Annotated in this window: 99 protein-coding genes, 1 rRNA gene and 1 riboswitch (1 of these 101 cut by a window edge); of the genes, 79 read left to right on the plus strand and 21 right to left on the minus strand. The window is 31.0% G+C overall.

Annotated elements, in window-relative coordinates; all coding sequences use genetic code 11:
- Nucleotides 1-285, plus strand: the end of a protein-coding gene (gene recR, locus L1S47_RS10030) for a recombination mediator RecR (RefSeq protein WP_202769148.1). 312 nt of this gene lie to the left of the window's left edge; 285 of the gene's 597 nt are visible here — the last part of the coding sequence; the start codon falls outside the window, past its left edge; its stop codon occupies nucleotides 283-285.
- A 207-nt stretch (nucleotides 286-492) separates the two neighbouring features.
- On the opposite strand, the gene L1S47_RS10035 is transcribed toward recR, so the two are convergent.
- Nucleotides 493-2,142 (minus strand): hypothetical protein, encoded by a 1,650-nt coding sequence (locus L1S47_RS10035; RefSeq protein ID WP_238883443.1) that lies wholly within the window; start codon nucleotides 2,140-2,142, stop codon nucleotides 493-495.
- A gap of 282 nt (nucleotides 2,143-2,424) precedes the next feature.
- On the opposite strand from L1S47_RS10035, the gene L1S47_RS10040 reads away from it, so the two are divergent.
- The 15 genes from L1S47_RS10040 to L1S47_RS10110 all read left to right on the plus strand — a co-directional run bounded on the left by L1S47_RS10040 (nucleotide 2,425) and on the right by L1S47_RS10110 (nucleotide 18,037).
- A complete protein-coding gene (locus tag L1S47_RS10040; RefSeq protein WP_238883444.1) occupies nucleotides 2,425-2,616 on the plus strand; it encodes an aspartyl-phosphate phosphatase Spo0E family protein in 192 nt (63 codons plus the stop codon).
- 59 nt (nucleotides 2,617-2,675) lie between these two features.
- Nucleotides 2,676-4,679, plus strand: coding sequence for a methyl-accepting chemotaxis protein (locus tag L1S47_RS10045; protein ID WP_238883445.1), 2,004 nt, complete (start codon nucleotides 2,676-2,678; stop codon nucleotides 4,677-4,679).
- A gap of 80 nt (nucleotides 4,680-4,759) precedes the next feature.
- Nucleotides 4,760-6,526: a GGDEF and EAL domain-containing protein gene (locus L1S47_RS10050; RefSeq protein WP_238883446.1), complete on the plus strand. Its 1,767-nt coding sequence runs from the start codon at nucleotides 4,760-4,762 to the stop codon at nucleotides 6,524-6,526.
- A 289-nt stretch (nucleotides 6,527-6,815) separates the two neighbouring features.
- Nucleotides 6,816-7,088: a DUF2508 family protein gene (locus tag L1S47_RS10055; RefSeq protein WP_238883447.1), complete on the plus strand. Its 273-nt coding sequence runs from the start codon at nucleotides 6,816-6,818 to the stop codon at nucleotides 7,086-7,088.
- Between the two features lie 19 nt (nucleotides 7,089-7,107).
- Nucleotides 7,108-7,368 (plus strand): pro-sigmaK processing inhibitor BofA family protein, encoded by a 261-nt coding sequence (locus L1S47_RS10060; protein WP_238883448.1) that lies wholly within the window; start codon nucleotides 7,108-7,110, stop codon nucleotides 7,366-7,368.
- A gap of 408 nt (nucleotides 7,369-7,776) precedes the next feature.
- Nucleotides 7,777-8,682 carry a hypothetical protein gene (locus L1S47_RS10065; RefSeq protein WP_238883449.1) on the plus strand — a complete coding sequence of 302 codons (906 nt, stop codon included), beginning with the start codon at nucleotides 7,777-7,779 and terminating at the stop codon, nucleotides 8,680-8,682.
- Between the two features lie 591 nt (nucleotides 8,683-9,273).
- Nucleotides 9,274-9,441: a hypothetical protein gene (locus L1S47_RS10070; protein ID WP_202769152.1), complete on the plus strand. Its 168-nt coding sequence runs from the start codon at nucleotides 9,274-9,276 to the stop codon at nucleotides 9,439-9,441.
- 3 nt (nucleotides 9,442-9,444) lie between these two features.
- Nucleotides 9,445-10,956 (plus strand): carboxypeptidase M32, encoded by a 1,512-nt coding sequence (locus tag L1S47_RS10075; protein ID WP_238883450.1) that lies wholly within the window; start codon nucleotides 9,445-9,447, stop codon nucleotides 10,954-10,956.
- A 255-nt stretch (nucleotides 10,957-11,211) separates the two neighbouring features.
- On the plus strand, nucleotides 11,212-11,397 hold the full coding sequence (locus L1S47_RS10080; RefSeq protein ID WP_238883451.1) for a hypothetical protein: 186 nt from the start codon (nucleotides 11,212-11,214) through the stop codon (nucleotides 11,395-11,397).
- Between the two features lie 372 nt (nucleotides 11,398-11,769).
- Nucleotides 11,770-12,852, plus strand: coding sequence for a 3-phosphoserine/phosphohydroxythreonine transaminase (gene serC / locus L1S47_RS10085; protein WP_238883452.1), 1,083 nt, complete (start codon nucleotides 11,770-11,772; stop codon nucleotides 12,850-12,852).
- Between the two features lie 20 nt (nucleotides 12,853-12,872).
- Nucleotides 12,873-14,036: a phosphoglycerate dehydrogenase gene (locus L1S47_RS10090; RefSeq protein WP_202769156.1), complete on the plus strand. Its 1,164-nt coding sequence runs from the start codon at nucleotides 12,873-12,875 to the stop codon at nucleotides 14,034-14,036.
- Nucleotides 14,037-14,094: 58 nt separating this feature from the next.
- Nucleotides 14,095-15,333 (plus strand): DUF1015 domain-containing protein, encoded by a 1,239-nt coding sequence (locus tag L1S47_RS10095; RefSeq protein ID WP_238883453.1) that lies wholly within the window; start codon nucleotides 14,095-14,097, stop codon nucleotides 15,331-15,333.
- Between the two features lie 166 nt (nucleotides 15,334-15,499).
- Nucleotides 15,500-16,108, plus strand: coding sequence for an isoprenylcysteine carboxylmethyltransferase family protein (locus L1S47_RS10100; RefSeq protein ID WP_238883454.1), 609 nt, complete (start codon nucleotides 15,500-15,502; stop codon nucleotides 16,106-16,108).
- 73 nt (nucleotides 16,109-16,181) lie between these two features.
- Nucleotides 16,182-17,249, plus strand: a complete 1,068-nt coding sequence (locus L1S47_RS10105) for a DMT family transporter (RefSeq protein ID WP_238883455.1) — start codon at nucleotides 16,182-16,184, stop codon at nucleotides 17,247-17,249.
- A gap of 233 nt (nucleotides 17,250-17,482) precedes the next feature.
- Nucleotides 17,483-18,037, plus strand: coding sequence for a rubrerythrin family protein (locus L1S47_RS10110; protein WP_202769161.1), 555 nt, complete (start codon nucleotides 17,483-17,485; stop codon nucleotides 18,035-18,037).
- 116 nt (nucleotides 18,038-18,153) lie between these two features.
- Here the strand turns inward: L1S47_RS10110 and L1S47_RS10115 are convergent, their stop codons facing one another.
- From L1S47_RS10115 to L1S47_RS10130, 4 genes are read right to left on the minus strand one after another with little or no spacing between them, the layout of a single operon-like run.
- Nucleotides 18,154-18,894, minus strand: a complete 741-nt coding sequence (locus L1S47_RS10115) for a TIGR03943 family protein (RefSeq protein ID WP_238883456.1) — start codon at nucleotides 18,892-18,894, stop codon at nucleotides 18,154-18,156.
- Nucleotides 18,895-19,932, minus strand: a complete 1,038-nt coding sequence (locus L1S47_RS10120; RefSeq protein ID WP_238883457.1) for a permease — start codon at nucleotides 19,930-19,932, stop codon at nucleotides 18,895-18,897. It abuts the gene before it with no gap.
- 25 nt (nucleotides 19,933-19,957) lie between these two features.
- A complete protein-coding gene (locus L1S47_RS10125) occupies nucleotides 19,958-20,602 on the minus strand; it encodes a GTP-binding protein (RefSeq protein ID WP_238883458.1) in 645 nt (214 codons plus the stop codon).
- 2 nt (nucleotides 20,603-20,604) lie between these two features.
- Nucleotides 20,605-21,573, minus strand: coding sequence for a GTP-binding protein (locus tag L1S47_RS10130; protein ID WP_238883459.1), 969 nt, complete (start codon nucleotides 21,571-21,573; stop codon nucleotides 20,605-20,607).
- Between the two features lie 211 nt (nucleotides 21,574-21,784).
- Here L1S47_RS10130 and L1S47_RS10135 point away from each other — a divergent pair, with 211 nt between their 5' ends.
- Together L1S47_RS10135 and L1S47_RS10140 are read left to right on the plus strand one after the other, a co-directional pair.
- Nucleotides 21,785-22,285, plus strand: coding sequence for a hypothetical protein (locus L1S47_RS10135; RefSeq protein WP_238883460.1), 501 nt, complete (start codon nucleotides 21,785-21,787; stop codon nucleotides 22,283-22,285).
- A gap of 131 nt (nucleotides 22,286-22,416) precedes the next feature.
- A complete protein-coding gene (locus L1S47_RS10140) occupies nucleotides 22,417-22,854 on the plus strand; it encodes a hypothetical protein (RefSeq protein ID WP_238883461.1) in 438 nt (145 codons plus the stop codon).
- 49 nt (nucleotides 22,855-22,903) lie between these two features.
- Here L1S47_RS10140 and L1S47_RS10145 read toward each other — a convergent pair whose 3' ends face one another.
- The gene (locus L1S47_RS10145; RefSeq protein WP_238883462.1) at nucleotides 22,904-23,590 is read right to left on the minus strand and encodes an HD family phosphohydrolase; all 687 of its coding nucleotides are present in this window, start codon (nucleotides 23,588-23,590) and stop codon (nucleotides 22,904-22,906) included.
- A gap of 81 nt (nucleotides 23,591-23,671) precedes the next feature.
- On the opposite strand from L1S47_RS10145, the gene L1S47_RS10150 reads away from it, so the two are divergent.
- On the plus strand, nucleotides 23,672-24,277 hold the full coding sequence (locus L1S47_RS10150; protein ID WP_238883463.1) for an HAD family phosphatase: 606 nt from the start codon (nucleotides 23,672-23,674) through the stop codon (nucleotides 24,275-24,277).
- Between the two features lie 60 nt (nucleotides 24,278-24,337).
- Here L1S47_RS10150 and L1S47_RS10155 read toward each other — a convergent pair whose 3' ends face one another.
- Nucleotides 24,338-26,848 (minus strand): vitamin B12-dependent ribonucleotide reductase, encoded by a 2,511-nt coding sequence (locus L1S47_RS10155; protein ID WP_238883464.1) that lies wholly within the window; start codon nucleotides 26,846-26,848, stop codon nucleotides 24,338-24,340.
- A gap of 239 nt (nucleotides 26,849-27,087) precedes the next feature.
- On the opposite strand from L1S47_RS10155, the gene L1S47_RS10160 reads away from it, so the two are divergent.
- The 10 genes from L1S47_RS10160 to L1S47_RS10205 all read left to right on the plus strand — a co-directional run bounded on the left by L1S47_RS10160 (nucleotide 27,088) and on the right by L1S47_RS10205 (nucleotide 39,386).
- Nucleotides 27,088-29,751 (plus strand): sigma 54-interacting transcriptional regulator, encoded by a 2,664-nt coding sequence (locus L1S47_RS10160; RefSeq protein ID WP_238883465.1) that lies wholly within the window; start codon nucleotides 27,088-27,090, stop codon nucleotides 29,749-29,751.
- 136 nt (nucleotides 29,752-29,887) lie between these two features.
- A complete protein-coding gene (locus L1S47_RS10165) occupies nucleotides 29,888-30,220 on the plus strand; it encodes a PTS lactose/cellobiose transporter subunit IIA (protein WP_238883466.1) in 333 nt (110 codons plus the stop codon).
- 54 nt (nucleotides 30,221-30,274) lie between these two features.
- Nucleotides 30,275-30,895 (plus strand): bifunctional 4-hydroxy-2-oxoglutarate aldolase/2-dehydro-3-deoxy-phosphogluconate aldolase, encoded by a 621-nt coding sequence (eda, locus tag L1S47_RS10170; RefSeq protein WP_238883467.1) that lies wholly within the window; start codon nucleotides 30,275-30,277, stop codon nucleotides 30,893-30,895.
- Between the two features lie 31 nt (nucleotides 30,896-30,926).
- Nucleotides 30,927-31,928 carry a sugar kinase gene (locus tag L1S47_RS10175; protein WP_238883468.1) on the plus strand — a complete coding sequence of 334 codons (1,002 nt, stop codon included), beginning with the start codon at nucleotides 30,927-30,929 and terminating at the stop codon, nucleotides 31,926-31,928.
- A 13-nt stretch (nucleotides 31,929-31,941) separates the two neighbouring features.
- Nucleotides 31,942-33,654 (plus strand): dihydroxy-acid dehydratase, encoded by a 1,713-nt coding sequence (gene ilvD, locus L1S47_RS10180; RefSeq protein WP_238883469.1) that lies wholly within the window; start codon nucleotides 31,942-31,944, stop codon nucleotides 33,652-33,654.
- A gap of 28 nt (nucleotides 33,655-33,682) precedes the next feature.
- A complete protein-coding gene (gene celB, locus L1S47_RS10185) occupies nucleotides 33,683-35,014 on the plus strand; it encodes a PTS cellobiose transporter subunit IIC (protein WP_238883470.1) in 1,332 nt (443 codons plus the stop codon).
- Nucleotides 35,015-35,063: 49 nt separating this feature from the next.
- Nucleotides 35,064-36,107, plus strand: a complete 1,044-nt coding sequence (uxuA, locus tag L1S47_RS10190; RefSeq protein ID WP_238883471.1) for a mannonate dehydratase — start codon at nucleotides 35,064-35,066, stop codon at nucleotides 36,105-36,107.
- A gap of 21 nt (nucleotides 36,108-36,128) precedes the next feature.
- Entirely contained in the window at nucleotides 36,129-37,571 is a 1,443-nt protein-coding gene (locus L1S47_RS10195) for a glycoside hydrolase family 1 protein (RefSeq protein WP_238883472.1), read from the plus strand.
- A 24-nt stretch (nucleotides 37,572-37,595) separates the two neighbouring features.
- Nucleotides 37,596-37,907 carry a PTS sugar transporter subunit IIB gene (locus L1S47_RS10200; RefSeq protein WP_202769177.1) on the plus strand — a complete coding sequence of 104 codons (312 nt, stop codon included), beginning with the start codon at nucleotides 37,596-37,598 and terminating at the stop codon, nucleotides 37,905-37,907.
- Nucleotides 37,908-38,033: 126 nt separating this feature from the next.
- Nucleotides 38,034-39,386 carry a 6-phospho-beta-glucosidase gene (locus L1S47_RS10205; protein WP_238883473.1) on the plus strand — a complete coding sequence of 451 codons (1,353 nt, stop codon included), beginning with the start codon at nucleotides 38,034-38,036 and terminating at the stop codon, nucleotides 39,384-39,386.
- 54 nt (nucleotides 39,387-39,440) lie between these two features.
- On the opposite strand, the gene L1S47_RS10210 is transcribed toward L1S47_RS10205, so the two are convergent.
- A complete protein-coding gene (locus tag L1S47_RS10210) occupies nucleotides 39,441-39,821 on the minus strand; it encodes a hypothetical protein (RefSeq protein WP_238883474.1) in 381 nt (126 codons plus the stop codon).
- Nucleotides 39,822-40,224: 403 nt separating this feature from the next.
- Between L1S47_RS10210 and L1S47_RS10215 the strand changes: the two genes are divergently transcribed.
- The 10 genes from L1S47_RS10215 to L1S47_RS10260 all read left to right on the plus strand — a co-directional run bounded on the left by L1S47_RS10215 (nucleotide 40,225) and on the right by L1S47_RS10260 (nucleotide 53,127).
- A complete protein-coding gene (locus L1S47_RS10215; protein ID WP_238883475.1) occupies nucleotides 40,225-41,607 on the plus strand; it encodes an amino acid permease in 1,383 nt (460 codons plus the stop codon).
- 160 nt (nucleotides 41,608-41,767) lie between these two features.
- Nucleotides 41,768-42,448, plus strand: a complete 681-nt coding sequence (locus L1S47_RS10220; RefSeq protein WP_238883476.1) for a response regulator transcription factor — start codon at nucleotides 41,768-41,770, stop codon at nucleotides 42,446-42,448.
- Entirely contained in the window at nucleotides 42,445-43,842 is a 1,398-nt protein-coding gene (locus L1S47_RS10225) for a cell wall metabolism sensor histidine kinase WalK (protein ID WP_238883477.1), read from the plus strand. Before L1S47_RS10220 ends, L1S47_RS10225 begins: the two co-directional genes overlap by 4 nt.
- 109 nt (nucleotides 43,843-43,951) lie before the next feature.
- Nucleotides 43,952-44,380 carry an N-acetyltransferase gene (locus tag L1S47_RS10230; protein WP_238883478.1) on the plus strand — a complete coding sequence of 143 codons (429 nt, stop codon included), beginning with the start codon at nucleotides 43,952-43,954 and terminating at the stop codon, nucleotides 44,378-44,380.
- Nucleotides 44,381-44,412: 32 nt separating this feature from the next.
- The gene (locus L1S47_RS10235) at nucleotides 44,413-45,426 is read left to right on the plus strand and encodes an SDR family oxidoreductase (RefSeq protein WP_238883479.1); all 1,014 of its coding nucleotides are present in this window, start codon (nucleotides 44,413-44,415) and stop codon (nucleotides 45,424-45,426) included.
- 144 nt (nucleotides 45,427-45,570) lie between these two features.
- Nucleotides 45,571-46,551 (plus strand): glycosyltransferase family 2 protein, encoded by a 981-nt coding sequence (locus L1S47_RS10240; protein WP_238883480.1) that lies wholly within the window; start codon nucleotides 45,571-45,573, stop codon nucleotides 46,549-46,551.
- A 26-nt stretch (nucleotides 46,552-46,577) separates the two neighbouring features.
- On the plus strand, nucleotides 46,578-48,803 hold the full coding sequence (locus L1S47_RS10245; protein WP_238883481.1) for a glycosyltransferase family 39 protein: 2,226 nt from the start codon (nucleotides 46,578-46,580) through the stop codon (nucleotides 48,801-48,803).
- 62 nt (nucleotides 48,804-48,865) lie between these two features.
- A complete protein-coding gene (locus tag L1S47_RS10250; RefSeq protein ID WP_238883482.1) occupies nucleotides 48,866-50,602 on the plus strand; it encodes a methyl-accepting chemotaxis protein in 1,737 nt (578 codons plus the stop codon).
- Between the two features lie 126 nt (nucleotides 50,603-50,728).
- The gene (locus tag L1S47_RS10255) at nucleotides 50,729-52,162 is read left to right on the plus strand and encodes a 6-phospho-beta-glucosidase (protein WP_238883483.1); all 1,434 of its coding nucleotides are present in this window, start codon (nucleotides 50,729-50,731) and stop codon (nucleotides 52,160-52,162) included.
- A gap of 152 nt (nucleotides 52,163-52,314) precedes the next feature.
- Entirely contained in the window at nucleotides 52,315-53,127 is an 813-nt protein-coding gene (locus L1S47_RS10260) for a MurR/RpiR family transcriptional regulator (RefSeq protein WP_202769189.1), read from the plus strand.
- A gap of 36 nt (nucleotides 53,128-53,163) precedes the next feature.
- On the opposite strand, the gene L1S47_RS10265 is transcribed toward L1S47_RS10260, so the two are convergent.
- Nucleotides 53,164-53,595, minus strand: coding sequence for a MarR family transcriptional regulator (locus tag L1S47_RS10265; RefSeq protein ID WP_238883484.1), 432 nt, complete (start codon nucleotides 53,593-53,595; stop codon nucleotides 53,164-53,166).
- A 149-nt stretch (nucleotides 53,596-53,744) separates the two neighbouring features.
- On the opposite strand from L1S47_RS10265, the gene L1S47_RS10270 reads away from it, so the two are divergent.
- Nucleotides 53,745-55,145: an MATE family efflux transporter gene (locus L1S47_RS10270; protein ID WP_238883485.1), complete on the plus strand. Its 1,401-nt coding sequence runs from the start codon at nucleotides 53,745-53,747 to the stop codon at nucleotides 55,143-55,145.
- Nucleotides 55,146-55,180: 35 nt separating this feature from the next.
- Here the strand turns inward: L1S47_RS10270 and L1S47_RS20615 are convergent, their stop codons facing one another.
- Entirely contained in the window at nucleotides 55,181-55,315 is a 135-nt protein-coding gene (locus tag L1S47_RS20615) for a hypothetical protein (protein WP_274229164.1), read from the minus strand.
- Between the two features lie 415 nt (nucleotides 55,316-55,730).
- Between L1S47_RS20615 and L1S47_RS10275 the strand changes: the two genes are divergently transcribed.
- From L1S47_RS10275 to L1S47_RS10310, 8 genes are all read left to right on the plus strand, one after another.
- Entirely contained in the window at nucleotides 55,731-57,071 is a 1,341-nt protein-coding gene (locus L1S47_RS10275) for an SH3 domain-containing protein (RefSeq protein WP_238883486.1), read from the plus strand.
- A 38-nt stretch (nucleotides 57,072-57,109) separates the two neighbouring features.
- On the plus strand, nucleotides 57,110-58,141 hold the full coding sequence (gene ltaE, locus L1S47_RS10280) for a low-specificity L-threonine aldolase (protein WP_238883487.1): 1,032 nt from the start codon (nucleotides 57,110-57,112) through the stop codon (nucleotides 58,139-58,141).
- A gap of 255 nt (nucleotides 58,142-58,396) precedes the next feature.
- Nucleotides 58,397-60,052, plus strand: coding sequence for an efflux RND transporter periplasmic adaptor subunit (locus tag L1S47_RS10285; RefSeq protein ID WP_238883488.1), 1,656 nt, complete (start codon nucleotides 58,397-58,399; stop codon nucleotides 60,050-60,052).
- A 78-nt stretch (nucleotides 60,053-60,130) separates the two neighbouring features.
- Nucleotides 60,131-60,844, plus strand: coding sequence for an ABC transporter ATP-binding protein (locus L1S47_RS10290; RefSeq protein WP_238883489.1), 714 nt, complete (start codon nucleotides 60,131-60,133; stop codon nucleotides 60,842-60,844).
- The gene (locus L1S47_RS10295) at nucleotides 60,844-62,016 is read left to right on the plus strand and encodes an ABC transporter permease (protein WP_238883490.1); all 1,173 of its coding nucleotides are present in this window, start codon (nucleotides 60,844-60,846) and stop codon (nucleotides 62,014-62,016) included. The genes L1S47_RS10290 and L1S47_RS10295 overlap by 1 nt, the downstream gene beginning before the upstream one ends.
- Nucleotides 62,017-62,174: 158 nt before the next feature.
- The gene (locus L1S47_RS10300) at nucleotides 62,175-62,945 is read left to right on the plus strand and encodes a DeoR/GlpR family DNA-binding transcription regulator (RefSeq protein WP_238883491.1); all 771 of its coding nucleotides are present in this window, start codon (nucleotides 62,175-62,177) and stop codon (nucleotides 62,943-62,945) included.
- A gap of 26 nt (nucleotides 62,946-62,971) precedes the next feature.
- Nucleotides 62,972-64,096 (plus strand): DegT/DnrJ/EryC1/StrS aminotransferase family protein, encoded by a 1,125-nt coding sequence (locus L1S47_RS10305; protein ID WP_238883492.1) that lies wholly within the window; start codon nucleotides 62,972-62,974, stop codon nucleotides 64,094-64,096.
- A 21-nt stretch (nucleotides 64,097-64,117) separates the two neighbouring features.
- The gene (locus L1S47_RS10310; RefSeq protein WP_238883493.1) at nucleotides 64,118-65,299 is read left to right on the plus strand and encodes a DegT/DnrJ/EryC1/StrS aminotransferase family protein; all 1,182 of its coding nucleotides are present in this window, start codon (nucleotides 64,118-64,120) and stop codon (nucleotides 65,297-65,299) included.
- A gap of 53 nt (nucleotides 65,300-65,352) precedes the next feature.
- Here the strand turns inward: L1S47_RS10310 and L1S47_RS10315 are convergent, their stop codons facing one another.
- A complete protein-coding gene (locus L1S47_RS10315; RefSeq protein WP_238883494.1) occupies nucleotides 65,353-65,901 on the minus strand; it encodes a hypothetical protein in 549 nt (182 codons plus the stop codon).
- 44 nt (nucleotides 65,902-65,945) lie between these two features.
- A complete protein-coding gene (locus L1S47_RS10320) occupies nucleotides 65,946-66,233 on the minus strand; it encodes a hypothetical protein (RefSeq protein WP_238883495.1) in 288 nt (95 codons plus the stop codon).
- 192 nt (nucleotides 66,234-66,425) lie between these two features.
- Here L1S47_RS10320 and L1S47_RS10325 point away from each other — a divergent pair, with 192 nt between their 5' ends.
- The 7 genes from L1S47_RS10325 (at nucleotide 66,426) to asrC (ending at nucleotide 72,979) form a co-directional block, all read left to right on the plus strand.
- A complete protein-coding gene (locus L1S47_RS10325) occupies nucleotides 66,426-67,118 on the plus strand; it encodes a response regulator transcription factor (protein ID WP_238883496.1) in 693 nt (230 codons plus the stop codon).
- Nucleotides 67,119-67,133: 15 nt separating this feature from the next.
- On the plus strand, nucleotides 67,134-68,576 hold the full coding sequence (locus tag L1S47_RS10330; protein WP_238883497.1) for a cell wall metabolism sensor histidine kinase WalK: 1,443 nt from the start codon (nucleotides 67,134-67,136) through the stop codon (nucleotides 68,574-68,576).
- A 63-nt stretch (nucleotides 68,577-68,639) separates the two neighbouring features.
- A complete protein-coding gene (locus L1S47_RS10335; protein WP_238883498.1) occupies nucleotides 68,640-69,329 on the plus strand; it encodes a Crp/Fnr family transcriptional regulator in 690 nt (229 codons plus the stop codon).
- Between the two features lie 70 nt (nucleotides 69,330-69,399).
- Nucleotides 69,400-70,167 (plus strand): formate/nitrite transporter family protein, encoded by a 768-nt coding sequence (locus L1S47_RS10340; RefSeq protein WP_202769214.1) that lies wholly within the window; start codon nucleotides 69,400-69,402, stop codon nucleotides 70,165-70,167.
- A 37-nt stretch (nucleotides 70,168-70,204) separates the two neighbouring features.
- The gene (asrA, locus tag L1S47_RS10345; RefSeq protein ID WP_238883499.1) at nucleotides 70,205-71,221 is read left to right on the plus strand and encodes an anaerobic sulfite reductase subunit AsrA; all 1,017 of its coding nucleotides are present in this window, start codon (nucleotides 70,205-70,207) and stop codon (nucleotides 71,219-71,221) included.
- Entirely contained in the window at nucleotides 71,214-72,005 is a 792-nt protein-coding gene (gene asrB / locus L1S47_RS10350; RefSeq protein WP_238883500.1) for an anaerobic sulfite reductase subunit AsrB, read from the plus strand. Before asrA ends, asrB begins: the two co-directional genes overlap by 8 nt.
- A gap of 11 nt (nucleotides 72,006-72,016) precedes the next feature.
- A complete protein-coding gene (gene asrC / locus L1S47_RS10355) occupies nucleotides 72,017-72,979 on the plus strand; it encodes a sulfite reductase subunit C (RefSeq protein WP_202769230.1) in 963 nt (320 codons plus the stop codon).
- A gap of 51 nt (nucleotides 72,980-73,030) precedes the next feature.
- Here asrC and L1S47_RS10360 read toward each other — a convergent pair whose 3' ends face one another.
- Both L1S47_RS10360 and L1S47_RS10365 read right to left on the minus strand, forming a co-directional pair.
- A complete protein-coding gene (locus L1S47_RS10360) occupies nucleotides 73,031-73,600 on the minus strand; it encodes a LemA family protein (RefSeq protein ID WP_238883501.1) in 570 nt (189 codons plus the stop codon).
- A 25-nt stretch (nucleotides 73,601-73,625) separates the two neighbouring features.
- Complete coding sequence (locus L1S47_RS10365; RefSeq protein ID WP_238883502.1) at nucleotides 73,626-74,444, minus strand: YgcG family protein; 819 nt, start codon at nucleotides 74,442-74,444, stop codon at nucleotides 73,626-73,628.
- A gap of 472 nt (nucleotides 74,445-74,916) precedes the next feature.
- On the opposite strand from L1S47_RS10365, the gene L1S47_RS10370 reads away from it, so the two are divergent.
- Both L1S47_RS10370 and L1S47_RS10375 read left to right on the plus strand, forming a co-directional pair.
- Nucleotides 74,917-76,818: an endonuclease MutS2 gene (locus L1S47_RS10370; RefSeq protein ID WP_238883503.1), complete on the plus strand. Its 1,902-nt coding sequence runs from the start codon at nucleotides 74,917-74,919 to the stop codon at nucleotides 76,816-76,818.
- A 69-nt stretch (nucleotides 76,819-76,887) separates the two neighbouring features.
- Nucleotides 76,888-77,925, plus strand: coding sequence for a M42 family metallopeptidase (locus tag L1S47_RS10375; RefSeq protein ID WP_238883504.1), 1,038 nt, complete (start codon nucleotides 76,888-76,890; stop codon nucleotides 77,923-77,925).
- A 104-nt stretch (nucleotides 77,926-78,029) separates the two neighbouring features.
- Here the strand turns inward: L1S47_RS10375 and L1S47_RS10380 are convergent, their stop codons facing one another.
- From L1S47_RS10380 to L1S47_RS10390, 3 genes are all read right to left on the minus strand, one after another.
- Nucleotides 78,030-78,512: a CarD family transcriptional regulator gene (locus L1S47_RS10380; protein WP_238883505.1), complete on the minus strand. Its 483-nt coding sequence runs from the start codon at nucleotides 78,510-78,512 to the stop codon at nucleotides 78,030-78,032.
- A gap of 199 nt (nucleotides 78,513-78,711) precedes the next feature.
- Nucleotides 78,712-79,257, minus strand: a complete 546-nt coding sequence (locus L1S47_RS10385; protein ID WP_238883506.1) for a glutathione peroxidase — start codon at nucleotides 79,255-79,257, stop codon at nucleotides 78,712-78,714.
- A gap of 4 nt (nucleotides 79,258-79,261) precedes the next feature.
- A complete protein-coding gene (locus tag L1S47_RS10390) occupies nucleotides 79,262-79,741 on the minus strand; it encodes a glutathione peroxidase (protein ID WP_238883507.1) in 480 nt (159 codons plus the stop codon).
- A 156-nt stretch (nucleotides 79,742-79,897) separates the two neighbouring features.
- On the opposite strand from L1S47_RS10390, the gene L1S47_RS10395 reads away from it, so the two are divergent.
- From L1S47_RS10395 to rnfB, 14 genes are all read left to right on the plus strand, one after another.
- Nucleotides 79,898-80,335: a MarR family winged helix-turn-helix transcriptional regulator gene (locus tag L1S47_RS10395; protein ID WP_238883508.1), complete on the plus strand. Its 438-nt coding sequence runs from the start codon at nucleotides 79,898-79,900 to the stop codon at nucleotides 80,333-80,335.
- A gap of 159 nt (nucleotides 80,336-80,494) precedes the next feature.
- On the plus strand, nucleotides 80,495-82,495 hold the full coding sequence (locus L1S47_RS10400) for a methyl-accepting chemotaxis protein (protein WP_238883509.1): 2,001 nt from the start codon (nucleotides 80,495-80,497) through the stop codon (nucleotides 82,493-82,495).
- Nucleotides 82,496-82,755: 260 nt separating this feature from the next.
- A complete protein-coding gene (locus L1S47_RS10405; RefSeq protein ID WP_238883510.1) occupies nucleotides 82,756-84,756 on the plus strand; it encodes a methyl-accepting chemotaxis protein in 2,001 nt (666 codons plus the stop codon).
- A 57-nt stretch (nucleotides 84,757-84,813) separates the two neighbouring features.
- Nucleotides 84,814-84,926, plus strand: a riboswitch (TPP riboswitch).
- 75 nt (nucleotides 84,927-85,001) lie between these two features.
- On the plus strand, nucleotides 85,002-85,499 hold the full coding sequence (gene thiW / locus L1S47_RS10410) for an energy coupling factor transporter S component ThiW (RefSeq protein ID WP_202769240.1): 498 nt from the start codon (nucleotides 85,002-85,004) through the stop codon (nucleotides 85,497-85,499).
- Nucleotides 85,500-85,557: 58 nt separating this feature from the next.
- A complete protein-coding gene (gene thiD, locus L1S47_RS10415) occupies nucleotides 85,558-86,385 on the plus strand; it encodes a bifunctional hydroxymethylpyrimidine kinase/phosphomethylpyrimidine kinase (RefSeq protein ID WP_238883511.1) in 828 nt (275 codons plus the stop codon).
- A complete protein-coding gene (gene thiM, locus L1S47_RS10420; RefSeq protein WP_238883512.1) occupies nucleotides 86,375-87,208 on the plus strand; it encodes a hydroxyethylthiazole kinase in 834 nt (277 codons plus the stop codon). Before thiD ends, thiM begins: the two co-directional genes overlap by 11 nt.
- Entirely contained in the window at nucleotides 87,201-87,821 is a 621-nt protein-coding gene (thiE, locus tag L1S47_RS10425) for a thiamine phosphate synthase (RefSeq protein ID WP_238883513.1), read from the plus strand. Before thiM ends, thiE begins: the two co-directional genes overlap by 8 nt.
- A gap of 554 nt (nucleotides 87,822-88,375) precedes the next feature.
- On the plus strand, nucleotides 88,376-88,795 hold the full coding sequence (locus L1S47_RS10430; protein ID WP_238883514.1) for a SoxR reducing system RseC family protein: 420 nt from the start codon (nucleotides 88,376-88,378) through the stop codon (nucleotides 88,793-88,795).
- 57 nt (nucleotides 88,796-88,852) lie between these two features.
- The gene (rsxC, locus tag L1S47_RS10435; RefSeq protein WP_238883515.1) at nucleotides 88,853-90,169 is read left to right on the plus strand and encodes an electron transport complex subunit RsxC; all 1,317 of its coding nucleotides are present in this window, start codon (nucleotides 88,853-88,855) and stop codon (nucleotides 90,167-90,169) included.
- A gap of 14 nt (nucleotides 90,170-90,183) precedes the next feature.
- On the plus strand, nucleotides 90,184-91,176 hold the full coding sequence (locus L1S47_RS10440; RefSeq protein ID WP_202769246.1) for an RnfABCDGE type electron transport complex subunit D: 993 nt from the start codon (nucleotides 90,184-90,186) through the stop codon (nucleotides 91,174-91,176).
- Between the two features lie 5 nt (nucleotides 91,177-91,181).
- A complete protein-coding gene (locus L1S47_RS10445; protein WP_238883516.1) occupies nucleotides 91,182-91,745 on the plus strand; it encodes an RnfABCDGE type electron transport complex subunit G in 564 nt (187 codons plus the stop codon).
- Between the two features lies 1 nt (nucleotide 91,746).
- Entirely contained in the window at nucleotides 91,747-92,373 is a 627-nt protein-coding gene (gene rsxE, locus L1S47_RS10450) for an electron transport complex subunit RsxE (protein WP_202769248.1), read from the plus strand.
- Complete coding sequence (locus L1S47_RS10455) at nucleotides 92,370-92,951, plus strand: RnfABCDGE type electron transport complex subunit A (protein WP_202769249.1); 582 nt, start codon at nucleotides 92,370-92,372, stop codon at nucleotides 92,949-92,951. The genes rsxE and L1S47_RS10455 overlap by 4 nt, the downstream gene beginning before the upstream one ends.
- 15 nt (nucleotides 92,952-92,966) lie before the next feature.
- On the plus strand, nucleotides 92,967-93,830 hold the full coding sequence (rnfB, locus tag L1S47_RS10460; protein ID WP_238883527.1) for an RnfABCDGE type electron transport complex subunit B: 864 nt from the start codon (nucleotides 92,967-92,969) through the stop codon (nucleotides 93,828-93,830).
- A gap of 62 nt (nucleotides 93,831-93,892) precedes the next feature.
- Here the strand turns inward: rnfB and L1S47_RS10465 are convergent, their stop codons facing one another.
- A complete protein-coding gene (locus L1S47_RS10465; protein WP_238883517.1) occupies nucleotides 93,893-94,405 on the minus strand; it encodes a L,D-transpeptidase in 513 nt (170 codons plus the stop codon).
- Nucleotides 94,406-94,520: 115 nt separating this feature from the next.
- Between L1S47_RS10465 and L1S47_RS10470 the strand changes: the two genes are divergently transcribed.
- The 3 genes from L1S47_RS10470 (at nucleotide 94,521) to L1S47_RS10480 (ending at nucleotide 96,812) form a co-directional block, all read left to right on the plus strand.
- Nucleotides 94,521-95,270: a DUF421 domain-containing protein gene (locus L1S47_RS10470; protein WP_238883518.1), complete on the plus strand. Its 750-nt coding sequence runs from the start codon at nucleotides 94,521-94,523 to the stop codon at nucleotides 95,268-95,270.
- 78 nt (nucleotides 95,271-95,348) lie between these two features.
- Entirely contained in the window at nucleotides 95,349-95,990 is a 642-nt protein-coding gene (locus L1S47_RS10475) for a glycosyltransferase (RefSeq protein ID WP_238883519.1), read from the plus strand.
- 177 nt (nucleotides 95,991-96,167) lie between these two features.
- On the plus strand, nucleotides 96,168-96,812 hold the full coding sequence (locus tag L1S47_RS10480; protein ID WP_202769252.1) for a pentapeptide repeat-containing protein: 645 nt from the start codon (nucleotides 96,168-96,170) through the stop codon (nucleotides 96,810-96,812).
- 54 nt (nucleotides 96,813-96,866) lie between these two features.
- Here L1S47_RS10480 and L1S47_RS10485 read toward each other — a convergent pair whose 3' ends face one another.
- Complete coding sequence (locus tag L1S47_RS10485) at nucleotides 96,867-97,559, minus strand: 5'-methylthioadenosine/adenosylhomocysteine nucleosidase (protein ID WP_238883520.1); 693 nt, start codon at nucleotides 97,557-97,559, stop codon at nucleotides 96,867-96,869.
- Nucleotides 97,560-97,898: 339 nt separating this feature from the next.
- Between L1S47_RS10485 and L1S47_RS10490 the strand changes: the two genes are divergently transcribed.
- On the plus strand, nucleotides 97,899-98,654 hold the full coding sequence (locus tag L1S47_RS10490) for a ThiF family adenylyltransferase (RefSeq protein ID WP_202769254.1): 756 nt from the start codon (nucleotides 97,899-97,901) through the stop codon (nucleotides 98,652-98,654).
- 38 nt (nucleotides 98,655-98,692) lie between these two features.
- Here the strand turns inward: L1S47_RS10490 and L1S47_RS10495 are convergent, their stop codons facing one another.
- Nucleotides 98,693-99,352 carry a DUF4230 domain-containing protein gene (locus tag L1S47_RS10495; protein WP_238883521.1) on the minus strand — a complete coding sequence of 220 codons (660 nt, stop codon included), beginning with the start codon at nucleotides 99,350-99,352 and terminating at the stop codon, nucleotides 98,693-98,695.
- 149 nt (nucleotides 99,353-99,501) lie between these two features.
- Nucleotides 99,502-100,704 (minus strand): SAM-dependent methyltransferase, encoded by a 1,203-nt coding sequence (locus L1S47_RS10500; protein ID WP_238883522.1) that lies wholly within the window; start codon nucleotides 100,702-100,704, stop codon nucleotides 99,502-99,504.
- 380 nt (nucleotides 100,705-101,084) lie between these two features.
- Between L1S47_RS10500 and L1S47_RS10505 the strand changes: the two genes are divergently transcribed.
- From L1S47_RS10505 to L1S47_RS10520, 4 genes are all read left to right on the plus strand, one after another.
- Nucleotides 101,085-102,254 (plus strand): sugar MFS transporter, encoded by a 1,170-nt coding sequence (locus tag L1S47_RS10505; RefSeq protein WP_238883523.1) that lies wholly within the window; start codon nucleotides 101,085-101,087, stop codon nucleotides 102,252-102,254.
- A gap of 12 nt (nucleotides 102,255-102,266) precedes the next feature.
- The gene (locus L1S47_RS10510; RefSeq protein ID WP_238883524.1) at nucleotides 102,267-103,220 is read left to right on the plus strand and encodes a GNAT family N-acetyltransferase; all 954 of its coding nucleotides are present in this window, start codon (nucleotides 102,267-102,269) and stop codon (nucleotides 103,218-103,220) included.
- A gap of 59 nt (nucleotides 103,221-103,279) precedes the next feature.
- Nucleotides 103,280-103,939: a deoxynucleoside kinase gene (locus tag L1S47_RS10515; RefSeq protein ID WP_238883525.1), complete on the plus strand. Its 660-nt coding sequence runs from the start codon at nucleotides 103,280-103,282 to the stop codon at nucleotides 103,937-103,939.
- Between the two features lie 651 nt (nucleotides 103,940-104,590).
- Nucleotides 104,591-104,839: ribosomal RNA gene (locus L1S47_RS10520) — 16S ribosomal RNA — on the plus strand; the annotation flags it as partial.

The raw sequence follows: 104,839 nt of genomic DNA on the forward strand, positions 1-104,839 counted from the left end.
TATCATGTTCTACATGGCAATATATCTCCAATGCAAGGAAGAGGACCACAGGATATTAGAATTAGGGAACTAGTTGCAAGAATGAATTCCGATGTAAAAGAAGTTATAGTTGCTACAAATCCTAATATAGAAGGTGAAGCTACAGCAATGTACATATCCAAGATACTTAAACCGTTGGATGTTAAAGTAACAAGAATAGCTGCAGGTATCCCAGTAGGTGGAGATTTAGATTATGCTGATGAGGTAACTTTATCTAAGGCACTAGAGGGAAGAAAAGAAATCTAAACTTTCATTTTAAATTGTCTAAAACAAAAAAAAGTTTTGTTATAAATTTAGATTAAAAAGAGAAGGAAAAATAGATTAAGAATTTAGAAAAAAGAATAGAAAAATGAGGCGAAAGCTTTTGTAAGCAATGAAGTAAGGGAAAAAGACTAGTCTTTTTCCCTTACTTCGTTGAGCTTACTTTTTTTATTGTAAATTCTGTCTAATATCCTAATTACAACTTTTAAGCAAATTTATTTGGCGTTGTATCCAATTGATAATCTCCATTTTATCTTTATTAATAGGAGAAATTTGCTCCAAAATTTCATTAAAATATACTTCAAAAGCTTTGACAAGTATAGGTTCTTTGATTGATAACCGAACTTTGGGTATATTTTTTGGACATTCATATGCTTCAAGCATTACAGCGTTTCTTTCTTTAACCATACAATAAAATATAGAATTTGGTATAGTATTATTGGAGTTTTTAGAAATGAATGCAATATTGTAATTGCAATATTTCTCAAGTAAAGTTACGATGTTTTTTAAAATCTCAATAATATCCTCGACTTCTAAACTAATTATAGTTACCTTATTATATAAATAAAGATAAAGTTCCTTATGTTTAATTAGATTGTTAATACAATCTATATGGTAAATATCCGTATATGTATATTTAAATATGTTTGATAAAAATGCTTGCAATCTCATTTTGTAAAAGTCTAAAGATGTATTTATTTCATCTTCTTTAAGATTTTTTCTTTGTAGAAGCTTCTTATATAAATTTTCTGGAAGCAACAAAATACTAAGATCACGTTTGTATAGAATTCGATTGCCTATGACATCTTCCTGATCAGTTAGAAACTTTGAATAATCAATAACATTATTATGTTTATAATACTTAACAAGAGGTTTGGTATCTTTAGCAATTATTGTGTTAAGTCTATTATTGAATAAATCAACAGCGACTTTATTCCTAAAATAAAAGGCAGCATCAATTTCTGAATGCAGATCATTTGGCAATCCTAATAATGTTCCAATCTCTGGAATAACAATAAATTCTTGATATATGGAAAAAAGGTTATATTTTTTTAAATAATAAGGGTAAAACTTATCAGTGCTTATAAATGGTAACGCAAAATCAATAAAATTCATTGCATTATTGATGTTGTTGTTTAATTTCAATAAAAATACAATACTCCAACCATTATTTATTGCTTTAAGAATAGCATTTCTAAAATTAATCAAGTCATTGTGATACCTGGGAATAAACATATTGTCATTAAATGAAATATAGATCATATCATTATTACATTTACGGTTTGAAGTATATTCTAATAACGAGATACTTTCAGCTAATACATTTTTATATCCAATAACTATTTTATCTTCACTTGATAAGTTTATAGACAAATTAGAGCCTTTCATATTTAATAAGTCAGTATTCATATTAGTATCATAACTTTTATTAGAATAATGTTGATAGATGTCCATTGATTTTAAAACTTTTTTATTATTAATTAAATGAGCGTTATTTTCCTTTATTATCTTTTTTCTACATTCTAAAGAATATCCTTGCGATTGCAATAAAATTCTCTTGATTTTTTCTTTTAAGCTAATTTCAATTGTACTGTCTCCGCATACCTTTAAGAACAGCTCATCTAAATATTGTATCTGAAAAGAATTTAGAATACAGCTAGAAAGGTATTCAGAAATTTTCTCAATATAATTTGTGCTATATGCAGGTACTCTTTTTTCATTAACCCACCGGTTGACAAGTGAGTTATCGACATTTATGACTTTTGATAGTTTTACAATACTAATATCTAAAATTGAAAGTAGAGAGCGAAGAGATTCTCCAAATTTCATATTTGTAATCATAATGTTACTCCTTCCCAAACTGTTATAATCAATATAATAATTATAGTAGTTTAAGTGATTCACATATAGTATATAGTAGCTTAAGTGATTCACATATAGTATAAGGATAAAAAAATGTCATAGCCATAGCTATGACATTTTTTATAAATAGAATTGAAAAAATAATTTTTATTATATAATAGTAGATACATATTATTATATAACAGTTAACTTAATCCAATACCTATGATAACACTATTCACAAAAAATATTAAAATTTATCTAAAAATAGGAGTGCAACTGATGGATAAAAATTCATGCGAAGATTGTAAAGATGCGGATGTAATTGAAAAATTAAGACTAACTTTGTACAAGCATTGGGATTCAATAATTCAAAATAATATTACTAAAGAAATTTTACTGATTAGTGAGGAGTTGGATAAGTTAATTGTTAATTATTATCAAAAAGAAACAAGTGATACTGAAATGAGATAGCTGAAATATTTATTACACATTTCATATGAAAGTTCGGTATAAAACGAGGGGGTATACATATGCAATTTAAAAGTATTAAAACTAAATTATCTGTAATTTTTGGGATATTGATATTATTTATATGCTCTGGACTTGGGGTTATAGGTTATTTAGTTTCAAAAGATGCCTTGACGCAAAACATAAATGAATCACTTCCTAATTTGTCTAAAGAAGCTTCAAGGGTTGTACAGGAAAGAATAAATAGCCAGTTCAATGCACTAGAAGTATTAGCTGAAAGTGACTTTATCAAAAGTGATAAACTGAGCATAAATGAAAAACTTGAAATATTGAAAAGAGAATCACAAAGAGCTAATCATCTGTGGATGACTATTGTTGATATTGATGGAAATGCAATCACTACAAATGGTGGAACAGCAAATATTTCTGATTTGGATTATTTTAAAACAGCAATGGCTGGGAAGAGAGCAGTTTCAGACCCATTTAAAAGTAAGATTACTAATGATTTAATAGTTGCTTATGCAGTTCCAATAAAAGATAACGATAGGGTAAAGGGGGTTTTGGTTTCTGTACGTGACGGAAATGAATTAAGTGCACTGATAAATGACATTAAATTTGGTAGCAATGGAGAAGCTGCCATGATTAACAAGAATGGTAATATTATTGCACATAAAGATAAAAACCTTGTTATAAAAATGTACAATGTATTTGAGGAAGTCAAGAAAGACTCAGGACTTACGTCGCTAGCTGAATTGGAGAAGCAGATGATTGAAGGTAAACAGGGTGTAGGAGAATATACCTTCAATGGTATGACTAAATACATGGGTTATGCCCCTGTAGAAGGAACTAATTGGTCATTGAGTATAACTGCTCCCAAGTCAGAAGTAATGGCAAAAGTAGACAGTCTTTTAAAAACAGTTTCGATTTTATCAATAATTATTTTAGCAGTCAGTATAATAATTACCTATTTTATAGCATCAAGTATATCGAAGCCAATAAAAACAGCTTCAGAGTATCTTAAAGTTGTGGCAACAGGAGATTTCACAAAGGAAGTGCCTGTAAAACTTCTCAAAGCAAAGGATGAAACTGGCACACTTGCAAATGCAATAAATACTATGCAGACATCAATAAGAAATATTATAAAAAAAGTGGTTGATGAATCATCCTCTGTAAGCGAGATGCTTAATAACGTCAATAGCAATATGGAGCAACTTAATAAAGGAATAGAGGAAATTTCAGCTACAACAGAAGAAATGTCGGCAGGAACAGAACAGACTGCAGCTTCTGCTGAAGAAATGAGTGCCACTTCTACAGAGATTGAAAAGGCAGTAGAGTCTATTGCTATTAAAGCACAAGAAGGTGCTGGTGTTGTGAACAATGTAAGTAAGATGACTGAAGAAATGAAGCAAAATGCAATAATCTCAAAAGAAAATGCTATTCAAGTTTATGGAAGTACAAAAAGTAGCTTGAAGGAAGCTATAGAAAAATCAAAAGCAGTAAACCAAATCAATGAACTTGCTGAAGGGATACTTGCAATAACTTCACAAACTAATTTGCTTGCTTTAAATGCAGCTATTGAGGCTGCAAGAGCAGGTCAAGCAGGTAAAAGTTTTGCAGTTGTCGCTGATGAAATTAGAAAGTTAGCAGAGGATTCTAAAAATATGGTCAACAGAATACAGGAAGTTACCAATGTGATATTAGAAGCTGTGAATAACCTATCAAGCAGTTCTGGTGAAATATTAGAGTTTATTGATAAAAAAGTATTGAGTGACTATGATACGCTTGTGGAATCTAGTGAAAAATACAGTGAAAACTCATTTAGTATAGATAGCATGGTTACAGATTTTAGTGCAACATCAGAAGAACTTTTCGCTTCAGTGCAAAATATGGTTAGAGCTATAGAAGAGATAGCAAGTTCTACTAATGAAGAAGCTCATGGAGCTGCAAGTATAGCACAGGAATCAGAAGACATAATGAATAAGTCAAATGAGGTTATTAATTTATCCGAATCTGCGAAGGAAAAATCTAATATGCTTATAAAAATTGTATCCCAATTCAAGATTTAAAGTGAAGAGGAATGTGTGGTTTGAATGTAGTTATATGCAATAAATTTAAATTTTGAAGAAGGTGATAATACTTGGTTTATATGAATAAAGAGCTTATGATAAAAGAAGAATTAGAGTATAAAGTAAAGAAGCTAGAGAGACAGATAGATGAATTACAAAAGATTGAGGAAAGATATAAACTTGTTATAGAAGGCTCAAGCAATGGTTTATGGGATTGGGATTTGATCACTGATACAGTATACATATCAAAAGTATGGCGGGAAATGCTAGGATTTGAAGAACGAAAAACTCACCAATATTATAAAAAATGGACGGAACGCATTCACCCAAAGGATGTTAAAAGAGCTACCTCTACATTACATTCATGCTTTAAAGAAAAAAGTCAGTTTTACATATGTGAGTATAGAATAAAATTAAATGAAGGCAAATATATATGGGTTTCTAGTAAAGGTAAGTTACAATTTAATGATAAGGGAGAACCTGTTAGAATAACAGGCTCACATACTGATATTACAGAGAAAAAAAAGATGGAAGAAAAACTGGAACGCCTTGTATATTATGATCAGCTAACTGGAACAATTATCCGTACAGCATTTATGGACAAATTGAAAATTTCTATAGAAGAAGCAAAAAAAGAGGGCTTAATGCTTTCAGTACTGTTCCTTGACGTTGATAATTTCAAGACTGTTAATGATATGTATGGACATAATATAGGCGACTTATTTTTAAAGAAAATTGCAACAAGGATTAAGTCATGTATTAGAAATATAGACATATTATGTAGGATTGGTGGAGACGAGTTTGCAATTTTATTACCACATATTAACGGCATAAATGAAGCAGATGAGATTGCACAAAGAATTTTAGATTCGTTCAATTATACTTTAATTGTTAAAAGATACAAACTTTCCAGTTCAATAAGTATTGGTATTGCTGTTTATCCCGATAATGGAAGGAACGGAAAAGTACTTCTAGAAAAAGCGGATATAGCTATGTATAAAGCAAAAGAAGAGGGGAAAAATAATCTGCGGCATTTTAATAATTATATGATGAAAGAAATAGGCTTTCGTAATAATATAGGAAGCGATTTAAAAGATGCTATAGATAATGGAGAACTATTTTTATGTTATCAGCCGATTATAGATGCTAGAACTAAAAGAGTGGTAAGAATGGAAGCACTAATAAGATGGAAACACTTAAAAAAAGGAATAATAAGTCCTGTTGATTTTATTCCTGTGGCTGAAGAAACAAAACTAATTATACCCATAGGTGAATGGGTACTAAAAAGTGCTCTTAAACAACTTAAAGAATGGCATGAGGCAGGGTTTAAGGATTTTAGACTATCAGTAAATGCTTCTGTAGTTCAATTGCAAAAGCCGGATTTTGCTAAAGATGTAAGTAAACTTCTTGAGGAAGAGGGTATTTCTGCTAAATATATTGAACTAGAAATCACTGAGAGTGCACTTATAGATTCAGTTTATAATTTATCAAATAACTTAAAGCTTTTAAGAGAGCAAGGAATAAAAGTGTCTATTGATGATTTTGGTACGGGGTATAATTCATTGAAGTATATACAGAAGTTTAATGTTGATTGCATTAAAATAGATAGAACATTTGTTAGCAATGTAAATGATGAAAGAAATAAGATAATAATTAGCCATATAATCTCTTTAGGACATAGTATCGATGCTGAAATAATTGCGGAAGGTGTAGAAACAAAAGAGCAGTATGAATATCTAAAAGAGCAATGCTGCGATACAATCCAAGGATATTATTTCAGTAAGCCACTTTTACCAGAAGAAGCAATTGAATTTTTAAGAGAAAACAGCAATAGAAGTTTTGTTTGAGAAAATGAAGTTTGTTATGAATTTTGGCTAAAAAGGGAAGAAATAATAGATAAATAATTTAGAAAAGTAATGGAAAAATGAGGTAAAAGACTTTATAATTAAAGAATAGAAGGGAAAAAGCAATAGGAAAATCAGTAGGCTTTTTCCCTTGTTTCTTTTAGATTGTTACTGTTTCACAACAGAGCAATATTTACTTTATTTTTGATAAAATATTTTTTGATTAGTATATAAATGAATATCTCATATAAATTCAGTCAATAATTTGAATATAAATTATTGGAGGGGTTATATGAATAGGAAGTTTATTCTAGAATCATTATTGAAAAAGAAGGTAACCAATGAAGTTTCTTTGATTAAAGATATTGAACAAGCCGTAAAGGATATTAAAGTTGCAGAAAGTATGTTTGAAAGTGTAAGTGATCCTAAACTTATAGAAATTGCAATTTATTCTGAAGAAGTTGCCAGAAAAAGACTAGATTTCTTATTGAGAGAAGCAAAGGATAACAATTCAAAAGTAGATAATACCTATATTGTGGAGAAAAGTTCAGGGTTAGCTGAATAAATAAATGGGGGTATGGGATATGTTTCCAGTAGAAATTTTTTACGGAATAATAAGCTTGCTAATATTAGTAATATTATTTAAGGTATTTGCATGGCCTATTAAGATGCTTGGAAAGTTAATAATTAATGGTATATTAGGAGTTTTACTTCTAGTAGTAGTTAATTTTATAGGAGGGCCATTTGGAATCAATATTGGAGTCAATATTGTAACAGCATTAATAGCAGGCTTCTTTGGTATTCCAGGGGTTATAGTTATGGTAGTATTTAAACTATTCTTTTAAGTTAATAAAAAGGTGAAATATCTCAACTTGTTAGAGAGATATTTCACCTTTTTTATGATTCTTTCAAATCCAACAAAGACGCATAAAAAAATCTTTGCGATTTTTTATGCGCCTTATGTTATAGATGGGAGTCTTGAGGTATTCAAAACAAAAAATATTAGAGGTGTAAAGTAAGGAATTAAAGAGTATTCCTATATAACATTAGTATATGTGTATGCAAATAATGTGTTACAAAAAATAAATAAAAATTTAATTATGCTAATACAATATATAGAAGCAATTATTGACGGAAGGAATTTAATGAAAAACTTAATAAACCAGAAGATATTGAATCAGGATAAAAAGATAATACTCTGGGGTGTTATTTTAATGACAATGGTATTTCTTTTTTTAACAAACATGTATCAAATGATTCAATACAAAAATTATGGTACTAATTCAGAGGAGGTAATAAAACAATATTTTTCATTAGCACCTTTTAAAAGTTGTATTCTTTATTTAACTTATGGGTTTTTAACATGTTTTATTTTAAGAGATATGGACATTTTAGTCTCAAGCATAGAAGAAGAAAAATATAATTTGAAAGAAGTCTTTTTCACTAAGGTAAGTACCTTAATAGGTATTACTAGTACAAGTATAATAATTGTATTTCTATTTAAATTAATAGTTTATATGGCGAAAAGACAGGACTTTCAGTCATTAGGTATTAATGGGTACAATATATTTATATTCTTTCTATTAACACTAGCAATTTCCATAGTATCTTGCGGAGGGATTTTTTTATCCTTTGTGCTTGTTAAAAACAAGATTTTAGCAATAATTTTCGTTCCATGCATTGAATACTGTTTGTTTTTATTTTTTGGTCTTTTTAAAATGTTATTGAGTAATTACCTATGGCCATTAAAATGGGTACTAGATATGATAGGAAGTATAATGGTTGATTATTTTGCACTATCCCTAACATTTGATTGGAGGATAGAACTTCAACCTTTCACCAATCAAATAATTTCGGTATTTTTACTTTTTATAGCTGGTATACTTCTATTTTGGATAGATTATTTAATATTTGGAAAGCTAAAGTCTGAAAAGATAAAAAATCTTTTTTATTTTTCCTGGACTGTAAAGATAGTTTTCTTGATGATGGCTTTTATTGGTTCATTTTCTTTATTAGTAATTCTCGATTTATTAGTTCTAGTACTTTCACCACATAGCTTTAATAATATGAATTTACTACTAAATATTGTTGTAATTATTACTTCAGTAGTATTTTATAGATTGCAACTTAAAAGGTGTTATCTAAAAGACAAAGAATAAAAAAAGGTGGATATTTTTAACAAGATAATAAAAAAATACAGACTAAATTTTGAAAAACATAATTATGAAAAAAAGGATTGATTTATTTTATTATGGCAATATAATAAAAGTATAACAGATTGAACGAAGGCGTTTGATAGAGCAATAACTCTATTAAGCGCTTTTTTCTTTCTTGTTTACCTCGAGGAAAATAACAAGGATCCAGAAAAATTATATACTTATTCTGCCCCCAAAGGAATAAAGTACACTTGGTTAAGCCATGGCAACCTTGTGATAAATAATTAAAAAAGTTTTTTGGTTAAATTTAAATTGAGAATTTTATAAGAGGTATTGAGTATAAATTTGATACTAATTATTTTTGAACGATTGTACGATTTTAGTGCTATATATATGTGTGAGGTAAATATAGCTGACATAACTTTTATGGTCTAGACTAAAAGTTAAATTATAGGGTAATTATAGAAATAGATAGGGCATATGTAATGAAAAAATCATATTATGCTGTATCTATTTTTATTTATGTAAAGTTTTTTAAGTAGGTTTTAAGTGATATAATTAGGTTATAAATCTACAAGAGAAAGGAATGGTTCTGTGACTAGAGGAAGCGGATTTAATTGTGAACATTGTCCAGAGTTTAAAAAAGGCGCATGTAGTGGAGATACAACATGTTTATGCTATGAATGTCCAAGAAATTTAGGACAGTGTTTATGCGTGAAGTATTGTAGAGAAACAGAGTCAATATTGACTATAGAGGAGTAAGGTATGGAAAAGGGTATTGAAATTAAGTTATTAGAACTAAAAGATTATATAAAAGTAATGGAGAATACTAAACAGGCATTAGATTTAATTTATTGGGATAAGATGGTCATGATGCCAAAGAAAGCTGTAGAAGGAAGATCAGAAGTAGTTGCTCATCTTTCAGAACAGTTATTTAATCTTCAAACATCACCAAAACTTAAAGAATTTATAGATTATTTTGAAGCTAACTTTGAAGATTTAGATAAGGTTAATAAAAGTATGGTTGAAACATTGAAAAAGGAATATGAAGAAACTAAGAAAATTCCAGTAAATAGATATAAGGAATTTGTAATTCTTGCATCCAAGTCTGAAGTTGCTTGGGAGGAAGCTAAGGAGAAAAATGATTTCTTAATATTTAAACCATATTTAGAAAAAATAATTGAATTTCAAAAAGAGTTTATAGGTTATTGGGGTTTTAAACACCATAAATATAATACACTTTTAGATAAGTATGAAAAAGGAATTACAGTGGAAGTGCTGGATGGAGTTTTTGGAGAGCTTAGAGATGCACTAGTAACTTTACTTAAAAGGATTAAAAAGAGTAATCTTAGGATAGATACAAGTGTAATTAAAGCCTCTTATCCAAGAGAACTACAAAAGGATTTAAGTCTTTTTTCACTTGATCTAATTGGATTTGATATGAATGCAGGAAGATTAGACGAAAGCGTACATCCTTTTACAACTAATTTTTCAAATAAGGATGTTAGATTAACCACTCATTATTATGAAGATGAGCTTCTATCAGCATTATTTTCAACAATACATGAAGGTGGGCATGGAATATACGAACAAGGTATAAGTGACGAACTTAATGGAACTTGGTTAGCACAAGGAGCATCAATGGGAGTACATGAGTCTCAGTCAAGATTTTATGAAAACATTGTAGGAAGAAGTGAAGAATTTTTAAGTTTTTTATTTGAAAATAAAATAAAGAAATATTTTGTTAACCTAGAGAATTTAGACTTTGAAACATTTTATAAATGTGTAAATAAGGTTGAACCTTCATTAATAAGAACTGAAGCAGATGAACTAACCTATTCATTGCATGTAATTATAAGATATGAAATAGAAAAAGCTATTTTTAATGGTGAGGTAGCTACAAGTGATTTACCTAGACTATGGAATGAAAAATATAAAGAATATTTAGGTGTAGAGCCTACAAATGATTCAGAAGGAATTCTTCAAGATATGCATTGGTCAGATGGATCTTTTGGATATTTTCCAAGCTATGCATTAGGAAACTTATATGGAGCTCAATTTTTAAACACAATGAAAAAAGATATTCCTAATTATAAAGAGCTATTAGGAAAAGGAGATATTAAACCAATAACAAAATGGTTAAATGAAAAAATTCATACGCATGGAGCTGTATATTCGCCAATGGAATTACTTTTAAAGGTAACAGGTGAAAAGCTGAATCCTAAATACTTTATTGATTATTTAGAAGAAAAATATACCAAATTGTATCATGTATAAAGGTTAAAATACTGCACAAAATAATAGAGGTAATATAAATTTGTAAGGAGAGATGATATGAATAAATCTCATTTATCCTCAATAAGTGGAGAGTTATGTCCCGACTTTTTTCCGAATACAATTTTGCCGTCTATTAGCATGAGGGAAGTTTATTCAACTTGTAAAAATTGTATTGAATATGAAAAAGGTAGTTGCCTTAAGGATGCTTACTCCTATATTACTATTATTAATAGGAATTAGAAGGGAGAAGATAGTATGAATTATGAGTTATTTCAAGACTTAAGCTCTGTAGCTAGAGGTTGTCATGATTATTCTCCAGTAGAATTAGGGCCAGTATCTTATTGTAGTTCAAGATTAAGTTGTTTAAATTGTCAAAGTTATGAAAGTAGTCAGTGTAGTAGGGAATGTTGTGATAAGGATATGAGTCAAGATAAAAGTTAAGTTTTATTTATATTAAAATCCTTATAGGTTAATTTAAGATTTTATTAGTTTAATAGTGATTTGAAGGAATATTAAATAATAAGCCTTTAAATCACTATTTTTATTGTGAAATTTACAAAAAACCATGGCTATTTATGGCAATTAGAAATGCAAAATTTAAATTTATAAAATATCACTAAATGGAGTGATTTAAGATAAATTTAATAATAAAACCATTGTTTTAAAGCATAAAAAGTAGTAGAATTACAAATAAAATATTAAATTTTCAAAATAACATTTGTGTTTATGCACGGATAAAACCTTAAAATCTTATGAAATATAGATGGGTTTACTGCTAAGCAAAATGTAAAAAATAAAAGGGGGCTTTTATAAATGTCAAGAGTATATAATTTTTCTGCGGGTCCAGCTGTATTACCAGAAGAAGTGCTTAAAGAAGCAGCTGAGGAGATGTTAGACTACAAAGGAACTGGTATGTCAGTAATGGAAATGAGCCATCGTTCGAAAGCGTTTGAAGGTATTATTGGGGATGCTGAAAAAACATTAAGAGAACTAATGAATATTCCTGATAATTACAAGGTACTATTCCTTCAAGGTGGTGCATCACAACAATTTGCAATGATTCCAATGAATCTAATGAAAAATAGAGTTGCAGATCATATTAACACAGGACAATGGGCTAAAAAAGCTATATCCGAAGGAAAGTTATATGGAAAAATTAATGTGCTAGCATCTTCTGAAGATAAGACATTCACATATATACCAGATTTAAAAGATTTAAAGATTTCTGATGATGCAGATTATGTATATATATGCCATAACAATACAATATATGGAACAAAGTATAATGACCTACCAGATACAGGAGATAAGATACTAGTAGCAGATATGTCATCAGATATTTTATCTGAGCCTGTAGATGTAAGTAAGTATGGGCTTATATTTGCAGGAGCTCAAAAAAATATAGGACCAGCAGGGGTTGTTGTTGTAATAATTAGAGAAGACTTAATCACAGATGATGTATTACCAGGAACTCCAACAATGTTAAAATACAAGATACATGCAGATAATAATTCACTTTATAATACTCCACCTGCATATGGAATATATATATGTGGAAAGGTATTTCAGTGGATTAAAAATATAGGCGGCCTAGAAGCTATGAAGAGAATTAATGAAGAAAAGGCTGCAATATTATATGATTACCTTGATTCAAGCAGTATGTTTAAGGGAACAGTTGTGAAGAAAGATCGTTCATTAATGAATGTTCCTTTTGTAACAGGTTCAGATGAATTAGATGCTAAGTTTGTAAAAGAAGCTAAGGCTGCAGGTTTTGAGAACTTAAAAGGACATAGAACTGTTGGCGGAATGAGAGCAAGCATATATAATGCTATGCCAATAGAAGGTGTTAAGGCATTGATAGAATTCATGAAGAAATTTGAAGAAGAAAATAAGTAAAAGAATTAAGGGGTGCTATAATGTTTAAAATTAATTGTTTAAATCCAATAGCTAATATTGGTTTGGATATATTTTCAGATAAATATGAACAGGTTGATAACTATAATGAGGCAAATGCTGTTTTAGTTAGAAGTGCAAGCATGCACGATTTAGATATACCTGAATCCTTAGAAGCAATTGCTAGAGCTGGGGCAGGGGTTAATAATATTCCTCTAGATAAATGTGCTGAAAAGGGAGTTGTAGTATTTAATACTCCAGGAGCTAATGCAAATGGAGTAAAGGAACTTGTTATAGCAGGACTTCTTCTAGCATCTAGAGACATAGTTGGAGGAGTAAACTGGGTTGGGTCAGTAAAAGAAGAGCCAGAAGTAGCAAAATTAGTAGAAAAGAATAAATCTAAATTTGCTGGAGTAGAGATTCAAGGTAAAAAGCTTGGAGTAATAGGACTTGGAGCTATAGGTGTATTAGTTGCAAATGCTGCTAATAGATTAGGCATGGAGGTATATGGTTATGATCCATTTATTTCTGTAGATGCAGCTTGGAATCTTTCAAGAGATATTAAGCATAGTAAATCATTAGAAGAAATATACAGAGAATGTGATTATATAACAGTACATGTTCCATTAACAGATACTACTAAGGGAATGTTTAATAAAGAAGTTTTTGAAATCATGAAGGATGGAGTAAAGATATTAAACTTCTCAAGAGATTCTCTAGTAAATGATGATGATATGATTGAAGCATTAAATTCAGGTAAAGTAAATAGATATGTAACAGATTTCCCAAATCCAAAGGTTGCGGGAACTCAAGGAGTAATTGCAATTCCTCACTTAGGAGCATCTACAAATGAGTCAGAGGATAACTGTGCAGTTATGGCGGTTAAAGAATTAATGGAATATCTTGAAAATGGAAATATCAAGAATTCAGTTAACTATCCAAATTGCGATATGGGAGTTTGCACTCAAGCAGGTCGTATTGCAATAAATCATAAAAATATTCCGAACATGTTAAGTCAATTTACATCAACTTTAGCAAATGAAAATATTAATATTTCAGATATGATTAATAAGAGTAGAGGTCAATGGGCATATACTATGCTTGATATTGAATCACCTGCTACAGTAGAAATAGCTAAGAAGATTGAAGAAATTGGCGGAGTAGTTAAGGTAAGAATTATTAAATAGCTTATATTCTAAGGGGACAAGTAACTTTGATCCCCTTGAGTAATTGGGAGGAATTAAGATGGCAACAATTAAACCATTTAATTGTATACGACCTAGAGAAGATGTGGCAGATAAGGTAGCAGCACTTCCTTATGATGTTTATAATCGTGAAGAGGCGTTAGAAGAAGTATTAAGAGAACCCTTGTCTTTCTTAAAAATTGATAGAGCAGAAACACAGTTTGATAGGGATTTTAATCCATATGATAAGAAAGTATATGAGAAAGCAAGAGATATACTTAAGGAAATGAAGGAAGATGGAACCTTCGTAGAAGAAGGGCAAAACTGCTACTATGTTTATGAGCTTACTATGAATGGTCGTGCTCAGACAGGTCTAGTAGGATGTGCATCAATTGATGATTATTTAGATAACACAATAAAAAAGCATGAAAAGACTAGAGAAGATAAAGAACTAGATAGAATAAACCATGTAGATATATGTAATGCACAAACAGGTCCTATATTTCTAGCTTACCGTTCTCAAGAAGAAATAAATAATGTTGTAAATAAGATAAAACAAGAAAAAGCTATTTATGACTTTGTTTCACCAGATGGCATTAGACATGCGGTTTGGAAGATTGATGGAGAAGCAGATATAAAGATTATTTCTGAAGCTTTTGGGAAAATAGATAGCATATATATAGCAGATGGTCATCATAGAACTGCTTCAGCAGTTAAGGTTGGATTAAAAAGAAGAGAAGAGAATCCAGGATATACTGGAGATGAGGAATTTAATTTCTTCCTTTCAGTGTTATTCCCACATGACCAATTAATGATCTTAGACTATAACCGTGTGGTGAAAGATTTAAATGGTTATACCAAAGATGAATTCTTAGATGAAATTTCAAAGGCTTTTACTGTTGAGAAAATAGGGGCTGACCCTTTTAAGCCGTCTGTAAAAGGAATCTTTGGTATGTATCTTGAGAATGAGTGGTATAAGCTTGCAGCAAAAGAAGAATTATTTTCAAAAGATCCAGTAATGGGATTAGATGTGGCTATACTTGAGAATAATTTATTAAATCCTATATTAAACATAAAGGATATAAGAACAGATAAGAGAATTGACTTTGTAGGAGGAATAAGAGGACTTAAGGAATTGGAGAAGAGAGTAAACAGTGATATGAAAGTAGCTTTTTCAATGTATCCTACATCAATAACTGAGCTTTTTGCAGTATCTGATGCAGAGATGTTAATGCCTCCTAAGTCTACTTGGTTTGAACCAAAGCTTAGAAGTGGACTATTTATTCATGAATTAAGTTAAATACTAGGATTGATATTTAATGGAGATAGGACTATATAATTACAGTAGTAGTTATATAGTCCTAATTTTATATATAAAAACATGATATTTTTATTGTGAAAATATGTATTATAATATACAATTGAATATATGAACAGATATTCACATGATGATTTGGAGGAATTCTATGAATAATTGTATAAATCTTATATCCATCTTATTATTATTCGCTTTTGGAATAGCATATTTATTGAAGCTTTATGCTTTAAGCAAAAGGTATAATTTAAAGGCGAATGTCTTAGCTAACAGAAACAAAAGTAAAAAAACGCAGTTAGTAGAGAGGATGCTACAACTTTCAACATTAATATGGATAGTAGTTTGGTTTGGAGAAGTAATATCAAAGCAGCTAAGTATAAATGATTTACTTAAATTATGGAACAGTAATTTAGTAAGCATTGTAGGTTTATTAGTAATTACTGCTGGTATAATATTTTTTTGTGTTGCAGCCATAACAATGAAAAATTCATGGAGAGTGGGAATAGATAAATCTACTAAATCAGAACTTATAACTGAAGGAATATATAAATATAGTAGAAATCCTGCATTTGTAGGCTTTTATTTAATGTTTATAGGGCTTTTCTTTGTATACTTAGATATAATAACCCTAATTGTTATGATATTAAATATATATACCATGAATAGATTAGTTATTGAAGAAGAGAAGCATCTTGAAGAAATGTTTGGTGAAGAATATATTAAGTATAAGGATAAAACCCCAAGATATTTATTATGGTGAGAATTAACAACCTAAGAGAAGTAATAATATTGATATAATATTTCATATAAAGAATAGATAAAGGAGTTAAGCAATGGACAAAGTGAAAAAATATCCAATAATTCAAGCTTTGCTAGCAGCATTATTATTTGGAGCAAGTTCACCTTTTGCAAAAATACTATTAGGGGATGTAGCACCAGTACCACTTGCAGCATTTCTATATTTAGGCAGTGGAATAGGTTTGTTTATATATCAAACAATTATGTTTAGAGGGAAGAATGAAGATTTGAAAGAAGCTCCATTATCACAAAAGGACATTTTATGGCTTATAGGAGCAGTTGTTTTTGGAGGCGTTATGGCACCAATAATTTCAATGACAAGCCTGAAGGTTACACCTGCGTCTACAGCATCACTATTATTGAATTTTGAAGGAATTGCAACTACTTTAATTGCAGTTATGTTTTTTAAAGAAGGAATTACTAAAAGGATGTGGATAGCAATACTATGCATAACTAGTGCAAGTATATTATTGTCATGGGATTTTAGTAATCAATGGGGAATATCACTTGGAGCATTGGGTATACTTGGGGCATGTGTTTGTTGGGGTATAGATAATAATTTTACAAGGAACATATCAGCTAAAAACCCATTTACTATTGTTATAATTAAAGGGTTAGGGGCAGGTTCATTTTCTTTACTAATAGGATATTTTATACATAGTCCTTTTCCAGATATAATTACTATAATAAAGGCTATGATATTAGGTTGCTTTAGTTATGGAGTAAGCTTAGTATTGTTTGTGTTAGCAATGAGGAGTTTAGGAAGTGCAAGAACTAGTACATTCTTTGGAACTGCACCTTTCATTGGAGCGATTCTATCATTTGTTTTATTTAGGGAAGCACCTGGTATTATGTTTATTGTTTCTTTGCCTATTATGATTATAGGAACACTTCTTTTGTTTAAAGAAGATCATGCTCACAAGCACAAACACGAACATATTGTTCATGAACATAGACATAGTCATTCAGACAGCCATCATGAACATAGTCATGTACTAGGTGAAATTCCGATGGATGGTTACAATTCTCATGTTCATGAGCATAAAGAAATGGAGCATGAACACTCTCATACTCCAGATATACACCACAGACATTCACATTAATTATTAAGAATTCTATTCAAAAGAAGATAATATTATAAATGCATACTTTTCAGATATTATCATAAATTTAAATTGTTACTATTCTTACAGAGAAAAGTAATGAATGAAATTACTGCTAGTAAACAATAATACCTATATAATGCATTAAAGAATTTACATGTCACTTACATGAGATGTAATATGATTTTTGCATTATATATACATGTAAATATTTTTGAGAGGATGTGTAGTTAATGTCATTAAACAATGCAATGACTGCTGATTTTTTACGTTCAGCATATGGTGGAGAAAGTATGGCTCATATGAGATATCTTATATGGGGAGAAGCTGCAGAAAAAGATGGATATCCTAATATAGGCAGACTATTTAAAGGGGTCGCTTATGCAGAGTTATGCCATGCAAAAAATCATTTTACTGTATTAAAAGATCAAGTTGGAGATAATACAGTTGCTGCAGGGGCTGTATTTGGGCATACCAATATAGTCGAGAATTTACAAGGTGCAATTAATGGTGAATTACATGAAATTAATCAGATGTATCCTGTTTATCTTGAAACTGCAAAATTTCAAAATGAAAAAGATGCTCAAAGATCTTTCCATTATGCTTTAGAAGCAGAAAAAATTCATGCTAAGTTATTTCAAGATGCTCAAGATTCAGCTAAGTCAGGAAAAGATATAGGTAGTGAAACTATCTATGTTTGTCCAGTTTGTGGATTTACTGAATTAGGTGATAATGTTGAGAAATGCCCAGTTTGTGGAGTAAGTAAAGATAAATTTCAAGCATTTTAATATAGGGATTTAAGTTTCCTATAAAAAACATATAGATACAAATAATTCAAAAACCTATTCTTTATAGCAGAATAGGTTTTTTACATTTGAATAAGTATTCATATTGAGAACGGTAGTTAATTATTATATACATAAGGACTATTAGGTTTGGGAATAGTCTTTACTGAGTCTATGATTACAACTGGCGTTGTAGTTAATTGCCCATCAGTAGCTTGGCTTTTTGCAGAAAGTTTTCCTTGTACCGTTACCCATTGCCCCTCTTTTAGTTCAGTAGAATCTCTAAGCCTTCCTATAGGACCAATAATCTGGGCATCAGCAGCGCAACAGCTCATATATAGCCTTGAAATAATGAATTCATTGTTATTAAGTCCATCTTGTTTGTGGACAAAACCACTTAGGGTTATAGCTCTGCCATTATAATCATTTATGTGTTGAAAGACATCAGAGAGTGTATTTACAAAATTATTATCATTTATATTTAATGGTAAATTTCGTTTCCTTTCTTCAGGTGTCATTTGTCCGGCAACATTGGCTAGTTTATTTACAGCTTTAACACCTTTAGTGTCTACAATAGTGGTATCAATACCAGCATGAGATGCTCCAAAACCTACGAGTATAGTGAAGATAAATAAAATTATAACTTTACTTGAAGGTCTATTGCTTATGGTTGTGAATATCTTTCCAAACTGATATACAGTAAGTAAGCTTAAGAATACCTGAAAGATATTTAGGTACACTATTATTCTAGGTGCTATAAAAAGCTTAATCTTACCTGTAGAGGTTAGGTTAAAAAGGAATAAGGATAGCAATAAAAATATTAAAAATTTAAAAAATTCATTAGTGTTAAATCTCTTCATCTATATCACCTTAAATCCTATTAAATTTAGTCCAAACCCTATTGAAGCGCAAATTATGATTATGCATAGTATTAAAGGAATTACATAAGTTTTCTTATATCCTCCAATTAACATAAGTGTATTTTTTATATCTAACATAGGGCCGAATATTAAAAATGCTAATATAGAACCTGTGGTAAATTGGCCAATAAAACTTGCTGCAATAAAAGCATCTGCCTCCGAGCATACAGAAAGTATAAAAGCTAAAAATATCATTGCAATTACAGATAGAAATAGGTTACTTGCAAGATAATTTAAACTACTCCTAGATACAAGAACTTGGAAGGTTGCTGATAACATAGCCCCAAAGATAAGATACTTACTTATATCTAAAAATTCAGAGATTATTGTATCTAATAGCAAAGATATTTTTGATTGATTTTTTTTGTTGGTGTTATGAGAAACTCCACATCCACAAAGATCATCATCATTAAAATCTGTTTCTTTTAGCACATCTGTTTTTGATTTATTTATTATTGTTATTAAGGAACCAATTATAATAGAGGCAATAACACCTAAAATAGCTCTTGCAGATAATATTTTCAAGTTGCCTCCAAACGCATAGTAGGTTGATAAAAGAACTATTGGATTAATGATTGGAGTAGAAATCATAAAGGTTGTAGCAACCCCTACAGGAACTCCTTTTTTTATTAATTTTTTAGCGATTGGGATAATACCACATTCACATATAGGCAAGAAGATACCTAATAAGGAAGCACATAGTAGTGCTAAAAAATGATTTCTAGGAAGTATTCTAGCAATAGTTTGTTCAGAAACAAAAATCTGAATAAGTGATGATATTAGAGAGCCTATAAAAATAAAAGGCATGGCTTCTAATACAATACTTATAAATATTGCAGAAAAGTTTGCTAGGGTTCTTGTGTTTAAGGTTATCTTAAATTTCACCATTAATATAATTATTAAAATTATTAGCGGAATTATGGCTAATTTAGATAGTGTAGTTAAGACATTTTTATTGTTACTATAGTTATATTCCAATTTTTTATCTCCCTTTTAATGTACACTAGAATTTAGATAAGAGGATTTTGGTAAGTATTCTAGATAACTTAAGCAGTCCTCCATCTAAGAAATCTTCTTCATTTAAGTCTTTTTCTAAACTATCATTCGAAGTTGAACTTAATATGAATGTATCTCTATTAAGTGACAAGATGTGTCTTTCAATGGATTTAAATTCATCTTTAGGTATTTTGGAACTATTATTAAAGACAACCAAATTACAGTGATACAAGTTAGGCAATATAAGAGTAGGCATATTATTTAAAAACATTTTATATGTATTACAATCTGCTATAAAGAAAATAGAAGTCACGTTAGATATTTTCTTTAGTTCTCTTTTATTAAGAATCTCTAATAAATCAGCCAAATTTCTTGTGCCATTATATTCAATTATTATTCTGTGAACTTGATATCTTAAGATGATTTCTTTGAGGCCATCTTCATCCAAAGGTTTTTGAGGATCATAGTTTAAAATAGTAATGTTTTTGAAGTTAACTAAATCCTCGTTTATTTTGCTATTGCCTTCTTCACATTGAATTATTAATATTTTTTCTATTTTTAGTAATGTGTTTTTAACAAGTGAATTTATAAAATAGGTTTTCCCAGATCCTATAAAACCTGTTACTATTTCAATATCAGTTTTAAATTTCATAGTTATATTTCCTTACAGGTAAATAGATTTTTAACTTCATTTATATTAAGATGATTTCCTATTACGCATATTCTTCCAGAATAATCTGCACTGGAACTTCTAATCTCATATTCTCCAGGAACATAATCAAATTCTAACCAGTTATTTTCCTCTGTCTCTATAATTCCTTTAGCCCTTAGAACTAGTCCATATTTTGAACTGTCAGTTAAGCTATTTAATATAGATTCAATTCTTGTTCTTGAGTAAACTTCTGGGGTTTCTATTCCAATTGATTCAAAAGCTTCTTTGGTTCCAGCTACAGTGGAAGTCTTTAAGATGCCTTTCCCCAAATCCCTCTTTAATATGTTTATTTTATTTAATAAAGGAACTTCCTCAGTGTTTTCTGCTATGTCAATAATTGAAGATGCAGGTACATCACTCCAAGGGGTTGTAACGATGCTGGCATGTGAGTTTAACTTTTTAACTTTTTCAGTAAGTGATAAAACATCATCTTTAGAAATGTTTTGAGTTCTACTTAATATGATAGTTCTAGCATTTACTATTTGGTCCTTATAAAAGTCAGCAAAATTATTTATATATAAATCATACTTAGTTACATCAAGAACAGTTATAAGCATATTTAATGAAACTTTTTCTTTTATATCTGGTTCTTTAAAGACTGAAAGTATTTCAGAAAGTTTTGCGACGCCAGAAGGTTCTATTATTATTCGTTCAGGCGAATATTTATCTATAACTTCAAGTATTCCTTTTTTAAAATCGCCATAAACACTACAACAAATACAACCTGCACTTATTTCTGTAATTTCTATTTTGGAATTTCTAAGAAAGGAACCATCTATACCTATTTCTCCAAACTCATTTTCTATTATTGCTATTTTTTCTTTATTAAGAGATTCTTCTATAAGCTTTTTTATAAGCTTAGTTTTACCAGCACCTAAGAATCCTGAGAAAACATCTATTTTAATACTCATAATTAATACCTCACAAAAATATTATATTGTTCATTTTAAACTAATGGGAAATGTGAATCAATGCAAATAATTCGCATTTGAGGTTAATTAACAATAAGTTCAAATATTATTGTAAGCAAAGAGGAATTTTAATTAAAACATGGAATTATGTTGTTAAATGGTGTAAAGATAAGTGAAGGCATAAATATGAATTGATATTTAAAGGAGATTTATGAATAAAAAGAAATTTATTATATTGGCTGTTTGTATAGTTTTCATATCTATAATTTTTTATATGATTAGTAAAAAGACTATAGCAACTCCAGACAAGATTATAGTACATGATAATGGCAAGTTAACTGAAGTATCAAAAGATAGTTCAGAATTTAATGAAATAGTTAAGCTAACTAAGGGGAGATTTAACTTCAATATGTATATTACGAAAGATTATATAGATGACTCAACAATAGAATATATACGTCAAGGTGGAGTTGGTATTGAATTTATTTATAATGATGAACAAAAGTGTTATATAAATATACTTTTACTTCAATCAATAAAATATAATAAATTATATTTTCAATTAGAAGATAAGAAAAATGATACTTCTAAATATTCAGTTGTAAACACATTTCAATATAGTGATAAATATCACTATAAGGATTCTTCAAGAGGACCCTTAAAATATTCAAAGGAACTCGTTGATTTGGTAAATAAAATTAAAGATAAATAAAAAAGTAATCAGTGGCTATAAATCACTGATTACTTTTTTAACACTAAAGACTATTATTTTAAAAAATATAAATAAATTTTCTATTTTAGGTAAAAATATGGTTGTATTTATTTTCTAAGGAGAGTGAACAAATGAACAAAGTAAGTATCAAAAGAAAAGTTCTATTGGGGGTAGCAGCGGCTACAATATCCATATCCATGGGAACTAAGGCATATGCATCAACTGCCTCTACACAAGATAAAGGCGCTAAAACTAGGACTATAACAGTGTTAAATAAAAAACATCATGGTAAGTTAAAAGAAAATCTTGATAAATTGGTTAAGGAATCAAAGATTACACAAGATCAAGAGGATAAGATTCTAGCATATGCAAAAGAAAAAAAGGCAGCTAGAAAGGAAGAAAGAGAAAAACTAAAGGATATGAGTAAAGAGCAAAGGGAGGCTTATCTGAAAGAACATCATAAGACTAGAGGAGATTTTTTCAAAGAATTAGTTGAAAAAGGGGTAATTAATCAGGCTCAGTCAGATGAAATAGTAAAAAGTCTAGAAAGTAATGCTACAACAAGATAATAAAAAATAAAAGCTTGCAAAAGGTAATCCTATTGCAAGCTTTGCTTTATTATTCACCAAAGATTTTCTTGTGGTATACTTTATAAAATTCATCATCATCAGATAGTATTTTTCTAGCACTATATATGGGATCCATAATTATTTTCTCACTTTCTGGCAAGTATAATTTAGCATAACCGCCATCACCATATTTATCTCTTAAGTGAGATTTAACTCTATTGTATGTTTCTTCTTCATCTAAGTCAGGAAAATGCTTTTTTGAATAGTTATAGCAACGTGTAATCATATCATCAATATCTGTGGTTCTATCAGCATCAGATATAATAAGTCCATATATATTTCTAGGTTTGTAGCTATTCGAAGCCCTATGATCTTCACAAGCATCACCCATTATAAATATTTCTTCAGGTGAGAACCAAGTTTTAAGTTTTTTATCTTGAATTAAGAGTTGTTTAGAGTGTATATGATGAGTAGCTCTATCAAATTTAAGTCCAAGATCATGATATATAGCAACAGTTAAAACCATTGGAATTTTTACAGAATGAAACTTTGAAAGCTTTAATGAAGACTTAATTACAGTAATAATGTGGTTAATCCCATGTCCTTTGTCAAAAGACAGGTAATTACTTAGAACTTCATTAAATAAATAGTTTGTTAGAGTTTCTGGTACTGAAGACTCAATTATAGCAATATCTGCAGTTGATAGATGCAGATTTAAATCCTTAAGTGTATGCATTATTAAATCCTCCCGTTAAATCTATCTATAGTATATAATATAAATTAAGATATATCTATGTGAAAGGATGAGGTAAATAGTATGATTAAAAACATAATATTTGACTTAGGAAATGTTTTATTAGATTATAATCCAGTAGAATATTTAATGAATAAGGGAATAGAAAAAAATAAGGTTAAGGAATTGATTAATCAAGTATTTCTAAGTGAAGAATGGTCAATGCTTGACAGGGGAACAATCACTGAAGAAGAGGCAATTGATGTACTATGTAAAAGAAGTAAGGAAAACGAGGATTTAATAAGACTAGCTATGGATAATTGGTATGAGATTCTTACGCCAATAGAAGATTCGGTAGAAATATTAAAATCAGTTAAGGATGCAGGATATAAAACATATATATTATCAAATTTTCACTTATTAGCTCATGAAAATATCACTAAGAAACATGACTTTTTTGAACATTTTGATGGAGGAGTGTTTTCTTTTAAAGAAAAGCTTCTTAAACCAGAGGAAGAAATTTATAAGCTAGTACTTGATAGATATAACATGAAAGCAGAGGAAACCATATTTATAGATGATACTGCAATTAATATTGAGGCAGCCAACAAACTTGGAATTAATGGAATAGTGTTTAAAGGTGCAGAAGATTTAAGAGACGAGCTATCAAAATATGGAGTAAGTATTTAATATATTTATGAAGAGAAAAAGAAGAAGTCGGTACACAGGTGACTTCTTCTTTCTTAATAATTAGCTACATCCGCTAGTAGATCCACAAGTCAAGCATAAGGAGCAGGTTCCATTAGGAACTATTTGCTCACTTCCACAATTACCACATTTAACTTTATGGTGTCCCTCTGGAATGACTTCTTCAGAAATAGCAGCTTCTGCAGGAATATTTTTCAGTTTATTTTCTAAGGATTTTGCATAATCAATTAATTCCTGATAAGTCATGGATTCAAGTTTCTTCTCTCCAGAATCCAAAGAAACATTTAAAGGTTGAGATACCTTTGAACCATCTCTATATAGGGCAATACATTTTACTCCTAACTTCCAAGATTCTTCGTGAACAGCTTTAAAATCTTCTACGGTAGCATCATTTGGCAAGTTTACAGTCTTAGAAATAGCTCCAGAAACAAATGGAGTTAAAGCAGCAACCATCTTAACATGGCCTAATGGAGAAATAAATCTGTGCCCCCCATGAGATTTGTTGGCTGTATCAAATATAGGATAATGAGCTTCCTTTAAGAATGGAGCATCTTCAATTCTGCCATTACCATCTATATAGGAGATAATAGCAGCTATCTCTTCTTTATTGTATTCCAAAGTATCTAAAGCAGTCTTTATAGTAGTGTTGACTAACTTCATATAGCCTCCACCACTTAAATTCTTCCATACTATATGAGAGAAGAACGGTTCAATAGAGGTAGTATCACAATCCATTGCTAGTGCAATTGTTCCGGTAGGCGCTATTACAGTTACTTGAGCATTTCTATACCCAACTTCTTTTCCATGGGAGTAGGCAAGTTCCCAAGAATCTTTTAAGGTCTTTGATAAATCTGTTAAGGAAAGTTTATCTAGAAGGTCATGATCTACTTTTATAGGTGAATAATCTAATCCTTCAAAGTCATCCAGCATAGCACCTGCTGCTCTAGAATGATTTCTTATAACTCTTAACATATATTCTTTATTTATTTTAAACTTTGGAAAAGCTCCAGCCTTTTCTGCCATAAGAGAAGAAACATAATATGAATATCCGGTTACTATCCCCATTATAGCAGCGGATACATTTCTTCCTTCTTCACTATCATAAGGAATGGCCATTGCCATAAGGGTAGAGCCTGTGTTTGCAATACCAAGTCCTGTGGTTCTAAACATAAAGGATTTTCTAGCAATTTCAGCAGTTGGGAATTGACCTTGATATATGGTGGTATCTAGTACAATTTGAATTAAAGCTGTTAAGTGTGTTAATCCTTCTAAATCAAAAGTCTTTGTGTGTTCATCATAGAATTTTCGTATATTTATACTTGCTAAGTTACATGCTGTATCATCAAGAAAGTGATACTCTGAGCATGGGTTTGAGGCATTTATTCTGTTGTGTTTTTCACCATATAACCCATCTTCTCCAGCTGGACAAGTGTGCCATGCGTTTATAATATCATCAAATTGAGGAGCCGGATCAGCACAATTCCAAGAACTTTCATTAAAGGTATTCCATAGCTTACTTACGGAAACTTCTTTATTTACACTCTCACTTTTTCTTCCTTTAAGGTAAATAGTATCATCATTTCTAGAAATAACTTTTCTCATGAATTCGTCAGAAAACCTTACTGAGTTATTTGCATTTTGGCCAGAAACAGTTTCATAAGCTTCCCCTTCAAAACTAATATCATATCCCATTTTGCCTAAATCTCTTACTTTTTGTTCTTCTCTAGCTTTCCAAGTTATAAACTCCATTATTTCAGGATGGTCGTAATCTAAGCATACCATTTTGGCAGCACGCCTTGTGGTTCCGCCAGATTTTATAGCTCCTGCATTTCTATCAAGAACTTTTAGGAATGACATTAATCCAGAAGATTTTCCACCTCCTGATAGAGGTTCATCTATTGCTCTGATGTTTGAAAAATTAGTACCTGTACCAGAACCTTGCTTAAAGAGTCTAGTTTCAGTAGTAATTAAATCAGTTATAGAGCGAGGTCCTAATAATGTATCATCTATACCATTAATAAAGCAAGCAGATCCTTGAGTTCTTGTAAAGGCATCGGTAGATGGCATTACTTTGTCTAGCTTTTCATCATAATAAAAGTGTCCTTCTGAAGCTTTATCTATTCCGTAAGATAGCTTTAACCCAGTATTAAACCACTGAGGAGAATTAGGAGCCCACCTTTGGCTTAGTATTCCATAAGCTAGTTCATCATAAAATATTTGAGAATTATCTTTAGTTATTAAACCTTGTTCTAAAGCATATGTAGTCCAAAAATTAACTAATCTATGGGTTATTTCTTTCATACTTCTTTCGTGTCCATTGCCATTAGGAACACCACTTTGTCTAAAGTACTTACTAGCTATGATGTTGCAGGCATTTTGAGAATAGAAATCAGGAAACTCTAAGTTATCTCGAGAAAAAATTAATTTATTTGTTTTGTAATCCAATATTTCAACTTTTACAGTTTTCCAATTGAATAAATCATATACTGTTTTGTTAGTCCCCTCTAAATCTTTAGTAAAATAACGTGATATAAGATTGTATAAGTGATTCATTTTAATCTCTCCTTTAAAAACAATAAGCCTATAAGTATATTCTAAACACAATATATTGTGGTATGCAATATTATAAATACTATATATGGGTAAAATAACCTAAACTAGAATAGATAATCTTACTGTTTTCTAATTAATTTAAAGTTTTTCAAATTATAAATCATTTAATTTGATTTAAGTTATTTAACAATATATAATAGGTCTATGATAAGGTTAACATTTATAGAGGTGATGAAAAGTTGAGAAGAATAGATTTGATTTATGAAAAGTTAATAGAACTATATAATGGGGAAGGCGTTAGTGCAAGTGATATATCCTCTGCACTAGGACTTGATAGGGCCAATGTAAGTAGTGATTTAAATAAATTAAGCGAAGAAGGTAAAATAATAAAAATTAAAGGAAAGCCAGTACTTTTTACACCTCAGGAAGCAAATGAAGAAGAGAGTAGTCTTGATAAGTTTGCAAGCAAAAATGGTAGCCTTTTTTCAGCGGTTGAACAAGCAAAGGCAGCGATTCTATATCCGCCTAAAGGAATGAATATTTTAATTTTAGGAGAGACTGGTGTAGGTAAATCCATGTTTGCAGGACTTATTCATAAGTATGCAATGGAAATGGAAAGCATGGGCAAGGATTCTCCGTTTATAACCTTTAACTGCGCAGATTATGCTAATAACCCTCAACTTCTTATAGGACAAATATTTGGAAGTAAAAAGGGAGCATATACTGGAGCAGACTCAGATAGAGTAGGGTTAATTGAAAAGGCTAATGGCGGAATATTATTTCTAGATGAAGTACACAGACTTCCACCAGAAGGACAGGAGATGTTCTTTACTTTTATGGATAAAGGAACATTTAGAAGACTAGGTGAAACAGAAACTGAAAGAAGCGCTAATGTTTTAATAATTTCAGCTACAACTGAGAATCCGGAATCAACTTTACTTAAGACCTTTACTAGAAGAATACCAATGATTATAAGAATTCCTAGTTTAAATGAGAGAAGTCTTGAGGAAAGATTTAATTTAATCTGTGAGTTTCTTAGAGAAGAATCCTTTAGACTTGATAAAACCATAATGGTATCAGTAAATTCTATGAAAGCACTATCTAGCTATAATTGTCCTAACAACATAGGTCAACTTAAAACAGATGTGCAGTTAGCTTGTGCAAAAGCATATGCTGATTATGTTTCTAGAAAGAAAAAAGAAATGAAGATAAATACTATGGAACTTCCTGTATATATAAGGCAAGGTTTGTATTCTGCAGTTGAGCATAGACAACTTTGGAATAAGTTAATAGGTATTAATAATAGATATTGTATATTTGATAATGATAGTGAGCAGGTGCTTTTCCAAGAGGAGCAAGGTGAAGTAAGTATATACGATATGATTGACTTAAGAGTTCATGAACTAAAGAGCAGAGGAGTAGACAGCGAAGAACTTGAAAAAGAGATGGGAAGAGATATAGAAGAGTACTTCAATAACTATATTTATAGTGTTAATAAGAAAAGGGATATATCAAATCTTGAGAGTGTTATTGATAAAGAAGTAATTAATATAGTTCAACAAATCGTGTCATATTGTGAAGAGGGTTTAAATAGAACCTTAAGCGAAAAAATCTATTATGGAATGGCAGTTCATATTGCAAATTCTATTGAGAGAATTAGAAAAAATCAAAAAATTGTAAATCCTCAACTAAACACAGTAAGAACAGAATATAAAAAGGAATTCAATATAGCATTAAATTGTTTGAAGCTAATTGACAGAGTAATGGATATATCTATGCCTATAGATGAAGCTGCATTCTTAGCTATGTTTTTAGTTTATGATGATAGAAATGTTGAAAAGCAAGATAATGAGGTAAAAGTAATAGTTGTAGCTCATGGAGCATCGACTGCAACATCTATGGCAGATGCTACTAATAAGCTTCTGGGAGCAAATTATGCAATTGGAATAAATGCACCTATAGAAGAAAAGCCTCAAAAAGTTATTAATAGGCTTAAAACCTTTATTATTCAATCTAAAATTGAATCGGATATTCTATTTTTAGTGGATATGGGTTCACTAACAACTTTTGGAGGTGAATTACAGGAGGAGCTTGGAATAAGAACTAAGACGCTTCCACTTGTAAGTACATTACACGTAATTGAGGCTACAAGAAGAGCTATGCTTGGATATTCACTTGAGGAAGTATATGAGGAAACCTTGAAAGTTAATACATTATTAGAGGATGAGCCAGTTAAGTTAAAAGATATAGGCAATAAGAATGAAAGGCTTGCTATCATTACAGTTTGCACAACTGGAGAAGGTGGAGCTGTCACAATTAAAAATATATTATCAGAGAATTTGCATTTTGATAAGAAGTTAGTAGAGATATTACCTATAATGTATAGCAACAATAAAGAAATTGAAAGGAAGGTTAAGGAACTTTCAAAAGAATATAAGATAATTTGTATTATAAGCCCATTTAAAATTAATACTGAAATAATGCAGTTCGGTTTAGAAAGTGTGTTGAAGCTCGAAGACACTGAAATTATTCAGAGAGAAATTGATGTAGAGACCACCTATATAAAAATGGGTCAAACTTTGGAGAAACAATTAAAGAATGTTAGAGGGATAGAAGTGCTGGAAAGCATAAAGAATTTTAATAACACAATTATTGAATCCTTAAACCTAAAAATATCAACTAACATATTGATTGGGGAAACTTTTCATGTGGCATGCATGATAGATAGATTAAAAGAAGGTGGAGCAATTGAGCCTTTTAAGGAGAAAGAAAAATATATTAAAGGGAAAGAAGATGTATTTAGGACTATTAAAAGTAACAGTGCAATGCTTAACACAAAGTATTCTATTAAAATCTCAGATGATGATATATGCCGTATAATGAGTTTCTTCTATGAACTATAGAAATAAAATTCCTATTTGAATTAATCAAATAGGAATTTTTTTTATAAATAAATGTGTGTTGGCACGATAGTTGCTTATATTAATATCGAGAAAACAAATAACACGAAACAGATTGTTTTAGGGAAGGGTGAAGCAAATGGACTATCAAGATATAGTATTTCAAATTATAGTTAGTGGCGGAGATGCAAAAAGCTATGCAATGAGTGCCATAAGAGCAGCAAAAGAAGGACAAATGGATGAAGCAAAAAAACATTTGGAGAGTTGTGGTGAGGCGTTAGAGAAAGCACACAATATTCAAACAAGCCTAATACAGGATGAGGCAGCAGGAAATTCTAAAGAAGTTACTCTTCTTATGGTACATGCACAAGATCACTTTATGAATGCAATGACAGTAAGAGACTTAGCTCAAGAGATTATTGATGTGTATGAAGTTGTGTTAGAACTAAAAGAAAAAATAAATGTGTGTTAGCATAATAACACAGTCTTTGAAATAAACAACACACATCATAAAGGAGGTGAGTATGTGAAAACCCAAGAAGAAGTTTTAAATTCAATTCTAAATAAAAAACTTGTAGCTGTTGTTAGAGGTGAAAATTTAGAAGAAGGAAAAAATATTATCACAGCCTCAAAGGACGCAGGAATAACATCAATTGAAATTACTTATACCAATAAAGACGCATCCGAACTTATTAAACATTTTATTAATGATGAGGATTTATGTGTCGGGGCAGGAACTGTGACTAATATTAAGATAGCAAAAGAAGCAATAGAAAGCGGAGCAACATTTATAGTAGGTCCAAACTTCGATGAAGAAATAGCAGAATACTGTAATAATAAAAAGGTATTATATATTCCAGGGTGTATAACTCCTAGTGAAATAATTAAAGCACAAAAATATAAGTGCAGCATGGTTAAAATATTTCCAGGAGATTTGGTAGGACCCAAATTTATAAAAGCAATTAAAACTCCTATTCCAAATATTAAATACATGGTTACAGGTGGAGTAAACTTAGAAAATATGGAAGAGTGGATAAAGGCTGGAACAGATGCCTTGGGTATAGGAAGTGTTTTAACTGAAAATACGAATCTCGAATACCACAACATAGTAAACAAAGCAAAAGCTTTCTGTAACAAGATTAAATAATTAATCAATGTGTTTTAAATGAGGTGAAGAAATGGAGAGATTCTTAGCTTTCGGAGAGGTATTAATAAGATATACCAATAAAGATAACAATATATATTCAAATGGAAATCTAGTGGAATACTTTTATGGAGGTTCTGAAGCAAACATAGCAGCAACACTTTCAGGACTTGGAGTTGAAACATCAATATTATCAGCTATTCCAAAGAACAATATGTGTGATGATATAGTTAGACATTTTAAAGGATTAGGTGTTAATACTAAATATATACTACGAAGTGGAGAAAAGATGGGCTTCTACTTTACAGAAAGAGGCACAGGGGTAAGAGGGGATTCTGTTATATATGACAGAAAAAACTCAGCCTTCTCAAAGCTTACAGTAGAAGAAATAGATCCTCAAGAAGTCCTAAAAGATATTACCTGGTTTCATTTCAGCGGAATAACTGCAGCAGTAAGTGAAGGCGTAAGAGAAATACTAAAGAAATTAGTACTTAAGGCAAAAGATAATAAGATTACTATCTCTATGGATTTAAATTATAGGTCCAAAATGTGGGGAATTAAAGAAGCAAAGGATTTCTTAAGTGAAATAGCTCCATATGTAGATATTTGTTTTGGAATAGAACCAATAAAGGGATCAGATGATGATTATGATTTATTTAATAGAGATGAAGCAAGTGCACAAGATATCGAAGATAGAATGAAATTATTAAAAGACAGATATAAATTCAAATGTATTTTCCATACAGAAAGAAAAAATAACTCGGAAAATAGCAATTCATATAAAGCTTATGCATATTCCGATAAACTTTATGAATCAAAAACACTTAAAACTAACATGATAGAGAGAGTTGGAAGTGGAGATGCATTTGTATCAGGAATAATTTATGGATTAATAAATAATTACTCACTTAAAGAAACAATAGATTTCGGGGTAGCAAGTGCAACACTTAAATGTACTATCAAGGGAGATCACATGATTGTTTCGGAAAATAGCATAAAAGAGATAGGCAATATGAAGATAGCGATTAATAGATAGAGGTGATTAGGTAATGTTGAATTCACAAGAAGTTAGATCAATAGCTCCAGAAATGGATTCATTAAGAATTGGAATGGGGATAAATAAAAAAGATCTTTCTAAACCTCAAGTGCTAATAGAAAGTACCTTCGGGAAAAGTCATCCAGGAAGCGTACACCTTAATAAATTAGTTGAAGTAGCAAAAAGCAATTTTACTAGATTAGATGTTGAACCATATGATTATTATGGAACAGATATATGCGATGGTCAGGCTCAAGGGCATGATGGAATGAATTATTCGTTAGTGTCTAGAGAAATAATAGCTAATTTAATTGAGATACATTATAAAGCAACTCCTTTTGATGGTGGATTATTCATATCAAGTTGTGACAAAGGTCTACCTGCACATTTAGTTGCAATCGCAAGACTTAAAATTCCAGCGATAGTAATGCCAGGCGGAATAATGGGATCAGGGCCAGAACTTCTAACTCTAAATCAAATTGGAACCTACAGTGCAATGTTTAAAAGAGGAGAAATTACTGAAGAAAAATATAACTTTTATAAGGAAAATGCATGTCCGGGTTGTGGAGCATGTTCATTTATGGGAACAGCAGCTACAATGCAAACGTTGACTGAAGCATTAGGTCTTGCATTACCTGGGTCAGCATTACTTCCATCAAGATCAAAGGTTATTGAAGAGTATGCAGCAAAATCCTCAGAAGCATTGATGACATTAATTGATAAAGGAATAACCTCAAAGGAAATATTAACAAAAGAGGCTTTTGAGAATGCAATAGTTGTTCATGCCGCAATTGGAGGATCAACCAATGCGATGCTTCATATTCCAGCGATTGCAAAGCAATTAGGCATTGAAATAACAGCAGATGATTTTGATAGAATACACAGAGAAGTACCTTATTTACTTAATGTAAGACCAAGTGGACACTGGCCAGCAGATTATATTTATCATAGTGGAGGAATACCTGCCATTATGAACAAGATAAAGAAACATCTAAACCTTGATGTTATAACGGTTACAGGAAAAACCTTAGGTGAAAATCTAGAGGAATTTAATGCAGAACAAAGTTATCAAGTATTTACTTCAATGAACAAGAACGTTAAAGAAGATGAAGTTATCTTAAACGTAGACACACCAATTAATGAAAGTGGCTCTGTGTCAGTGTTAAGGGGAAATATAGCACCAGAAGGTTGTGTAATAAAACATTCAGCATTACCAAAGACTATGTGGAAAGTACAATTAACTGCTAGAGTATTTGATAGTGAAGAAGATGCATTTAATGCTGTAATAGAAAAACGTATTAAGCCAGGAGATGCAGTATTCATTAGATATGAAGGACCTCGTGGAAGTGGTATGCCAGAAATGTTTTATACAACAGAAGCAATCGCCTCTGACGAAAAGCTTAATTCAACAGTTGCTCTCATAACTGATGGAAGATTTTCAGGGGCAACAAGAGGGCCAGCAATAGGGCATGTGTCTCCAGAAGCAGCAAGCAGAGGTCCAATAGCAGTAGTTGAAGATGGAGATATAGTCGATATAAATATAGATGAAAGAAAAATAAATGTTGTTGGTATTAAAGGGAAGATACTATCTAAAGAAGAGGTAGTAGAAATATTTAATGACAGAATGAAAAACTTAAGAAAACATGAACAAAAATTTAAAGATGGAGTTTTAGGCTTATATACATCAAATGCCACTTCAGGAATTGAAGGCGGAACGATTTATTAATAAGTGAAATATTAGGAGGGAAATATTAATGGGAAATAAATTTATTAACTTTTTAGAAGAGAAAGTAATGCCAGTAGCAGCTGTAATAGCTAACCAAAGACATATTAGAGCATTGCGTGATGGTTTGGCAATAACGATGCCGCTTATCATCATAGGATCAATATTCATGATTTTAGGTAACGTACCAGTACCTGCATTCAATGATTTTATTAACGGTATTTTCGGAAGTGGGTTTACTGCTAAGTTACTATATCCTACACGTGTAACTTTCGATATAGTTGGTATGCTTGCTGTATTCTCTGTATCTTATCAGATAGCAAAAGATCAGGATGTAGATGGTCTTTCAGCTGGTGCAGTTTCACTTGCAGCATTTTTATTACTAATTCCAGTACAAAATATTAATGCAAAATTAAGTGATGGTACAGCTTTAAACTTAGGTAAAACATGGCAAACAGCTAACATGGGAGCCGGCGGCTTACTAGTTGCAATATTCACAGCTATTATAGCCACAGAAATATTTGTATTTGTAATTAAAAAGAACTGGGTAGTTAAAATGCCAGAATCAGTTCCACCAGCAGTAGCAAAATCTTTTGCAGCAATTACACCAGGATTAATAATAATAACATTATTCTTCTTAATTCGTTTAGGATTTGAAGCTACTAAGTTCACAACAGTATTCTCATTTATAACTCAATTCGTTGGAGCTCCATTATCAAAAGTTGGATTATCCTTCGGAGGAATGATAGTTACAGTATTCTTATATATGTTCTTCTGGTCATTAGGTATACATGGTACTCGTGTTGTTTTCGGAGTTATGGATTCAGTTTTATTACCAGCAATGGATCAAAACAGAGCAGCATTAGAAGCAGGACAACATCTTCCAAACATTATTACAAAGCAATTCTATGATAACTTTGTTAATATAGGTGGATGTGGAGCAGCTATAGGTTTGGTTATAGCGATACTAATAGTTGGAAGATCTAAGCAATTAAAAACATTAAGTAAATTAGCACTTGCACCAGCAATATTTAATATATCAGAACCAATAATATTTGGTGTTCCAATAGTAATGAACCCAATTATGATGATTCCATTTATATTATCAAACCTTTCAATTGCAATATTAACATATGTAGCAATGGCATTAAACCTTGTAAGCAGACCAGCAGGTATAGCTATTCCTTGGACAATTCCAGCACCAATATCTGGATTCCTAGCAACAAATGGTGACTGGAGAGCAATAATTCTTCAATTATTAGCAATAGCATTATCAGTAGTAATATACCTACCATTCGTAAAAGTTTGGGATAGACAAAAGGTTCATGAAGAAAATATGATAGATGAAGCTGAAGCAGTATAAGAAGTAAAGATATAAGTAGAAAGTGTATATAGTAGAAGAGGTGAGTAAGATGAAGATGGTATTTAGATGGTACGGTGAAGAGGATCCTGTAACCCTAAAGTACATCAAACAAGTTCCTTGTATCTCTGGAATTGTGAGTGCACTATATAACGTACAGGTAGGAGAAACGTGGCCACTCAATAAAATTGAAGAGCTTAAGAAAAGAGTAGAAAGTAAAGGCTTGGGTTTTGAAGTAATAGAAAGTGTGCCAGTTCATGAGGATATTAAATTAGGATTGCCAACTAGAGATACGTATATAGAGAACTATAAGGAAACAATAAGGAATCTATCTAAAATGGGTATTAAAGTTATTTGCTATAATTTTATGCCGGTGTTTGATTGGACTAGAAGTCAATTAGATAAAGTTTTGGATGATGAATCTACAACCCTTGTTTACTATAAAGAGCAAATTAAAGATATGAACCCTTTAGATGGGAGCTTATCACTACCAGGGTGGGATTCCTCATATAAACTGGATGAATTACAAGACTTGTTTGAGAAGTATTCAAATATTACAGAAGAAAAGTTATGGGAAAATCTTGAGTATTTTTTAAAACAAATTGTACCAGTTGCAGAACAAAATGATATAAAGATGGCAATACATCCAGATGACCCACCTTGGCCAATATTTGGATTACCTAGGATAATAACTGGCGAAAAAGCACTAGAGAGACTTGTGAAGATATATGATAGTCCTAGTAATGGATTAACCATATGCACAGGATCCCTTGGAGCATCAAAAGATAATAATGTAGTTAAAATAATCGAGAAGTTTACACCGTTAGGAAAAGTACATTTTGTACATGCTAGAAATGTTAAACTATTAGAAGATGGAAGTTTCGAAGAATCAGCTCATTTATCAAAATGTGGGTCACTGGATATGACAGAAATATTAAAAGCTCTTTATGAAGGAGGTTTTACTGGATATATTAGACCAGACCACGGAAGGATGATATGGGGCGAAACAGGCAAGGCAGGATATGGACTATATGACAGAGCTTTAGGAGCAATGTATTTGACAGGAATATGGGAAGCAATAAAGAAGCAGAAATAGTAATTTATAAGGAGGAAGAATATGAGTAATAAAAAAGTATATGAATTGCCAAAGGATTTCTTTGTAGGAGCTGCAGTATCAGCTTGGCAAACAGAAGGCTGGTCAGGAAAAAAAGATGGACAAGATTCATACATGGATCTTTGGTATAAATCAACACCTGAGTTATGGCATGATGGATATGGTCCAACAATCGCAACAGATTTTTATAATAGATACAAAGAAGATGTTCAATTAATGAAAAAGGTTGGCTTACAAAGTTTTAGAACATCTATAGATTGGTCTAGGTTTATAATTAATTATGAAACTGTTGAGGTAAACGAGGAAGCAGCTGAGTATTATGATAATCTAATTGATGAATTAATTGCAAATGGAATTGAACCTATGATTTGCTTAGAGCATTATGAATTACCAGCACAATTATTTTTAAATCACGGTGGTTGGGGATCAAAGCACGTTGTTGAATTATATGTAAAGTATGCAGAAGAAGTGTTTAAGAGATATAGCCATAAGGTTAAAAAATGGTTTACTTTTAACGAACCAATTGTAGTTCAAACAAGAATATTCCTAGATAGTATTAGATATCCATTTAAACAAGATACTCAAACTGCTATGCAATGGAACTACAATAAAATACTAGCTACAGCAAAAGTTATTAATGTTTTTAAAGAAGGTGGATACAATAAGGATGGAGGAAAGATAGGTGTTATCTTAAATCCTGATGTATGCTATCCTAGATCTTCAGCAAAGCATGACGTAGAAGCTGCTGATAAGTTTGATTTATTCTTTAATAGAATTTTCTTAGATCCTTCAATTAAAGGAGAAGTTCCAGCAGAGTTAATTTCAATATTAAAGGAACATAACTGTTGCTTTGAGTATACAGAAGAAGAACTTGAAATAATCAAGAACAATACCATTGATGTATTAGGAGTAAATATATACGCGCCTACAAGAGTTAAAGCAAGAAATGAAGCATGGAATCCTAATGTTCCATTCCATCCATCATATTTCTTTGATAAACATGAACTTCAAGGAAGAAAGATGAATCCATTTAGAGGATGGGAGATATATCCTAAGGTAATGTATGATTTTGCAATTAGAATGAAAGAGGAATATGGAAATATTGAATGGTTTATTGCTGAAAATGGAATGGGTGTAGAAAATGAGTATCGATACAAGAATGAAGCTGGAGTAATCCAAGATGATTATAGAATTGAATTTATTTCTGATCACTTAAGATGGCTTCTAAAAGGTATTGAAGAAGGATCAAACTGTACAGGATATATGCTTTGGGCATTTACTGATAATGTATCTCCACAAAATGCATTCAAAAATAGATATGGATTAGTAGAGATAAACTTAGAAGATAACAGAAATAGAAAGATTAAAAAATCCGGTGAATGGTATAAAAAACTTAGTGAAGAAAGAAAATTTGAATTTGATGATTTTAATTTTGAATATAAATAAAAATAAAAATATGAGGTGATTGATATGAATATATTATTAATTTGTTCAGCTGGTATGTCAACAAGTCTATTAGTAACTAAAATGAAAAAAGCAGCAGAGGAAAAAGGAATAGAAGCAGAAATTTGGGCTGTATCTACTGATGCAGTAGATAGAAATCTTCCAAAAGCTGATGTAGCATTAATTGGACCACAAATAAGATTCCAATTAAAAGTTCTAAAAGAAAAAGGATCAAAGATTGGAGTTCCAGTAGATGTAATTGATTCTGTAGATTATGGTATGTGTAATGGTCCTAAGGTTTTAGCTAAGGCTATGAAAATGATAGAAGAAAACAAATAATATTAATTCATAAAGGCTACCAAAAATGGTAGCCTTTAATTTTCAAATTTAGAAAACTGCTTAACAATGTAAAGGTTTATAATTGGTTTGTGCAATAAAAACAAATTAGAAGAAGAGGTGAAGGGTATGAAAAAGAAAGAATTAAAAATAGTGACAATTGGAGGAGGCTCAAGTTATACTCCAGAACTTATTGAAGGATATATCAAAAGAAAGGACGAGCTTCCAATAAAAGAAATTTGGCTAGTAGATATTGAGGATGGAAGAGAAAAACTAGAGATTGTTGGCGCAATGGCTCAAAGAATGGTTAAGGCAGCAGGGCTTGACTGGAAAGTATATTTAACTTTAGACAGAAGAGAAGCCTTAAAGGATGCAGATTTTGTATCAACTCAATTTAGAGTAGGACTTCTTGATGCTAGAATCAAGGATGAAAGAATTCCTTTAAGCCATGGAATATTAGGACAAGAAACTAATGGAGCAGGAGGAATGTTTAAAGCTTTTAGAACAATTCCTGTAATTCTAGATATAATTAAAGATATGAAAGAGTTATGCCCTAATGCTTGGCTCGTTAATTTTACAAACCCATCAGGAATGGTTACAGAAGCAGCTATAAAACATGGAGGTTGGGACAGAACTGTAGGGCTATGTAATGTGCCAATAGGCGCAATGAGAACTGCTGAGCAAGTTTTAGGAGCTGCTGAAAAAGAGTTAACATTCAAGTTTGCAGGACTAAATCATTTCCATTGGCATAGAGTGTGGGATAATGAAGGAAATGAAAGAACTAAAGAAGTATTACAGAAGGTATATGATCCAAACTCTACTATAGAAGTGGACGAAGTAAAAAATATAAAGAAAACTCCATTTAATTATGAACAACTTTTAGACTTAGGAATAATACCATGTGCATATCATAGATATTATTATATTTCTGAAGATATGTTAAACCATTCTCTTGAAGATTTCAGTAAGGGAGAAACTAGGGCTGAGGTTGTTAAAAAGACTGAAGCTGAATTATTTGAACTTTATAAAGATCCAAAGCTAGATTATAAACCAGAACAATTAACTAAGAGAGGTGGAACTCATTATAGTGATGCAGCGTGCGAGCTTATAGCATCAATATATAATGATAAGAAAACCAATATGGTTGTAAGTACTAAAAATAATGGAGCTATTGATGATCTTCCATACGATTCAATAGTAGAAGTTACTAGTACAATAACAGCAAGTGGCCCAATTCCTTTAAATTGGGGCAAGTTTGAACCAGGAGCAAGAGGAATGGTACAAATTATGAAGGCTATGGAGGAGCTTACTATAGAGGCTGCTATAACAGGAGACTATAATAAAGCACTTCATGCATTTACAATTAATCCATTAGTTCCAAGTGGAAAAATAGCAAAAGAATTATTAGATGAAATGCTTATTGCTCATAAAAAACATTTACCTCAATTTGCAGAGAAAATTAAAGAAATAGAAAATAGATAAAAAAACAACTTATTTTAAATAAAAAGTGCGGAGAAAAAACTTCGCACTTTTTTATTATTCAACTAATCCATAACCTAAGAATTTATTAGTATCTGTACTTAGATACACAATCATATTATTAGGTATTGCTTTAGTTTTTATTGGGAAGTCTACAAGATATACTTCTTTTCCAATGTAAGACTTGTCTGAAATAATTCCCATTCCTTCTTTTAAAGTAATTTTGTCTAGTCTGCTATCTTCCCAAGTTCCGTCGATTTTTTCTTTATCCCTGGAAGGTAGCTGATTATATGCAGTTTCTCTAATGTCTTGACTCTTTGTGGCTGTATTAGCTCCATTTTCATTAATTATATTTGAAGGATTTTTGGTTGATGAGCAACCAGCCAATAGTACTAAAGATATAACTGATGAAATAATAAGTAATGTTATTTTCTTCAATTCACACCTCCTATTTTTCAAAATAGTCGTACATAATATGATATTTAAATTATATTTCATTTTCAATTTAATTACTAATTAAGAATTGTTTACAAGTAATGTAACGAGGATGGCTTAAATGTTATTGATGTTTTATTTAATAAATAAAAGGGTTCATAAGGTAAAACTTACTTAAATAGTATATTCACAATTAATAAATTAATATTTTGACTAAAAAATTAAATAAATAATTAATAAATTGAAAAAAATAAACCAAATAAAAGAGAAATATGAGTAATTATAGGGAAATATCTATGAAAAAATCATAAATTAGTATATAATAGTGAATCGTACTGATAAATTTTCATATATATTAATTTATTTTTGATAATTTAATCAATCTTGATCCTATGAGGAGGACGTAATGAACATATTTAAGAAAAAAACTCTAGAGCAAATACTTGAAGGGGCTAATAAAACTGGTTTAAAGAAAAACTTAAAGGCTAGAGATATAGCAGCATTAGGTATTGGGGCAGTAGTAGGAGTTGGTATATTCGTAGCAACAGGAGAGGGAGCACATGTAGCAGGACCAGCTGTTATATTATCATTCATAATTGCAGCCATTGTAGCATGTTTATGTGGACTTTCTTATACAGAACTTTCAACAATGTTCCCAGTTGCAGGAAGTACATATTCTTATGCATATATAACATTTGGGGAAATAATAGCAATGATAATCGGGTGGTGTTTAACTGCTGAGTATTTAGTTGCATGTAGTGCAGTTGCATCAGGTTGGTCTGGAACCTTCCTTGGAATACTAAGCAACCTTGGTATAACTTTACCAACAGCATTAACAGCTTCTCCAAGTAAAGGTGGTATTGTGGACCTTCCAGCAATTCTTATAATAGCAGTTATAACTATAATGCTATGTTATGGAATGAAGGAAAGTGCAAGAGTAAATAACATAATGGTAGGAATCAAAATATGTATAATTCTTTTATTTGTTATTTTAGGATCTTCTCATATTAATGTAGCTAACTATAAACCATTTATACCATATGGATGGGGAGGAGTGTTTGCTGGAACTGCAACAATATTCTTCTCTTATATAGGTTTTGATGCTATATCAACAGCAGCAGAAGAGGCTGAAAACCCAAAGAGAGATATTCCTTTAGGTTTAATTATGTGCTTAGCAGTTGTAAGCTTTTTATATATTGCAGTTGCCTTTGTATTAACAGGAATGGTTCCATTTAAAGAAATTATTTCTGAAAATGCAGTTCCAGGTGCTCTTGCTAGAGTAGGGATTAATTGGGGTTCAGCATTAGTAGGAACTGGAGCTATAATTGGTATGATATCAACTATATTAGCAGTATTATACGGCCAAGTAAGAGTATTTATGGTTATGTCAAGAGATGGTCTTTTACCTAAGATGTTCTCAAAAGTTCATAAGACACATAAGACTCCATATATATCTACAATAATAACTGGTACTGTAGCTGCAATTATTGCAGGTTTCTTACCACTTGATTTGATAGTTCAATTTTTAAGTATAGGTACTTTATTAAGTTTTATAGTTGTTTCATTAGCAGTAATAACACTTAGAAAAAAGATGCCTGACTTTAAAAGAATATTTAGATGTCCAGGAGTACCATTTACTCCAGTTATAACAATAATTTGTTGTTTATATCTACTATCAAGATTACACTTAAAAACATGGATTGGATTTATAATTTGGCTTATTATTGGTATGATTGTTTACTTCACATATGGAAGGAAGCATAGCGTACTACAAAATGAAGAAAAGTAATATATGAATTGCAAAGTGTCTCAATATATTTGAGGCACTTTTTTTTATTAATAAAGGGGCTGAAACACATAAAAATCACACAATTAATCTAAAATATTTACAAATTTATATGTTAAAATAAGAGAAAATAGAGAACTAAAATAAATTTGAGGTGATTAATTTGCCAAAACGTGTATATCTTGTAGAGGATGAAAAGAGTTTAAATATTTTATTAGAAAAATATCTTCAAAGAGAGGGTTATGATGTAACCACTTTTTCAGATGGACTTTCTGCATTAGAAAGAATATCTGATGAACCGGATCTTTGGATATTAGATATAATGCTCCCTGGTGTTGATGGCTATTCAATAATTAAAGCTGTGAAAGAGAATAATAAAAACACGCCTGTTATCTTTATGTCAGCTAGAAATGAAGAACTAGATAGAGTTGTAGGCTTAGAATTAGGAAGTGATGACTATTTATCAAAACCTTTTTTACCTAGAGAACTTATTATTAGAACAAATAAGCTTATGGAAAGACTTTATGGTAATGAAAAAGAGGATACAGATAATGAAACTATTAATATAGGTGAATATAGGATTAGTAATAAACAAAGAACAGTATTTTTAGGAGACACAGAGATCCAATTGACTAAGATGGAGTTTGAATTATTAAATTATTTAGCTGAAAATAAAAATAATGTAATATCTAGGGAACAGATTCTAACGAGAGTTTGGGGAGAAGATTATTTTGGTTCAGATAGAGTAGTAGATGATACAATCAGAAGGCTTCGTAAAAAGGTAGATCAGTTGAATATTGAAACTTTATATGGCTACGGATATAAGTTGGTACATAAATCATGAAGTTTTTTAAGTTTAAGTCATTAACTATGAGAATCTGGACTACTTTTACTCTTATAATACTTATAATAATATGTAGTATTTCTTTCTTATATCTGGTTGCAGTTAGAAGTTATAATGATAATGCAAAGATTCAAGATTTGAAAGTTGTACATGATATGGTATTAAAAGGAGACAATTCTAATGCACCCAATAGGTTTGATGAATTTAAAAATCTTAAAGGTAGTGAGAATTTCATTGTAAAAAAAGGAAGTAATAATACTACTGAAGTACAGAATATGGTTAAGGCAAAGGATGGAAATCCGCCGCCTGGTGCAGAAAATGGTCATTTGCCACCCAACATAAATGGAGCGGATCTTAAAGCATGGATGGTAAGCTATATAAATGGTGATAACATTTATGAGGAGGTACATAAAGCATCTTATGGGAATATGAAGTTTATATTCATCATAAGTTCCATGGAATCTCAGGACGGTGGTAAAGCATATTTAGTTACCTTTATTCCTAATATACAAGACAACACCATCTTATATACAGTAATTATAATTGGACTAGTATTTATAGCCATAGGATTCTTAACAGCTAAGTTGGTAGCAAACTATATATCAAAGCCTCTTAAAGAACTTGAGGATCATACTGTAAGAATTGCACATAAAGACTGGAAAGAACCAATTAAAATTAAAAATGAAGATGAGATAGGAAGATTAGCTGAAGCTATGAATAGGATGCAAAAAGAACTGAAGATAGCTGATCAAGAAGAAAAAATGTTTCTCCAAAGTATCTCACATGATTTAAAAACCCCAGTAATGGTAATTATGAGTCATGCAGAGGCTATAATTGACGGGGTATATATAGATTCTGTTGAGAAAACAGCAGAGATAATAAAAGAAGAAGCAATAAGCTTAGAGAAGAAGATAAAACAATTATTATATCTAAATACTCTAGATTATGTTTTAGGAAATGGCAATGAAGATTCTGAGTTTAATTTAAATGAATTACTTATACATATTATAAGTAGATTAGAAGTTGTTAATAGTAAAATAGAGTGGGATTTAGATTTAGATAAAATCAGCATAAACGGAAATAAAGATAAAATAAAAGTTGCAATTGAGAACATATTAGAAAACGGACTTAGATATGCAGAAAGTACAATTAAAGTAAAGCTCAAAAATGAAAATGAATCAGCAATACTTGAGATATATAATGATGGACCTAACATACCAGAAAAAAGTATAAATCATATCTTTGAAAATTTATATAAAGATAAGACCGGTAATTTTGGATTAGGATTAGCAATAACTAAAAAGATTATTGATTTCTATAATGGTGAGATTAAAGCAGTAAATAGAGACAATGGAGTAAGTTTTATAATCAAGTATCCACTTAAGGATAAATAAAAATAAATATAGTATAATGAATAGAGGATAGATAGTTAATTACTATTTATCCTCTACTTTTATTCGAAAAAGATTTTTAAAATAGGTTAATTATTGAAAGGGATAAAGAATGATCAAAGAATTAGAAAACTTTGAAGTTGATGAAATTATGGATATATGGTTAGAAGTTAATATTACAGCACATAATTTTATACCTAAACAATATTGGATTAATAATTATGAGGTTGTTAAGAAAAGATATATACCAGCGGCTACAACATTTGTATTTAAAGAGGATAATCTAACTAAAGGCTTCATTAGTGTTCTAGACAAGGCATTTATAGGGGCATTATTTGTTTCGGAAAATTGCCAAGGATGTGGAATAGGAAAGAAGCTAATAAATCATTGTAAGGGATTATACTCAAGTTTAGAACTAGGAGTATATTCGGATAATGTAAAAGCTGTAAGTTTTTATAAAAGTTGTGGTTTTGAGATAATAAAGGAACAGGTTAATGAAGACTCGGGATATATTGAATACATTATGAAGTGGGAAAAGTAAACATATAATATTATAGTAGGGGGAGAATTTAAGTGAAGATTTTATTTATTGGTGGTACCGGAAATATAAGTGGAGAAATATCAAAGCTAGTAATAGAAAAAGGGTGGGATTTATATCTTCTAAACCGTGGAAATAGATTAGATAAAATTCCTGAAGGGGCAAAGGCTATAATAGCTGATATCAATAATGAAGAAGCGGTTTCAGAACTTATTAAGAATATGGAATTTGATGTAGTAGCTGATTTTATTGCATTTAAACCAGAACAAATTGAAAGAGATATAAGGTTGTTCACTAAGAAAACAAAACAATTCATTTTTATAAGTACAGCATCTGTTTACCAAAAACCTGCAACATATCATATGATTAATGAAAGTACTCCGTTATATAATCCATACTGGAAGTATTCTAGAGATAAGATTAAGTGTGAAGAGCTATTGATTGAGGAGTTTAGGAAAAGTAAGTTTCCAGTTACTATAGTAAGGCCTAGTCATACTTATGGAATTGAAAAAATTCCGTTAGCAGTTAAGAGTGGCAAAGGTGCCTGGTCAGTTATTAATAGAATTATTAATGGTAAGCCAGTTATAATTCATGGTGATGGAACATCATTTTGGACATTGACTCACAATACTGATTTTGCAAAAGCATTTATAGGATTAATGGGAAATCGTTCGGCTATAGGTGAAGCAGTGCATATTACCTCAGACGAAGCTATAACTTGGAATGAAGTTTATGATTGCATTGGGAATATACTTAATGTAGAAGTAAAAAAGGTACATGTAGCAAGTGATCTTTTAGTAGCTTTAAAGCCAGAACTAGAAGGAGATTTAATAGGGGATAAGGCTAATAGTCTAATTTTTGATAATAGTAAAATTAAGAGATTAGTGCCAGACTTCATAGCAACTACTAGGTTCTATGAGGGTGTTAGGCTTAGCATAGAATATTTGCTAGCTAATCCTGAGTTACAAGTAGAAGATGAAGAGTTTGATAATTTTTGTGATAAGGTAACTGAGTTGCAAGAAAAAATTATAAGTTCATATAAGTGTTAATAATCTACAAAGGGCAGAAGTCAGTATATAGACTTCTGCCCTTTGTGTTTTTATCACATGAATTTCACATAATTATTTGATATTACTACTACATTTCCTGTCTATAATTTAAACAAAGAAACTAGTAAAAAGGGAGTGCTTAAAATGTCTCAAGGAATTATTCACTCAGTTATTGTACCTCTATATAATGAGGAATTGGTTATTGATGAGAGTTACAGAAGATTAAAAGCAGTTATGGACTCAACAAATGAAAAATATGAAATTATATTTATAAATGACGGCAGTAAAGATAGAACTAAGTTAAAAGCAGATGTAATTTGCAAAAAAGATAAAAATATAAAATTAATTAATTTTTCTAGAAACTTTGGACATCAAGCAGCCATAACAGCTGGGATGGATATAGCATTAGGAGATGCCATTATAGTTATAGATGCAGACCTTCAAGATCCACCGGAAGTAATGCTTAAAATGATTGAAAAGTGGAAAGAAGGATATGAAGTTGTTTACGGAAAGAGAGCAAAAAGAGAAGGAGAAACATTTTTTAAGAAATTCAGTGCAAAAATGTTTTATAGGATTTTAAAAAATATGTCTAGTGTTGACATTCCAGTGGATACAGGAGATTTCAGACTGATAGATAGAAAGGTTTGTGACTCCTTAAAATCACTTCCAGAAAAGAATAGATATGTAAGAGGTCTTGTAAGTTGGGTAGGATATAAGCAAACCTTCGTAGAGTTCGTAAGGCAAGAGAGATTTGCAGGTGAAACAAAATATCCGCTAAAGAAGATGATTAAGCTTGCAGTAGACGGAATTACCTCATTATCATATAAACCTTTAGCTTTAGCAGGATATCTTGGAGGGATAATTTTAACACTTGGAGCAATCTCATTATTTATAAACATTATAAAAGCAGCGGTAAACAATTTATCAATGATAAGTATAGAAACAATGTTTTCAATGAATCTCATAATGTTTGGACTTATTTTTTGTGTACTAGGAATGATGGGACAATATATAGGAAGAATCTTTGATGAAAGTAAGGGAAGACCTATATATATAGTTGAAAGTATTACAACATATAAAGAAAAACAAGACAAAAATGAATTAAGAAAAATAAGCAATCATTAATAGGAAAAATATATGGAGGGAAAATGATGAAAAAATTAAAACTGACCAAAGAAAATATAGCACTAACGATTATTTTAATTATCTCAGCAGTACTTAATTTTACAAATTTAAATATAGAAGGTTATGCTAATGAATATTACGCAGCTGGCGTTAAAAGTATGACAATGAGCCTTAAAAACTTCTTTTTTGTATCATTTGATCCATCGGGTTTTGTAAGTATTGATAAACCGCCATTAGGATTTATGATTCAAGCTATATCAGCTAAGATATTTGGGTTTAGTGGATTTAGCATACTATTACCAGAAGCTTTAGCGGGAGTTATATCAGTTGGATTAATATATCACATAGTTAAGAGGTCTTTTGGAAGCATAGCAGGTTTAATTTCAGCAGTATGTCTTGCTGTTACACCTATATTTGTGGCAGACAGTAGAAATAATACAATAGATAATTTATTAATAGTAGCATTATTATTAGCAAGCTTAGCACTTTCAAAAGCAGCAGAAAAAGGAAAACTAAAATACTTAATTTTAAGCTTAGTTTTTGTGGGTATAGGATTTAACATAAAGATGCTTCAAGCATATATGATAGCACCTGCACTATATATAACATATTTATTATCATCTGCAGTATCTATTAAGAAAAGAATTGCACATCTTGCATTAGGAACAGTTGTATTATTAATAACATCTCTATCTTGGGCCTTTATAGTAGGATTAGTTCCAGCTTCTGATAGACCTTTTGTAGGAAGTAGTACTAATAATACTGTTATGGAACTTATAATAGGACATAATGGATTAGAAAGACTTGGACTTAGCAGCTCATCAAACAAAAGTGGAGGAAACTTTGGTGGGGGAATGAGTCAAGGAAATAGACAAGGAGCAGATGGGAACACAAGTAATGTAGATGGTCAAAACGCTAATAATGGCCAACCTTCACAAGGAGCACCAGATGCAAATTCAGGGGCAACACAAAATCAAAACAATGCTCAAGGTAACTCTCAGGATGGAGGTAATGCACCTTCGGGAGCTCCATCAGGAATGCAAGGAAATCCTCCATCAGGAGGAATGGGACCAGGAGGTAACTTCGGTGGAAAAATGGGACAAAATGCAAATGGACAAACAGGAAATATGGGAGGCTCTGAAGGAGCAGGGATAACAAGATTATTTTCAAATAATAGTTTATCAGATCAAATAATTTGGCTACTACCACTTGCAGTAATAGGGTTTATAGCAGCAGCGATAAAAGAGAAATTAAGATTATCTCTTAAGAATAAGAAGCAGATAGGGATCGTATTATGGGCAGCTTGGCTAGTACCAGTATTTATGTATTTTAGCTTTACAACTGGGTTGTTTCACCCATATTATTTAACAATGTTAGCACCGCCAATTGCTGCACTAGTAGGTATAGGAATAACTTCAATGTGGGAGCTATATAAACAAGGCGGATGGAAATCATGGTTGTTACCAGCATCATTTATTGTAAATGCAGGAGTTCAATTATTAATCTTATCTTATTACTATAATTCATCAAGTATACCTAAGTTTATAATGATAGGAATAACTATACTAAGCATAGCCTCTTCTATTGCACTAGGAATATTTAACTTAATAAAGAAGACGAAAGATGATATGGATGATAAAACGTCTAAAATAACAAAAGGTTTAATAACAACTGCATTAATTGGACTTCTAATTGCACCTACAATTTGGTCAGGAACAACAATGTTTTACAAAATGGCTGGAACATTCCCATCTGCAGGATTAAGTTTAATGACAGGCAATGGTGGAATGGATGGAAGAGGTATGGGAGGCAATTTTGGATCAAATCCAGGAAGTGATAGCAGTACACAAAAACTTGTAGATTATTTAAAAGCGAATACAACAACTGAAAAATATTTGGTAGCAGTGCAATCCTCTAATGGAACAGCAACAAGCATAATAATTCAAACTGGAGGTTCAGTAATGACCTTAGGAGGATTTAGCGGATCAGATAAAATTCTAACACTAGATGAATTTAAAAATTTAGTAAATGAAGGACAAATAAGATATGTACTAACTGGGGGCCAAGGCGGTGGTGGAAATAATGAAATCATGAATTGGGTAAAAGAAAATGGTACATTAGTTCCACAAAGTGAATGGAGTAATTCGCAATCTCAAAATAGTGAAACTAGTACTTCAAATACAGATGATGGGAATGCAAAGAATAGTAGAAATGGGATGTCAAATGAGTTATATGATTTAAAGGCTAAATAGCCTTTAAGTCATATAACAAATGAAAAATCTTTTAACTTAAGCGTATAAGGTGGGGGAACAAAATGATAAAATTTAGAGATATAAAATTGACAAAAAAGATAATGGCACTTTCAGTTAGTTTTCTTATTTTCATTGTAATTATAGGCGGAACAGCAATAGTTCAAATTTCAGATGTAAATTCTAAAATTAATGAACTAAACAACGCAAGAATGGTACCTATTATAGAACTAGGAGAAATAAAAACAAATGTAGAAGAACTGAGAACCCTAGGGAATTCATATATGGATGCAACAGATAATGATACTAAAAAATCAGTAGAAGATAGCATGACAAAAGAAGTGAAAGAAATAGAGGCCGCTTTAGAACAATATAAAAGTGATAGTAACTTTAAAGCAGTTATGGATAATTACAGTAATTATATCGCAGCAAAGGATGCATTTTTATTAGCAGCAAATGAGAGAAATCAGCAAAAAAGCAACGGAATACAAGGACAAATGGATGGAGCAACTCAAGGACCACCAACAGATATGATTAACTTTGATAAGACTAAAGCTGCATTAGTTGATTCTCTTAATGAAATTATAAATAAACATGTTAAGGAAGCACAAAATACATATGATAGTAGTAAATTACTTTATAATAGAACTCTAGCTATATTAGGCGGATTACTTATAGTTTGTACAGCAATAACTATTATTTTATCAGTTGTAATAATTAGATCAATCATTACTCCTGTGAAAAGAGTTACTACAAAGCTTAAAGAAATATCTGAGAATGGCGGAGATTTAACTCAAAGAATAGGTTATAAGAGTAAAGACGAAATAGGTGAACTAAGTCAAAGCTTTGATTTGTTTATAGACAAGCTTAATTCAATAATTAAAGAAGTATCAGTTTCAGCAAAAACAATATCATCCTCAAGTGAGGAATTAAATAAATCCACTACAGCAAGTACAATATCTTTAGAAGATATTTCAAATACAGTTTTAGGGATGGCTTCAGCTACAGCAGATGCAGCAGCTGCTTCAGAAGAAACAATGGCAAGTCTTAATGAAGCGTCTGAGTTTTCAGAAAACACTGCAAATGCAAGTAAAAATACTTCAGCAAAAAGTAAGAAGGCTAGAAGAGAAGCAGAAGATGGTGCGAGCAAGATATCTGAAATAGTTGAATCTATAAAAGATATAGCTAATTCCTCAAAAGATGTATCTTATATTATTAATGATTTGGATGATTCATCAAAGAAGATTGGAGACATAATTGAAATCATAAGCTCAATATCAGAACAAACTAATTTATTAGCGCTAAATGCAGCTATAGAAGCAGCAAGAGCAGGAGAAGCAGGTAAAGGATTTAATGTTGTAGCAGATGAAATAAGAAAATTAGCTGATGAAAGTAACAATGCAGCAAGACAAATCTCAGAATTAATAAAAGAAAATCAACTAAAGGCAGCATCAGCAGTTGAATCTGTAAGTGAAGTTGAGAGAAAAGTATCAGATGGAGTTGAAAAAGCATCAGAAGTTGGTGTAAGCATACAAAACATAATTGAAAACATTCAAGATATGACAATAGAAGTAGAAAATATTGATGAAGCAAATGGGCAGCAAGCTGAGAGTACTAAGGAAATTGAAAAAGCTATAGGAAGTATATCGTTAACCTCCAATGATTTAGCACAGGGAACAGAAAATATAAGTGCAAGCATACAAGAGCAATTAAGTACAATGAGTGAAATAGAAAGAACAACATCAAATCTTTCTGAGATGGCAAAAAAATTAACTAATATAACTTCAGAGTTTACTGTATAAAATTATTTAGATAACCTAGCATTAATTTAATGTTAGGTTATTTTCATATTTTGAAAATTAATATCTACTTTAAGTGATATATTTTAAGTAAAGGGTTACATAAGGGTTTAAGGAGGAGAGATTTGAATGGATAATTTTAAAAAGTTTCCCGAGAATTTTTTATGGGGTGGCGCAATAGCAGCAAATCAAGCAGAAGGTGCATACTTAGAGAATGGAAAAGGTCTTTCTACTTCTGATGTATTACCAGCTGGCGGGGAAGCAAGATTTAGAGCAATACTAAATCCTCAGGAATTCATTGATAATATGGAGGGATATCGTCCTTCACACCTAGCAATAGATTTCTATCACAGATATAAAGAAGATGTTGCATTACTTGCTGAGATGGGATTTAAGTGTTTCCGTACTTCAATAAACTGGACAAGAATCTTTCCAGAGGGGGATGAAGAAACTCCAAATGAAGAAGGACTTAAATTTTATGATGAATTATTTGATGAACTATTAAAATATAATATTCAACCAGTAATAACTATTTCTCACTATGAAATGCCATTAGGACTAGTAAAAAAATATGGCGGATGGAGAGGTAGAGAAGTAATTGAGTGCTATGTTAGATATGCAAAGACCTTATTTAATAGATATAAGGATAAGGTTAAATATTGGATGACCTTTAATGAAATAAATATAACTGCTCATGCACCTTTTGTAGGGGCTGGGGTAATTATAAAAGAAGGAGAAAATGCAAAACAAGCTATTTATCAAGCAGCTCATCATCAGTTTATGGCTAGTGCTTTAGCAGTTAAAGCTTGTCATGAAATAGATCCTGAGGCAAAGATTGGTTGTATGTTGGCTGGTTCAATTAACTACCCTTATACGTGCAAACCAGATGATGTATTTGAAGCTATGCAAAAGGATAGAGAGTCCTTCTTCTTTGGAGATGTTCAAGCAAGAGGATATTATCCAAGCTATATTAAACGTTTCTTTAGAGAAAATAATGTTGTTATTAAAATGGAAGATGGAGATGAAGAAATACTTAGAAATAATACTGTAGATTATGTAGCTTTCAGCTACTACATGAGTGGTGTAGTAAGTACAGCTCCAGAAGATAAGGATAAAACTGAAGGAAACTTCATGAATGGAGTTAGAAATCCATATTTAAAAGCTTCAGACTGGGGTTGGCAAATAGATCCTAAGGGCTTTAGATATATTTTGAATTATTATTATGATCGCTATCAAAAACCACTTTTTGTAGTAGAAAATGGACTAGGGGCAGTGGACGTAGTAGAAGATGGTGATGTAATAAATGATGACTATAGGATTAATTATCTAAGAGATCACATTTATGAAATGAGAGAGGCTATTGAAGATGGTGTTGAACTATTAGGATACACTACCTGGGGACCAATAGACTTAGTAAGTGCAGGAACTGGAGAAATGAAAAAGAGATATGGGTTTATTTATGTAGATAGAGATAATGAAGGAAATGGAACCCTTAGAAGACTTAGAAAGAAGAGTTTTAATTGGTATAAAAAAGTTATAGAGACTAATGGACAAGAACTTTAGAAGGTTAAATTTAATAAAATAAAAAAGGTGATTCTTGAAAGCAATATTTTCAAGAATCACCTTTATTAATTTGAGGAATTAAAACTAATATAATATAATGTAATAGAGAATTATTAATTACTACTTTAAGTCTCAGATAGAGGAGATGAAATATGGAAGAGGTTATTTATCGTTTATTATTTTTTGTGAATTCTAGTAGAGAAAAAGATGTTTACTACACTATAGCATGGACAATGCTTGAAAATATAAACCAGGTTCCTAAATACAATATAAATCAGTTAGCGGACATGTGTTATACGTCTCCAGCTACTATTAGTAGGTTTATTAAAAAATTAGATTTCGAGAGTTTTGGAGATTTTAAAAATAAACTTGAGCATACTATTAAATATTATAATGATCAGCTATCTTTTAATCTAAAATTAATTGATAATAAAAGTATTAAGCCGAGTACAATAGAAAATGAATTTTATGATTTGTTAATTGATAACTTAGAACAAAGCCGTAAGAATATTAATATGAGGAGTTTAGATAAACTTTTAGAACTTATTTATACTCATAACAAGATTTCTTTCTTCGGGATGCAATTCTCTCAGTACATAGCTATGGAAATACAAGCTAAGTTCATAGCATTAGGTAAACTTGCCACTGCTTTTGTGGATTTTCAGGAGCAACTTAAGCACATTGAAGAATTAGATGAAAACTCGCTTGTTATAATGTTATCTGTAGCTGGAAGAGTAGCGAAGACAGATATAATTAAAAAGATTAAAAGAAAGAAAGTTAAGTTAGCAGTTATAACCCAGGATCCTGATGTAGAACGTTTTAAAGAGGCTGATTTAGTTATTAATTTTGGAAATCCAGACATTAAAAGTGTTGAATCAATAGTCTTAGGTAGATATACATTATTAAGTATCATGGATATTTTGTATTATAGATATGGACAATTATATAACCATAGGAATAATTAAACTGAGGATTTTCAAGATAGAAAATCCTCAGTTATGCTATTCTAAGTATTTTATTGCATTGTCAGACATTTTCTTTAATAATTTTAAGGTTAGAAGTTTTTCTTCCTCTGTAAAATCAAAGGATAGAAATGAACTGGACTCATTAAGAACCCTAGTAATTATTGGTTTTATATCAAGTGCTTTTTGGGTAACATAAAGCTTATAGGCCCTACGATCTGTTTCATCAACGTCTCGTCTAACATAACCAGCTTCTTCAAGTTTTTTTATAGCCTTTGCGGTTGTTCCCTTATCTATTGCAAGTAGATCAGAAAGCTTATCTTGGCTTATTCCATCATTACAATATAAATTTAAGATGAATATGTATTGACCACTGCCTATATTATATTCTTTTAAATGCTTGCTAATATAATTTTGATTATACCTATTTAATATAGATATCCATTTACCTAAGGATTCACTACTTTCCAAAGCTATTTCCTCCTATAGCATAATTTATAGTTCAATATATAGTTGCATTTGCAACTTATTTGAAATATAATAATAGTTGCCAGTGCAACTATTATTATAATACATATATTATAAAAATCATATATTAAATTTTAAAGGAGGTTTTAATTATGAATACAACAAATGAATTAGGCACTGAAAGTGTAGGGAAACTTCTTTTGAAATTTTCTATTCCAGCAATTATTGGTATGTTAGTGAATGTACTCTATAGTATTGTAGATAGAATATTTGTTGGAAGAGGGGTAGGATCTCTACCGCTTTCAGGTGTAGCAGTAACATTCCCAATAACAAATGTCATTATGGCATTTGGTATGCTTGCAGGAATAGGTGCAGGTGCAGTTATTTCTATAAAACTAGGCCAGAATAAAAAAGAAGAAGCAGAACATATTTTAGGAAATGCATTCGTTTTACTTGTTATATTCTCAGTATTTATTACTGTCGTAGGAATACTTTTCCTTGAACCTATACTTAAGATACTAGGGGCAAATGAAGATATAATGCTTTATGCAAAAGAATTTTCTTTTATTATTTTCCTTGGTGTTATATTTCAAAATATTGCTTTTGGATTAAATTCAGTTATTAGGTCACAAGGTGATCCTAAAACTGCAATGGTTACAATGTTATTAGGCGCTTTTATAAATTTTATAGCTAATCCTTTATTTATATTTGTATTTAAATTAGGAGTAAGAGGGTCGGCTTTATCAACTGTTATCTCGCAAATGATAACTGCCACTTGGACACTTTGGTTCTTCCTAAAAGGTAAGGGACTATTGAAGCTTAAGAGAGAAAACCTGAAGTTAGATTCTCATATTATTAAGCAAATAATAGCAATTGGTATGTCTCCTTTCGTAATGCAATTAGCAGCAAGTGTAGTTACCATTACATTTAACAAGAGCTTAGAAAATTACGGTGGTTCTATTGCTATAGGAGCTATGGCGCTAGTGACAAGCATTAATATGCTTATATTAATGCCTATATTCGGAATAAATCAAGGGGTTCAGCCTATTATTGGATACAACTACGGTGCAAAAAACTACAAGAGAGTTAAAAAGGCACTTAAGTATGCCGTTATGGGAGCTACAGCAATTACCGTGTTCGGATTTATAATGGTAGAACTTTTCCCAGTTCAAATAATAAAGATATTCAACAGTGATGATGTTGGGCTAGTAGATATGGGATCAAGAGGTCTTACTATATTTTTATTAATGTTACCAATTGTAGGCTTCACTATAGTTGGAACTAATTATTTCCAAGCTATAGCGAAAGCAAAACTTTCTATGATACTAGGATTACTTAGACAAGTATTATTTTTAATACCATTGATAATCATACTACCTAATTACTTTAAATTAGATGGTATTTGGATGGCTCAACCTATAGCTGACTTTATTACAACTGTTGTTACAGGTGTGTTTGTTTATAGGGAAATGAAGATTCTTACAAGGGAAGAACAAAAGGATAAAGAAGAGTTTTCTAAAGGTGATTTAGAAGTTAAAGTAGCAGATATGTAAATATAAAATAAAAGAGCCCAAAGGGCTCTTTTATTTTACATTAATGGCATTCTACCGTATTTATATTTTGTTTCTTGTGCTAAATCACTATATTTTCTTGGATGTGGTTCTTCATCAATAATGTGCATTTCTTGTATAAATTTTTTGAATAAGTTCTGGATTTTCATCATTTATATCATCTCCTTAGAATTTAATCATGTAATAAATTCTGGAACTATTTATTTTCTCTACATCTTCTTTATAATATATTCTATGACGATAGTCAATTAAAAACATGCCCAAAAACTGTGAATTTTTTTGATAAATTAATAACTGAAAACTATATAATGATAGGGTTTATTGATAGATTATCAATAAATATCAAAAAGCTTTGATAAATTTTAGGTGCATAAAAACTGGTATATTTTAAGTGTATTTTTAGATCGTAAATAAATGTTTTTAAAAAATTTATAAATTTATTATGTAAAGTAGTATAATGGTTAGTAATGAGAATCCAAAATCAGTCGAAAATTCTATATGAGGAATAAAATGTATAAAATTTATGTTAATATATAGCTTTTTATAGGAACTTAAGGGGGGATATAAGTGGATAAAAAGAAAATAGTTCAATTACTCATGACTACTGCAGCCACATCAACAGGTGTTATTATTTCAAATCATGCGGCATATGCAGCAACAAACACAACTTCAGTAGCAAACATTCAACAATTCACCAAAAAAGGACAAGTTATTAATGTTAGCACTAATCTTAGAGTAAGATCAGGTGCAGGATCTAATTACTCAATAATTGGATACTTAGTAAATGGACAAACGTTTAGTATATTAAGTTCAGAAGGTGATTGGTACAATATACAGTATGATGGCAGAAGTGGGTATGTAAGTAAGGATTATGTTAAGGAAGTCTCGTCAGGTGGTATTGTGACTACGCCTACGAATAATATAATTTCTTCTTCATCTAAAGGAGAAGTTGTTAATATAAGTAGTAGTTTAAGAATAAGATCATCTGCCAGCACTAGTTCATCAATCATTGGATATTTTACTAATGGACAAACATTTGATATAAAAGGTAAATCAGGATATTGGTTCTATATACAAGCAAATGGAATAAGTGGATATGTACATAAAGATTATGTTAAAGAGATTGGTACATCAGAAGGAACTACTAGTCCTTCCACACCAACTCAGAAGCCAACTCAAACTCCATCACAAGACAATGGCAGTAAAAGAGGGGTAGTTTATAATGTTAGCTCTAATCTAAGGTTAAGAAGTAAGCCAAGTACTGGATCAGACAGTAAAGTAGTAGCATACTTATTACCTGGAGCAACTTTTGATGTGTTGGGAACGTATGGGGATTGGTATAACGTTAATTATAATGGGAACATAGGATACTTACTTAAGGATTATGTTAAGTTAGTTGATGGGACTAGTTCTAATAATAGCAGTGGTACTGATAATTCCAATACTCCAAGTAATTCTTCAGCCTATGATAAGATTTTAAGTGCATTAAAAGCACAAATTGGATCTCCATATGTTTATGGTGGGGCAGGAGAATTATTAACAACAGCGTACTTAAATAAGATAAAACAAACTTTTTCAGTTGAGGCATCAAGAGGAGTTTATGACTTGGCTGCAAAATATGTAGATAAGGGATATAGAGCATTTGATTGTTCAGGGTTTGTTCAATGGGGATATAAGCAAGCAGGAATTACCATCGGAAGAACTACTTGGGATCAAATTAATAATGGAGTGGAAGTATCTGTTTCGGATGCAAAACCGGGAGATCTTTTATTTTATAGTGATATTAGTCATGTAGGAATGTACATAGGAAATGGGCAATGGATAGAGTCACCAAACTCTAAGGATTATGTGAAGATTGTAAATGTAAATTGGAGTAAAATAGGCCGAGTTAGAAGAATCCTAAATTAGTAGAATAATTTAAGGCATAGGTACAATTGGAGGAAACTATGAGTAAAATTATAGATTTAAGAAGTGATACAGTAACAGAACCAACTGAAAAAATGAGAGAAGCTATGTTTAAGGCTACTGTAGGGGATGACGTGTATGAGGATGACCCTACTATAAAAGAACTAGAAAAATATGCAGCAACCACGGTTGGAAAAGAGGCAGCAATATTTGTTCCTAGTGGAACTTTTGGAAATCAACTAGCTATATTTACCCACTGTAAAAGAGGAGACGAAGTAATATTAGGTGAAGATTGTCATATAGTTGCTCATGAAGTCGGTGCAGCAGCTGTAATTGCAGGTGTTCAACTTAGAGCGTTAGAAACAAAAAGAGGAAAGATGGATGTTTCAAAGGTTACATCTATAATAAGAACAGAACAGGAAGATATTCATTTTCCAGGTACATCTTTGATTTGTTTAGAGAATGCATATTCAAATGGATCAGTAGTAGACCTAGAATACATGAAATCAATTTATAACATAGCAGAAAAAAGAAATTTAAAGGTACACTTAGATGGAGCAAGATTATTTAATGCAGCAACGTATTTACAAGTTGATGTAAAAGATATTGTTAAATATTGTGATTCAGTAATGTTTTGTTTATCTAAGGGGTTATGCTCTCCAATAGGATCAATATTAGCAGGAAGCAAGGAATTTATAGAAAAAGCTAGAAAGAAAAGAAAGCTAATGGGCGGTGGATTAAGACAAGTTGGCTTTTTAGCAGCTGCAGGACTTATTTCACTTAAAGAGATGACTGGCAGATTAAGTGAAGATCATCATAATGCAAGATATCTAGCAAGTAGACTAGAGGAGATTTCAGGTATAACTGTTGATAAAGATAACCTTGATATCAATATGGTTTTCTTCAAACTTGAAAATTGCGATAAGAGCTCTAAGGAGCTATGTGACGCATTTTTAAGCAAAGGAATAAAAACAAATCCACCAGAAGCAGGAAAGATGAGATTTGTGACACACTATTGGGTTAATAAAGAAGATATAGATTATGTTGTTAATGTGATGAAGGAATTAATATAGTAATGATTAATAAGATTTAGAGATTTTTCAAACAAAAAATTTCTGAATCTTATTTTTTTGTCCTTTTTATATATAAAACTTTAGAAATATTAAAGAAAAGTAAAATTTTAAAATAGTAGTGTTTTATTAAAAATAATTAGGAGTATTGTCATTAAATTGACACTTTCGAACAATATACTAGATATATTAAAGATATTGTTAAATTATAGTTGGATATTTTAAAAATGATAATTAATCAATGTAGGGGGAATTATTATGAAAAGAAAGCTAGTGAAATACATTGTTGCAGCAGTAGTTGTAATTGCAGTAGCTACGGGAGGATATGTAGGGTACAATAAGTTTTTTGCCAGCAAAGCTACGGCTACAAGTGCTCAATACATGACTGTATCAGCTACAAAAACAAATATTGCTGTAAATGTACAGGGGACAGGAGCAGCCTTTGCAGGTACAACTAAGGATATATCTGCAAATAATAATGGTACACTAACTGGACTTAATGTAAAGGTAGGGGATACTGTTAAGGCAGGAGATACTTTGTTTGTTTCTGACAGCCAAGATGTAAAGCAAAACTTAGATAAAGCAAAAAGCAATTTAGATAAGGCAAATTCTCAGGCATCAACTAGTAATACAAATAGCCAAGTTGCAGATGCGCAAGCTGCAGTAAATCAAGCTCAAAGTGAGCTTACACAGGCTACTAATAGATTAAATTCAATGACATCAACGTCAACTGTAAGTGGAAATGTAACTGCAGTGAATGATAGTAATGGGGATTATGTTGGAGCTGGAAAACCTATTTTAACAATTACAGATTCTAACGGAAAAGTGGTACAAGTTACTGCTAATAATAGTGGAACAATAGAAGGATTAAGTGTGACAGTTGGTAGTGCTGTTAGCGCAGGTCAAAAATTATTTACTACTGATAATCAAGACTTAAGAAATGCTGTTTCTAGTGCACAAGATGACTTGAATAAAGCAAAATCAGCATTGTCATCAGCTCAAAGGCAATCAAGTTCAAGTTCAGATACTTCAGGCGTTAGTGATGCGCAAAGTCAATATAATTCAGCTTCAGACCAAGTGAATAAAATGACAGTGACTTCACCAATTGATGGAGTTGTAACGCAAGAAAATAATGCAAATGGTGATGATATACAATCAGGAAAATCAGTATTAACCGTGGTAGATCCATCATCAATAAAGGTTAAAGTTGCTATAGATGAAATGGATATAAACAAGGTTAAGGTTGGGCAAAAAGCTCAGATTAAGTTTGATGCAATTAGTGATAAAACTTTTGATGGTTCAGTAGAATCTATAGCTTTAACAGGAACATCAAATAATAATGTAACTACATATGATGTTGTAGTTTCAGTAGCAAATCCAACAGATATTAAGATCGGAATGAACGCTAATGTAAATATATCAGTTGAAAATAAGGATGACGTTTTAGCGGTACCTACAGAAGCTTTAGTAGATAGAAATGGGGCTAAATATGTAATGGTAGAAGGTGCGTCCGGATCAACTAATAGTTCAAATAGTAATTCAAATAGTAATTCAAGCAATAATCAAAAAGGTTCATATTCAGGTGGTGGAAACTCTGGAAGAGCTGGTGGAAGAATGGGAGGAACATATTCAGGAGCTGGAAGACTTGTTGAGGTTAAAACAGGAATTCAAAATGAGAACTATGTAGAAATTTTGGATGGGTTAACTGAAGGAGAAAAAGTTTTAATTACGCTACCAAAGACTAGTACTACTAGTACTACTGGAAATAGAAGCGGCTTTGGAGGAATGGGAGGCCTTGGCGGCAGCATGGGCGGCGGAGCAAGTAGGCAAACAGGTGGTGGAAATTCAGGCAATGGTAGTAATGGCAATAGCAGTAATGCTAAAAGTAGCAATGGCACAAGTAAAGGAAATTAACCAGATAATATAAATAATAATGTGTCATTTTTGAAGATGTCTATCTTTAAAAAATGCCTTACTGGAGGAAGATATTAGATGGCAAATAAAATAGACCAAATCGAAGTAATTAAAATGAAAAATATAAATAAAGCTTATCCAATGGGAAGTAGTGAATTTATAGCTTTAGACGATGTTAATCTTACAATAACTAAAGGCGAATATGTAGCGATAGTAGGGCCTTCAGGGGCTGGTAAATCAACCTTAATGAATATAATAGGATGCCTAGATACCGCTACAAAAGGAGATTATTTTCTTGATGGGCTAGATACTAGATGCAGTGATTCTAAGCTTGCGGAGATAAGAAATAAGAAAATCGGGTTTATATTTCAAAACTATAATTTGTTACCTAAGCTAAGTGTTTTAGAGAATGTTGAGTTACCACTTGTATATTTAGGACTTTCAAATAGTAAAATAAAAGAAAAATCACTAGTGGCTCTAAAAAAGGTTGGGTTAGAATCACATCTTAAACATAAACCAACAGAATTATCTGGAGGACAGAAACAAAGAGTTGCAATAGCAAGAGCTTTAGTTACCGAGCCTCAAATAATATTAGCCGATGAACCTACTGGGGCATTAGACAGTAAAACTGGTAAAGAAGTTCTTCAGATGATGAAGGAACTCAATAATGAAGGAAACACAATAGTTATGATTACACATGACATGGAGATAGCACAGGAAGCTCATAGAATTATTACTGTTAAAGATGGTAGAATAACCTCTGATAGCATGAAAGAAGGTGAAGTTATCTAATGAAAGTAACTAAGTTATTTAGGATGGCTTTATCCTCTGTATGGAGTAATAAGATGAGGTCATTCTTAACAATGTTAGGAATAATTATAGGTATATCTTCTGTAATTGTATTAGTAGGAATTGGACAGGGAACTAATAAGCAGGTTACAGAACAAATAGAAAGTTTAGGTACAAATCTAATTACTGTAAGTATTACAGGGAATAGAACTGCAACCATAACAGATGAAGAATTAGCAGATTTAAAGACTAAACCTGGAATAAAAGAAATAGCACCAGCTTTAACATCGGGAAGTGTTAATGTAAAGGCAGGAACAAAATCAGCGACTACTAGTTTAGAGGCATCTAATCCGTCCTATGAAGAAATAAGAAAAATAAGCGTAAGTGCAGGTAGGTTTATAAATGATATTGATTTAGAACAAAGATATAAGGTGCTAGTTATTGGTAGTGAAACAGCTGATAATATCTTTGGAACAACAGATGTAGTTGGAAAGACAATGTATGTAAATGGAATAGAATTTAATATTGTAGGGGTACTTGCACCACAGGGAAGTACTTCAGCAGGCTCTAGTGACGACAGAATAATACTTCCATTATCTACTGCAGAAAGATTACTTCAAACTACTAAAATAAGAAGCTTTTATGTTGAAGCTAAAGATAAAGATAGTGTTAGTGAAGCAATGTCTTATTTACAATTATTTTTAAATAAAAAATATAATAATGACACTAAAAGTTATAGAGTATTTGATCAGACATCGTTACTTCAAACAGCTAGTACTACAACTGCAAGCTTAACTGCTATGCTAGGAGGAATTGCAGCTATATCCCTTTTAGTAGGGGGGATAGGAATTATGAACATAATGCTTGTTTCAGTTATAGAAAGAACTAGAGAAATAGGAATAAGAAAAGCAATAGGAGCGAAAAGAAGTAGTGTTTTATTGCAATTTCTAATTGAATCTGCAAGTATTAGCAGTCTTGGTGGAATAATTGGTGTATTACTTGGCTACTTGGGCGGATATGGAGCACAAAACTTATTTAAAATGAGTGTTTATATATCAGGAAATGTAGTAATCGGTGCATTTGTATTCTCTGTATTAGTTGGAATAGTATTTGGAATGTATCCAGCAAACAAGGCGTCTAAGTTAAATCCAATTGATGCCTTAAGGTTCGAATAAAGATATAGATATTTGTTTAAAAAGGAATAGCGATTGCTATTCCTTTTTTATATGCAAAACTGCACAAAACTGCAAAAAACCATTTACAAAACTGCACAAAGATGCTAATATCATAAATAGAACTGTTGTAAAATGATTTTGGAAAGGGATTAAGAATTATGTTTGCAGAGGAACGTAGAGAACAAATACTCTTGAAAATTAAAAGAACAGGAAGGGTTCTTGCAAAAGATTTATCAGAGGAACTTGAAGTATCTATTGATACAATAAGAAGAGATCTTACCTATATGGAGGAAAAAGGACTTATTAAGAGGACTCATGGGGGCGCTGTAACTTTATCGAAGGTTAGAAGGCTACCAATGGATGATAAGATTAGATATAGTGATGGAACAGAACATCAAAATGCTGTAGCAAAAATAGCAGCTAGTTATATTGAGGAAGAGGATACAGTCTTTATTGGAAATGCAAGTATTCACTTTATTATGCTTAAATATCTTCCTAGAGATAAGACATTTACTGTAATCACTAATTCACTTAGAGTGGCAGAACGTCTTAAGGATTTTAATAATATAGAATCATATATAGTATGTGGAAAGATAAAAAGTGAAGAAGGAATAGTAGATGCATTAGCCACTGAATTTGTAAGAAACTTAAGGATAGATAAAGCTTTTTTAACTGGAGGAGGTATTTCTGCAAAACATGGATTAAGCAGCTCGACTCCAGAAGGTGCAATCTTTCATAAAGCTGTAGCGGGAGTGTCTAGAAGGAAGATATGTCTAGCTAATTTTGATAAAGTAGGTACTGAGTTCTTTTCAAAAACTCTTGATATAAATGACTTAGACATAATAATTACTGACTGGGAAGCACCAGATGAAGAAATAGAGAAATTAAAGCAACAAGAAGTTAAGGTTATAGTAGCTAAAGAAATATAATTATTGAAAAATGAAAGGAGAAAAAGATGAAAGTAGATTTTTATACATCTAAAAGAGAGTATGACCAAAAAAAAGAGGAGTTTGATAAGGCAATACAAAAGATTATTGAAAAAGGAAACTTTATACTTGGAGAAGAAGTAAGAGAATTTGAAAAGGCAATCGAGGAGTATACAGGAGCTAAGCATGCTATCGGAGTTGCATCAGGTACAGATGCATTGGTTATTGCAGCTGATATTTTAGGATTTAAAAATGGAAAAGAAATCATTACATCTCCATTTACATTTTTAGCATCTGCGTCATGTATTACAAAGCATGGAGGGAAACCAGTTTTTGTTGATATAGATGAAGAGACCTTTGGTATAGATGTAAATAAAATAGAGGAAAAGATTAATGAAAATACAGTAGGTATATTACCAATACACCTTTTTGATCAAATGCCTGACATGGATAAAATAATGGATGTAGCAGAGAAGCATAATCTTAGAGTTCTAGAAGATGCAGCAGAAGCATTTGGTATGAGGTGGAAAGGAAATGGAGAAGAATATAAGCACTCAGGATCTATAGGAGATTTTGGAGTATTTTCCTTCTTCCCAACAAAAACCCTTGGAGGTTATGGAGATGGAGGAATGATTGTAACTAATAATGATGAACTTGCTAATCTTGCAAGATGTTACAGAGTACATGGAGCTTCAAAAAAATATCATTATGATTTTATAGGTTACAATTCAAGATTAGATACCCTTCAAGCATCTATACTATCAGTTAAGCTAAAATATATAGATGATGCAATAAAAAGAAGAAAAGAAATTGCAGAGCTTTATATAGAAAAACTAAAAGATTGCAAGAATGTTAGACTTCCAATTACAAAGGGAGATCAAAAACAAGTATATTATGTATTTAATGTATTAGCTGAAGATAGAGATGGCCTTGCAGAATACTTAAAGAAAAATGAAATTGGATATAGTATCTACTACCCAATACCACTACATCTTCAAGAATCCTTTAAATATTTAGGATATAAAAAAGGAGATTTCCCAGTGGCAGAAAGAGTTTGTGGTGAAATATTAGCGTTACCAATCTATCCTGAAATAACAAATGAAGAAATAGAATATGTTTGTGATACCATTATAAATTTCTACAAGAATAAATAATTGTGAAAGAAGGATAAGAATATGATAAATAAGAAAATACCTTTTTCCCCTCCGGATATAACAGATTTGGAGATTCAGTCTGTTGTAGAAGTTTTAAAGAGCGGATGGATTACATCAGGACCTAAGGCACAAGAATTTGAGAAGGAAGTAGCAAAGTATTCTGATGCCAATTATTCTGTTGCATTAAATAGTGCAACTGCAGGCCTAGAGTTAATTCTAAAGGTTTTAAATCTAGGCGAAGGAGATGAAGTAATAACAACTCCATATACTTATGCAGCAACTTCCAATGTTTTAATTCATAGAGGAATAAAACCTGTATTTGTAGATGTTAAAAAGGATAGTTTCTTAATAGATATAGATAAAATAAATGATGCAATAACTCCAAAGACAAAAGCTATAATAACAGTTGATATTGGAGGAATGCCAGTAGACTATGATTCAGTTAGAGAAGTAATAAAGGCTAAAAATCGTGAAGACATTGTACTTATTTCAGATTCAGCTCATTCATTTGGAGCAAAGTACAAAGGAAAAAGAGTTGGCGGCCAAATGGATTTTCATGTCTTCTCCTACCATGCTGTAAAAAATCTTACTACAGCTGAAGGCGGATCAATAACCTATAATGACAACAATTTTAATGGAAAACCAGATTTGTTTAGAGAGTTTAAGTATACTGCACTTCAAGGTCAAACAAAGGATGCTTTATCAAAAATGCAGGCAGGAGCATGGAAATACGATATATTGACAGATGGATTAAAATGCAATATGACTGATATTATGGCCGCAATAGGTTTGGCCCAGCTAAAGAGATATGATGAAATGACAGAAAAGAGAAAAGCTTTATTTAATGTATATGATAATATATTAAGTGAGAAGGATTGGGCGATTACCCCAGTAGCAAATGATGATATTTCGGAAAGCTGTTATCATATATATACATTAAGAATAAAGGGATTTAAAGAAGAACAAAGAGATAGAGTGATTCAAGATATGGGAGAGAAAGATATAGCTACAAATGTTCATTTTATTCCACTTCCTATGCTTACTTTATATAAAAACTTAGGATATGATATTAAGGATTACCCTAATGCATATGCTCAATATGAGAATGAGATAACTTTGCCATTATATTCAACATTATCATTGGAAGATGCTGAATATGTAGTAAAGGAATTAATAAAATCAATAGAAAAAGAACTTAAATAGATATAAGTTTAAATAAGCTGTTTCAAATTTATAATTTGAAACAGCTTATTTTATTACATAGTTGTTGAATTAGCTGTAGCCGATTGAAGAAGGTTGATAAGAGTATCCATATCAGCACTCAATTTCTTTAATCCATCTGTTCTTGTGTTTTGAATATTTATAACATTATCTAACTGAGTTGTTGCGCCCTGAAAATCTTTGTTTTTAACATCATCTTTTGCAGTAGTGAAGGCTGTTTTAATAGTGCCTTTAGTATCAGTTAAAGAAGAAATGTCACTATTTATTGTTTTTAACTGAGCATCAATTTTAGATAAGTCATCAGAAGTTAGCTTTTTGCCACTTTGCTTTATATCCTTTGTGAGATTTTTTGCAGTTGTTCTTTTTTCTTTAATCTCATTTCTAAGAGATTGATTAGTCGAATGATTTTGTTTTATAGTATCTTTTTTTTGTGTAATAGTAGGTTTATATTGTTGCCATTCACTTTTTGTCGCAAGGTTTTGTTGTTGTTTAATTAACCCTGAGCCAAGCTGTCTTGTTGCATTAGTGTTAGTTTCAGCTGCACTTGCAGAAATTGCAGGAATTAAGCAAGTAACAGCTACCATTGAAGCGAGAATTTTTAATTTTAAATTTTTCATAATAACATCTCCTATTTTAAATTATTTATTAATGAATCAGTTTCATTTACATCAGTGCTATCATCTAGACTATCTAAGGCATTATTTAAGTTATCTAAGCTGCTATCTACATTATTAATTGATGTATTTGCTGCTTTTGAGTTATCGGTATTAGAATTTTTAGTACTAGGAACAGATTTGGATGAAGCTTCAGAACTATCATTTACTTGTTTATTAGAAGCATCTTGTCTCCTTCCGCAGCCAGCAAGGATAGTAAAAGTAAAAAATATAGAAATAACTATAGTAATAAATTTTTTCAAGGTGTAACCTCCTATTTAAACATAAATATTGATTAAAAGTTATTTAATTTATTGCTTACAAATATAGTTTACCAAGTAACCTTAGGCTGAATCTCCGAAAAATTGTGGCAAAATTAAGGCAGAATTAGCGTGGATATGTGAATAAAAAAGTTGGTATGCTATAATCAAACTAAAATATAAGGTGGTAAATTTATGGATAATAGACTAATATATATCGCTGATGATGAGGTTAAGATACAAGAGATAATAAGAATGTTTTTAAAAAAAGAAGGTTATGATGTTGAGACCTTCTCTGATGGAAAAAGCCTTTTAGATCAATTTAAGCAAACTCCAGCAGATATGCTTATAATTGATGTAATGATGCCTGGTATTGATGGTCTTGCTCTATGCTCTGAAATAAGGAAAGAAAGTACAGTCCCAATAATTATTATTTCGGCAAAGGATAGTGAATCAGATAAAATAGCAGGACTAATGCTTGGAAGTGATGATTATATGACAAAACCCTTTAGTCCAGTAGAATTAGTATTAAGAGTTAAGAGTATTTTTAGGAGAATGGAACTGGAAAAAACTAATAAAGAAAGTAAGTCAATAATAAATATTTCTGATGTTGAGATATTTACAGAGGGTAGATATGCTCTTTGTAAGGGGCAAGATTTAAAACTAACCTCAATGGAATTTAATTTACTATTATATTTATCTAAAAATATAAATAAGGGCGTAAGCAGAGAAGAATTACTAAATAAGATATGGGGCTTTGATAGTGAAGTAGATACAAGAGCGACAGATGATATGATAAAAAGAATAAGAAAAAAACTATTAAATGTAGGATCGGACTTAAAGATTGAGACACTTTGGGGATTTGGTTTTATAATAGCTAATAAGTAACAAGAAGGAAATGATATGAAGAGAAAATATAAAACATCAATACAGAAAAGAATATTTTTATCACATATTATTATTGTAGGTGTTGCACTTTTACTCACAATGATAATTTTTGATATCTGCCTTAGTTTATACGTAAGGAGAGAAATTAAATCACAAATTATTACATCAGGACAAATGCTTGCAAAGACGATAGAAGAAGAAAACAAAAGTGGAATAGATGTAGCTGAAAAATATAAAAATTCTAATGAATTTAATAAGAGTTTAATTCAAATGAATAAAACAATAAAACAATCCCAATCACTTTTAGATATAAACTATGTGTTATTAGGAAAAAATGAAGATATTATATATCCGCCAAATGAAAATAAACAAGAATATAATTTTATAGAAAAAAATCTAATGAAAGTTGTAAACAGAAGAATTACATTATCCAGCCTTAATAATAGCACTACAATTAATTTCAAAATATCAGGGAATAGATACATTTTAGGAGCATTTAACTTAAACTTGAAGGGAAATAAAGGTGTATATCTTATTGTATATTCAGATTTAGCTAAAAGTAGAAGTCTTACTATGGTTGTTAATATTATGTTGTTTTTAATATTACTTGCTGCGGCAGTAATTGCATCAGTTATTTCTAGTAATGTTTCAGAAAAGATATCAAAGCCAATATATGAATTAGTGAATTATGCAAAAAAAATTGGAGATAGAGAATATAATGTTAAATTTAAAAAGCAAAATGATGATGAGATTGGTAAGCTAGTAGATAGTATGGAGCTTATGACAAAAAAGTTAGCAGCTTACGATGACACCATGAAAACTTTTATGCAAAACGCATCACATGAGCTTCGAACTCCGCTTATGTCAATACAAGGGTACGCTGAGGGAATAAAATATGGTGTAGTAGATGAGCAAGATAAGGCCATTGAAATAATTATAGATGAAAGTAAAAGATTATCAGAATTAGTTGAAAATCTACTATACCTATCAAAAATTGATGCGATGCAGGAGGAATTCAAGTTTGAGGCAGTAAATATTGAAGAAATAATTAGAACTTGTATAGATAGAATAAATGGGATTGCAGTTAAAGAGGGTAAAACAATTAGTCTTTCTTCAAATTTAAGCAAAGCAATTATTAGGGCAGATGAGGATAAACTTACACGAGCAATGTTAAATATATTTGGCAATTGCCTTAGATATGCTAAGAAGAACATATATGTTTACTTGAACAAGAATGAGTCTAATATTGAGATTTTAGTTAAAGATGATGGTCCTGGATTTGACAGTAAGGACATAGACAATATATTTGATAGATTCTATAAAGGCAAAGGTGGAAACTATGGATTAGGGTTAGCAATAACTAAAAGTATCATTTTAAGACATGGGGGATCTATAGTTGCTAAGAATAATGTTAATGAAGGAGCTTGCTACATTATTAATTTAAAAGATAACTTATAAATTTCAGTAACTTTATTTTGTGGTAAAATTATTATGTAAAATAAAATAATTGGAGATACAAATATGAGGAAAATTACTATAGATGAGTTAAAAACACAAGAAGTTTTTAAAACTCTAAAAAAAGAAACATTAGATGCTTTAGTAAAGAATATAGTTGTAACAAGCTTTGAAAAGAATTCCCATGTTTTTAGAGATAAAGAAAAAGTTGATACAGTATACATAGTTTTAAGTGGAAAGTTTTCTTTATATAAGCTTGGAGAAAACTCTAATAAGAAAATAATATATATATTAGGTACTGGAAAAATATTAAATGATGTTATTCTAGATAATCTTGCAGCATCTATTAACTGTGAGGCCTTTGAAGCAGGAGAGCTTATAGCTATAAAAAAGTCAGAACTACTTGATATTATGAGTAGAGATTTTGAATTAACTAAAATAATAGTTAATTCTTTGACAATAAAAGTCAGAAGATTATATAGGCAGCTAAAGAATACAACACCTCTAAAAATTGAAAAAAGAGTGGCTGCAAAGCTATGGAAACTATGTAAGGACTACGGAGTAGATTATGATGAAGGGTCTCTTATAGATATGAGGATAACTGTAACATATCTAGCGGATATGTTCGGAAGTCAGAGAGAAACAATATCGAGAGCTTTAAAACAACTAGAAGAATTGAGTTTAATAGAAATGAGAGAAAAGAAGATATTCATTATTAATAAAGAAAAGCTTTTGAAATATTTTAAAGGACTGTGATTATTATCACAGTCCTTTGTTTTAGGGTTATTTTATAATAAATTCATAGAAAAGAGGAGGAGTTGTTGTCATGTTTAGTGAAGAAATTAACAAAGTAAGTGAAGCTGCAAAAGCAAAGATAGGCTTACTAAACAAGAATAAGTTTGGATACTTGCTGTCGGCAATGTTTGCTGGGTTGTATGTAGGATTAGGAATAATGCTTATATTTACAATCGGAGGATTGTTATCATCTGGAAATTCTCCAGCAACTAAGATTGTTATGGGATTAGGTTTTGGTGTAGCACTTAGCTTAGTAATTTTTGCTGGCTCAGAACTGTTTACAGGAAACAATTTTGTAATGACTGTTGGAATATTAAAAGGAAAAACTTCGGTTTTAGATGCAATTAAAATTTGGATTTTTAGTTTTGTTGGAAATCTAATTGGTTCAGTATTAGGAGGATATCTTTATTATGCTACAGGGCTAGGTAAAGCAGCAGTAGGAGAGTTTATTGTTAAGACTGCAGCGACAAAGATGGGACTTCCTATTCATGAACTAATAACTAGAGGGATATTTTGTAACATATTAGTTTGCCTTGCAGTTTGGTGTACTTACAGAATGAAAGAAGAAACTGGTAAGCTTATCATGATTTTTTGGTGTCTTTTTGCATTTATAACTTCTGGATTTGAGCACAGTATCGCAAATATGACATTACTATCTATTAGTTTATTTATACCTCATACTGCTGCAGTTAGTATAGGTGGTTTTATATATAATATAGGATTTGTAACATTAGGTAATTTTATTGGAGGCGCTTTATTTTTAGCAATACCATATTACCTTATTTCAAAAGATAAATAAGATATCGTGCATAAAAAAATATTAAGAGGTGTAAGTCATGGGGTTTAAATTAACTGTTGAAAACTTTAATTTGTTATTAGAGAGATATTCTAAGGATTATAAGATATTTGCTCCAAAAATTCTAACAGGAAAAGGAACCTTTTCGGATACAGACATAGTTAGATATGGAGAAATATCAGATATTGAGGAAGTAGAATTCAATCAAAAGTCAGCATTTTCTTATAAGGAAACACTACTACCTATAACTCAAACTTTGTTCTATTTTACTGAAGATCAGTGGATTGAGCCAAAGGAAGAGGAAAAAGGAGCACTAATTTTCTTAAGAAGTTGTGATATTCACTCTGTTAAGAGGATAGATGATATATATTTGAAAAATGGAGTAGAAGATCCATACTATAAGAAGTTAAGAGAAAAAGCAAAGTTTATACTTATTGGATGTGAAAATAGCTTTGATAATTGTTTTTGTGTAAGCATGGGAACAAATAAAACAGAGGAACAAGACGCTTATGTAAAACTAGATGGAAATATGGTTTACTTTGATGTAAAGGATTCACAATTAGAAGCATATATAGGTGATTTAGAGAGAGAAACTGTGGATATATCACCTGATTTTGTGGACAAAAACGAAGTATCTGTGAATATTCCTGATAACTTAGATATTAAGGTTATGGATTCAGAAGTATGGAAAGAGTATTCAGCTAGATGCATAGCTTGTGGAAGATGTAATTTTGTTTGTCCTACTTGTACATGCTTTACTACACAGGATATTTTCTATAAGGATAATGCAAGAGCAGGAGAAAGAAGAAGAGTTTGGGCTTCTTGTCATGTAGATGGATACACAAATATGGCTGGAGGACATAGCTTTAGATTAGACAAAGGACAAAGAATGAGATTTAAAGTTCTACACAAAGTATATGATTATAAAAAGAGATGGGGATATCATATGTGTGTAGGTTGTGGTAGATGTGATGATATCTGTCCAGAATATATTTCCTTCTCAAACTGTGTAAATAAATTAGAAACTGCAATGGACGAGGTGAATAAAAATGAGTAATGTATATATGCCATTTAGAACTGAAATATTAGATATAAAGCAACATACTGATATTGAATATACTTTTAGATTATCTTTCCAAGGTGAAGTTAAACCAGGGCAGTTTTTTGAATTATCTCTTCCTAAATACGGGGAAGCGCCTATCTCTGTTTCAGGAATTGGGGAGGGTTATGTAGAACTAACTATAAGAAGAGTTGGAGTTGTAACTAACGAGATATTCAACTACCATGTAGGTCAAAACTTATTTATGAGAGGACCTTATGGGAACGGTTTTGATACAGAAATTTATAAGGGAAAAGAACTTATCGTAGTAGCAGGTGGAACAGGTTTATCTCCAGTTAGAGGGGTTATAGATCATTTTGCAAAGAATAGAGAAGAAATAAAAAAAGTAACTTTAATTACAGGATTTAAATCTCCAAAAGATATTCTATTTAAAGAAGATTTAAGTGTGTGGGAAAAAACAATAGATATAGTATTAACTGTAGATGGAGCGGATGAAGATTATAAAGGTAATGTAGGACTTGTTACAAAATATATACCAGAAGTTAAAGTTGAAGATATGGATTCACTTCAAGTTATCGTTGTTGGTCCTCCTATTATGATGAAATTTGCAGTAGCAGAATTTTTGAAATTAGGGTTAAAAGAAGAAAATATATGGATTTCACAAGAAAGAAAGATGTGTTGTGGCGTTGGAAAATGCGGACACTGCAAAATAGATGATACTTATGTATGCATAGATGGGCCTGTGTTCAATTATACAAAAGGAAAGCTATTAAGGGATTAGGGGGAATAGAAGTGGATATAAATACTAAAGCTCTCAAAAAAAATGCTTTTAGGGTTACAAAGAAAAGAGGAATGACAGCCTCAAGAATAAGAGTTCCAGGAGGACATTTAAAAGCAGAATATTTAAGTCTAATTCAAGAAATTGCTGATAAGTATGGTAATGGGACAGTACATTTAACTACTAGACAAGGCTTTGAAGTACCAGACATAGATATGAAGGATATACCTGAAGTTAATAGATTGCTTCAACCTATTATAGAAGGACTAGAAATTAATCAAGAAGTACCAGGAGAAGGATATACTGCAGCGGGAACTAGAAATGTATCTGCGTGCATAGGTAATAGAGTGTGCCCTTTTGCTAATTATGATACATCTGGATTTGCACAAAGAATAGAAAAAGATATTTTCCCTAATGACTTGCACTTTAAGATAGCTTTAACAGGTTGTCCTAATGATTGCATGAAGGTAAGAATGCATGACTTTGGTATTATAGGTATGACAGAGCCACAGTATGATGCTTATAGATGCATAGGTTGTCAAGCTTGTGTAAATAACTGCAAAAAAAGAGCAACTGGTGCATTGAAATTTGAAAACTTTAAAGTTGTTAGAGATCACGACAAATGTATAGGCTGTGGGGAATGCGTAGGAAAATGCCCAACAGGTGCTTGGACTAGAAGTGAAGAAAAGTATTATAGATTAGCTATCATGGGAAGATCAGGTAAGAAAAATCCTAGATTAGCAGAAGATTTTATTATCTGGGCAGATGAATCTAGCATAAGAAAAATTATTTTAAATACTTATGACTATGTTACTGAGTATATTGATAAGGAAGCTCCTGGTGGAAAAGAGCATATAGGATATATTATTGATAGAACTGGCTTTGAAGAATACAAAAAGTGGGCATTTAAAGATGTTGAACTTGGAGAAAAGGCTATTGTTAAAGATAATATATACTGGAGTGGAATTAGATATTAACAAGATATATAAAAAAATCCCCAAAATGTCTTATACATTTTGGGGATTTTTTTAAAAGGTTACCTTAGGAACTTCAGTTGCCCCTTGAGCAGCCTTGAAATATTCTTTGTCTGGATATTTTGATCCAAAAAACATATTAACAAAAAATCTTTTTTTATAGCTGTTAAAATCCTGGACAGAATCATTATAATCTTTTCTTGCAACAGCTATTCTATTTTCAGTACCAGATAACTCATCTTGAAGTCTCATAAAGTTTTCATTTGCTTTTAATACAGGATAATTTTCTACTATAACATTAAGACTTCTTAGAGCAGTAGTTAATTCAGCATCTCCTTGAGCCTTCATAGCAGGAGAGGAAGTTCCAGCAATTTTCATTCTAGCATTAGCAATATCAGTAAATACTTTTTCTTCATGACTTGTATAACCCTTCACTGTTTCTACAAGATTTGGAATTAAGTCATTTCTTCTTTGAAGCTGATTATCTACTTGGCTAAAGTTTGAAGCCACTTTTTGATCTTTTGATATTAACTTATTATAGCTACTTATATATCCTCCACCTAATAGGGCGATTACAGCTATAACAATTATTATGGGTATTAATAATGAAGAGATCTTTTTCATTTTTTACCTCCTTAAGTTTATATTATTACCAGCCACCAGATGAACCTCCTCCACCAGATGAACCGCCACCGAATCCTCCGGAAGAACCTCCAGAACCTCCGAATGGACCACCACCTCCATAATAGCCACCCCAAAAACCACCATAATATCTTCCACCGTTTCTTCCTCTAGGGCCGCCACCGCCAAACAAACGAATAACAATTATAAATAATATAATTGAGAATAAGGGAAGGATTCCTCTAAATAAAGAGGATGTATTTTGAATATTTGTGGAAGTATCTACATCAGAGTTAGAGCTTGGTAGTGGATTATTATTGACATAGTTACTTACATCTATGTTGTATTCCTGTCCAATGTTCGTAAGTATTCTGTTATATAGAGTTATTATGCCTTTATCGTATTCTCCAGCTTTAAAAAAAACTGATAATTCTCTCAGATATGTACCTGTTTTTGCATCTGGTAAGATTCCTTCCAATCCATATCCCACTTCAACTCTAAATTTTCGATCATTTTTTGAGATTAATATTAATACCCCGTTATTTTTTTCTTTATTACCTATTCCCCATTGTCTAAAAAGAGAGTTAGCGTAATCCTCTATTGGAGTATTGTCTAATGAATTAATAGTTACTAGCGTAATTTCAGCAGTAGTTTTATTTTTAATATCCTCAGAGGTTCTTAGTATATAATCCTTAGTAGCTGAAGAAAACATTTTTGCATAATCTTGAAAATAAATATTAGAAGTAGGCTTGGTAGGAATTTCTGATTTTTTATTAGTGCAACTTATAAGTAATATTGATAAAATAACAAAAAACCCCAAGAAAAATGGTACATTTCGTCTTTTCATAATTACCTCCAAAATTTAAAAAGCATAGACCTTGTCGTAGGATAGTTTATGTAAAACATACTAAGTTTATAAGTGAATTAAAGATTTTGATAATTGACAATAAAGAACGAGTATTATATATTAACATTGTAGATTTCATTAGAATCAAGGAAAGAGGTGCTTTTGTGAGCGGGGTAGTATCTAAATAGATTAATTTTATATTTCTAAATAAATTTTTAAATGATGGTATGGTATACCTTTATTTGCTATGGATTTATTTAGAGAATCTATGAAGATACAGAGCCATAAGTACTCATTTAATATGATAGGAAAAGTCTATCATTTAATAAGTTTGCGTATTTTTAGCTATGGTGTATCCATAGCTTTTTTTATTTAATAATAGAGGGTTATGATAACTTTCTGAATTTACTAATGAAATCTTTTTTTGTTGTGTCTTCATAGAATGATATATTCTATGTAAGGAGAGAGATGAATGAATAATAATACATTAGAAAAACTTCAATTTGAGGAATTAAAAGAAATTGTAAAATCCTACTGCGTTAGTGGACTTGGGAAAAAACTAATTGATAAGCTTATGCCTAGCACGAATATAAAGGTAGTTGAAAAAAGGTTAAGTGAAACAAGCGAAGGCAGAGAATTATTAGGTTCAAGTAATTATGTACCTTTAGATGGTATATTCAATATAGATAATTTAATAACAGCCATTGAAAAAGGAGCTGTATTAGAGCCAGAGGACTTAGGGGTTTTTTGTAATTTCTTAAGAGGATGCAGAAAAATAAAAGAATATATGAGGGGTAAAGAATTTTATGCCCCTACATTAAGTTCTTATGGAGATAATATTACTGAATTAAGATATATAGAAGAAGAAATAGAATATTCAATTAAAGGAAATAGAGTAGATTCGAATGCAACTAAAGAGCTGAAAAAAATAAGGAAGTCTATTGATATTATTGAAGGAAGAATACAAGAAACTCTAAATAAGTTTTTAAAAAATAGTGCTTATAAGAATTATATACAAGACTTCTTTATAAGCAAAAGGAATGATAGGTTTACTATACCTATAAAGGCAGCATATAAAAACCATGTAGATGGGACTATAATAGAAGTTTCATCAAAAGGATCAACAGTATTTATAGAGCCTAGTTCTGTTTCTAAAAATACATCTGAATTAATGGAATTAAAGGCTCAAGAATCCATAGAGGAATATAAGATTTTGGCAGCTATAACTGAAATGATATTTGAAAGTTTAAAACAAATTAAAATAAATATTGAGGTTATTTCTGAATATGACATGATATTTGCGAAAGCAAAGTATAGTAGAGCAATATGTGGCATAAAACCAAAACTAAATGATTATGGATTTATAAATATTATTAAAGGTAAACATCCATTACTTGAGGGAAGGGTAGTACCACTTGATATAAGTGTTGGTAAAGATTATAGAACACTTATTATTACAGGTCCAAATGCTGGAGGCAAGACAGTAGTTCTAAAAAACTTAGGGTTATTAACTCTTGCAACTCAAGCTGGATTTCATATTCCGGCTGAAGAAGGAACAGAAATAGCAGTGTTTGAAAAAATCTTTGTTGATATTGGTGATAATCAAAGTATAGAGAACTCACTAAGTACCTTCTCTTCTCATATTAAGAATCTAGCGTCTATGATAAATGGTTGTAATAGATCTACGTTGATAATTTGCGATGAGATAGGGAGTGGAACAGAGCCAAATGAAGGAGCAGCAATAGCCATTTCTGTTTTAGAAGAGTTTTACCATAGCGGATGTATAACACTAGCAACTACTCACTATGGAGAAATAAAAAATTTCTCTCAGGGACATCAAGATTTTGAAAATGCAGCTATGCAATTTGAAAATGAAACCTTAGAACCTTTATATAAGCTAGTTATAGGTAAATCAGGTGATAGCAATGCATTCTGGATATCTAGAAAGATGGGAATAAGTGATTCTGTAATTGAAAGAGCACAAAGCTATATAGAAAATAAGAATTATAACTATAGCTTAGTGAGAGATAGCAAAGTTAAGAAGTACACTATGGTTGAAGGACCATCAGAGATTAAGCAGGAAACTTATGAAGTAGGGGATAAGGTTTTACTTCTTGAAAAAAATGATTATGGAATAGTATATAAGACGGCAGACAAACTTAATAACTTAGTAGTTCTATACAAAGGTAGCTTTATTGAGGTAAATGATAAAAGAATAAAACTAGAACTTAAAGCTAAGGAGCTGTACCCAGAAGATTACGATATGGATAGTTTATTTAGGAGCTATAAAGAGAGAAAGTTAGAAAGGGATATAGAAAGAGGTTCCAAGAAAGCATTAAAGAAAATACAAAAAGAAATTAGAAAAAATAAATAAAAATTAATAGCCATTGCAGTATAATTATATGTAATGGCTATTATATTGAGAAAGTTTCAGGAGGTAAAGATGGATATAAAAATAAATAAAGAGTTTCTATTAAAAACTGCAAAAGAAATATTAGAATTTGATAGTCCTAGTGGTTTTTGCTTTGAAATTATGAAGAAAATAGAAGAATATGCGAAAGAATTCAATTATTCTTTTGAGACTACAAATAAAGGATGTGGGATAATCACTATTCCAGGTAAATCTAGTGAAAAAGTAGTGGGATTATCAGCACATGTAGATACATTAGGTGCGATGGTTAGGTCTATTACATCGAATGGGACACTTAAATTTACTTTAGTTGGTGGACCTATAGTTCCAACACTTGATAGTGAGTATTGTAAAGTTAGGACTAGAGAAGGAAAGATCTATACGGGGACATTTTTAAGTACTAGTCCAGCAGCACATGTTTATAAGGATAGTTCAACTAAGAAACGTGATGATGAAAACATGGAAATAAGATTAGATGAAATGGTAACCAATAAAGAGGATGTTCAGAAATTAGGCATATGTGCTGGGGACTTTGTTTTTATAGATCCTAAAACAACAATAACTAATAGTGGATTTGTAAAATCAAGATTTATTGATGATAAAGGTAGCGTTTCCTGTTTAATAGGATTGTTGGAGTTTTTTAGTAGGGAAAAGATTATTCCAACATATACAACAAAAATGTTTATTTCAACATATGAAGAGGTAGGGCATGGATCATCCTATATACCTAGTGATATAACTGAAATGATAGCTGTTGATATGGGGTGTATAGGAGAAGATTTAAGTTGTACTGAATATCAGGTATCAATATGCGCTAAGGACTCAGGTGGACCATATGATTATAATATGGTAACAGACTTAATAAATTTAGCGAAAACTAATAAAGTAGAGTATGCGGTAGACATTTATCCAATGTATGGATCAGATGTTGGAGCTGCGCTTAAAGGTGGGAACGACATAAGAGGAGCACTTATAGGACCGGGAGTACACGCATCTCACGGAATGGAGAGAACTCACTATGATGCTTTTGAAAATACAATAAAATTGTTATACTTGTACTTAACAAAATAAAAGAAAATAGATTTAAAGATATAAAAAAAGGTAACTAAGGGATTAACACTTATATAAATATGTATATAAGAAATTAATCTTTTTGGTTACCTTAAATTAATTAACTAAGAAAAGTTAGATGATAACAAATCTTCTGCGTTTGATTCGGATATGCCTTTGATTATGGATATTTCACTAATCAATATTTTCTTTGCAGTGAGGAGAAGTTGTTTTTCGCTACTGTTTAATGGTTTATTTTCTCCTAGCAGCATTAAGTCATGGACAACTTCAGATCCCTCCATTATTTTCCCTGTTTTAACCTTGGCCATATTAATGTGATATCTTTCTCTATAGCTAAGTTCCTGACTAGTAAATAACTTTTTTGTTTTAAAGTTAATTAAGACATCTTTTAGCATATTTTCATCACTAACAAGTCGTATACCGGTATTTGGAGCTTTGCTTAATGGCACCATTACCTGCATTTTATTACTAAGTATGTTTATTATGAAATACTTCTCTGGGGTACCAAAAACTTCTTTATCTTCTATGCCTTGAATTATACCAGCCCCCTGCATTGGGTAGATAACTCTATCACCGATTTGAAACATATAATTCACCTCCAATATAACCAATTAATATATTAATTATATCACTTTAATATGTTTCAAGCAAATATATAATAATATCATGGCATGGTAATGCTTGTCAACGTATTATTATAAAAAATTAATTAGATAATAAAAATTACTTAAAATGCTTCTAGCCTTTGAATAAGCATCTTAAGTAATTTGTTTAGTGTAAGTTAAATTATAAAAGAGAAGTTATATATGGCTCAATATCAGAAGGTTCGATAGTAGATTCAAAGCGGTTAACAACTTCACCGTCCTTATTAACTAAAAATTTTGTGAAATTCCACTTTATTGAGTCTCCCAAAAGTGTTTCAGGATATTTTTCTGAAAGAAATGCTTTTAGAAATTTTCCTGTAGTAGTACTATCATCAATTCCTTTAAAGGGAGCTTCTGACTTAAGGAACTTAAATAAATCATGAGCATTCTCACCGTTAACATCTATTTTTTCGAATATTGGGAAAGTAACACCATAATTGATTTCACAGAAGTTTTTGATATCTTCACTAGTTCCAGGCTCTTGGTTAGCAAACTGATCGCAAGGGAATCCAAGAATCTCAAATCTCTCATTTCCTAGTTTTTTATATAAAACTTCTAAGTCCTTATATTGAGGAGTAAAACCACATTTGCTTGCAGTGTTTACAATAAGTAAAACCTTTCCTTCATATTTTCTTAGAGAAACATCTTCTCCATTTATATTCTTTGCTGAAAAATCATAAATTGACATAATATTAAACCTCCATTAATTTTATAATATCTTTTTCTATTTTTGATGGTGAAGTAGTTGGTGCAAATCTATCTACTACATTACCATTTTTATCTATAAGAAATTTTGTGAAATTCCATTTGATTTCGCCCCCTAGTATACCAGGCTTTTCAGTAGTTAAATATTTAAATACTTCATGAGCTGTTGGGCCTTTCACATCTACTTTTTCAAATAATGGAAAAGTTACTCCATAATTAATTTCACAAAAATTTTTAATATCATCACTAGTTCCTGGTTCTTGTTTTGCAAATTGATTACAAGGGAATCCAAGAACTTCAAATTTGTCATTACCTAATTTTTTATATATGGCTTCTAGGTCCTTATACTGAGGAGTAAAACCACATTTACTTGCAGTGTTTACTATAAGAAGAACCTTTCCTTTGTATTCACTTAAGGAAGTCTCCTTACCAGTTATTGATTTGGCTGAAAAATCATAAATTGACATATTAAATCCTCCTATTAATTGTGTTATTGAATATATTATAGCACAAATTAAATTGCGTGCAATTAAATTTTATAAAATAATACTTTGTGAAATTATATTTTTAATTTATAATAAGATATGAAGTATTATAAATTAGAAATACAGGAGATGTATAAGATGAATTTTGAAGATGGATTAAAGCTAGAAAACCAACTATGTTTTTCAATATATGCAACATCAAGAGCTATAACAAAAATATATAGACCTTTTTTAGATAAGTTAGGAATAACTTATCCTCAATATTTAGTAATGCTAGTACTATGGGAGAAGGAAAATATAACTCTTAAGGAGTTGAGTAACAGATTATATCTAGATTCAGGAACTCTGACACCATTACTTAAAAGATTAGAGGCAATGGAGCTGTTAAAAAGGCAGCGTTCAAGTGAAGATGAAAGAATACTTTGCGTGAACATTACTGAAAAGGGAAAAGAGCTTAAAGAACAAGCACTAACAATACCAGAATGTATTTTAAAATCTATTAATATGGATATAGAACAGTTGATTAAGTTTAAAAATGATACAGATATACTGCTAGATAGTATTAAAAATTTATAATAATAGAAATACAATCCTCCTTAAATTCATTTTGTTAAATATATAATTTAATATGATTTAACAAAATATTAAATAAAGATTAAAAATATATAGTTAAATATATAACAATCAAGTATAATGTTAATTGGATTTTACTGAAAGATATAGGGGGATAAACTAATGAGGAAAAAAATTAGTCTAAGAGGAATACGTGCAAAATTAGTTACAGGTTTTTTATCTATTTGCATAATACCATTATTGGTATTAGGTGTTTCCTCGTATTTACAATCAAAATCAACATTAACTAAAAAGTTTGAAGTAACAAGCGGACAAACTGTATCAGAAATTAATAAGGCTGTAGATACATATTTAAATTCAAAGGTTACTATGGTAAATATGGCTTCAGGAAATGACAGCTTTGTAGCGTTTGATGGAAGTCAAGAGAAAACTACACTGGTATATAGGTACTTGCAAGATATTCAGGTAAGCAGTAAAGATATAATTTCAGCAAGTATGGGAACAGAAGATGGTAAGTATTTCAGATATCCAGAAGCACAAATGGAAGCTGGGTATGATCCAAGAACGAGAGATTGGTATAAACTTGCGTTAGATAATGAAGGAAAAGCAGTAATTACGAAAGCAACTAAAAATGCTGCAACAGGTCAAATTATGACCAGTGTTGCAAAAGCTGTAATTAACAATGGAAAAGTTATAGGCGTTGTTGTAGTAAATATAGATTTAAATGCTATGGCAGATAAGTTTAAGGACTCAAAGATTGGAGACAGTGGATATGTATATATTTCTGATTCAGAAGGTGTAATTTTATCCCATCCAAATAGCAAAATAATTGGAACACCAGAAGCTACAAAACTTAGCATCTGGAATGATATAAAGAATGGTAAAAGTGGCCTTATAAGATATACATATAATGGTGCTGATAAATACTCAAGCTATATTACTAATGAAACTAGTGGATGGAAGATAGTTGCTGCCATGGGTATTACAGAAGTAGATAATGATGTTAATGCAATAAGAAATATAATGCTTATAGTAATAGCAGCAGTTATAGTAATAGCTATATTTGTATCACTTTATTTAAGTAGTGGAATGGCTAAGAATGCAAAACAGTTAAGTAAAGCATTTAATGATGCAGCAAATGGAGATTTATCTGCAAAAGTAGACATTAAGTCTAAAGATGAATTTGGAGATTTGGGAAAAGACTTTAATAGTATGTTGGCAAACATAGCAAAATTAATGAAGGATGTTAAGATGTCATCAGAAACCGTTGCAGAAAACTCACAAATACTTTCTACAATGGCTGGAGAGACTACTGTATCTATAACTCAAGTATCAAAAGCTATTGAAGAAATTTCTTTAGGAGCAACTCAACAAGCACAAAGTTCACAAGATGCAGCAATGGATATTAGTAATTTAGCCATAGGAATTGATGAAATATCAGCTACAACAAAAGATGTAGAAAATCTATCTCGTAATGCATTGGAACTAGGTAACAAAGGATTAGATATGGTTAATGATTTATCTACTAAATCAAGTAAAACTAAGAGTTCTTCAATAGAAGTAAGTGAAATTGTTATGGAAATGAGTAAAAATACTGAAGAGATAAATATGATTTCAGATGCTATCGTAGATATAACGGATCAAACTAATTTATTAGCACTTAATGCTAGCATAGAAGCAGCAAGAGCAGGGGAAGCTGGTAAAGGATTTGCTGTTGTAGCAGAAGAAATAAGACAGTTAGCTGAGCAATCAAGGAATTCTACTGAAGAGATTAGAAAGATTATTGAATCAGTTAAGAGTATGTCAAAATCAGCAGTCAAAGCAATTGAAAGCTCTAATGCTATTGTAAATGAACAAGAAGGTGCAGTGGTTGAAACAGAGAAGATATTTAATGAAATATTAAAATCTATTAATGGATTAACTGATGGAATAAAGACAATCATTAGCTCTACATCAGTAATTGCAGCCAAGAAAAATAATGTAATTATGCAGATTGATAATATTTCAGCAGTATCTCAAGAGACAGCTTCTGGATCAGAAGAAGTTTCAGCTTCAGCTGAGGAGATAAATGCCACAATGGAAGAAGTAGCAAGATTTACAGAGGAGCTTCAAGATTTATCAACTCTTCTTAAAGCTGGAGTTAGTAAGTTTAAAATTGAATAGTTCTACCTTTATTATATTAACAATTTGACAATAAGAAACAAAGCATAAATTCATAGGATTTGTGCTTTGTTTTTTTATTAATCCAATATAGTTTAAGTAAGCAATCTAATATAATTTGATATAACATGCCATCTGTAAAACAATTACATAATGTGTAATTTGGGGAATGCAGAAGAATAATAGAAATTCATATAAGGTTTTAGTCTGCTCGAGGCGATAATTAATTGAATTTAAACGAAGGATAAGAGGGGGATTAACTAATGAAACAAAATATTATACTAAGAGGAATACGTGTAAAATTAGTTGCAGGTTTTTTATCTATATGCATTATTTCTTTAATAGTATTGGGAACGTTTGCATATTTTCAATCAAAGACAACTTTAACAAAAAAGTTTGAAGCTACAAGCAGTCAAACTATATCAGAAATTAATAAGGCTGTAGATAATTATTTAAATGCAAAAGTAGTCTTAGTAAATATGGCTTCTAGTGAGGATAGTCTTGCAACTTTTGATGGAACGCAAGAAAAAAGTGCTATATTATATGAGCACTTGAAAGGAATGCAAGGAAGTAGTAAAGATATAATTGCAGCATATATGGGAACTGAACAAGGAGGATTTTACAGATATCCAGAAGCTAAAATGGCTGAGGGATATGATCCAAGAGTAAGGGATTGGTATAAGCTTGCGTTAGATAATGAAGGAAAAGCAGTAATTACAAAAGCATATAAAAGTGCAGCAACAGGCCAATTTTTAGTAAGTGTTGCTAAGGCAGTGATTAGTAACGGAAAAGTAATAGGTGTAGTATCAGTTGATGTGGATTTAAGTGTTTTAGCTAACACTTTTAAAGATTCAAAAATTGGAGATAGTGGATATGCCTATATAGCAGACAGCGATGGGGTAATTATATCTCATCCTAATGATAAACTTATTGGAACACCAGAAGCTTCAAAGCTTAGTATATGGAATGATATAAAGAATGGTAAAAATGGTTTTATAAAATATAATTATAATGGAGCTGATAAGTTTTCAAGTTACATAACTAATGAAACTAGTGGATGGAAAATAGTTGCTGCCATGAGTATTACAGAAGTAGATAATGATGTTAATGCAATAAGAAATATAATGCTTATAGTAATTGTAGCTGTTATAGTAATATCTATATTTGTATCACTTTATTTAAGTGGTGGAATGGCTAAGAATGCAAAACAGTTAAGTAAAGCATTTAATGATGCGGCAAATGGAGACTTATCTGCAAAAGTAGATATCAAGTCTAAAGATGAATTTGGAGACTTAGGTAAAGATTTTAACAGTATGATTAGTAATATTGCGAGTTTAATGAGTGATGTTAAAATATCATCTGAAACTGTAGCAGAAAACTCACAAACACTTTCTACAATGGCTGGAGAGACTACTGTATCTATAACTCAAGTATCTAAAGCTATTGAAGAAATTGCTTTAGGAGCAACACAACAAGCACAAAGTTCGCAAGATGCAGCTAGTGATATTAGTGAATTAGCTACAGGAATTGATGAAATATCAGCTACAACAAAAGATGTAGAAAATCTATCTCGTAATGCATTAGAACTAGGTAATAAAGGAATAGACATGGTTATTGATTTAGCAGTAAAATCAAGTAAAACTAAGAGCTCTTCTATAGAAGTAAGTGAAATTGTTATGGAAATGAGTAAAAATACTGAAGAGATAAATATGATTTCAGATGCTATCGTAGATATAACGGATCAAACTAATTTATTAGCACTTAATGCTAGTATAGAAGCGGCAAGAGCAGGAGAAGCTGGTAAAGGATTTGCTGTTGTAGCAGAAGAAATAAGACAGTTAGCTGAGCAATCAAGGAACTCTACTGAAGAAATTAAAAAAATTATTGAGTCAGTTAAGAATATGTCAAAATCAGCAGTTAAAGCAATTGAAAGCTCTAATGCTATTGTAATTGAGCAAGAAGCTGCAGTGGTTGAAACAGAGAAGATATTTAATGAAATATTAAAATCTATTAATGGATTAACTGATGGAATAAAGACAATTATTAGTTCTACTTCAGTAATTGCAGCTAAGAAAAATAATGTAATTATGCAGATTGATAATATTTCAGCAGTATCTCAAGAGACAGCTTCTGGATCAGAAGAAGTTTCAGCTTCAGCTGAGGAGATAAATGCCACAATGGAAGAAGTTGCAAGATTTACAGAGGAACTTCAAGACTTAGCTAAACTTCTTAATGAAGGTGTTAGCAAGTTTAAAATTGGTTAATATCTTTAGTTGAAGAAAATATAATACTATGCTATTATGAAGGAGACAATTTAATAATAAAAAACACAGGGGTGTTGGGATTTGACCGACTGAGAAAAAGAACTTATTCTTTTAACCCTATGAACCTGAACTGGGTTATTCCAGCGTAGGAAGTTGTTTTCTTTATTTTATAGAAGGTAATTTTAAGCACAAATCCTATGGATTTGTGCTTTTTTTATTAAAGTGACACACAAAGGAGGAATATGATGAAAACTAAAAAATTAACTATAGCGTCTTTATTTATAGCAATTGGAGTAGTAACAGGGAATTTGATTTATATACCAATAGGAGCATCAAAATGTTTTCCTATGCAAGGCACAATTAATGTCTTATCAGGAATATTGTTAGGTCCTGGATATGGAGTTGCAGTAGCTTTTTGCATTTCATTATTAAGAAATATTCTTGGAACAGGAACTCTTTTGGCTTTTCCTGGAAGCATGATAGGGGCATTCTTGGCAGGTTACCTATATCTTAAAACTAAAAAAAGTTTTCTTGCAGTTTTAGGTGAGGTATTTGGCACAGGAATCTTAGGAGCATTACTATCTTTTCCTATAGCTAAGCTAATAATGGGAAAAGAAGTAGGTGCACTGTTTTATATAGTTCCATTTTTAATAAGTACTGTAGGTGGTAGTCTAATAGCATACTTATTAGTTAGAGTTTTAAACTCTACAAAGCTAATATCATTAAATAATAAAGATTTATAAATAAATATAAGTGGAAACAAGTGTATATTAAATTTTAAGTAAACATAAGGAGGTTTTTATGAAAAAGGTATTAACTATAGCAGGATCAGATAGCTGCGGAGGAGCAGGAATACAAGCAGATCTTAAAACTTTTAGTGCTAATGGAGTATATGGTATGAGTGTTATAACGGCAGTAACTGCGCAAAACACTCAAGGAGTTTTTGATGTACAAGATTTAGATGCAAAAATAATCAAAGGGCAAATAGATGCAATCTTTACAGATATAGAGGTAGATGCAGTCAAGATAGGGATGGTTTCGCAAATATCAACCATAAAAGCGATAGCAGAAAAATTGAAGTTATATAAGCCTAAGAATTTAGTATTGGATCCAGTAATGATATCTAAAAGCGGATATTCTTTATTGAAACCTGAATCAGAAAGTGCATTAATAGATGAATTAATACCATTAGCTTATATAATTACGCCTAATGTTCCTGAAGCTGAGGAGATTTTAAAAGCAGTAAATTCAGATATAGTTGCAATAGAAACAGTAGAGGATATGGAAGCAGCAGCAAAAGAGATATATAAGCTTGGATGTAAAAATGTTTTGTTAAAAGGTGGTCATATTAAAGGAGAAGCTATTGATGTATTATATGATGGAAAGGAAATTATACATTTCCAATCTGAAAGAATTAATACAAAGAATACTCATGGTACAGGATGTACCTTATCTTCAGCAATTGCATCTAATTTAGCTCTTGGATTTGATATTAAAGAAGCTGTTAATAAAGCTAAAAAATATATAACTGTAGCAATAGAACATTCACTAGATATAGGAAAAGGTGTTGGACCTACACATCATTTCTATGAACTTTATAAAAAAGGAGGATTACTAAATGAAGATTAATGAAGAAGTAGCTGGATTATTAGAGAAAGTAAGAGAAAAGGGACCACTAGTGCATCACTTAACAAATTATGTAACAGTAAATGACTGTGCAAATATAACTTTAGCAATAGGAGCATCTCCTGTTATGGCTGATGACATAAATGAAGTTAAGGATATGGTGTCATTGGCATCTGCATTAGTGATAAATATTGGTACACTTAATAGTAGAACGGTAGAGGCGATGCTTGAAGCAGGCATAAAAGCAAATGAACTAGGAATTCCTGTAGTATTAGATCCTGTAGGAGCGGGTGCTACACCTTATAGAACAGAGGTAGCAAAAAGAATTCTAGAAAATATAAAGTTGTCTGTGGTAAGAGGAAATATCTCTGAGATTAAAGTTTTATATGGTATAGATACAATAACAAAGGGTGTAGATGCGGCAGAAAGCATTGCTGCAGATAGTGATAAACTTGCTGAAGAAAAAGAATTTGCTAAAGCTGTTGCTAAAAAACTAAACACAGTTATAGCTATAACCGGAGCTGTAGATATAATAACGGATGGAGAAAAGCTATATACCATTGAAAATGGACATAAGATAATGTCGAAGGTTACAGGTACTGGTTGTATGTGTACTTCACTTATTGGTTCATATCTAGGTGCAGGAGAAGATCATTTATTATCTGCTTTATCAGGGGTAGTATCCATGGGGATAGCAGGAGAGAAAGCAAATGAGAAGGTTGAAGCAGAGGATTTAGGAACAGGTAGTTTAAAGGTTTATATACTTGATGAGATATATAAACTAAATGAAGAAACTTTATTAAGTAGAGGTAAAATATATGAGTAAAGAAGTAGATTATACTCTTTATCTTGTTACAGATAGAGATATGTTAAAGAATCGAAATATTGTAGAAGCAGTAGAGGAAGCTATTTTAGGTGGGGTTACACTGGTACAAGTAAGAGAAAAAGACATAAGTACTTCTGAGTTTTATAAAGTAGCTAGTGAGATCAAAGAAATAACCAGTAGAAATAATGTGCCAATTATAATAAATGATAGAATAGATATTGCACTTGCAATAGATGCAGACGGGGTGCATGTAGGGCAAAGTGATATGCCAGCCAGTATAGCAAGAAATTTAATAGGCCCAGATAAGATACTTGGAGTTTCAACTGCTACAATTGATGAAGCTATAAAAGCTGAAAAAGAAGGTGCTGATTACCTAGGAGTTGGTGCAGTTTTTTCTACAACTACAAAGGATGATGCTAGAAATGTATCGTTAGAATTGCTTAAGGAGATTAAGGAAACTGTTAATATTCCTATAGTAGCTATAGGGGGAATTAATTCAAAGAATGTTGATAAGCTAAAAGAAAGTAACGTTGACGGGGTTGCAGTTATTTCTGACATTTTGGCAAAAGAGGATATAAAGCAAGCAGCTAGGGATATTAAAGAGAAATTTTAAGAAATTATGAACATTTTGTTGAAGAAGAGGATAAATTGCCTCTTCTTTTTTATTCTGTTTATTATTATGAGTTTAGAAAATTAGTGAGTAATTATATTAGAAAATATCATTAAAGTATGTTGAAATAAGAAACAAACTTACTTTTGAGAGAAAGTTTGTGAATAATATAACAAATGTAAAAAATGAAAAAAGTTTACAATACAAATAAAAATATAAAAAAACAAAAGTTTACAAAAAATTAACTTTTTAATAATAAGAAAATATTAATTCTAGCAAGTGGCGATTTTATTGAGTTCTCTAATATTTATATATAATTGTAATTATTTGAAAATTAAGAAAATATATTTTTAAAGTTAAATATGAGTAAAAGTACCTATTGAATTTTAAAAATAGAGGTATAAAATATATGAAGAATAGTTAGTAAAAAATAGAAATAATACGGACATAAATACGATTAATAAACTCAAAATATTGATAATTATTTATCCAACTTAACGAGTTTAATATAAATTTTATATTAAATATATTAATTGCTTTCATGAGAGGGATGAGAGATGAGTAAGGAGCAACAAGGAATAGTAATTGACACTAAAGAAAATACTGCAAAGGTTAAAGTAGCAAGACATGGGGACTGTGAAAACTGTGGAGCATGCCCAGGAGACTTAGCATTGGTGCTTGAAGTGATTAATACTCTTGGAGCCAAAAAAGGAGACAAGGTTATATTCGAGTTAAGGGAAGAGGGGATGGTAAAGGCAACCTTTATTGTATACGCATTACCTTTAATATTGGGGACATTAGGAGCAGTAATTGGGTGGTTAATATCAAAAGGAATAAATTTAGACAATAGCTATTTACAAGTAATCGGGGGGATTCTGGGGTTTGTTATATCAATAGGTCTTATCATACGAGCTGAAAAGGATTCCAAGAAAGATTTAAAGAAGGTTTCTAGAATTATAAAAATATTAGAGAAATAGTAGTTGACTTATGAATGCAAATCTTTTTAAACTACTGACTAGAATTGAGGTGTTTAGATGTTAAAACTATTTAAAGGAGGAATTCATCCTAAGGATAATAAGATTTATTCACAGGATAAGTCAATAGAAAAAGCGCCAATACCTAATAAAGTAGTAATACCTGTGAGGCAGCATATTGGTGCACCTTGTTCAGTTATGGTGGAACGTGGAGAGGAAGTTAAAAAGGGGCAAGTTATAGCTTATAGTGAAGCATTTGTTTCGAGTCCTATTCATTCCACTGTCTCAGGAAGAGTTATTGAAATTGCAGATTATCCTCATGGAGTTTTTGGAAAGTGTTTATCAATAGTAATTGAAAGCGACGGAAAGGATGAATGGGCTGAGGGTATTCCTATTAAGAGAGATTGGGAAAGTTTAGATGTAGAAGAAATAAAAAGTATTATAAGAGGAGCAGGAATAGTTGGAATGGGGGGAGCTACCTTCCCAACACATGTTAAGTTATCACCTCCTAAGGATAAAGTTGTTGATACACTAATCTTAAATGGAGCAGAATGTGAACCTTATCTTACAGCAGATTATAGAATGATGATTGAGTATCCAGAAGATATATTAATAGGTACTAGGATAACTATGAAGGTTTTAAATGTCTCAAAGGCTTTTGTTGCTATAGAGGATAATAAACCAGAAGCAATAAGAGTTATGAAGGATATTTTTAAAGGAACTGAAGTTAAAGTAATAGCATTGCCAACAAGGTATCCTCAAGGAGGAGAGAAGATGCTAATTAAGGCAGTAACGGGCCTTGAAGTGCCATCAGGAGGATTGCCAGCAGATGTTGGAGTAGTAGTGCAAAATACTGGTACGATAAAAGCGATAAGTGATGCAGTTGTACAAGGTATACCTTTAATTGAAAGAGTAACTACTATTACTGGAGGAGCTATAGAAGAACCTAAAAATTTATTATTAAGAATAGGAACAACCTTCCAGGAAGCTATTGATATCTGTGGAGGGTTAAGAGAGGTTCCAGAGAAAATAATTATGGGTGGACCAATGATGGGGATGGCACAATACTCAACAAATATACCAATAATAAAAGGGACCTCAGGAATACTTGCACTTACAAAATCTGAAATAAATATGAATAGTGAATCTAATTGCATAAGATGTGGTAGTTGCATTGAAGCATGCCCTATGGGGTTAAATCCAAGTATGTTAAGTATTTTGGGAGAACGAAAGTTTTATGAAGAAGCAAAAAGTGATTATAACCTATTGGATTGTATAGAGTGTGGATGCTGTACTTACGTTTGTCCAGCAAAACGAAACATAGTTCAATACATTAAATTTAGTAAGTCACAAAATGCATTAAAAGCAGCAAAATAGATGGAGGAAGTTTTATGGAAAGTAGTATAGAATCTAACAAAAATTTGTTAAGGGTTTCTGCATCTCCACATATACGTTCTGAGCAGTCTATAAGTAAAATAATGTGGAGAGTTAATTTAGCTCTGCTTCCTGCGGGTATTTTTAGTGTATATCACTTTGGAATTAAAGCTTTAATAACTTTATTAACAGGAAGTATTTCTGCAGTATTAGTAGAATATTTAGTAGAAAAATTTATGAAAAAACCAATCACAATTAGTGATGGAAGTGCATTTTTAACAGGGTTGTTATTGGCGATGTGTATACCACCAGATATGCCAATATATATGACTGCAGTAGGGTCTTTTATAGCAATAGCAATTGCTAAACATTCCATGGGAGGATTAGGATATAACATCTTTAATCCAGCACATATTGGGAGAGCGGCACTTATGGTTTCATGGCCAGTGTTTATGACTACTTGGAGAAGTATGAACTCAGCTGTGGATGGAGTTACTACAGCAACCCCTTTAAACATTTTAAAGCAACAAGGGTATGATAAACTTGTAGCTACCTTTGGTAGTAAAACTGAAATGTACAAGGAGATGTTTTTAGGTAATAGGAATGGTAGTATAGGTGAAACCTGTGCTGTTTTATTAATTTTAGGTGGAATTTATTTAATATATAAAGGATATATCAATTGGTTTGTACCTGTACTAATGATAGGCACAGTGGCAGCAATAACATGGATATTTGGGCCAAATGGCATGTTTACAGGAGATCCATTATTCCACATACTAGCAGGGGGATTAATAATAGGGGCTTTCTTTATGGCGACAGATATGGTTACGATACCCATTACTATAAAAGGTCAGGTGATTTTTGCTATTGGAGCAGGTTTCTTAACTGCCCTCATAAGATTAAAGGGGGGGTATCCTGAAGGGGTTTGCTATGCAATTTTGCTAATGAATAGTATCACTCCATTAATAGACAGATTTACTCAACCTAAAAAGTTTGGGGTAAGGGGGTAATGGATATGAAGGAAGAACATAAAGAGAAAGAGTATAGTATTTTTCAAATTGCCTTTAATCTTGCCATAGCCTGTTTTATTTCAGGAACAATTATTGCATTAACTTATTATAAAACTGCAGCAACAGCGGTGCAGAAAAGTGAAGAACTTCTTAATCAATCGATGAAATCTTTGGTTACTGATGCTGAAAGCTTTAAGGCTATAGATGGAAAGACAGGTTGGTATAGTGCAGTAAAAGGAGGAGAGATTATAGCTTATGTAGTTCCAACAGAAACAAAGGGATACGGTGGAACAATAAAATTGCTTACAGCTATAACTCCAGAAGGGAAAATAATAGATTATAACATAATATCCCATAACGAAACTCCGGGGTTAGGGGATAATGCTTCCAAGGATAAATTCAGGAAGCAATTTAATGGTAAAGATATAAATGGTTTATCTGTTGTAAAGGATCCATCAGACAAGGAACATATCCAGGCTATGACAGGTGCGACAATATCATCAAAAGCTGTTACTAAAGGTGTAAAAGAGGCAGCGGAACTAGTAACTGAATATAAGGAGGGAAAGTAACATGAGAGAACTTTGGAAGATTTTTTATAAAGGACTCTTTGATGAAAATCCAATTTTTAGGTTGGCATTAAGCTTATGCCCAGCCTTAGCGGTTACAACTACTGCATCAAATGCACTTACTATGGGACTTTGCGTAATGTTTGTAATAACAGCGAATAATACAGTAGTTTCATTAACTAGAAAGTTAGTTAATCCAAAGGTTAGAGTACCAATATATATTACCTCAATTGCTACAATAGTTACTTTGGTTCAGTTAATTTTACAGGCATATTTTCCGGTTTTATATAAAAACCTTGGAATATATCTAGCTCTTGTAGTAGTTTTTGCAATAATACTAGCACGAGCAGAAGTATTTGCATCTAAAAATCCTATTTTCCCATCGTTCCTAGATGGATTAGGAATGGGTTGTGGATTTACACTAGCTATGTTGTTAATTGGAGTAATTAGAGAATTCTTTGGAATGGGAACAATATTTGGAGTAACAATATTAGGAAGTTGGTATAATCCTGCACTAATATTTATTCTACCACCAGGAGCTTTTATGGTTATTGGGTATTTAATAGGTGGAATGAAGTTACTAGATAAAAGAAAAGCAGCAATAGCAAGAAAAGGAAGTGAAGCAAGGTGAAGGATTACTTTATATTATTTATGAGTGCTGTATTGGTTAATAACTTTGTGTTAACTAGATTTTTAGGATTATGTATATTTTTTGGAGTATCAAAGAATTTAGATGCATCAATTGGCATGGGTATGGCAGTAACATCAGTAATAACCTTGAGTTCTATATTATCTTGGGTTGTATATCATTTTGTATTAGCTCCTTTTCACGTAACATTTTTAACTACACTGATATTTGTTTTATTGATTGCCAGCTTTGTACAATTACTAGAAATGATTATTAAAAAGTATCTGCCCACATTATATGGAATGTGGGGAATATACCTACTATTAATAGCAACTAACTGCGTTGTGCTAGGAGTACCTTTATTAAATGTTGAATCAAATTATACATTCTTAAAGAGTATAGTTTTTGCAGTGGGTTCGGGAATGGGTTTTGCGCTGGCAATTACATTAATGGCTAGTTTAAGAGAAAAACTGAGGTATGCAGATGTTCCGGAATCGTTGCAAGGAACTGGTGTGGCATTTATTGTAGCAGGTATGTTAGCATTAGCTTTTCTAGGTTTCTCAGGCATGATATCAATTTAAGGAGGGAGTATTATGTTGAGTACAGCAATTGCCGTTATAGTTGTTATGGCTGTGGTAGGGATTATTTTTGGATTAATACTAGCTATAGCCAATAAAAAATTTGCAGTGGAAGTTAATCCACTAATTGAAATGGTTGATGAAATATTACCAAAAGGACAATGCGGAAGCTGTGGATATGCAGGGTGTAAAGCTTATGCTGAAGCTGTAGTTTTAGATCCTAATGTTCCAGCAAATTTATGTGTGCCTGGAAAGATAGAAGTAGCTAAAAAGGTAGGAGAACTTACAGGAAAAGTTGCAGAAGAGATTGAACCAATGGTAGCTCATGTAAGGTGTTTAGGTTCAAAGGATAAGACTGTCTTAAATTATAACTATGAAGGAATTGACGATTGCATGGCAGCAAGTTTGCTACTTGGAGGACCAAAAGGATGTCAATATGGATGTCTGGGTTTTGGTACTTGCGTAAAAAATTGCCCCTTTGGAGCTATGACTATGGGGGATAATGGGATACCTGTTGTGGATAGAGAAATATGTACAGGTTGTAAGAAGTGCCAAGAATCCTGTCCTAAAAAGGTAATCGAAATGATTCCTAAGGACTCTATTGTTATGGTAAACTGCAATTCTTTAGAAAAGGGAGCAGTAGCACGAAAGCTTTGTACTGTTTCTTGTTTAGGTTGTGGTATTTGTAGTAGAAGTTGTACTCATGGGGCTATAAAAGTTGAAAATAATCTAGCGATTGTTAATTCAGAAATATGTATAAATGAATGTACAAATGCAGTTTGTACAGAAAAATGCCCAACAAAAGCAATAGAGATTATACTACCTAGATTGAGTGAAGATATCAAAAAAGAAGAATCTGTTGAGCATAAGCCAGCAATTTAGTTAATGAATTTGAACTTAAAAATAGTACTATTAGTTTATATAACTACTAGTACTATTTTTATTTAGGAAATATATATAGTTGTACCTTTTGGAACATTATCATAAATCCATTTAGCATTTAAGAGAGCAAGTCTTACACAACCATCAGAAATACGTTTACCTAATCTTCCGTCACGTATAGTTCCATTGATATTATAGATTATTGAGTGAAATAAGTAATTTCCAACTATTTGAGTGTAGTATCTACATTTATACCCTTTCTCTTCTCCGAAAGATAGGCCTTTAATGCCAACTTTAAAAGTACCTTTAGGAGTAGGGGTTGAAGGTTTACCAATAGAACAACTGTAACTATTTAAGAGCTTCCAATTGTCTTTAGCACCTTGAAAAATATTTGCTTTAAAATTTTTAGTATCTACCCAAATAAGAAATGAGGTTGTGCTTGAGAGGCTATTTACTATATTCTCAGCATTATTTGAGTAGGTGGAATCTTTTCTAAATAGATTAACAGTTTTATCTAATGTAGGATTAAGAAAAGCTATAAGTATTTTTATTGGATAACTAAACGATATTTTCATAGGTCACCTTTATTAAAATCTATATACTATTATGATAGTTTTAGATAAAAATCATGTTCCAACAATAAGCAGTAATAATATTTCCTGTTAAGGGGAATTTATATGTGTAGTGATTATGATTAGTGAGAGTGTGATTCTTATGGATGTTAAAGAATTATTATCTGATGCGGACATTATTATACGAAGTATTGTATCTATAGTAATGTTATTTATTTTTACTAGACTTATGGGTAAAAAACAAATTTCACAACTATCATTTTTTGATTATATTGCAGGAATATCTATAGGATCTATTGCTGGAGAATTTACAATTAATGAAGATATTAGTTATATTCATGGGCTCATAGGAATTGTTGTATATTCAGTTATACCCATAGCAATAGGATACATATCATTAAAAGGAATAAAGCTCAGAAAAATACTAGGTGATTCGCCAACGATTCTTATACAAGATGGCAAATTTATTGAGAAGAATCTTAAAAAGAGCAAGTTTACAATAAATGATGTATTAGAGGAGTGTAGATTAAAAGGGGCATTTAATATATCTGCAGTTGAGTATGCAATACTTGAAACAAGTGGGCAAGTTAGTGTCCTACTTAAACCTCATGAGCAGATGGTAACACGAAAAGATTTGAATATTCAGGCATCCTATGAAGGGATAGTAGCAGATATAATTATTGACGGTAAAATAATTGAGGATCATTTAAAACTTATGAATAGAGATAAAGACTGGCTATTAAAAGAATTAGAAAAAAAGTCTATTAAATCACCTGGAGAAGTATTTTTAGCAACTATGGATTCGAAGGGTGAAGTATATATAGATTTAAAGAATAAAGACCCTAAAGTTTTGGATGTTATAGAGTAATACATATTTTGCTTAGAAGTTATGAAAACTATTTTTGAGGAATAAAAGGTAGTCTTAAAAATAAGGAGGATAAACATAATGAAAAAATTTTTCTCGAAGATTCTATTAGTATTATTTTTGATTCAGGTAATAGCTCCATTAAAAGTATATGGAGTAGATAAGAAAATAGAAAATTCTTATAGTGAAAAGGGATGCATAACCCAAGAAGTTCAAAGAAAGCTATGGGAAGAACATGTTCAGTGGACTAGAAGCTATATAGTTAGTGCATTGGCAAATTTAGATGATAAGGAAATAGTATTACAAAGGTTACTTAAGAATCAGGATGATATAGGGAATTCTATAAAATCCTATTATGGGGAGAAGGCAGGAAATACTTTATCAGAGCTTTTAAAAGAACATATTAGTTTAGCAGGGCAGGTATTAGAAGCTGCTAAGAACGGAAAAAAAGATGATTTAGAAAAATATAATAAACTATGGTACGAAAATGCTGATAAAATTTCAAGTTTTATGAGCAAAGCTAATCCAAACTGGGATGAAAATTTTATAAAAGACATGTTATATAAACATTTGGGGTTTGTCACAGATCAAGTTTTAGCTAGATTAAATAAGGACTGGAACTTAGATATAATTTCTTATGATAAAGGGCAGAATCATATGTTGATGTTTGCAGATATTATTTCGAAAGGCATAATAAAGCAATTTCCTGATAAATTCAAATAAATTACAGAGTTTTAAGTTCAACTAATAATTTAAGTTTCCTATAAAACCCTATATAAGGCTTATTAAAGATTTAATAGGCCATTTTTTATGCAAAAACTAATATATTTTATGTTAGAAAGTTTACTTTATATAGTGTATTATTAAGTTGAAATAAATTAAGAGGGGAATGGAGATTATATGGGTGAACTTAAGAAAATATTAAAGCCTAAATTAGAAGCTGAACTAAATAGAAATGATGATATTGAAAGTTTAATAATAAATGAAAATTATATTTCAGACACTATAATTGAAAATATTAATTTGGATTATATAAATGAAGAAAAAGTTGAGATAAATGGTTGTAAGTTTGTAAATGTAATATTTAATGAGTGTTCTTTGAGGAATGTAGATCTATTAGATGTAGTATTTGAAAATTGTGATTTATCTAATGTAGATTTTTCGGATGGAAGCATTCACAGAGTAGAATTTAAAGATTGTAAGCTTATAGGCACTAATTTTAGCGGCGGAAATCTTCAAAATATATTATTTCAAGAGTCTTTAGGACGGTATTCAAATTTTGGATATTCTAAAATGAAGGATATAAACTTTAAAGAATGTAATATGCAAGGAGCAATATTTTTAGAATGTAATTTTAATAGCGTTGCATTTAAAGAGTGTAATTTAGCAAGTTCTGAGTTTACCAATACTCTCCTTAAAAAAGTTGATTTTAGAGATAGTGATATTTCAGAAATTGCTTTAACTGGAAGAGAACTAAAGGATGCTATAGTATCACCAATTCAAGCAGTTGAGTTAGCAAGACTTTTAGGCGTTATAATTAAATAAGATATAGTATAAAAGCCAAAGAAAATAACATATCCTTTGGCTTTTAATTATTAATTACATTTTCTTTAGCATTTTTTCTAAAATAGTTGTAGAATTTCTTACTCCTATTGGTGTGAACTTTTCAAAATCCATATGAGCACCATTATTAGCATTATCAGAGATTGAACGAATTACTACAAATGGTATGTTATTTAAGTAACATGTATGAGCAATACTTCCACCTTCCATTTCGCAAGCAAAAGCTTCAAACTCACTTGATAACCATTGAATTTTATCAATGCTAGCTACGAATTGATCACCTGTTACTATTCTACCTTTAAAACTTTTTATGTCAGATGTCTCATTGCAAGCATCTTCTGCTAAAGAAACAAGTTCTTCATCACATTTAAAATCAAAAGTATCTAATCTTGGTATTTGGCCATGAGGATCTCCAAATGCAGTAGTATCCATATCATGTTCTACAAGGTTGTTGGCGATAACTACATCTCCAGGATAAATATCTTTTCCAATTCCTCCTGCTACACCTACATTAATAACTTTATCAACTTTATATTCACTTGCTAATATCTGAGCACATACAGCAGCATTAACTTTACCAACTCCACAAACTACAGCTATTACTTCTTTTCCCCATAGATTTCCTTTGTGGAATGTCATCTTAGCTTTATACTCTTTTGAAGTAACATCCATATCTTCTAAAAGCAGTGCTAATTCTTCTGACATTGCAGCTATTATTCCAATTATCATATTGAATCCTCCTAAAATATTAATTCCTTAAAACATTATACATTAACACATAACTAGAATGCATCAAAAATGTTTTATTATGTTAATTAACTTTTTCCCATAGAAACTTATAGGATTTTAAGTTCAACCAATAATTTATTTATGTAAGAATAAATTAAGTTTCCTACAAAAAACTATATTCTAAAATTGAAAATAAAACCCTATTGTTTTATTCAAGGATATAATCTAAAATGATATAAGAATATTTATATTTAACGAAGAGATAAAAATTATTACATATTAAATAAGACGAAATGATTAATAATTTTAAAATGCTTTATACAAAGGAGAGAATGTAATATGTTACAGCATTCATTATCTAGAACAGAGCTTTTAATAGGAAAAGATGGTTTAGATAAATTAAAAAATTCAAAAGTTGTGGTTTTTGGTATAGGTGGAGTTGGAAGCTTTACTGTAGAGGCACTTGCAAGATCTGGAGTAGGGACTTTAGTTCTAATCGATGATGATACAATTTGTTTAACTAATTTAAATAGACAGGTACATGCAACTTATAGCACAATAAGTAAGTCAAAGGTTGAAGTTATGAAGGAAAGGGTATTATCAATAAATAGACAATGTAATGTTATTACCCATGAAACCTTTGTAACTCCAGAAAATCTTTCTGATTTTATTTCAGAAGATACGGATTATGTAGTTGACGCTATAGATACTGTATCGGCTAAAATTGCTTTAGCAGTTTATTGCGAAAATAATAATATAAGAATAATGAGTTCAATGGGGACAGGAAACAAGCTTGACCCAACCCAATTCAAGGTAACAGATATATACAAAACAAAAATATGTCCTTTAGCTAAGGTTATGAGATATGAGTTAAGAAAAAGAGGGGTAAAATCTCTTAAGGTTGTATATTCTGAAGAAATACCTATGAAACCTAAAGATGAGGATGTTGTAACTTGCAAAACAGGTTGTGTATGTACAGGGGGAACTAAAAAATGTACTATTAGACGTCAAATACCTGGAAGCATAAGCTTTGTTCCACCAGTTGCAGGAATGATTATAGCGTCTCAAGTGGTTAGAGATTTAACTGGACTTTAAAATAATCGAATTTTAAAAAGAGCCTTAAGGCTCTTTTTTTATTGATAATTTATAACAATTTCTGTTTTGCTATTAGGAAGTAATGGAGATAAAATATTTTTTACAGCTTCTTGAGATTTACTTTCTGCCATTGAATATAAATCATCTTGAAGCATTTTTTCTTTCATCTTATCTTTAACCTCCTTGCAAATGGTCGAATTTTCTTCAGGAGAAAGCTTAATCTCACCAAATCTAAGTAAACCATTTGTTGTGGTTTCATAAAGTGTTTTATCTTCGTATAGTGCAATGTCTTCAATTTGAGGTTTGGGTAATGTAATATTAATGATATTTGATGAATTATTTATTACAATATTATTTTTGTCTATAGAAGCAAAATCTATAGAATAGCTTCCTTTGCCATAAAAAACCATACCTTTTACCTTTTTAAAAACTTCCCAGTCTCCCCAACTATCATCTATTAAAATGCGTTCTTCTAGATCCGTTTCTAATGGAATAATTTTTTGAGTTTCATGTATTTTGTCAACAATACTCTCTTGAGAAATAAACTTGGTAGTATTTGATGAATCTAAGGGTTTTAATTGTTTTGACTGTTGATTTTGCGGTTTTATAAATATTCTATAAGAGGCGTAAAAACCTAAAGAAACAAACAAAATAGCAAGTATAGACATAGAAAACACTTTTCTTTTTAACTTCCTCATAATTCTTCAATACCCCCAATATTAAATGAAGTTTAGACATATTAATGATGTCCTATAATAAACTTCATTTAAAGAGTTACTATAAATTTTGTTTCCTCCGCTGAGAACAGCATTCCACAAAAAAGTAACTCTAGGGTAAATGAAATTTATTAATTAGATAACCAGCCCTCATTTATAAATTGATATAGAGCTGGATAAACATTTAATGCACCCATTAAGCTTATGTATTCATCCATAAGCTCATATCTTTCATCGGAGGTTTTTATTGCTCTAATCATTAGGTTTTTTGGAGTTTCTAATGGTGAAATATATTCAACTACAGAAACATTATAACCTTTAGCTTCAAGAAGCATACTTCTCATACCATCTGTAAGCACATCTGCCATTCTAGCTTTTAGAATGCCGTGTTTTATGATCCCATTAAAAGGCTCATAACTATATTGTGAAAGCATTTCTCTGTGGCAGCAAGGAACTGCAATAATACAATCAGCATCTACTTTAATACCTAAAGCTAAAGCCATATCTGTAGCTGTATCACATGCGTGAAGAGAAATAACTACATGTATTTTTCTTTTGGGAACATAATTTTTTATATCTATTGCATGGAATTCCATGTTTCTATATCCTAAGTTAGATGCCATTTTTTTAGAGGAATTAATTACACCTTCAGATATATCTAAACCAATAAAATGACATTTTCTTTTCTTAACTTCAGTTAAGTAATAATTTAGTACAAAAGTAAGATAAGATTTACCACAACCACAATCTAAGATAGTTATGGCTTCATTTCTTGGAATGGAATCAAGGGCTCCCTCTAGTAATTCTACATAACGGTCTATTTGATTATATTTTCTAATTTTATTATTTATGACTTTTCCTTCTTTGCTCATTATTCCAATTTCTTTTAAAAGAGCATCTGCTTTTCCAACTTTTATATAGTAATCTCTGTTTAGAAGAGTTGAAGTTTCATTTAGGTGAGGTGTTGAGGTGTTATTTTTAGCAGTAACTAATTCATCCTCTTCCTTAACTTCTTTGTTCTGCATTTTAACATTCTTATTATCAGCTGTTATTAATATATCAGTTCCTCGTTCTTTATATAATATTGAAACTTCATCGTATCTTTCACTATCAGAACAAATTCTTTCAAATAGAGAATTTATAGGATAGACTTTTGTTTCTCCATTAAAATTATATGATAAATTGCCATCTAAGTAATCGCCTACTCCTTTAAAGGTTTTAAGGCCTGCTTTGTAAGAAACATAAATTCCTTTAAAGATAGAGGCATTATCACTAAATCTACTTTCTAGTCCTATTAAAAATAGTTTTATTTTGCCTATGTTTTGCTTATTCATAAAATCACTAACCTTTCTAAAGAGTTTTAATTATGAATTTTATCTTAAAACTCTAAAACATCTACCAATAATATTAGAATTAACCTTACATAATATCAATAGATATTTTTATTCTTTAGGATTTTATAATATTTTAAGGTTTTCGATAACACTATAAGTTTGAATTAGAATCTAAGAATTTACTAGACTCCCCTAAAGAATAAAAAAATTGAATTAGTCGCCTGCCAAGTTTTCCTCACATGCGTTTGGAAAGGCAGATGCGAGAAAAAAATCGACGGCTCATAATCGCCTTGACAATTTTTTTATAAATGACATTTCACAATATAATTTATGATATAATTAGTTTCTGAATTAATAAATTCGTTTTAGGAGATGAGACATTGGATAAGGGGAAAAATAATTGGACAGCTTTGGTTTTTATGTTTATTCTAATGATTTTAGCTGCGTTTGTTGAAAATACAAAAGGAATCTTTATACCAACATTTAAAGAACAATTTTCTGTTGGAGATACCCAAATAGGAAATATGCTTATAATAACATCAGGAGCATATATGGTTTTAACTTTTTTAGGTGGTGCACTCTGTCAAAAATTTGGACAAAAAAATGTTTTTATTATAGGAATTATCTTATTAATTATTTCTTTAATTACGTTATCTAAAGCACAAAGTTTTATTATCCTTCTATTTGGAATGGGATTAAGTAGCGCAGGACTAGCCTTGATTAGTATAGCAAGTAATACTATTCTTCCTATTATAGTAATAACAGCACAAACAATAATAATGAATTTAATGCATTTTTTCTATGGATTTGGATCAACTTTAGGACAAAGTCTATTTGGATTTCTGTTATCTAAAGGGATTCAGTGGAGAAGTATATTTCTGTATATAGCTATAACATACGGAATTATCTTAATTGCTTTTGTTTTTGTTAAGATTCCAAAACCAAAGATAGCACATGGCGAAGATAAGTTAAGTTTTAAAGATGTTATAACTAATAAACTTATTCTTGCTTATATGTTGGCGTTGGGATTCTACGTATTTGCAGAACAAGGAACGGGCAACTGGTTCGTAAATTATTTAATAAAAGCAAAAGGATTTACACAAGAAAATGCAGCACTTTATCTATCTCTATTTTTTGGAACACTAACAATAGGAAGATTACTAGGTGGTTTTGTAGTACATAAGTTAGGATACTTTAAAGTATTGATTACTTCTTTAACTATTGGGGTTATATTATATGTTTTGGGATTAATAATTGGAGGAAAAGGAATATTGATAGTTTCTTTCGCAGGTATGTTCTTTGCAATTACTTTTCCAACCATTGTTCTTACTGTTAGCAAAGTTTTTACACAAAGAACTGCATACATCACAGGATTAGTAGTTACAGCATCTAATTTTATGGCTATGATATTTAACTGGATAACAGGATATATAAATGATAAAATAAATCCAGATAATGCTATTTTTATTATACCTATATGTGGAGCTTTATCTGTAATAAGCATGTTATATATAAATAAGAATACTAAAAGTATATTAAAACACCCCTAGGAGATGATCTTTATGGTAAGCAAGGCTAAAATAACTATTGAAGCTTTAAGAAAAGGTAGCAATGAATATTTAATTAAGGATCCTTTAGAACTAAATATAGGAAAGATTATAATTCTTAATGCTGATAGTGAAAATAAGGTTTGTTACCTAAGGTTTAAGTTTTATAAAAATGAAAAAAGAGCTTTATTAAAGAATGCTTTAGATGAATTACTTCAAAAAATATTTGAAGTTGAGAGGTTTTATAAATTAAATCTTTTAGTTAGTGAAGACACTCCATTAGGACCATTTTTAAATGTAGGGCTTGAACTGCAAGGAATACTAGAGGATAATCTGATAATAAATGGAGGGCATAGAGGTGAACTATTATTCGGAATTAATTTCTTTGAATATAGGATTAAGGGGAGGAAAGCACCTTTAGTTTCACTGGTTGGGGAAAACATTGAGGTAAGAAGTTTAACTCCAGAAAATGCTCAAGATATGCTTGACTATTTTATTAGAAATGAAAGATATCTGCAAGCCTTTGAACCGAAGCGTGATTCTAGTTTTTATAGTTATGAAACACAATATAATATTTTAGTTGAAGGATATAGGCAACTATTAGATGGAACGGGTGTAGATTTAGGAATATTCAAAAACAATAAGTTGATTGGAAAGATAAGAGTTTCTAATATAGTATACGGGGTATTTAAAAGCGCTATTATAGGATATTCTATGGATGAAAGAGAACAAGGAAATGGTTATATGAAAGAAGCTGTAAGGCTTGTTATAGAGTATTCTTTTGAAGACTTAGGATTGCATAGAATTGAAGCTTCAGCTATGGTTGATAATATTAAATCACAGAGAGTTTTATTAGGATGTGGATTTAAGGAACTTGGAATAAACGAAAAATATCTATATATTAATGGAGAATGGAAAGATCATAAAACTTTTTATATAATAAATAATTCTACTGAAGAGTACTATTAGTAGAAATTAATATTAGGAATAATTAGTTGACATAATTAAAATCCTATAAGGAGGAAGCTATGAAGCTTTACGAAAAATTGCTTAGCAATATAGATAGGAATGATAATTGGAATATGATTGTTATTGATGGAGTAGTAGGAGTAGGAAAAAGTACATTAATGATGCTTCTAGAAGATGAAGGATATGTACTATTTAAGGAACCAGTTTTGGAGAATCCTATATTAGAGAAGTTTTACTATGATAGAAAGAGATATGCTTTTGCATTACAGGTATATTTTTTAAATAATAGATTTAAGTTTATAAAAGAAGCAGGGAAAATAGAAAACGCAATAATGGATAGAAGTATTTATGGAGATGCAATATTCCCTAAACTACTTAAGGAAGTAGGGGATATGAGTATAGAAGAATTCGATATATATTGTAACCTATTAGGAAATCTCTTAGAACATGTGAAACCTCCTAAGCTTATGATTTATTTGCAAATATCTGTGGATGAGGCTATAAACAGGATAAGAAGCAGAGGAAGAAGTTATGAGCAAGTGGTGGAACGAGAATATTGGGAAACTTTAAATCGTGAGTACGAAGAGTATTTTAGCTCCTATACTATATCACCCTTACTTAAAATAAATGTAGATAAACTAGATTTTGAGAATATTCAGGAAGATAGACGATATATTATTGGTCTAATAAAAGATAAATTAAAAGATATTGAAGCTTAACATTCTAGCATGAGTGTTAAGCTTTTTTACTCTTTAGGAATTTATAATATTTTTAGGTTATGGATAAAATTATAAGTATCAATTATAATCTAAGGATTCATTTTAGGGTTTTAAGTTCAATTAAAGAATAAAAGATAGAATTAGTCGCCTGCCAGATTTTCCGCATATGCGTTTGAAAAGGCAGATCCAAGAAAAAAATCGACTGCGCATAATGGCTTTAACGATTTTTTTGCTTGAATATATCTAAAACATATGAGATTAGAAGCCTAAAATGGATAATATTACTTAATATATAATACAAACATATCCTAGCGTATCAATAGGAATATTTAAAAGAAATAATGAGAAAAATGAAGGATATAGAATATATATCATAGATACAGGGTAAAATAGAAAAAAGGGTGGTTATTTTAGATGTTAAGATAAAACTCGTTCCAGTTGGAACAACAACATTCAACAAAAAATGAGCAAAAAAATAATGTTCAAAAAAATGTTGACAGCTCGAAAGTGGTATGATAAGATAGAACTTGTCGCTGCGAGAGAGCAGAGATAAAACAAACAAAATGGTCTTTGAAAATTAAACAGAGGAAATGAAGTAAGATTTAGAAATAAACTTAAGTCAACGTAATCTTTTGAGTTAGATTAAGCTTTCAAATTGAGAGTTTGATCCTGGCTCAGGACGAACGCTGGCGGCGTGCTTAACACATGCAAGTCGAGCGAGAAAAGTTCTTCGGAACTTTTCTAGCGGCGGACGGGTGAGTAACACGTGGGCAACCTGCCTGATAGAGGGGGATAGCCTCCCGAAAGGGAGATTAATACCGCATAACATCATTTTAAGGCATCTTAGAATGATCAAAGGAGTAATCCGCTATCAGATGGGCCCGCGTCCCATTAGCTAGT

Origin of the sequence: Clostridium sp. YIM B02551, from assembly GCF_022324735.1 — a bacterium.
Taxonomy (GTDB): Bacteria; Bacillota; Clostridia; order Clostridiales; family Clostridiaceae; genus Clostridium_T; species Clostridium_T paridis.

What these genes read in the sequence shown, in the direction of transcription:
- L1S47_RS10035 (WP_238883443.1), bottom strand. Translation starts at nt 2,142, where the DNA reads ATGATTACAAATATGAAATTTGGAGAATCTCTTCGCTCTCTACTTTCA.
- L1S47_RS10040 (WP_238883444.1), top strand. Translation starts at nt 2,425, where the DNA reads ATGGATAAAAATTCATGCGAAGATTGTAAAGATGCGGATGTAATTGAA.
- L1S47_RS10045 (WP_238883445.1), top strand. Translation starts at nt 2,676, where the DNA reads ATGCAATTTAAAAGTATTAAAACTAAATTATCTGTAATTTTTGGGATA.
- L1S47_RS10050 (WP_238883446.1), top strand. Translation starts at nt 4,760, where the DNA reads ATGAATAAAGAGCTTATGATAAAAGAAGAATTAGAGTATAAAGTAAAG.
- L1S47_RS10055 (WP_238883447.1), top strand. Translation starts at nt 6,816, where the DNA reads ATGAATAGGAAGTTTATTCTAGAATCATTATTGAAAAAGAAGGTAACC.
- L1S47_RS10060 (WP_238883448.1), top strand. Translation starts at nt 7,108, where the DNA reads ATGTTTCCAGTAGAAATTTTTTACGGAATAATAAGCTTGCTAATATTA.
- L1S47_RS10065 (WP_238883449.1), top strand. Translation starts at nt 7,777, where the DNA reads ATGATTCAATACAAAAATTATGGTACTAATTCAGAGGAGGTAATAAAA.
- L1S47_RS10075 (WP_238883450.1), top strand. Translation starts at nt 9,445, where the DNA reads ATGGAAAAGGGTATTGAAATTAAGTTATTAGAACTAAAAGATTATATA.
- L1S47_RS10080 (WP_238883451.1), top strand. Translation starts at nt 11,212, where the DNA reads ATGAATTATGAGTTATTTCAAGACTTAAGCTCTGTAGCTAGAGGTTGT.
- serC (WP_238883452.1), top strand. Translation starts at nt 11,770, where the DNA reads ATGTCAAGAGTATATAATTTTTCTGCGGGTCCAGCTGTATTACCAGAA.
- L1S47_RS10090 (WP_202769156.1), top strand. Translation starts at nt 12,873, where the DNA reads ATGTTTAAAATTAATTGTTTAAATCCAATAGCTAATATTGGTTTGGAT.
- L1S47_RS10095 (WP_238883453.1), top strand. Translation starts at nt 14,095, where the DNA reads ATGGCAACAATTAAACCATTTAATTGTATACGACCTAGAGAAGATGTG.
- L1S47_RS10100 (WP_238883454.1), top strand. Translation starts at nt 15,500, where the DNA reads ATGAATAATTGTATAAATCTTATATCCATCTTATTATTATTCGCTTTT.
- L1S47_RS10105 (WP_238883455.1), top strand. Translation starts at nt 16,182, where the DNA reads ATGGACAAAGTGAAAAAATATCCAATAATTCAAGCTTTGCTAGCAGCA.
- L1S47_RS10110 (WP_202769161.1), top strand. Translation starts at nt 17,483, where the DNA reads ATGTCATTAAACAATGCAATGACTGCTGATTTTTTACGTTCAGCATAT.
- L1S47_RS10115 (WP_238883456.1), bottom strand. Translation starts at nt 18,894, where the DNA reads ATGAAGAGATTTAACACTAATGAATTTTTTAAATTTTTAATATTTTTA.
- L1S47_RS10125 (WP_238883458.1), bottom strand. Translation starts at nt 20,602, where the DNA reads ATGAAATTTAAAACTGATATTGAAATAGTAACAGGTTTTATAGGATCT.
- L1S47_RS10130 (WP_238883459.1), bottom strand. Translation starts at nt 21,573, where the DNA reads ATGAGTATTAAAATAGATGTTTTCTCAGGATTCTTAGGTGCTGGTAAA.
- L1S47_RS10135 (WP_238883460.1), top strand. Translation starts at nt 21,785, where the DNA reads ATGAATAAAAAGAAATTTATTATATTGGCTGTTTGTATAGTTTTCATA.
- L1S47_RS10140 (WP_238883461.1), top strand. Translation starts at nt 22,417, where the DNA reads ATGAACAAAGTAAGTATCAAAAGAAAAGTTCTATTGGGGGTAGCAGCG.
- L1S47_RS10145 (WP_238883462.1), bottom strand. Translation starts at nt 23,590, where the DNA reads ATGCATACACTTAAGGATTTAAATCTGCATCTATCAACTGCAGATATT.
- L1S47_RS10150 (WP_238883463.1), top strand. Translation starts at nt 23,672, where the DNA reads ATGATTAAAAACATAATATTTGACTTAGGAAATGTTTTATTAGATTAT.
- L1S47_RS10155 (WP_238883464.1), bottom strand. Translation starts at nt 26,848, where the DNA reads ATGAATCACTTATACAATCTTATATCACGTTATTTTACTAAAGATTTA.
- L1S47_RS10165 (WP_238883466.1), top strand. Translation starts at nt 29,888, where the DNA reads ATGGACTATCAAGATATAGTATTTCAAATTATAGTTAGTGGCGGAGAT.
- L1S47_RS10175 (WP_238883468.1), top strand. Translation starts at nt 30,927, where the DNA reads ATGGAGAGATTCTTAGCTTTCGGAGAGGTATTAATAAGATATACCAAT.
- ilvD (WP_238883469.1), top strand. Translation starts at nt 31,942, where the DNA reads ATGTTGAATTCACAAGAAGTTAGATCAATAGCTCCAGAAATGGATTCA.
- celB (WP_238883470.1), top strand. Translation starts at nt 33,683, where the DNA reads ATGGGAAATAAATTTATTAACTTTTTAGAAGAGAAAGTAATGCCAGTA.
- uxuA (WP_238883471.1), top strand. Translation starts at nt 35,064, where the DNA reads ATGAAGATGGTATTTAGATGGTACGGTGAAGAGGATCCTGTAACCCTA.
- L1S47_RS10195 (WP_238883472.1), top strand. Translation starts at nt 36,129, where the DNA reads ATGAGTAATAAAAAAGTATATGAATTGCCAAAGGATTTCTTTGTAGGA.
- L1S47_RS10200 (WP_202769177.1), top strand. Translation starts at nt 37,596, where the DNA reads ATGAATATATTATTAATTTGTTCAGCTGGTATGTCAACAAGTCTATTA.
- L1S47_RS10205 (WP_238883473.1), top strand. Translation starts at nt 38,034, where the DNA reads ATGAAAAAGAAAGAATTAAAAATAGTGACAATTGGAGGAGGCTCAAGT.
- L1S47_RS10215 (WP_238883475.1), top strand. Translation starts at nt 40,225, where the DNA reads ATGAACATATTTAAGAAAAAAACTCTAGAGCAAATACTTGAAGGGGCT.
- L1S47_RS10225 (WP_238883477.1), top strand. Translation starts at nt 42,445, where the DNA reads ATGAAGTTTTTTAAGTTTAAGTCATTAACTATGAGAATCTGGACTACT.
- L1S47_RS10230 (WP_238883478.1), top strand. Translation starts at nt 43,952, where the DNA reads ATGATCAAAGAATTAGAAAACTTTGAAGTTGATGAAATTATGGATATA.
- L1S47_RS10240 (WP_238883480.1), top strand. Translation starts at nt 45,571, where the DNA reads ATGTCTCAAGGAATTATTCACTCAGTTATTGTACCTCTATATAATGAG.
- L1S47_RS10245 (WP_238883481.1), top strand. Translation starts at nt 46,578, where the DNA reads ATGAAAAAATTAAAACTGACCAAAGAAAATATAGCACTAACGATTATT.
- L1S47_RS10250 (WP_238883482.1), top strand. Translation starts at nt 48,866, where the DNA reads ATGATAAAATTTAGAGATATAAAATTGACAAAAAAGATAATGGCACTT.
- L1S47_RS10255 (WP_238883483.1), top strand. Translation starts at nt 50,729, where the DNA reads ATGGATAATTTTAAAAAGTTTCCCGAGAATTTTTTATGGGGTGGCGCA.
- L1S47_RS10260 (WP_202769189.1), top strand. Translation starts at nt 52,315, where the DNA reads ATGGAAGAGGTTATTTATCGTTTATTATTTTTTGTGAATTCTAGTAGA.
- L1S47_RS10270 (WP_238883485.1), top strand. Translation starts at nt 53,745, where the DNA reads ATGAATACAACAAATGAATTAGGCACTGAAAGTGTAGGGAAACTTCTT.
- L1S47_RS20615 (WP_274229164.1), bottom strand. Translation starts at nt 55,315, where the DNA reads ATGATGAAAATCCAGAACTTATTCAAAAAATTTATACAAGAAATGCAC.
- ltaE (WP_238883487.1), top strand. Translation starts at nt 57,110, where the DNA reads ATGAGTAAAATTATAGATTTAAGAAGTGATACAGTAACAGAACCAACT.
- L1S47_RS10285 (WP_238883488.1), top strand. Translation starts at nt 58,397, where the DNA reads ATGAAAAGAAAGCTAGTGAAATACATTGTTGCAGCAGTAGTTGTAATT.
- L1S47_RS10290 (WP_238883489.1), top strand. Translation starts at nt 60,131, where the DNA reads ATGGCAAATAAAATAGACCAAATCGAAGTAATTAAAATGAAAAATATA.
- L1S47_RS10295 (WP_238883490.1), top strand. Translation starts at nt 60,844, where the DNA reads ATGAAAGTAACTAAGTTATTTAGGATGGCTTTATCCTCTGTATGGAGT.
- L1S47_RS10300 (WP_238883491.1), top strand. Translation starts at nt 62,175, where the DNA reads ATGTTTGCAGAGGAACGTAGAGAACAAATACTCTTGAAAATTAAAAGA.
- L1S47_RS10305 (WP_238883492.1), top strand. Translation starts at nt 62,972, where the DNA reads ATGAAAGTAGATTTTTATACATCTAAAAGAGAGTATGACCAAAAAAAA.
- L1S47_RS10310 (WP_238883493.1), top strand. Translation starts at nt 64,118, where the DNA reads ATGATAAATAAGAAAATACCTTTTTCCCCTCCGGATATAACAGATTTG.
- L1S47_RS10315 (WP_238883494.1), bottom strand. Translation starts at nt 65,901, where the DNA reads ATGGTAGCTGTTACTTGCTTAATTCCTGCAATTTCTGCAAGTGCAGCT.
- L1S47_RS10325 (WP_238883496.1), top strand. Translation starts at nt 66,426, where the DNA reads ATGGATAATAGACTAATATATATCGCTGATGATGAGGTTAAGATACAA.
- L1S47_RS10330 (WP_238883497.1), top strand. Translation starts at nt 67,134, where the DNA reads ATGAAGAGAAAATATAAAACATCAATACAGAAAAGAATATTTTTATCA.
- L1S47_RS10335 (WP_238883498.1), top strand. Translation starts at nt 68,640, where the DNA reads ATGAGGAAAATTACTATAGATGAGTTAAAAACACAAGAAGTTTTTAAA.
- L1S47_RS10340 (WP_202769214.1), top strand. Translation starts at nt 69,400, where the DNA reads ATGTTTAGTGAAGAAATTAACAAAGTAAGTGAAGCTGCAAAAGCAAAG.
- asrA (WP_238883499.1), top strand. Translation starts at nt 70,205, where the DNA reads ATGGGGTTTAAATTAACTGTTGAAAACTTTAATTTGTTATTAGAGAGA.
- asrB (WP_238883500.1), top strand. Translation starts at nt 71,214, where the DNA reads ATGAGTAATGTATATATGCCATTTAGAACTGAAATATTAGATATAAAG.
- L1S47_RS10360 (WP_238883501.1), bottom strand. Translation starts at nt 73,600, where the DNA reads ATGAAAAAGATCTCTTCATTATTAATACCCATAATAATTGTTATAGCT.
- L1S47_RS10365 (WP_238883502.1), bottom strand. Translation starts at nt 74,444, where the DNA reads ATGAAAAGACGAAATGTACCATTTTTCTTGGGGTTTTTTGTTATTTTA.
- L1S47_RS10370 (WP_238883503.1), top strand. Translation starts at nt 74,917, where the DNA reads ATGAATAATAATACATTAGAAAAACTTCAATTTGAGGAATTAAAAGAA.
- L1S47_RS10375 (WP_238883504.1), top strand. Translation starts at nt 76,888, where the DNA reads ATGGATATAAAAATAAATAAAGAGTTTCTATTAAAAACTGCAAAAGAA.
- L1S47_RS10380 (WP_238883505.1), bottom strand. Translation starts at nt 78,512, where the DNA reads ATGTTTCAAATCGGTGATAGAGTTATCTACCCAATGCAGGGGGCTGGT.
- L1S47_RS10385 (WP_238883506.1), bottom strand. Translation starts at nt 79,257, where the DNA reads ATGTCAATTTATGATTTTTCAGCAAAGAATATAAATGGAGAAGATGTT.
- L1S47_RS10390 (WP_238883507.1), bottom strand. Translation starts at nt 79,741, where the DNA reads ATGTCAATTTATGATTTTTCAGCCAAATCAATAACTGGTAAGGAGACT.
- L1S47_RS10395 (WP_238883508.1), top strand. Translation starts at nt 79,898, where the DNA reads ATGAATTTTGAAGATGGATTAAAGCTAGAAAACCAACTATGTTTTTCA.
- L1S47_RS10400 (WP_238883509.1), top strand. Translation starts at nt 80,495, where the DNA reads ATGAGGAAAAAAATTAGTCTAAGAGGAATACGTGCAAAATTAGTTACA.
- L1S47_RS10405 (WP_238883510.1), top strand. Translation starts at nt 82,756, where the DNA reads ATGAAACAAAATATTATACTAAGAGGAATACGTGTAAAATTAGTTGCA.
- thiW (WP_202769240.1), top strand. Translation starts at nt 85,002, where the DNA reads ATGAAAACTAAAAAATTAACTATAGCGTCTTTATTTATAGCAATTGGA.
- thiD (WP_238883511.1), top strand. Translation starts at nt 85,558, where the DNA reads ATGAAAAAGGTATTAACTATAGCAGGATCAGATAGCTGCGGAGGAGCA.
- thiM (WP_238883512.1), top strand. Translation starts at nt 86,375, where the DNA reads ATGAAGATTAATGAAGAAGTAGCTGGATTATTAGAGAAAGTAAGAGAA.
- thiE (WP_238883513.1), top strand. Translation starts at nt 87,201, where the DNA reads ATGAGTAAAGAAGTAGATTATACTCTTTATCTTGTTACAGATAGAGAT.
- L1S47_RS10430 (WP_238883514.1), top strand. Translation starts at nt 88,376, where the DNA reads ATGAGTAAGGAGCAACAAGGAATAGTAATTGACACTAAAGAAAATACT.
- rsxC (WP_238883515.1), top strand. Translation starts at nt 88,853, where the DNA reads ATGTTAAAACTATTTAAAGGAGGAATTCATCCTAAGGATAATAAGATT.
- L1S47_RS10440 (WP_202769246.1), top strand. Translation starts at nt 90,184, where the DNA reads ATGGAAAGTAGTATAGAATCTAACAAAAATTTGTTAAGGGTTTCTGCA.
- L1S47_RS10445 (WP_238883516.1), top strand. Translation starts at nt 91,182, where the DNA reads ATGAAGGAAGAACATAAAGAGAAAGAGTATAGTATTTTTCAAATTGCC.
- rsxE (WP_202769248.1), top strand. Translation starts at nt 91,747, where the DNA reads ATGAGAGAACTTTGGAAGATTTTTTATAAAGGACTCTTTGATGAAAAT.
- L1S47_RS10465 (WP_238883517.1), bottom strand. Translation starts at nt 94,405, where the DNA reads ATGAAAATATCGTTTAGTTATCCAATAAAAATACTTATAGCTTTTCTT.
- L1S47_RS10470 (WP_238883518.1), top strand. Translation starts at nt 94,521, where the DNA reads ATGATTAGTGAGAGTGTGATTCTTATGGATGTTAAAGAATTATTATCT.
- L1S47_RS10475 (WP_238883519.1), top strand. Translation starts at nt 95,349, where the DNA reads ATGAAAAAATTTTTCTCGAAGATTCTATTAGTATTATTTTTGATTCAG.
- L1S47_RS10480 (WP_202769252.1), top strand. Translation starts at nt 96,168, where the DNA reads ATGGGTGAACTTAAGAAAATATTAAAGCCTAAATTAGAAGCTGAACTA.
- L1S47_RS10485 (WP_238883520.1), bottom strand. Translation starts at nt 97,559, where the DNA reads ATGATAATTGGAATAATAGCTGCAATGTCAGAAGAATTAGCACTGCTT.
- L1S47_RS10490 (WP_202769254.1), top strand. Translation starts at nt 97,899, where the DNA reads ATGTTACAGCATTCATTATCTAGAACAGAGCTTTTAATAGGAAAAGAT.
- L1S47_RS10495 (WP_238883521.1), bottom strand. Translation starts at nt 99,352, where the DNA reads ATGAGGAAGTTAAAAAGAAAAGTGTTTTCTATGTCTATACTTGCTATT.
- L1S47_RS10500 (WP_238883522.1), bottom strand. Translation starts at nt 100,704, where the DNA reads ATGAATAAGCAAAACATAGGCAAAATAAAACTATTTTTAATAGGACTA.
- L1S47_RS10510 (WP_238883524.1), top strand. Translation starts at nt 102,267, where the DNA reads ATGGTAAGCAAGGCTAAAATAACTATTGAAGCTTTAAGAAAAGGTAGC.
- L1S47_RS10515 (WP_238883525.1), top strand. Translation starts at nt 103,280, where the DNA reads ATGAAGCTTTACGAAAAATTGCTTAGCAATATAGATAGGAATGATAAT.